Here is an 83,087-nt window from a genome sequence, read left to right as displayed (position 1 = left end):
GGCAAGTGGTGGAGTTTCTCTGGTGGCTGCTTTAGCGTGTAAAGATGACACGCTCATCCCATGCTGCCCGGGTGCTTGCGCTCGTCTTGGCCCTCTCCGGCCTCGCAATGCTCTCCGGGTGTTCAGTGGTTTCGCCTAGCGGCGCTCAGTCAGGGTCTGCCGCACAGTCCGCCGAAGTCGTAATGTCGGGCGACTACATCCTCAACGAGGACGGCACCCTCAGGAAACCTCACGTCACTCCCTCAGTGCCAACAATGAGCGAGATTGCCTTCCAGTACAACGAAACCGGGGCCGAGCAAGCGGCCAGACACTTCATCGACCTCATCAACTACTCATGGGCGAGCGGCGACACCACAGCCCTCGACGAATTCTCAGAAGAACGATGCACCTACTGCCAAACAATCAGCGGACGCGTCCATGACGTCTATGACAATGGCGGCTGGGCGTACGGACTGAAGTACACCGTCAGCCAAGTCGAAGGCAACTATCCCGTCAATACAGACTCTCCGGAAACAGCACAATTCACCGACTGCTACGTCATGTCGTTTCTCATGCACAGAAGCAAGGCCGACAGATATGAACCTCCGACCCTTGAGCATGTTCCAGCAGGGACAGGGCGCCTCATCCTGATAGTTCATTGGGACGGAAGCGAATGGAAAATGAGCGGAGTAGGAGGAGAAGACATTGAAACCGCACAATCCGAATAAGACGCAGCGTCTTATGGCCTCGCTCTTTCTAACCCCTCTATTTTGCCTATCAGCGGGCCCCGCCCTTGCTGACGATAGATTCTTTTTCTCAGATTCAACTTCAAATGACACAATCCTTATTGGAGGCACTTATACGTTTTCTGATAACTCCGTTCAAGCAGCTTCTGCACCCGATTCCACCCCCGCTGTGCAGGGTCCTGTTTTCAGTGTGGGTGATGGTGTTGAGGTGGGTGTTTCTTCGGCGGATGAGTGGAATCGGGCTGTTGAAGAGTGCCTCGCTCACGCGGCGAATGGGCCGATCCTTCTTCAACAATGCCGAATCATCCTCGGACTCGAACACCCCCAAACAAGCGAAACCCCAGACTCTGACCCTGCCACGAGTACTGCGCCCAGTGTTGAATCCCTCTCCCCTCGTCAGATCATCAGCTACGCGCACGCCCAACACACCATCAATGGTGCGGGGCTTGCCTGGCAGCCCAAAACAAACGCTCTTGTCGGACTACCCACCCTCGTGCACGTCACCTCACCCACACAAAACGCCACACTGAGCCTTTTTGGCCAAGCAATCTCCATCGCTTTGGAAGCCTCGCACTTCTCCTACGACTTTGGCGATGGCTCCCCCACCTTAGAAACCACCGACCCGTCGGCTCCCTATCCTGTTCAGACCCTCAACCACATTTACACCCAAACTTCACCCGGGCGCATCATCACCCTGACAACAACATGGAATGCGACCATCACCTACCCTTCTGGGCGCAGCGCCTACCTCGCCAACGCCCTAACCAGTACAGAAACCTCCACCCCCATCACAATCCTTAGAGCGAAAATCAGCCTCATCCCCGCAGACAAATAACCACACCACACGACCAGACACATACCCACACGACAAGCAGTGGGAAGCGCGCTTACTTCTGGAGGAAGGAAACACTTTCACCAGTGATCACCGGAGGCTTCGCGAAAGCACCAGGCACCCCACGAGCCTGAAGCGACGCCCTCTTCATGGAGAAAGACAAGACCTTAGCGTCGCAAGCAACACCCGAGTGAGCAGAAGCCTTGGCTTCGGAAGAGACACTGAAAGTAGACGACCCATAAGCGGATGCGCGCCTCGGGGTCACATCTTCACCCCTAGACCCCTCATTTCCGCTCTGCACACCCCCACATCCACCCTGGGCACCCGCGCTCTGCCTGCCCTCACCACTGCCCAACGCACCCTCAGCGCCGCCCTGCACGCCCTCGTTTCTGATCTCTGCACCCGTACCTCCATCCCGGGCATCCTCATCTCCACCTCGCACGCCTTCATCCCCGCACCAGGCGTCCTCGTCTCCACGTTGTGCGCCCTCGTCTTCAGAGCTGCCCGTCCCGGCCTCGATTCCCAACTCTTCCGCCTCGATTCGGGCAAAGAGGATCCGCTGGTAATCGTCAGTCTCCCAGGCGAGTGCGAGCGACCCATCGGCCAGCGCAATCAGATCCGAATATGCTGCGGCACCCGGGTCAACGAGGATCGCCTCACTCCACGTCACTCCCCCGTCATCTGAGATCCGCAAACTGAGCGCGCTTCGCTCGCTCGGATGATCCGGCAAGCTCACGACCAGAAGATTCCCAAGACGGGCGATACCTCCATTGCACGAAGGATCGACGAGGGCGGGGGCTGCCAGCGCCTCAGTGAAGGTGCGGCCTGCGTCCATGGAACGCGCGAGGCGCGCGCACGGGCGTGCACGGGCAAGCATGAGAAGCGTCTTCCTGCCCGTACCTTCGCCAAGCTGAACTCCTGCAGAGCAAACTCCCGAACCTTTAGCACCGACCCCAGTGTTCCCGACCTCGATCACCTTGTTCTCATCACAATCCGGGCCGACAAGCTCACCCAGAACCCAGGTCTCGCCATGGTCTCGTGAAGCAGCGATACAGGCGTAGCTCTCCTCGTCGAGGCGACACACGAAGGGCTGATACAGAGTCCCATCTGCTCCGACAGAGCCATTGCCCGAGGAGGTGAACATGCCTCCGACATTCTCAGGGCGGAGTTCAGAAAGGTCACGATGCGTCCACGTCTCGCCCTCGTCATCGGAGTAGGAGAGCCATAGCTCGAGGCCGGGGCCGCCCGCCTTCGCGGAGAAGAACGACTCGCCGTGAGAGCCGACGTGCCAGCAGAAGACCCGGCCCGTGAACGGGTCCGTCAGGAGGGAGGCGTCACCCACTCCGAAGCCCTTCGAATGAGAATGCAGGGCACGAGGCTCGCTCCAGGTGTGCCCGAGATCGTCGGAGACCCGCAGGGCGATATCGAATTCCGCCGGAAGGTCTCGCCAATCGGAGCGCACATCGAAGGCCGCGATGATGCGACCCGATTTCGTCTGGGTGAGTGCGGGAATCCTATAGAGGGGCGAAGGGAAGGCCGAGCCGGAGAAAGGTGTTCCGGCTTCAGCGAGGACGCGAACCTTCAGCGATGTCACAGTTATCCTCCACGACGAGGGCGAATGGGCTCCACCTTAGGCGGACGCCCGGTTTCTTCTCTAATTCTCACGCGCATAGACTACAGCGCGTATGGGCTGAGGTGTGTGCGAGCTGAAGAGCGCACGAGTTGCCGCGCACATGAGCTCGGCACGCTGGTCAGCGATGAGCTCACCTACGATCCTCGCGTATTACCGCTAGCGCGGGCTCGGCTTTTAGTGCGCGGACTCGAAGGGCACGAACCCGCTCCACGTGGAGTCGAAAAACCTGAACCTAGAGCCCACGCTGCGCAGCCCGCACTGGTTGAGCGCCACACTGTTTTATCAGTCCCACACCGTATGATCTCATTCACACGACCTGCCCTGCGTGGGCCCGCACTACACGACATGCGCCGTGGGATCCCGCTCGCCCAAGCCCGTCAAGTGTGGCGCTTGAGCAGTAAACGTGCGAACAGGACACTCTTGGCGAACTCTGGCACACTGACGGTCAAGACAGCACGAACCCGTCAAAGATCGGAGACTCATGACCGCTCGCCGCCCCTCCCTCGTCTTCTTCGCCACCCTCGGCGCTCTCGCCCTCGTTCCTGCTCTCAGCGCATGTTCGAGCACCCCGAGTGAGTCTGGGTCGACAGCTTCCTCCGCTTCCTCTTCCGCATCCGTTTCTTCCGGGTCTTCCGGGCAGGCGAATACCGCGATCGGCACGCTCATCGACGTGCGCACCCCCGAAGAGTTCGCTGACGGCCACCTCAAGGGAGCAACGAACATCGATTTCAACGGCCCCGACTTCGCCGAGAAGATCAGTGAGCTCGACAAAGACGGCGAGTACACGCTCTACTGCCGTTCAGGCCGACGCTCCGGGTTGGCGCTCGAGGCGATGAAGGCTGCCGGATTCACGAAGGTGACGAACGCCGGGGGTGTAGAACAGGCCTCGAAGACTCTCGGGCTTGACATTGTGAAGGACTGAGCGGAGCTCGGGAAAGGCCTCCACGGGGATGCCGTAAGGATTCCGTGGGGAGCGTGAGGACTCCGTGGGGAGCGTGAGGATTCCCTGAGGAGATCGAAAACCCCGCAGGGCATGCCGTGAGGGCTCCGCTTGACATGCCCTAAGGACTCCACGGGAGATATCGTAAGGATTCCGCGGGAAGGTCGGCGCGTGCTCGGCGAACTCCTCTCCAAGAAACTCCTTCGCGACAAACGTGGGGATGTCTCACTGTCCGGGTCTCAACACTTCGCAGCGGGCGCTCCTCGCGGCGAGCATGGGAATACCACTCTCCCTTCGGCAAGTTCACGTCGAGTGAGTCTGCCCTTCACACAGGCCAACGCCCACCCTGGAGGCCCCCTTCGACACTCATTCGACACTAAGACGCACTCTCGTCAAGCAATCTCGCCTTCAGCCCCGAGACTCATCGCAGGACTTCTCCTCACGCAGGCTCCCGCCCTGCCCCGGAGGCCCCTTCAACGCGCAGCCCCGCCCTCGTCGACGCGCAACCCCCGTCCTCGTCGATGCGCAGCCTCGCCCGCGCCTCGTCCTCGTTCATTTCACGCGGGCGCAGAGCGCTGTCGTTTTCCTATCTCTCAAAGTTTCTCCCCTCTGACCGGTCTCTTAGCGGCTTTCTTCACTCCCCTTTTGTGGCGGGTTTCTTCCGAGCCTTCATGAGGGTCTGCACGCCGACAAACACCAGGAAACAGGAAAAGAGGAGTTCACCGAGCGCGGGAGTGATCTGAGCTGCGGCGAAAGTGCCAACGGGTGCAGCGAGCGCCGCGATTGCGCCGAGGACCAGCCCCAATTTCAGATCCACGACTCCATGCCGCGAATTCGTGATCGTCCCCGAGATCGCGGTCGGGATGATGACGAGCAGCGATGTTCCCCGCGCAAGCAAATCTCCCGCTCCGACAAGAATCTCCATACCGGGAACGATGACGCTCCCGCCTCCCACTCCGACCAGGCCGGACAGTATTCCCGAAAAGAGGCCGACGATGAGCAAAACAATGCCCTTGTACCAGTCCAGCTCGAAAACTGAATCACGGATGGGGACATGGAAGCGCTGCGAGATGACGACGAAAGCAACGAATCCCACGAATATCCACGGGAGGATGCGCTCGGGCAGTCGATGCAGAAGAAGGACACCGATCTGAGCGCCCACGAGCGCCCCAGCAATGAGGATCAGCATCGCGACGAGGGAAACATTCCCGCTCATCGCGTAGGACACCGACCCCGCCGCAGCAGTGGGGATGATCGCAACCAGCGAAGTCGCCGCCGCCCTCTTCTGGTCCATCCCGAGGATCAGCGTCAGTGCGGGGACGATGAGGACTCCGCCCCCTACGCCGAATAGCCCGGAGAGGAACCCGGCGCTAAGCCCTGTGACGAGGACGAGGACGCTTCTTCCAACGGTGAACGAGGGCGCAGGTCTTCCGAGAGTGAACGAGGACGCTGGGCGCGGCTTGGCTAAGGGGGTGCTGTGTGAGAACGTGCTTTTGTCTGAGGGAGTGCTGAACTCTGGCGAGGCGCAGAACTCTCCTGGGGCGTCGAGATGCACCGGCGCGCCGGGGTGTACAGGAGCGTCGAGGTATACAAGAGCGTCGAGGTGTACAAGGGCATCGAGCTCAGGCTGAGCGTTGCACCCAGGCGCGATGCTTTGTTCAAACTCAGCACTCTGCTCAGAGCCGGCGTTTTGCTCAAAACCTCTGCTGCGATCTGCAGATCTCTGCTCGTCCATGCTCTTGATTCTAAGGAGGCGTCGAGAGGGCGAATTCGACTATCCGTAACTCGTTCGACGCCCCCAAGTCTCGTCGGATAGGTCACGTCCCTTCGGGTGGGTCACGTCCCTAGAAAGGCCCCCAAACACGGGAAGCCACAGTCGGCGAATTATCCACAATCTCGCGGGCCCGATTTTCTGTTTCCACAATTCACCCTCAGAAAGTAACGACTTGGAAACAGATACTCCGACCTGGGCTTTTACTCCCTTCACCCATCGAACATATGTTCGATTTTTGCTAGAATAGGAACATGTCAGAAGGAACGCGCATCCACGCACTGGGCCAGTCGGTTCAGCAGATTCGCGCGTCCATTTCTGAAATCCTCCAAAACAACGGCACAGCTGATCTCGACGACAACCTCCTCGTCGACCTCACTCGCATCATTGAGTCCTTGGGCTCCGTCGTAGATGCAGCTCGCTGCGCAACAGCATCCGAATTGAAGGCACGCTGCCAAGCAACGAACCCGGACGGGCGCTTGGACCTCCGCCTGGGTGCACGCTCGCCGCACGACCTGCTGACTCGACTGACAGGAGCCTCTTCAGCGTCGATTTCACGACGCTTCAAGGCAGGAAGCGACATGTTCGCGCCAAAGTCTCTCAGTGGCGAACCCCTCCCCGGCACGTGCCCTCTCGTTCGAGCAGCCCGCGAAGCCGGAGTGATCGGTCAAGACACCGCAGATGCGATCCTCACATCCATGACTCCTCTGGCGCGGGGCCACGTCCTCGCCGATGTTGCGGAACGCGCGATTGTGGCATCAGCATTGGGGATCACTCCGCCCTCAACGGACGAAGTTCCAGACCTTAGTGTCGAGGAACTTCACAACCTCGCTGACCATGACCCTCTATTGGAACGTCAGATTCTTCCCGCTGACACGGTCCGGCAGGTCGCTGCGTTGTGGGCGCAAGCGCTTGACCCTGACGGGACGCTGCCGAAGGAAGTTGACGCAAAGAGCAAACGCACTTTCACCCTCACTCCAACGAAAGATGGTCTCGTCAAGGTCAACGGCTACCTCCTGCCCGAGGTCGGAGCCCAACTCCGTACACTCCTCGACGCCGTAACGAACCCGCGCGTGAGCGACACTGCCTTCTTGGACTCTTCATCCTCAATAGGTGGAGACATTGAGAGTTCCGCGGGACTGATGGAGTTCACAGGAAGTGACTCGACAGTCGTTCACTCAACAGAAGCCGAGTTCGCCTCCGGCTCGAACAGCGACGAAAACAGGCATGCTTCCTCCGATGATTCTTCAGGTATGACGGGCTTCTCCACTCCCCTAGATGTCTCAGGACTAGATGTCTCAGGGACGGACCAGCACCCGAATGCACGACGAAGCGGCCCACAGATCTTGCATGACGCCTTCGCTTCATTACTGTTCAAAGCCGCCTCTCTCCCCTCAATGCCGCTTTTGGGCGGCGCCCCACCGACCCTCGTCGTCACAATGAACGAGGAAGACCTCGAAAATCCGCGAGGGACCGCCACTTTGAACAATGCTCCAGCAGGCAAGTGGTATCACGCGGCTGCGACAATCCCCTCGAATGTTGCGTTGCATCTTTCCTGCGACGCAGTGATCGAAAGAGTTCACAGTAACTCCACAGGCAAAATCCTCTCACTCGACACATCTGCGAGGGTCTTCACTCCTCAACAGCGTCGTGCGATCGCCGCACGAGATGGCGGCTGCATTATTCCCGGTTGCACCGTTGGTCCGACCTGGTGCGAAGTTCACCATGTTCACGAGCACGCCGCCGGCGGCCCAACGCACACCGACAACGGGGTGTTGCTCTGCTGGTACCACCATCGATTCCTCGACTCTCTGACCTGGCAGATCCGGATGAACGACGGCGTTCCCGAGGTCAAGGCACCCCCATTCCTCGGGAAAGCGAATAAGTGGATCCCAGCTCAGTCGTCGCGAACCCGAGAACTCAGCCGCGCACGACGACTCCTCGCTTCTCACGAAAAGGCTCTCCTCGAAGAACGCGCAGAATTGAAGACGAAGGCGATTCCAAAGACGGCGAAACTTCAGACAGATGTGGCGGGTTCCCAAAAGAAAAGCAGGTCACAGTCAATATCGCCCCCTCACTTGGATGCCAGCCCTGAAACCCCCTCAACGTTCAGAGCAAAACTGCGTCCAGCACCCAGACCCGAGGGTGCAAAGGGCGGTATGACGTATCCCCGTGCCAAAGGTGGCATTGCAACAGCGGATGGGTTCATTGCGAGAGGAGCACACCCATCCGAAGAGACTCATCTTCTCGAACTTCCAAGCACGACTATGCCCGAATGGGCGCGCCACTTCAGTCGCAGAGAGCTTGCCTCTCTCCCCCGCAGAGGCCCATTCGAAGTTATCTGCCCGAAAGCGGTATAGCGCCCCAAGGAAGGTGCGGTTCCTTGATCCGCTATGACTTTTCAACACATGTGGATAATTCTGTTATTTCAAGTTTCCAGGTGAGGACAGAGGGACTCAAGGCCTAGTCAGCCTAAGAGGCTATTCCGACAAAGGTCAGACGCGACAAGAGATGCATTCGACAGGAGTTGATCTGCAACAAGAGTGCTCCTCGGATCTCGAAGGGAGGCGCGCTTCTGCAAGTCATCGCCACCCCATCGGGCAAGGTGCTGGCCCGCGCAGCGTGTGCACTCGCGCGCCTACACCGCGACTACACCATCAAATTGGAGGAGCGAGTAGCCACAGGTCCACGGCAACTGCCTGAGAGTCCGAGTTTTCGTTTCTGTCCACAGGTTGCGGCAAGTGGTGGAGTTTCTCTGGTGGCTGCTTTAGCGTGTAAAGATGACACGCTCATCCCATGCTGCCCGGGTGCTTGCGCTCGTCTTGGCCCTCTCCGGCCTCGCAATGCTCTCCGGGTGTTCAGTGGTTTCGCCTAGCGGCGCTCAGTCAGGGTCTGCCGCACAGTCCGCCGAAGTCGTAATGTCGGGCGACTACATCCTCAACGAGGACGGCACCCTCAGGAAACCTCACGTCACTCCCTCAGTGCCAACAATGAGCGAGATTGCCTTCCAGTACAACGAAACCGGGGCCGAGCAAGCGGCCAGACACTTCATCGACCTCATCAACTACTCATGGGCAAGCGGCGACACCACACCCCTCGACGAATTCTCAGAAGAACGATGCACCTACTGCCGAGTGATTAGCGAGCAAGTCCACGACGTTTACGACAACGGCGGCTGGGCTCACGGAGTGAAGTACACCGTCATGCAGATCGAAGGCAACTATCCCGTCAATACAAATTCCCTAGAAACAGCGCAACTCACCGAGTGCTACGTTCTTGCGATGCGCGTTCAACGAGGTAAATCAGATGTCTATGAATCTCAAACTATGAACCATCCGAGCCAGAAAGAGACTCGACTCTATCTGGTCGTTCATTGGGACGGAAACACCTGGAAGGTAGTCGCAGGCGAAGGAAAAGACGTTGAAACTGCACAATCCGAATAGGCTCCATCGGTTTTCAGGAGCGATCTCCCTCTTCGTCTTGCTTGTCTTGTCCCCAGCACCCGCCCATGCCGCGGATTCTCACGATCTTTCTGTTATTGCTTCAGATGACAGTATCTACGTTGAAGGTACTTATACGTTTTCCACTACCCCTGTTCCAGCTCCTGTGCCTGATTCCGTCCCCGCTGTGCAGGGTCCTGTTTTCAGTGTGGGTGATGGTGTTGAGGTGGATGTTTCTTCTGCGGATGAGTGGAATCGGGCTCTTGAAGAGTGCCTCGCTCACGCGGCGAATGGGCCGATTCTTCTTCAACAATGCCGAATCATCCTCGGACTCGAACACCCAGAACCAGGCGAAACCCCAGACTCTGACCCCACCACGAACACTGCGCCCAGTGTCGAGTCCCTCTCCCCCCGCCAGATCATCAACTACGCCCACGCCCAACACACCATCAACGGCGCGGGACTTGCCTGGCAACCCAAAACAAACGCCCTCGTCGGACTGCCCACCCTCGTGCACGTCACCTCACCCACACAAAACACCACTCTCAGCCTCTTTGGCCAAGCAATCTCCATCGCTTTGGAAGCCTCACACTTCTCCTACGACTTCGGAGACGGCTCCCCCACCTTAGAAACAGACGATCCTTCCGCTCCCTATCCTGTTCAGACCCTCAACCACGTCTACACCGAAACATCACCCGGGCGCATCATCACCCTGACAACAACATGGAACGCGACCATCACCTACCCTTCTGGGCGCAGCGCCTACCTCGCCAACGCCCTAACCAGCACAGAAACCTCCACCCCCATCACAATCCTCAGAGCCACAATCAACCTCATCCCCACAGACAAATAACCACACCACCAGACACATACCCACACCATCAACAGCCAAAAAGCACGCTCACCGCATCGCATTTTCAAGGCCTCTCTCGCGTCGGCGAGTACTCGGCAGCCACGACACAAACTTTTCGCACTGCTGAACCGACGAAACAATCCGGCCGAACTGGCTGACATTGCACGTCGAACACCGCCACCGTTGCGCGCCGAAAGTCGAACGTGCATACCGAGTCATCACTCGCCCCATACACAGGGCACTTCGGGGTATTCACACCCCACACGCTCATCCAGCCAACTTCAACACCGACTTGCGGGCAGCATAAAGCCGAAAAGTCCGGGGGCAAACCAACACGTTTTGTCCTGTGCCCCAGGAGTGCGCAGCAGCGTCGAGGCAAGGTAAAACCCGACATCTCATTGATTTCTCAGTGAGATACCGGGTTCTTCAGTAGCGGGGACAGGATTTGAACCTGCGACCTCCGGGTTATGAGCCCGGCGAGCTACCGAACTGCTCCACCCCGCGTCGGTGACTACTACTGTAGTCCTCCGCTTCGTCAGCTTCAAACTGACAGCGGTGACCTTGGTCATGGTGAGGCCTCAGATTCTGCCCGCGAAGTGGGAATAGGAAGGAACGGGAAAGGGAAGGGACGAGCGAGACAAGGGCTGGATTCCAGGTTCTCAGGAAGCTGCGCTCACAGGCAGCCGGGCTAGGCTCCCAAGGACCCGTCCCCGGGCTCGCAGGCAGGCATCTCAAGCTCGCAGGCAGGCGCCCCCCGACTCGCGATGGCAAGGAACGGCCCCGCACCGAAACGATGTCGATGCGGGGCCGGGCTTCACCTTTCAGGCAGGGTCTCCGGAAAGCAGGCTCCCTCTCTCTGCGGGCTCACAGTCCGCAGACTTCAGGACGCAGCATTGCCGCTCCACCGCCGAACCTCAGGACGCAGGCGCTGCCGTTCCAGGAGTCCCACTTCCTGAACCGGAAGCTCCGTTTCCTGCGGGAGAACCCGCACCAGAAGTCCCACTTCCTGCCGGAGAAGAAGCCGCGCCTCCGGAGCGTTCTTCCTCAGCGGCGAGCGCCGCCTCCAGCGCCGCATCAAGCGCCTTCTGGGACTCCCCATAAGCGGCCCAGTCACCACTCGCTAGAGCACTCTTCCCGGCCTGCATCGCTGCGGAAGCATTCGCCAAGGCCTGGCTGAGCTTTTCTTGCGCGCTCAACGGAGCAGCGGCCCCGCCCTCGGCTCCCTCGCCCCCGTTGGCACCTTCAGCACCGGAAGCGGCATCGCTTCCCGCCACAGTCGCCTGCGAATCGCCACCGAAAGTCTGATCCAAAGACTCTTCCAGAGTCGGAGCGAAACCGACCTGATTGCCGAAAGCCGTCAGGACAGAACGCAACACCGGGTAGGAAGCAGAGCCCGTGCCCTGAACGTAAACGGGCTGAACGTAAAGAAGACCACCACCAACGGGCAAGGTCAAAAGATTACCTCGAATGACCTGCGAATCCGCCTGATTCAACAGGTTCAGCTGCCGGGCGATCGTCTCATTCGAGTCATAAGCGTTCTGAACCTGGCCAGGCCCAGGAACCGTGGTCGAAGACGGCAAGGCCAAAAGGCGGAGCTTTCCATAACCCTCACGGATCTTGCCGGCCTCATTGCCCGTCTCCGAATCGACCGCCAAGAAGCCCGCCATGGCTTCCCTCTTCGACTCTCCGCCCGGCACGAACACGGAGGTCAAAGAGAACTCCGCCGTCTCCTGAGTCGGCATCTGCATCGTCAAGTAGTACGGGGGCTGCGCAGAAGCGGGCGCTCCCGTCCCCTTAAGCTCAGGAGAGGGCGTCACCACCGTGGAAGTCTCTTCCGCCAGTCGCCAACGGTCACCACCGGCGTAGAAGTCAGACGCATTCTTCACGTGGTAGCTGGTGAGAAGTTCGCGCTGCACTTTGAACAGATCCTCCGGGTAACGCATGTGGCTCATGAGATCACCGGAAATCTGGCTCAACGGTTCAACCCGCTCGGGGTAGATCTTCATCCACGTTTGAAGGATCGGGTCCTCCTGATCCCACTGGAAGAGGTGGACCGAACCGTCGTAGGCGTCAACAACGGCCTTCACCGAGTTACGGATGTAGTTGACGGACTCGCTGCGCACATACTCCCCGACCTCGGAAGATTGTGAATCAACGGTCGTCTCCGAGAGCGACTCATGCTGCGAATACGGGTAGTTATCCGTCGTCGTGTAGGCATCGACAATCCACACGAGACGCTTCGGCGTCGCAGGATCATCATCCATATCCACAACCGCCGGGTAGGCCTCCTGCTCAAGAGTGAGGAACGGCGCAACCTTCGCGACACGGTCCAGCGGATCACGGTTGTAGAGGATCTGCGAGGCCGAGTTCGTCTGCGAAGAGAAGAAGATATCCGTCGAGCCGAACTTGATCGAGTACAAGAGCTTGTTCCACACATTACCCACACTCGGACCGCCATCGCCGGTGAAGGTCGTCGCAACCTGGCCACCGTTCGCATTGTCATCCGGGTAGTCGAGTTCTTGCGGCTCACTGCCCTCGGGCGCACCCACAATCGAATAAGTGGGAGCATCCGGCGAGAAGTAGACACGCTCCTCGTAATCACCCATCTCCCCGACCGAGGGGACCGACTGCTCCCAATACGAGGGCAAGCCGTCACGGGTCAGCGTGTTGCCATAAGCGGCGACAACGCCGTAACCATGGGTGTACACCGTGTGCATATTCACCCAGGTCCGCTGTTCGGCCGACAATCCGGCAAGGTTGATCTCACGGACCGCGATCACGGTGTCGCGCCGCTCATCGCCGATCGTGTAACGGTCGACCTTCATCCCAGAATCGAAACCGTAGTAGGGGCGCGACTGTTGGAGCTGCTGAACAGTCCTCGTGATGACCTGCGGGTCGAGGAGGCGGATCTGCGAGGTCGACTCTGAATCCTCGCGCAACTGGCCCGGCTGAGCCGTGGTCGCTGCGTCGTAGTTCGTGTACTCCAAATCCGCGAGACCATAAGCCTCCAGGGTCGCGTCGATATTGTGCTGGATGTACTCCGATTCAAGGGCCCGCTCATTCGGGGTGACGCGGAACTGCTGGATGAGCGCCGGGTACATTCCACCAATGACGAGGGCGGACACGATCGTGACGGAAACACCGATGACGGGCAGGCGCCATGTTCCCTTGAATGCCGCGACGACGAAAAGGACCGCGACGAGGACCGAGATGACGGCGAGGATCGAATGCGCAGGAAGAGTCGCCTTGATGTCGGAGTAGAGAGCGCCGTCAATTGAAGAGCCGCGCTGTGTGAGGAGCGCGTATCGGCCCAGCCAATACCTCGCGCCAATGAGCAGGGAGGCGAAAGCTGTGAGGAGGCCCGCCTGAAGGCGCGCGGGCTTCGACGCGTGGGGACGCGGCGTCATGCGGATCGTGCCGTACAGGTACGAGACGACCAGGGAGGCGATCAGGCACAGGACCGTGATCTTCAGGAGGAAAGAGACGAGCAGCTGCAGGAGCGGCAAGGTGAAGACGAAGAAGGAAATGTCGAGACCGAACTGCGGGTCCGTCTTACCGAAGGAGGTGCGGTTTACGAACTGGAGCACCGTCTGCCACTCCGTCGCCAGATTCGCACCATTCGTGAAGCCGAAGAAGAGGGCCGCACCCCAAAAGCCCACTCGACGCACCGGTTCAAAGGCCCGCTGGTATTCGCGTAGGCTCGCGGAGGCTTCTCCTCGAGTCGAGGCGGCGCGGTGCTTATATGCGTACTTCACAGTGAGGATGAGCATGGCGGCGACGAGCACCAAGCCAATGAGGAAGAGTCCCGCATGCGCGAACCACTGAGTCAGCAGGACGCGAGTCGACTGCATCTGCCGGAACCAGAGAATCTCAGTCCAAATGCTTGAGGCTGCATAGACGACAAGGCTGATCGCGATGAGGATCGCGATGGTGATGGAACCGGGTCCAAAACCTCGATGCTCGGTCTTCCCCTGTCCTTCGCCGCCCCCGGAAGGGCGCCTTGGGAAGCGAGGTGGGCGCGGAGGTTTCGGCGGTTCGAATCGCCTCGGCTCTTCCGGCTCGAATCGGGGCATCGAGAATTCACTCACGAGGTCGCTCCTCAGCGTCGACGATGATGAAGCCATCCTACCGATCGCTTGGCCCAGCGCCCGTCGTGAGACGATTGGCCCATGACGATTGAGAACTCCTCCGATTCCCCGCTCGACTCCTCATGCGATTCCCCACTGCCGAGCTCGCGCCAGATCGCCCTCGCGAATGTGGTGGTTGATATTGAGAAGACGGCGGCTCGGCTCGGCTGGGACCACGCGCCCTCCCTGTACGCCCTCGTTGCGACGCGCACCCTCTTGGATCAGCCCGGCCTTCCCGCTGACATCGCCGCGCAAGTGCGCAAGGGGTGGGATGGTTCCGAGGAGCACCTGTCCGCGATCGTGCAAGAGGACCTCGCCGAGGACGAACTTGAGGAGATGCTCGCCCGCCTCGCTTGGCCGCCCCAGGTCCAGGGCGCGGCTTTGACGGTGGAACGCCTCGTTGTGCCGCCCGAGGTCGAAGAGCAGGCCCCCGAAGATCCGGAGGAGGCGCTGAAGTTCATTTCGAATCACCCGTCGAGGACGGATGTGCGCCTCGCCGTCGGAGCGCTGCGCAGCGGCGAGTCCTGGTGTGCGCTGCGCACGAAAACCTTCGATTCGGATGACAAAGTCGGGCAAGGCTCGAATCTTGTGCCGAACCTCGTGGAGGCCTTGCTGCTCTCCCTCGATACTGAAGGAACTGTCGAGACGGAGGGCACTCCCGACGAGCCCAGGAGCGAGTGAGCGCGGGAGCGAGTATTCCCGGGCGAGTGCTCAAGAAGCGCCCGCGACGCTCTCGCAGCTCGTAAGCTTTCCGGTCTGACCAGCTGCGATTGCCTCAACGGCCTCGCGCGCCTCACCCAAGGTGGTGACGGCGACGACGCTCAAACCTTCGGGGACATTCCCCACGACCTCATCGCAGTTTAGAGCGGGCGCGAGAAACCACTCGCCGCCATCGCGCTTCGCGCCGTGCATCTTCTGGACGATCCCGCCGATCGGCCCGACCTCGCCGTCATAGGACATCGTTCCCGTCGCCGCGATGACATGGCCCCCGGTCAAATCCCCGGGCGTGAGCTTGTCGATAATCGCGAGTGAGAAGACGAGCCCCGCAGAGGGACCGCCCACCGATTCGAGATTCACCTGAACATCCAGGGGGAATCGGGGCGCCACATCCAAATAGATGCCGAGGCGAGAGCCCTGAGGATGAGACTCATCCGGGATCGTCTCGACTTCGAGCTCGACTTGTTCACCATCGCGCATGACGCGCAAAACGAGAACGGATCCGGCGGGAGTCTGCTTCACCAGGCGGAACACCATTGAGGCACTATCCGCAGGATGAACAACCCCGGCCTCGTCGGTAATGGACAGGAGAACATCACCATCGCGCACTTTTTCGGCAGCGTCGCTGCCCTCGGCGGCTCCGCGGATCGTCGTAGTCGCGGGCACCGTCCACCCGAGCGCTTCCAAAGCAGCAACATCGGCACTGGACTGGGAAGACTTCATCATCCACGACTGTGCGGCATCGACCTGATCCATCGTCACCCCATCCGGATAGGCCGTGGAATAAGGAGTGAGCTGCGAAGTCTCGGACAAACTCGCATTGATGAGCTGCACGAGGTTCAAACGCCTACCGGGGCCGCCCTGCTCAGAGACGGTCACCATCCTCAGTTCCCCATTGCCATCGCCCTTCTCATGGGCGGCATCGACGTGGAGTGCTCCGCCGTTTGAAGGGTCAACACCGGAAACGGAGAGCATTTCCTTTCCCCTGTACGAGCCGCCCACATCGAAAGTCGGCCCCGGAGACTCAACGACATAAGGCATGGGAACAATGAACAAGACGGCGCCGAGCACGAGCGCAACCACCCATGAAAGGAGAGTCCGGACCCGGATCTGCAAGGGCTTGGCAGTGTCCCAGCGAGAAAGCCAGGTTGAAGGCTCCCGGGTCGAGGGTGTCAGGGGCGACGGCTGTTCACTCACTGGCCCATTCTCGCGCGCAACACTCGAATCCGCGCAATGAACTTTTGCTCAGAGCGCACATCCACGAATCATCCAGCCCGCATGCGCATTGAGCGAGTAGCGTGGAAGCATGAACGAGGACGAGACCCCCGGCCCCAGCCCCTTCGATGACTTCCTGCGCAAACTCCTCGGAGACGAAGCAGCCGAAGAGGCGAGCCGCGCGATGCGCGCTCAAGGCTTCGACCTGTCACAACTGCCGGAAGGCTTTTCCGATCCGGCGGCGATGAAGGCCGCTGCCAACCAGTTCCAATTCCTCATGGACTCAACGACAGGCCCCGTCAATTGGAGGCTCGTCACTGATTCTGCGCACCAGCAGATCTACACCAAGGGAGATCCGGCCCCAAGCGCCGCGCAAGCGGATCGGGCGCGCACCGCAATGACGGTCGCTGACCTGTGGCTCGACACGACGAGTGATTTCACTCCCGGGAGTGTTGAACGCAAGGTGTGGACGCGAAGTGAATGGGTCGACGCGACCCTCGACACGTGGAAACGCATCTGCGAACCGGTCGCCGCGAATGTTTCGCGCGCCCTCGGCGAAGCCCTCGGCTCGCAGTTCCCCTCCGAAGCCATCGGCGAGGAGGATCTGCCGTCCGGATTCGCGCAGATGATCGACCAGACGCGCTCCATGATGCCCAAGCTTTCAGCCATGATGTTCGCCGCTCAGATTGGGCGCGCACTGACCGCCCTCGCCTCCGAAGCCCTGGGGTCGACGGATGTGGGCATTCCCCTCGCGAAGGGGCCGACAACGGGGCTCGTCGTGTCGAATATCGAGGCTTTCGGCGATGGGCTCGACATTCCCTTCGATGAGGTCCTCCAGTTCGTTGCCGTCCGTGAATGCGCGCATCGGCGCCTCTTCGCCTCCGTCCCCTGGCTCGAGGGCGACCTGATCCGCGCGGTCGAGCGCTACTCGGCGAACATCGAGGTCGACATGACCGCGATCACGGATGCGGCGAGTCTTGTCGACCTCTCCGATCCTTCATCCATCGACCAGGCCCTCTCTGGCGGCGTCTTCGAGTTGAGCATCTCCGCCGAGCAGAAGCGTGCCCTTGAGCGCCTCGAAACGATCCTCGCGCTGATCGAGGGGTGGGTCGAGGTCGTCACCGCCCAGGCGATCGCGCCCTATCTGCCGCACGCGGATCAACTCCGCGAAATGATGCGTCGGCACCGCGCCTCAGGCGGGCCCGCCGAGCAGGTCCTCGGTACCCTCATCGGTTTGAAGATGCGTCCGCGCCGCGCCCGCGATGCTGCGAAGATTTTCACCCTCGTCGAGGCCGAACAGGGAACCGAAGCTCGCGATGCTCTCTGGTCGCACCCGGATATGGTGCCGAGCGCTGCAGAACTCGATTCTCCCGACACTTTCCTCACGATCCGCAGGGCCGCCTTGGAGCAGGATGCTGATATCGACGCCGCCCTCGATGCGCTCCTGGCCGGCACAATGGGCTGGGCTGAGGGCCTCACCCCTGAGGTGGATCCGGAAGCAGAGACTCTGGCGAAAGCGGGCTTGGCTTCCCTCGAAGATCCTTGTGCCCAGCCCACAGAGGACGAGGCTCAACAAGAGGGTATAGAAGATGACGCTGATTCTGCCCAAAGCGATGACACGCCCCAGGAGCACTAAGAGAGATGCCCCGACAGAAGGGGTTCCTTGAAAGGAGAATGCTGCAGGATCTGCGCCGAGCAGCCTGGGAGCGCGGATCGTGGCCGGGTGATCTGATCCGGCTGTGCTCAAGCTGTGGATAGCCGCCACGCGCCCTCTTCACCGCCGATACTCGTCGAGGAGAAGACATCAACTCGAGCCGAAGGGGCTCGGCGTATGAGGAGGCACGCATGAGGCTGAGCACCACCCCCACGGTTCTTCGACGAGGCCCCGGCGCCCGTCAGATCGGCACAGACCCGGGCCGCAGCCTCGGATTCACAGGACTCGAGGAGCTCGACGCCCTCGGACTTGATGAGCTGGGGCGAAGAAGTGAAGGCCGCGGCCACGGACTTCCCTTCCTGCCCGGCCGGGTGCGAACGCGTCTGCTCGCCGCCGGACTGCTCGCAGCCCCGCTCCCCCGCCTCGGGATTCGCCTCGTACAGCCCAGTGTTCTCGCACTGCGCATCGTGGAGGCCTGCGCCGCGCATTTTGAGATCTGTCTTGAGATCGCTGGGCAGACGACCTCGAAACCCCTGGCTGAAGAACTCGGAGATGAATGGCTCGCAGCTCCCCTAAGCAGCGCACTCGCCAGGCGCTTTGGGCGCATCGGCGCGCCAGTACTCCTTGAGAAAGTCCCCATTCCTGATTGTGTCCTCGTGAACGCCGAACGCGGCCATGAGCCCGAAAAGACGCGCACGCTCCTCATTGAGGACATCCCTCATCTCCTACTCACCCGCCTCGAAGAGGGCTACGAGGTCGGGCCCCTGGTCCTTCCGGGATACTCCGCATGCGCGGGCTGCGTGTCGATTGAGCGCGAGGAGAAGGATCCCTTCTGCTCGGCTGATCTCCTCTGCGCTCCACGAATTGAAGAGCCGATGCCCACAGCGGCTGCACGCTCGCCGAGAATGCCGCGCCATGCCCTCGAAGTGGCAACCCTTCTCGGGCTCGATGCCCTGGCAGCGATCGGCTACAAGCGCGGCAAGCTCAAGCGAATCTTCCCCGAAATTTCCTGGCTCGACCCCTATGAGTCCCGCGCGGGCACCATTGTCCGAGTCTTCAATGATGGCTCGAAAAGCGTCGAATACGTCTGGCCCCGGCCAGAATGCGGATGCGGGGCCGCCGGAGACCTGGGACCCGCAAGAAAGGGACCTGCAAGAAAGGATCTGTAAGAAAGCCCGCCTCGGGCACAAACTCCTAGTCGAGGCCGACTTCAACATCCTCGCCCCTGACCAGGGCGAGAACCGCTTCTCCGAACATTTCTGCCTTGACCTCGCCGATGCCCTTCACTGCGAGTAGTTCCCCGCGTGAGCCGGGCTGAGACAGTGCGATATCGCGAAGAGTCTGATCCGTGAAGACCGCGTACGGTGGACGACCCGCTAAGGCCGCGACTTTCTTGCGCCAGGCCTTGAGCGATTCGAAGAGGGCGAGCTCTTCTGCAGAAGCGTTCTCCTCGAAGTGGCGGGCCGCCTCCTTCGCGGGCACCCTGGCATGGGCGGGAGCGGATCGGCGAGTACTTTCCTTCGGCCATATGCCCTCGAGTAGTTTCGTGCGGGTGTTCGCGCTGCGCGAGTTCTGCCCTTTGGACTTCGCCCAAGAAATGTCGAGGAGGTTCCGTGCTCGTGTGATGCCGACGTACAGGAGGCGTCGTTCTTCCTCCCGAGCTGCAGGGGTCTTCGCATAGGAGATCGGGATCAAGCCCTCGGAGGCTCCCACGAGGAACACCGCATCCCATTCCAAGCCCTTCGCCGCATGAAGGGTTGCGAGTTCCACCCCCTGCTGATCGGGTTCGACCTGGTACTGGGCACGCTCCTCAAGCTCGGCCATGAAGCCGGCAAGATCCTCGGCCTGCGATTCTTCGGCCCAGGAGACGATTGCGCGCAGATTCGACCAGCGCTCCTGCGCAGCCCCTCCGCTCGGGGCTTCATCACTCCACCCAACAGCTTCCAAATGCGCACTCACCTGGGAGACGAGCTCGCTACCCTCACTGACCGGAAAATGGGCGGCAGTCGATAAGACGCGAAGGGCGTTTCGCACATCCTCGCGCTGGAAGAATGGGACAGTCCCCCTCAGGGCGAGAGGGATGCGCCGGGAGGCGAGGACTTCCTCGAAAATCTGAGACTGGCCGTTCGTGCGGAACAGGACCGCGATCGAATGGGGCTGTGTTCCTGCTGTGATGAGTGCTTCGATCTTATCTGCCACGCCCTCAGCCTCGGCGCGCTCACTCGCATAGGTCGAGAAGGATACGGCTGCCCCGCTGGGGCGTTGGGACTTCAAGCGCACCGCCCCCGATGAAGGCCCCGCGTCCGCCATCAAGCGGTTCGCGATCGACACGATCTGCGGGGTGGAACGATAGTCGCGCGTCAGTTCAAGGACCCTCGCGCCCTTATGCGCCTTCGGGAAATCCACGAGATGGCGAGGATCTGCGCCCGCGAAGGAGTAGATCGTCTGCGCAACGTCGCCGACGACGCACACGTCATGGCGATCCCCCAGCCACAGGTCGAGGAGTCGGCGCTGCAGGAGCGAAACGTCCTGGAACTCGTCAACGACGAAATGCCGGTACTGCGAACGCACCTTCGCCGCGACATCCGAACGTTCCTGCAGCATTGCGCAGGTCATCACGAGGACATCCTCGAAATCAATGACGCCGCGCTCTGCTTTCGCGTCCTCGTACACCTCGAGAAGTCGGGCCATGTCATCGCCGCTCATGCCTGCAGGTGGCTCATGGCCGGAGCGCACGCGCTCAAGATAATGCTCTGAATCGACCATTGAGACTTTCGCCCACTCTACTTCCGCGGCGAGGTCACGCACCATGGTCTTATCGGCGGCGACCCCCAGGCGCGCAGCCGCCGAGGAGACGAGAGAGGCCTTGTGGGGCACGATCTGCGGCAAGGGCCCGCCAATGACCGTCGGCCAGAAATGCTGAAGCTGCCGCAGGGCCGCCGAATGGAAGGTGCGGGCCTGGGCGCGGGGGACGCCGAGCTGGGCGAGACGATGGCGCATCTCATAGGCGGCGCGGCGCGTGAAAGTCACGGCGAGCACGGAATCGGGCGGGTACGCGCCGATCGCGCTCCCGTAGGCGATGCGGTAGGTGATCGCGCGGGTCTTCCCCGTTCCTGCGCCCGCGAGGACGGCGAGGGGGCCCGTGACCTGGCGCGCGACTGCCCGCTGATCGGGGTCGAGAGCGTCGAGCAGTGCATCGGGCTGAAGAATCGTCATGATCGGATCATCCCACGACCCGCCCTCATCTTCGATCCTGGCGCTACCAGCCGGTGGATGAGCGCAGCCCGCCGGTCGATAAGCGCAGCCCGGCGTCGATCGGCGAGGCCGGGAGGGGGCCGCCGAACCATTCGACGAGGAGCGCGTGCGCGATTGATGCGGGCCCCGGGGCGCTGATCTGCCCCGATAGGAGCGCCGCAGCGAACTCTTCACGCGAGTAGAAGCGAGCCTGATCGATCTCCACGCCATCCGGTTCGGGCTCGCGGGGAGCATCAGATCTGAGCTGCGCGACGAATCCCATCATCTGTGAACGCGGGAAGGGCCAAGGCTGGGTCGCACGATACTCGGGCGCCATGACTTCCAAGCCGACCTCTTCTTCGACCTCGCGGATCACAGCATTCTCGGGGGTCTCCCCGCCCTCCACAAAGCCCGCGATGAGGGAATGCCTAGCCTCGGGCCACGCGGCGTTATGCGCGAGAAGGACCCTTCCTTCCCGGTCTTCCACACGCACGATGATTGCCGGGTCCTGACGCGGATACTCAATGTGGTGGCAGCCCGAGCATTCGCTCGCCCAGCCCGCCTGAATCGAGCGGACCGGCTGGCCGCAGCGCGCACAAAAACCTGCTCTCGCATGCCATGCGGCAAGGGAAACCAAAGGCAGGGCGAAAGCCGGATCATCCCCCAATAGACAATGCCCCGCAGAGCGCAGGTGCCTCCAGTAAGCGGGCTCCCCGCTCATAAGAGATGCGAGTTCTCCCACCCGCTCGTGGGTGCCCACAGTCGACAGACCCAGGCCAATCCCCACTTCGCCCGCACTCGATCGGCCCAGGAAATACACGCCCACGCCCTCGTCGATGAGTTCAAGGGCGAGGCGCGAGTCGAGGCGCATAAGACGCAAAGCAGAAGAGTCGGGTCCATCGGCGCAGGTGAGGATTGCACCCCGATCTGTTGCGGCGAACACTCCGGCCCCTTCCTCCAGGGCCCTTCGAGCGTCGAAACCCTCGCGCGAGGCCACCATCGGATCGACGCTTCCACGGGCGAGGGGCAAGAAGAGACTCATGCGTCCACGCTATCCCCCTCGGCTACTCTGGTGGCCATGACTTCCACAGTTCAGCGCGCCGATGGGCGCGAATTCGATCAGCTCCGCCCCATTTCCTTGACTCGCGGATGGTCCGGCACCGGAGAGGGATCCGTCCTCGTCGAGTTCGGGAACACCCGCGTCCTGTGCGTCGCCTCCCTCACCGAGGGCGTGCCGCGCTGGCGCAAGGGAAGCGGGGAAGGCTGGGTGACCGCCGAATATGCGATGCTCCCGCGCGCCACCTCCGAACGCTCCCAGCGCGAATCCATCAAGGGCAAGGTCTCGGGACGCACCCAGGAGATCTCCCGACTCATCGGCCGTTCCCTTCGAGCGATCATCGACGTGTCCGCGCTCGGCGAGAACACGATCGTCCTCGACTGTGATGTGTTGCGCGCAGACGGAGGCACCCGCACCGCTTCCGTGACCGGCGCCTATGTCGCCCTCGCCGAGGCCGTGCGCTGGGGCAGCGAGAAGGGGATCATCACGGCGAAGCCGGGACTCAAGGTCCTCACTGATTCCGTTTCCGCGATCTCCGTCGGCATTGTCGAAGGCACCGTCATGCTCGACCTTCCTTATGAGGAGGATGTGCGGGCCCAGACCGATATGAACATCGTCCAGACCGGTTCGGGCGACTTCATCGAGGTTCAGGGCACGGCCGAACATGCCCCCTTCAACCGAGATGAGCTCGCTGAGCTCCTCGATTACGCCTCGATCGGCAACGCCCAGCTCGCAGATCTTCAAAAGCGTTGCCTCCAGGCGCCCGCAGGGGAGAAGGTCACCCTCTGATGAGCGAGGACTCGGCCCGGTCCTGTCTGAAACCGCGCCTCGTATTTGCGACCGGGAATGCACACAAGATCAGCGAACTCGAAGCGATTCTCGCCCCCGCGTGGCAGGGCTACGCGCCCGGAACGATCGCGCGCATGTCCGATTTCAATGCGCCCGCTCCCCTTGAGGATGGCGCCACTTTCGAGGAGAACTCGCTGATCAAAGCGCGCGCCCTCGTTGAATTCACAGGCCTGCCCGCGCTCGCCGACGACTCGGGGATCTGCGTTGACATCATGGGCGGAGCGCCTGGGATCTTCTCGGCGCGTTGGTGCGGTGCTCATGGGGATGATGCGGCGAACCTGGATCTGCTGCTCGCACAGCTCGCGGACGTTCCCGCGGCGCATCGAGGCGCAGCTTTCGTGTCCGCTGCGGCTCTCGTGCTGCCCGATGGGCGTGAGTTCGTCGAACGCGGCGAGGTGCGGGGCACCCTCATAAGAGAGCGCCGCGGCGAAGGCGGTTTCGGCTACGATCCGATCTTCGTCCCCGAGGGCTACTCGCGCACGAGCGCTGAACTCAGTCCCGAGGAGAAGAACGCGATCAGCCACCGGGGCAAGGCCTTCCGCGCCCTGCTCCCGGCGATCATTGAGGTCTTGAAAGGCAAGTGAGCTCCCCTGTGGGGCTCTGCTCCCCTGTGGGGCTCTCCTTGCTTTCAGCGGGCGACGAGGGCCCCGTAGATGGGCCGGTCCATGCAGAACTGCACGGCGTCGCTGGGCTGGCGGCGTTCTCTTGTGAGGGAGGCGTGAAGGCGGGCGAAGAGACGACGAATGGTGGCCGACATCGGATTCTCCTGAGTGTGCATGGGTGTCGCAGCAGGCGTTCGCGGCGCGCCCCACTGTGCGCCGCCTGCGACTCTTCCAGTGTGAACTACCCTCGCCTATAGCACAATTGCATTACTCTTCAATGAAGATTCAGTTTTTCTTCACTGAGGAAACGCCGTGCTCATCGATCCTCGCCGACTCTCCCACCTCCTCGCCGTCCACCGCCACGGCGGTGTCGTCGCCGCCGCCGATGTCCTCGGCCTCACCCCCTCGGCCGTCTCCCAGCAGATCCGCAAACTCGAAGAGGAAGTCGGCCTGCCCCTCGTGGAGCGCACCCCTCAAGGCGCCCGCATCACCCCCGCCGGTCACATCCTCGTCGCCGGTGCACAAAGGATCGAAAACGAGCTGAGCGAAATCGCCCACGATCTTCGCCCCATGAGTGGCGCAGTCACCGGCACCCTCGGGATCGGCGCATTCCAAACAGTGATCCGCTCCGTCCTCCTGCCCCTCACCGCTGAACTCTCCACGACCCTGCCCGGCGTTGAAGTGCACATCAAAGAGACAGATGAGGCCGATGGCATGGGTGACCTGAGAGCGGGCCGCATCGACCTGCTCATGCTCGAACGCGACACTGCGCCCGGCACACCACCCACGGGCTTTTCCGATACCGCGTTCATCGACGAACCCTGGGTACTCCTCAGCCCCGAGAACGCCCCGCGCGTGCAAACCGAACGCGATCTCGCGAAAGTCCAGTGGCTCCGGCTCGCCCCCCAGACAATCGGCTATCACGCGATGCAAAGGATCGCCTCCTCGATCCCCCAGGCGCATTGGGTGCCCTACGAATACATCAACTACGAGGCCGCCCACGCCCTCGTCAGAGCCGGATGCGGCTCCACAATTCTGCCTTCGATGGCGGTACGAGGAATCCCCCTGGACGGCATGCGCATCACCCGGCTCCCGGGATTCGGATTCAGAAGGATCCTCGTGCGACATCGCAAGGGTGAGGACCGGGAGAACAGCGCAACCGGACAGGTCCTCACCGCATTATTCGCCTGGGTCGCCCAACACCACGAGGACTGGCGCAAGGCCACCGGCTGAAGAGCCGTTCGCACTCGCTCCTGGCTGGGAGGAAGTCACTGTCCGACTGTGAAAACCTTTTGAGACATCGCAAAATCGAGGGGACCGGCCCAGTGCTCACGCAATTCAGCTTCGACGACCTTCAGATCCGTCCACGGCTGAATATGCGTCGCGACAAGGTGAGCAACTCCGGCCCTCGCTGCCAAACGGCCCGCGCGCACACCATCCATGTGAATACCACGAACCGTATCCGCACGGGTGAAGCCGACCTCCGTGAGTAAAAGATCCACGCCCCGAGCCCCCTCGAGGATCGCCGGAGCCTCATCCGTGTCGCCGGTGAAGAACATCGACACGGTCTCCGAAGGGGAAGAATCCGAAGGCCCCACGATGCGCGTCCCAAAAGACTCCACCGTGTGGATTCCCGGGAAGGGAGTGAGAGTCATCGGTCCGATGCGATAACTCTGCCCCGCACGAACAGTGCGAATGTCGAACTCACCCTCGTAAGTGTCGGGCAGGCGCGTCCCATCGATCTGGCGAATCCTCTCCAAAGTACCCACCGGGCCCGCCAAAGGCAGCGGCTCAAGATCAGAGCCCGGCCCCCAACGGCGGAACACCTGCAAAGAGATGATGTCGCCCATGTGATCGGCATGAGTATGCGAAAGGACAAGGGCGTCGATCAGCCGAGGGTCGATATGACGCCACAAGGCCCCGAAGGAACCGGGCCCCATTTCCAGGACGATCGACCAGGTCCGAAGCTCACCGGTAAGAGGATCAAGCCCAGGGCATTGGACGAGATAGCAGGATGCCGGAGATACGGGGCCCGACATCGACCCCGTCGCTCCAATGATCGTCAGGCGCATCAGGCTCGCGCCCCCGCGTCGACGCTGATCTCCTGAACGCGAGCAACCTCGGGACCGAGGAAACGGCGCGCCAAACGCGGGAAGTTCTCCGACTCCCCGGTGGTGAGGAACTCGTGGGAGGGCCCTTGACCTGGGGCCCAGGGGGCGTGCAAGAGGCCCCGGTCGATCAATTCGTTGTAGGCGACATTCGCGGTCGCCTCAGAAGAGGTGACGAGGGAGACCCTCTCCCCCATGATCCGGCCGATCACACCGGTGAGCAGCGGATAATGCGTGCACCCGAGGATCAAGGTGTCGACCTCTGCCTCTTTCAAGGGCTGCAAGTATTCGCGGGCCACTGCTTCGAGTTCAGCTCCCATGGTGATTCCGCGTTCAACGAATTCAACGAATCTCGGGCACGCCTGCTGGACGACAGTCAGCCCGGGAACCGCGCCGAGAGCGTTCTTATACGCCTCGGATTGGATCGTTGCGAAAGTGCCGATCACGCCGATCCTGTGGTTGTGAGTCGTGGCGACCGCCTGACGTGCAGCAGGGGTGATGACCTCGATCACCGGGATGTGCGCGTCGATCCAATACCTCTCGCGGGCATCCGAAAGGGCCGCCGCAGTCGCAGTATTGCAAGCGATGACCAGGGCTTTCACTCCGCGCGAGGCCAACTCGTCCAAGCAGGCGAGGGTGTAGCGGCGCACCTCCGCGATCGGCCTTGGACCATAAGGCGTATGAGCCGTATCCCCCAGATAGAGGATCTGCTCATCTGGGAGTTTATCCATGATGGCGCGCGCAACCGTAAGACCCCCGAGCCCGGAGTCGAAAATACCGATCGGCGCATTCTCCATGCTTCCCGACCCTAGCCGTGCACCCCCGAAGAATTCAGCGCCGAAATCAGTGAATCCTGCCACCAGGTGAGAATCAGATAGAACACCGAGGCCGCCTGCTCGCGGCTGCCATCAAGCGCGCGGCCAGCCAATTCCTCAATTCTTGCGACATCCGCATCCGTTTCGAGCTTCAACTCCCCCGCCAAGCCGAGACGAACATCATTGAGCGCCGCAAGCCACTCCCACACCTCATCGGCTGGGATCACGAGCTCCGCGCACTCACTGCGCTCAGCGCGTTCAATCCTTCCCGCGACCTGGCGAAGGCGTGAGGACTTCTCCGCCCGAAGGAAATCCTCCGTCAAAGCCCGCAAACTCGAAGCATCCTCAGGATCCAGACTCATCGCGGGAAGTAAATACTCCAAGGCGCGCTCTTCGGGGGCCTCTCGCCCCGTCTCCAAATCCGTTGCCGCCAAAAGGAAGGAATTCATCTCCGCAGGCTCATCAAGGACGACGAGGATCTCACGCATGAGGCGAACGATCAAGGTCGAATATGGAGGCTCAATACACGCGCAATACGCCCCGTCCTCGTATCTGAAACGACCAATCATCGCCGAATTATCCCGATCATCTTTCCGCTTCCAATGTTGCGCGCAGACCATAGCCGTGCATGGCAACGACATCGGCCTCCATGCGCTCGCGCATTCCCGTGGACACCACGGCGCGACCCCGCTCGTGAACCTCCAGCATGAGGCGCGTCGCCTTTTCACTCGAATAACCGAAGTGTCGCTGAAACACGCTCGTCACATAGCCCATGAGGTTGATCGGGTCATCCCAGACGACGGTGTGCCACGAGGCGGACAGGGCGGGAATCGTCCTCGTATCCTCCTTCGGGATCATCGTCACACTCGACATACGTTCCAGACTAGGCAAGGAATCTCACGATCGCTGAAGTTTCGCCACTTCAAGCGCGCCCGATCGCGATACCGTGAGCATATGCCAGCTTCAATCTCCACATCATTGCTCACCGACATGTACGAACTCACCATGTTCGACGCCGCCCTCAAAGCCGGGACCGCTTGGAGGACATCCACCTTCGAAGTCTTCGGACGCCGTCTTCCCGCCACCCGTCGTTTCGGTGTCGTCGCAGGTATTGGTCGTATCCTCGAAGCCCTCGAGCGTTTCGAATTCGAACCCGAACAAATCGATTGGCTCCACGAACACAAAATCGTCTCCGATGATGCCCTCGACTATCTCAAAGATTTCCGTTTCTCAGGAGATATGCTCGGCTACGCGGAAGGCGAATGCTATTTCCCCGGCTCCCCCCTCCTGACCGTACGCGGCACCTTCGCCGAATGCACAATGCTTGAGACCCTGCTCTTGTCGATCCTCAACTACGATTGTGCGATCGCATCGGCAGCCTCGCGCATGACGATCGCCGCCCATGGGCGCCCCTGCATGGACATGGGGGCGCGGCGCGGTCATGAGCGCGCCGCCGTCTCCGCCGCTCGCGCCGCCATCATCGGTGGTTTCGCCGGAACCTCCGACCTGGAAGCCTCGAAACGCTACGGCCTGCGCGCCATCGGCACTGCCGCCCACTCCTTCACTCTGCTCCACGATTCCGAACGCGAAGCCTTCGACGCTCAGATCGCATTGCTCGGCCCGGATACGACCCTGCTCGTCGACACCTACGACGTCGAACAGGGGGTCATCAACGCCGTCGAAGCCGCGCGCGCAGCCGGGGGCGAGCTCGGCGCGGTCCGCCTCGACTCAGGAGACCTCGTCGCTTCGGCCTTCAAGGTCCGCGGTCAGCTCGACGCCCTGGGGGCGACGAGCACGAAGATCACCGTGACCAACGACCTCGACGAGTACGCGATCGCTGCCCTCGGCGCCGCTCCGATCAACTCCTACGGGGTCGGCACGAAGCTCGTCACCGGATCGGGTGTGCCGACCGCCGCCCTCGTGTACAAGCTCGTCCAAAGGGAGGATGCGAGCGGCGCCCAGATTCCCGTCGCGAAGAAATCCGAATCGAAGTCGACCGTCGGCGGACGCAAGTTCGCGGGCCGTGTCCTCGACGAGGAAGGCTACGCGGCCGAAGAGGTCCTCATCGTCACCGACTCTCAAGAGGCGGCCACTAAGGAGTTCGCGAAGATCGGCGCCCGTCCCCTCCAGATCCCCCTCATCACGGGCGGTGAAATCCACTCCGAACTGTGGGGCCCCGACGCTTTGGAGAAAGCCCAGGCACACCACGTGCGTTCACGCAATGAGCTCCCCTACCAGGCGTGGAGGCTCTCCGAAGGAGATGCAGCAATCCCGACCCGCTACATCACGCTCTAAGACGCGCTATTTACGGCCAACGAACCACTGACGCAGCAAAGCGATACGCGCTTCGATCTGCTCAGTGGTGGCCTGCGCGATCTCGGGGCCCCCACATCGGTTCCGAAGCTGGGAGTGCACCATGGCGTGAGTGTCACCGGAGCGGCGCGACCAGGAGGCCACGAGGTGTTGAAGCTCTTTGCGCTTCGCCGCACGGACCCGGTGATCGGAAATACCTGAATTCGCTTCACGTTGACGGGCCGCAGACTTCTGTTTGCGGGCAGAGGCCGCCTGTTCGGCCTGGCGGGCCCTGAGCAGCGTCGTCACCTGTTCCGCATCCAAGAGCCCGGGGATGCCCAAGTACTCCTGCTCTTCTTCGGAGCCGACCTCGGCGCCCTGGCCCCAGGCGGCCCCATCGAAGAGGACCCCGTCAAACTCAGCGTCCGCTCCGAGAACTTCGAAGCCTTTGAGGAGTTCACCTGAAGCCTTCTCCTCACGATTCGCCTCCGCCACCATCGCATCTTCTGGATTCCACATGGAATCCTCACCCTCGGGCTTGGGCCGGTCGAGAGCATGGTCGCGTTCGAGCTCCATCTGGCCGGCGAGATCCAAAAGGGGAAGGACGGAGGGGATGAACACCGTCGCAGTCTCCCCGCGCCGACGCACACGAACAAAACGACCGACCGCCTGTGCGAAGAACAAAGAAGTCGACGTGTTCGTCGCATACACACCCACACACAGGCGCGGAACGTCCACGCCCTCGGACACCATGCGGACCGCGACCATCCACTTGTCATCGCCTTCACGGAAAGCATCAATGCGGTCTGAAGCGTCGGCGTCATCGGAAAGAACCACCGTCGCCGAACGTCCCGTGATGTCGCGCAGATGACGGGCGTAGGCGCGGGCCTGAGTCTGATCCGATGCGATGACCAAGCCGCCAGCGTCCGGGACCTGTCGACGCACCTCCTCGAGGCGCAGATCGGCGGCACGCAAAACCGCCGGGATCCACTCGCCTTTCGGGTCGAGGGCGGTCCTCCACGCCTGCTTCATCATGTCCTTGGTGAGGGGCTCACCCAAGCGGGCGCTCATCTCATCGCCCGAGCTCGTCCGCCAGGACATCTGCCCCGAATACGACATGAAGAGCACCGGACGGACGACGCTCTCTCGTAGGGCGTCGCCGTATCCGTAAGTGAAGTCCGCCTTCGAGCGGCGGATCCCATCAGCATCTTCCTCGTAGCGGACGAAGGGGATCGGCGAAGTGTCCGAGCGGAAGGGGGTGCCCGTCAGGGCCAGGCGGCGCTTGGCGTCAGTGAATGCCTCGCGCACACCATCACCCCAGGACAGGGCATCTCCCGCATGGTGGATTTCGTCGAGGATGACGAGGGTCGGATAGGCGCGGGTCCTGGCCGCATGCACCGGAGGATTCGCCGCGACCTGCGCATATGTGACGGCAACCCCGTCGTAGTGGGAACCGGCTCGGCCCTGAGAGTTTGTAAAGGCCGGGTCGATGTGAATGCCGACCCGGGCTGCGGCATCCGCCCACTGGCCCTTCAAATGCTCTGTCGGACACACGACCGTGAGCTTGTCCACGATCCCCGCGCCCATGAGTTCAAGCGCGATCCTCAAAGCGAAAGTTGTCTTCCCCGCTCCGGGGGTCGCGACCGCAAGGAAATCACGCGGCTCTTGGCTCATGTACTGACGCAAAGCCGCAGCCTGCCAGGCGCGCAAAGCGCCCTCGGCGCCTCGTCTGGCACGCTTTGAGGACGAGAGCGACAGGTGGTGAGCTGTGGAAGCGCGGGATGGGAAGTGTCGATCCTGCGCTGCAGTCACTGTCCAGAGCCTCCCGAAGATCCCTTGCCCGATCCCCCATCCGAGAAGGGCCAGTTGCGACCATTGCGTCCCATTGAATCCCGCAGTTCCTTACACGTCGGGCACACCGGATATTTCGAGGCATCCCGCGAGGGGATCCACACTTTTCCACACAAGGCGACGACCGGTTGGCCCGTCACCATCGAAGAATTGGCCTTATCGCGGCGCACGAAATGGGCGAAGCGGTCACCATCGCCCGGGGCTTTCTCTTTTTCGACCTCGGTCCGTTCAAGCAGTCCCGTCGAGGAGTGGGTCGAGGGCCCTGCGGGGGAGGTCGGGGCTCCCGGTCGGGTCGGTTCATCGAGGGCGTCAGGCATGCTCCCCATTGTAGGCCGAAGCATGAGCGTCTTCCTCGCACACAAGAATCCGGGGGTGGGCTCAGTGTCCACCCCCGGATCTTCAAGCCTCAGAGCCGATTCACTTCTTGGCGACGGCCTTCTTGAGGGTGGAGCCTGCGGAGAGCTTCACGCCGAAGCCCGCGGGGATCTGGATCTCTTCGCGGGTGCGGGGGTTGCGGCCGGTGCGGGCGGCACGCTCGACGCGCTCGACGGAGAACAGACCAGTGACCTTGACGGCCTCACCCTTGGCGAGGGACTCGACGAGAACATCCTGGAAAGCGCCGAGGGCGGCATCCGCCTCAACCTTGGTCAGATTGGCGCGCTCAGCGATCTGGGCCACAAGCTCAGTGCGATTCACGGACATGGAGGAACCTCATTCCTTCGTACAAAGCCATCACTATGACGGCCATCGAGGGACACACTACGAAAACATCGCGGGATTGTCAGGTTCTGGGCGCGTTTTTCCCGATATCTCACGATTTTTCGCCCCTTCTCCCCGCTCTTCGGAGCACTCTTTGCGAGATGCATCACCCGATTACAGATCTTCAGTCCAAAGGGGAGACGATTGAGGTGCCCATCACAACCTCTTTCAGGAGATCTCATGGCTCTTGGACGAAGCGCGGGGGCCACCACCCCCGACCACCGTCATCCCGTCGATCAGGTGCCCCCCGCCGGCAAGCTCGCCATCCTCGGTATCCAGCATGTTCTCGCCTTCTACGCGGGCGCCGTCGTCGTTCCCCTCGTCATCGCATCCGCCCTCGGCCTCGATGAGCAGACCCTTGTGCACCTCATCAACGCCGATCTTTTCACCTGTGGTATCGCGACGATCATCCAGTCCGCGGGCCTGGGCCCGAAGATCGGCGTGAAGCTCCCCCTCATCCAGGGAGTCACCTTCACCGCAGTCTCCCCTCTCATCGCGATCGGAATCGGAGCGACCCCCGCGGGGGCCGACCCGAAGACCGGCCTTGCCACCATGTACGGCTCAATCATCGCCGCTGGTCTCGCAACCTTCCTCATCGCCCCCTATTTCGCAAAGCTTTTGCGTTTCTTCCCACCGGTCGTCACCGGCACTCTCCTCACGGTCATGGGCATCACCCTGATCGCAGTGTCTGCGGGCGACATCGTCTCCCTCGCGAGCTACGCACCCGAGGGCGCCGACCTTGGGGCCCTGACCTTGAAGGGCCTCGCCTACGCAATGGGGACCCTCGCGATCATCGTCGCGATCCAGAAGATCTTCAAAGGCTTCATGTCGACGATCTCCGTCCTCCTCGGCCTTGTCGTCATGACGATCATCGCTTTCATCCTCAAGGATGCGTCCTTCAGTAATGTCGCGCAGTCCTCATGGGTCGGCATCACCTCCCCCTTCTTCTTCGGCCTGCCGAAGTTCTCAGTCGCGGCGATCATCTCAATGCTCATCGTCATGGCCGTCACCGCTGTTGAAACCACTGGCGATGTCTTCGCCACCGGGGAGGTCGTCGGCAAGCGCATCACCCCGGAACACGTGGCCAGGGCCCTTCGCGCGGACGGCCTGTCCACCCTCCTGGGCGGTGTCCTCAACTCCTTCCCCTACACCTGTTTCGCGCAAAACGTCGGGCTCGTGCGCCTCACCCGAGTCAAGTCCCGTTGGGTCGTCACCGCGGCCGGAGTCATCATGATTATCCTCGGTCTGCTCCCGAAAGCCGGTGCGATCGTCGCCTCGATCCCCGCTCCCGTGATCGGCGGCGCCTCCCTCGCGATGTTCGCGAATGTCGCGGTCGTCGGCATTCAAACCCTCGGCAAAGTGGATATGCGCGACAACCGTAACGCCGTGATCGTTTCGACTTCCGTGGGCCTCGCGATGCTCGTCACCCTCAAGCCTGAGATCGCGACCATGGTTCCCTCCTGGCTGCAAATCATCTTCGGCTCGGGCGTCACGATCGGTGCTCTGAGCGCCTTCATCCTCAACCTCTTGTTCTTCCACCTCGGCAAGCAGCAGGGCCCTGATGTTGCGCTCGTCGACGGTCGCGCCGTGTCCATTGACGAGGTCAACGCCATGGAGCGCGATGTCTTCATCCAGGCTTTCTCCGGGATGTACGAGGGCGCGACCTGGCCCGTGGAGCGCGCCTGGGAGCAGCGCCCCTTCGCGGATGCCACTGAGCTTCGCCGCGCTTTTGAGGACGAGGTGCTCGTCGCCTCGCTCGAAGAGCAGGAAGCCCTCATCGCCGCTTACTCCGATATTGCCGAGCTTGCCGCGGGCAAGGGCGATGAGCGCGCGAACCAGGACACTGCCGCCCTTGGACTCGGTGAATTCGACGACAAGGAGCTTGAGGATCTCACAGCCGCTTCAGCGGCGTATCGCGAGAAATTCCACCGTCCCCTCGTCGTATGCGTCACGAACCTTGCCGACCGTGAACACCTCATCGCCTCCGCATGGAAGCGCGTCGAGACCTCGAAGGCCCGTGAAGCCCGATTCGCTTTGGGCGAGGTGATCGACATCGCGGATGAACGCTTCACACAGCTCGTCGCCGATGCGAATCCGATCCGTACCGCGTGGGCGCGCAAGATGGATCAAGTCGACTGAACTCGCGCTTTACACATTCAGGGGCAGGCCTTGTGGCCTGCCCCTGAATGCATCCCATCAACACAGTGCGAGTTCTTCCGAAGAGTCTCCTCAAAAACTATCCCTCGGCGTTGACGCCCCCTTGTGGGCCGTTCGCCGTATTCCTTTGTGATGGGAATAAAGTTAATGGCCCCTCCTTCAAGGACCATCGATTGAAGCTAGGAATTCCCTGAGAATTTCAGTCGGTGATCGAACGGCGTTGGAAGAAGGCCGCGAGGGCCGAACCGGAGACGTTGTGCCACACGGAGAAGACCGCGCCCGGGACTGCCGCCTCGGGAGTGAAGTAGGTGGCACCCAGGGTCGCAGCGAGGCCGGAGTTTTGCATGCCGACCTCGATGGCGGTTGTACGAGCGGCTTTCTCCCCGACCTTGAGGCCCTTCGCAGCGAAGTAGCCGAGAGCCAGGCCCAGGCCGTTGTGCACAATGACAACCGCGAGGACGACGAGGCCAGCGCTGAGGATTCGCGTAGATGAAGCACCCACTAGGGCGATCACCGCATAGGAGATACCGAAAACGGAGATCCACGGCAGGGCCGGGAGGATCACTTCGACGAGCTTGGGGAGGAAGCTGCGCAACAGCAGGCCGAGGACGACCGGGATGAAGACGATCATCATGATGGACTTCGCCATCGCCACCGCATCGACCGGCATGTACTGTCCGGCGAGGTACTTCGTGAGGATCGGGGTGACGAGGGGCGAGAGCAGGGTCGACACTGCAGTCATCGCAACCGAGAGGGCGACATCGCCCTTCGCGAGGTAGGCGACCACATTCGAAGCGGTTCCACCGGGAGCGCAGCCCACGAGGATCACACCGACCGCGAGCGCCGGGTCCAAGCGGAACGCCCAGGTCACGGCAAGAGCGGCGAGGGGCATGATGATGTATTGCGCGAGGACGCCCACAAAAATCGGCCAGGGGCGACGGGCGATCACACCAAAATCCGGGGGCGTGAGAGTCAGCCCCATGCCGAACATAATGACCATGAGTGCATAGTTCACGCCCTTGACGAGCGGTGCGGTCTGGGCGGGGAAGAGGAGCCCCCCGATGAGGGCCCCCAGGATGATCAAAGGGAAGACAGTGACGGCGATTTTCGCCGAGCGGTCCTCGCGTTTCGAGGACGAATCGCTTGAAGCGGACAGAGTCGTCGTGTTCTGGTCAATGGTCATTGTTCGATTCTCACATGGGCTCTTCGGGGCGACCAGTCCTTTATCGCGCATCGGACGCATCTTTCAAGCGCGCACCCGCATCCACGTAGAGTCATCACTATGACGATTCCTTCTGTTTCTTCGTCCTCTTCCCCCGCCGCCCGCAAGGCCCGCAGCCGGAGGCGCACATTGACGAAGAAGGGCTGGATCCCCGATCAGCACGGCGCCTGGCCGATGGCGATTCTGCCTCCCCTGCTCGGGATCGGAGCAGCTGGACCCCATCCCATTCATCTGCTCCTCATGAGCGCCTGGCTCAGTGCTTTCGGCGCCTTCCACGCCCTCGAACTGTATTGGAAGAGCCCCAAGCGCAGGCGGGGCGCTGTGCGTCCTGCCCTTGCCTCCTGGTGTGGCCTCACCGTTCTTTTCGGTGTTCCGCTCCTTGTCGTACAGCCCGGATTCTTGGCTTGGGCCCCGTATTTCGCGCCCCTCGCCCTCATCGCTTTGATTGAGGTAGTGCGCGGGAAGGAACGGGCGATCCTCACGCGGGTGACGAGTGTGGGTGCGGCGGCGCTCATGACTCCGGTCGCAGCCGCACGCGGCCTCATCGCCCCTCTTTCCCCCGATCTGACTCAAGCGTGGGTTCTTGGCACGATCCTCGGCGCCTACTTCATTGGCACGATTCCGCTGGTGCGCTCCCTGATCCGTGGCCGCAAGGAGATGCGTTGGATCATTGGATCGATCCTCTGGCATCTCGTGTCCTTCATTGGCGTTGCCATCGCTTTCATGAAGGGCAGCGTCGTCCTCGTCCTCGTGATTGTGTGGGTCGCACTGACTCTTCGGGCGGGGGCGATGCCGCTGTTGCAGCGGCGGGGCTTTGCTCTTACTCCCATGAGGATTGGTCTTGGGGAGATGGTCTGGAGCTTGCTCGTCACGGTGTGCCTGCTCGCCTCGGTGTGAGTTGAGGCGAGGCCGGGTATGAGTTGAGGCGCGGGTGGGGCGCTACTCGGCTTCGAAGATCCGGCCTTTGAAGGTGAGCACCAGCACGCCGACAAGGATGATCGGAATGGCGATGCTCGCAACCGCAAGAGCGATGAGGGCGAGCCACTGATAGAGGGCTCCGGGCAGAGCTTCGGCACTCACGAGGGAGGCGACGGCGAGGGCGGCCACGGGGAAGGTGTAGGCGAGGTAGGGCAGGGCGAAGGGGATCTCAAGGAGCTTCTTCGCTTGGAAGCCGATGAGCAGGGCGAACATCCAGGCGATCGACAAGAGAATGCGGCTCAGGGCGTCGTCGGATTCGTGTCCCAGGCGCGACCATGCGACCAGGGCGACGGCGGGCGGGGCGACCATGATCGCGTAGGTCGGCATGAGCTTGGCGGGGATGCCCTTATCGTGCATGAGGAGACGCTCAATGATGAGGGTAAGGAAAACACCCCAGAAGACCATTCCGACGCCGAAGGAGAACCACGCGAGGTCCATATTGCCGATCTGCGGGGCTGCCAGTGGGGTGATGACATTGCCGACGATGGGGATCAACCACGCAGGAGTAATGTTCGTGCTCGTGATGTCGGGGCGCATCGACCATGCTGTGAGGACGAGGGCCGTGGCGAGCAGGTGCCCGAGTGCGCCCACCCACCACATGATGCTGGCCAGGCCGGGGGCGACATCCGCGCCTGCGGTTGCCAGAACAAGGGTCGCGATGGTGATCGTCGGGACGAAGGGCATGCGCATCTTGTGGGAGAGTTCGGCCCGCGCCGCCTTGGGGTGCAGCGCCCACTTCGCAAGATAGGCGCACAGGACGAGGACGTAGAGGGATGCGGCAATGGCGAGGATGAGGAGGGAGGGCCATGTGGGCAGCTCCCATAGGTGTGCGGCTCTCTTCCATGCGAGGGAGAGGGCACCCACCCCCATCACGGAAGCGAAGACGGTTACGGGCATGTGGGCGAGCGATCGTTGAGATGCCGTCATTGAGGTTCCTCTCGGCGCGATTGCCTGGTCTGAAGGAGCAAAAACATAGGAAGCATATACCCCCTGGGGTATTTCTTTGTTTGCTGCCCTGGAAAGGAGAGGAAGGTCAAGGCGGAGCACTCGACTCCTCTTGGCATTCGAAACGGCTCCCCGCCCTCAGCAATAATGTTCCCCATCCGTCCCCGCTCCCCCAAGCCCGAATCACTAGGGAGGCCCCATGCCCGGCGAACGCTTCGCCCGACTCGAACTCCTCCTCGGCACCGAAGGCCTGAACTCGCTGACAAAGGCGAGAGTAATGGTCCTCGGCCTGGGCGGCGTCGGCTCGAGCTGCGCTGAAGCACTCGCACGCGGCGGGATCGGCTCCCTCGTCCTCCTCGACCGCGACATCATCGAAGAATCGAATATCAATCGACAAAAACTCGCCTTCACCTCGACCCTCGGACGTGAAAAAGCCGAAGTCATGGCCCAGATCGTCGCCGATATCAACCCCGAGTGCACGGTCTTCGCGACACGGACCTACCTGGATTCGCGCACACTCGAACAGACCCTGGACCGATTGCCCAGGCCCGACTACGTTCTCGACTGCATCGACACCCTCACTCAAAAACTCGGGATCGCCCGCTGGTGCGCGAAGGAGAGGATTCCTCTGATCTCCTCAATGGGCGCGGCCAACAAATTCGACCCGACACAGCTCCACTTCTGCGAAGTCCAAGAGTCACGCCACTGCCATCTCGCCCGCGCGATGCGCCGCGAATGCCGCCACCGGGGGATCGCAGACCTCGAAGTCCTCAGCTCCCAAGAAGCACACCCCAGCTTCATCGCCCCGAAGAGCTGGGATGCGAACGCGAAGCTCGGGTCGATGAGCTATATGCCGCCGATCATGGGGCAGATGCTCGCCGGACAAGTCATTAAAAGACTCGCCGGTCTGAGCCCCATGCCCACACCCCCGCGCCTCGTCGATTCTTGGAGGGGCACGCCGTGTTCTCGAGGCTAGACACCCACTACCATTTCGATTTCATTGACGAGGGCGAGCGCCTCCCCTTCCTGCGCGCCTGCACGAAACGCGGGCTCCGGCTCGTCGCCCAAACGCTCCTACCCTCTTACTTCCACGAGGACCTGGAATGGGCGGCCAACGCCCGCCGTGATGCGGGCGCCAACTCAGGCGCAAGTGCCGACGAGGGCGACGAGGTGTACTGGCCGGCGTGGTCGCTTGGCCTGCACCCCTGGTATATCGAAGAGGCGCACATCGGCGAAGAGCTCAAACTCTTCGGCTCCGGCCTTGAAAAGACTCGCCTCATTGGCGAGGTCGGGCTGGATTTCGCGCCCAGGCGATTAAAGGCTGTGCCCGCACAACTGCAAGTCGAGGTGTTTTCCGAGGTTGTGACAATGAGCTGCGAGGCGGCAGTTCGCGGGGGCGTTCACGGAGAGGAGACTCAAAAGTCGAGCCCTCTGCCCCATGTCCTCTCAATTCACGCGGTTCGAGCCGCCAGCACCGCCCTCGATCTCCTGGAAGGATCCGACGCCCTCGGACGTGGGCTCGTTCCCGTGTTCCATCGTTTCTCGGGCACGAGTGATGATCTGACGCGCCTGATCCGCATGGGCGGGTATATCTCCATCAACCCGGCGATGCTCACGTCGAAACGCGGGCGAGCCTACATCCGACAGGTGCCCGAAGAACGCCTCCTTGTGGAAACGGACCTGCCTGCTGTTTCAGGGGCGTCGAAGGAGAGGGAGGGTGAAGCGAAAAGCGGCGAGCGCCACGGCGAAGACCTCGATGAGACCCTCAACCGAATCCTCACCTCTGTTGAGGAGCTGAGGAAAAAGGACCTTCGTGAGGTTCTGGAGAAGACCCAGGCGAGGTTGTACGGAGGGTTTTAAGTAGCGCTGTTGCTCACTCGAAGCTGAGAGAATCCACGAGCTGCTGGAGGTCGTGCGCGGTGAAGCCACGGAAGTATGTCGAGTGGGTTCGTTTCACTGTCTCAAGCGAGTCAGACCCGACGAGGACAATGTCGATTTCGGGCCTATCGTGGTAGCGCAACTCAGCCTCCCGGTATGCGCGGGCCGCGACATCTCCATCTGTGCCATACGAGCGAGACGATAGAAGTTTGTCTTCCTTACGGTCATAGATGAGGAGGAAGTGCTCAATGACATTAGAGTTCTTCGTCATCAGTGTTCCTCCTGCTCCAGTTGACCCCCACCCAGCATAGCCAGGACTCTGCTTCGCCAGTAACCGAACTCCTTGACATCTTCATCGACGAGCTCATAGCGCCCATCCATATGCTGATGAACCCTGGAAAGACATTTCCCGAACTCTTGCACGGCAGACTCACCGACATCTTGTTTGTAGTTCAGTCCTGTCATCTGCGATAGCGATTCTACGAGTTGAGCCCACTCATGCATCCTCTGCGTGCGCAACTGCACTTCAATGAGACGCTCATCTCGTTTGACGATGACGTGGACCGCGCGATACCCAGAAGCGCGAGGATGATTGATATAATCCGACTCTCGAACGATCTGCTTGCCCCAACGATATTCTATTCGCTCCCGTATCCGATAAATGTTGGGGATGTTGTTGTCACTGATGACGATCCGACAGCCGCCAATGTCACCCATGCGTGACAGATCCAGGCCCTTCTCCCGGTAGGTGAGCTTCTCAACGATCGTCTCCATTCGCTTGAGACGCTGACTCACCTCCGCCTCAATGCCCTCTGTGGCGAGGAAGCTACGAAGCCCATTGTTCACTTTCAGGAGAGGATCAGCGAATGTTCTCCGATACTCTGCGATCACCTCAAGCGCAGCCAAACGCTCTTGTTCACTTACTTTGCCCTGCGTGAAAGCCCGCAGAGTTGACCCCGCTTTGCGGACCTGCGACTTCGATGGTGCTGGCACGATGGCCTCCTCATATTCACACATGGGCGAGAGCTGGGCCTTTGCCCCTCCCCTGAGGCGTTCCCCAATCACACCTAGTATCGCTGAGCTTGCCCCGCTGTGACACCGGCAAGCCGCCCATCGGCGGTGTAGGTTATCATTCGCTGAACACTCCAGCGCATCGTGCGATATCTGCTACGAGATGCGAGGGGCCTGAAATCCTTGGATTGGCAAGGGAAAGCCCCAGAACCGTGCGGTTCTGGGGCTTCTAGAGTGGAGATGGGGGGAATCGAACCCCCGTCCGACGGCCGACCCCGAGGTCTTCTCCGGGCGCATCCTGCTGTTTATTTCTCAGCCCCTGACGTCATGCAGGCCTGCTGCCAGTAAGCTCAGTCGATTGAGTGTCGGAACGGACCCACCGACATGGTCCGCACCCAGTGGCCTCCTGAACGACGCCAGACACCAGGCTGGAGGCACCACCTGGGCTGACGGACTAAAGGTTCACGCGGCAATCAGGCGGCGAGAACGTAGTCGGTGCGGTTCTGTTCGGCACCTATTGGTTTGCACGCAGCGTTAGCGAGTTGAGCGCGCGTTCTCGGCCCGCTTCCCCTCGATCGACGACCGCCGTCGAAACCGATCATCCCCTATTGAGTTCATCAACTCACCGACCATCGAAATGATCGGACGTTACAGCGTATCCCCCAGTGTCAGGAAAAATCAAGAACTAACAATGAGCGGGAAAGGACGCGAGGCTTGAAGACATTCAGCGCCTCGGCTCTAGGAGTCCAGGGCCGCCCTCGTCCCCTTCTGAGCCCCTTCAACAGCCCCGCTTGTGTCTCCCTCTTCTGCTCCGTCCCCGTCTTCTGTCCTGGCCCCGTCTTCTGTCCCGCCCTCGTCGCCCGCGAAGGAGGAGGCGCCCACGCGCATTGCGACAAGAGCTTCTCCGCTCGGCGCCTGAGAACCGCCAGCGGGTTCGATCGTCACAAAGATCTCGTCGCCGTCCTCGGGCATAAGATCAATGAACGCGAAGTCCATCCCTCTGCTCGGCGAATACACACCCGCCGAACGCACTCCTTGCGCATCGCGGACCCACACCTGCAAAACCTTCGTCGAACTCGGCTCTGTCATGCCCTCGCTCATCTGGGAAGGCAAGGTGACAGCGGCCTTGCCCATCTCGCTCGACCAGGTGAGGGTTGCGATGTGCCCATCGGGCATTGTGTCAGTGGAGCGCTCAACGTCCTGACTCTGGTTGAGCATCGCATAAGAGTGCTCCTGAGACATGTCAGTGATCGCGCTCGCCCGCCCGATCCCGATCCCTACGACGAGCAGTGCGGCGGCTGCAGTGGTCCGCACTAGCCAAGGGCGAAGCCTATTGCGGAGAGGAAGGACTTGAGCAAGGGGCTCCTGTTCGCCCCTAGCCTTTCCTCCCGTTGACGAGGACGAGGAGCGTATATCCGATGACACCGTGGCCAGAGCCTCTTCTGAGATTTGTTCGACTTCGTCGAGCCTCGCGAAGAGAGCCTCTTTGAAACCGGCAGAAGGCTCAAGCGGAGCGAGTGAAGAGCCGAGGATACCGGCGAGCTCCATGTCAACGGCCTCACACTCGAAGCCCTCGACCTCATCGGGGTCGACGGGTTCATGACGATTGGCGTTCATCGCCCACCTCCCATGATCATTCCCAGTCGTGCGACGCCGTCGCGGATTCGTGTTTTCACAGTACCGAGCGGAGTATTCATCTGTTCGGCGATCTGTCGATGCGTGAGCCCCGTGAAGTAGGCGAGCTCGATTGTGGTCTTGTGCGGCTCTCCAAGGGCTTCGAGAGCATCTCGAACCTCCTTCGCCACGATGGACGTCTCGACGGCTTCTGCAGTCACATCGAAGGGCAGATCCTCATCAGGTCTGCGCTCCTCGCGCCTGCGGGCCGCCTCTGAGCTGCGGACCCTGTCGATCGCCCGCCGCCTCGTCATGGTGACGAGCCACGCCCTCGCACTCCCCTTTGAAGGGTCAAATGCGCCCGCTGTGCGCCATACTTCCAGGAGTGTCTCTTGGAGGATCTCCTCGGCCTGTGCTCGATCCACGAGGATTGACACGGCGAGCGCCAGGAGACGCGAAACCCATCGTCCGTAAAGGACTTCGAATGCATCGCGGTCCCCTGTCTTGATGAGTGCGAGAAGCTCCTCGTCCGTCGTTTCCGGGTTCTTCACGCGCCAATCTTAAGCGGCGCGCCCCCGTGCACACAGACGAGGAGATTTTTCTCCTTCTTCACCCGAAGGTGAAGGAGTAGAGCGCCAAGCCCGCAGGCACCTCGAGTTCGAGGATCCCCTCGCCCGACTCGGGCATATCAACGAGGGTCATCGAATTCGGGGCGCCCTCGATCTCGAGGCTCTTGCGTTCGCCGTCGAGTGTCCAGGTGAGAACCCCGCTTCCGGAAATCACCAAGTCAACGCGTTTCCCTTTGTAATGGAGACGGAGTTTGCCTCCCTCCCCCTCCTCGGAAGGCGTGATCGACTCCCCTGAAACATTCCATTTGCCTTCAAGGGCGAAGAAGTGGGTGGCGAGTTTGTCCGGGAAGGCGTACTCGCCTTCACCTGCAAGGAGGCGCCCCCTCGCGGAGGGAGTTCCCTGGTGGCGCTCGGCACGCAGCGCACCGAGGTAGGTTTCAGGTGTACGGTCATTCGCAAGATTCGTTTCCGGCTCATTCTTGGCGAATACCGGAGCGGGAAGATTCACATCCGGGTCCGCCTCCTTGAGGAGAGTTCGGATCTGATTCTCTGTTGCACCCTCCCCTCCTTCGCCGAAACGGATCGCTCTCACTGTGCCTGAAGCGTCCGACAAGTAATGGGCGGGCCAGTAGTGATTATCGAAGTTCGTCCAGGTCACCAGGTCCGAGTCGAGGGCGACCGGGTAAGTGATGCCCAGCTTCTTCGTTCCTGCTTCAACATTCTCAGCAACTTTCTCGAAGGCGTATTCGGGGGCGTGTACGCCGATGACCTGCAGACCGGAATCCTTGTAGGTCTGGTAAAGCTTCTCAATGCCGGGCACTGAGCGTTGACAGTTGATGCACGAGTACGCCCAAAAGTCGATCAGGGTCACTCCCCGAGTGATCTCCTCTTGAGCAATCGCCCCAGCATCGGGAGTGTTGATCCACCCTTTGATCCCCTCGACTTTGGGAAGAGGACCACAATCCGCCAATCCTTCGGCACCGGGAACGCAGCGAGATGAAGAACCGTTGAGAGCTTCGTCGGTGCGTTGCTGGAGGCTCGAAGAGTAGTCGGGCAGGGCTCGTTGGATTGCAGCGGGAGCCCCCGTCACGATGCCGAGAGCCAGCGCGATCATTGCAATGCCTGCGATGGAGCGGATCTGGCGCTGATGGGAGCGGAAAGCTGCGATCCTTTCAGTGAGACGACGACCCGCGAGAGCGAAGAAAAGCAAGGGGATCGCGGTACCGAGGGCAAAAGAGAAAGCGAGGACGAGAGTCTCAGGCCCGATCCTTCCAGTGGTGCCCGCAACGGAAACGGCCGCGAGAACCGGGCCAGCACAGGGAACATAGGCCGCGCCGAGGACGATTCCCAGCAAAAGGCCGTTCGAGGGCTTCTTCTGTCCTGTCGAACGACCGAAGCGCAGGAAGGGCTTTTCCAAAACCTCCATGACCCGTGGGACCAGCATGCCGATGCCGATCACAGTGAGGAGAACAACGCCCGTCCACTGAATGAAGCTCTGCGGTAAATGCAGGAGCGAAAGCAGCGCGGATCCAAGAAGAGTGAAGAAGGTGAAGGAGACGACAAGTCCCGCGACCACCAAGTAAGGGCGCCATTTCGAAGCTTCACTTTGGGGTTCAGATTTGGGAGCCAAAGGGCCTGCGATCTGGATCGTAGGGCGCGCTGATTGGGCACCTCCCGATAAGAAGATCACGGGGAGCACGGGGAGGATGCACGGCGAGATTCCCGTAATGAATCCGCCGAGCAATCCGATGAGGGCGACACTGAGCACGAGTCCACCTTTCATTCGACGACACCCCTGGTTCGAGGCCGAGCCGCTGGCGGATGGGATTCAACACACCCACAAGAAGTGGTCTTCCTCACACTCCTTGTTGCAATCCGAGCCCCTGTGGACTCCGAATCTCTCGTGGCAGCCGCTCGAAGGCTGTTGAGAATCATTGATCATCGAAAGGTTTCCCCATGCTCCCCAAGCTCGCAGCTTCCGCCCTCGTCATCTCAGTCGCAGCCCTCGGTCTGAGTGCATGCTCGAATTCCTCCAATGGCGATGCCATGAAGGACCCGGCTTCGACGAATCAGCAGATGAAGGACTCGGGCTCAGGCGACGCCATGAAGGACGGCGACAAGATGAAAGATGGCGACGCCATGAAGGACGGCGACAAGATGAAAGATGGCGACGGCATGAAGGATGGCGACAAGATGAAAGACGGCGGCTCCATGTCTGAGGACTCAAAGGATTCAATGAAGAAGTGACCTTTGAGTGACAAACATGAGGGCCGGAATCGGAAGAACCCGATTCCGGCCCTTCAGGCTTCGCCAAGTTCTGAGTCTTCTCTGCCCGATCTGTGTTCGTCATTATCGCACCTGTGCGCGTGCGACCACAGGACACCGGTGAAGTGAGACAGGGCGAGCCAGCCGCCGATGAGAGAAAGGGCGCGCAGCGGACGCATCCGATGAGGCACCCCCGCCGCTTCGAGCGAACGAAGAGCGTGGAAGAATTGCGGCAAGACCACGGTCGGCGAGGTCGCCACTCCCGTGGCATAGCCCTTGGTCAGGGCCGCCGCAGCGAGGTGGCCGAAACCGTGCAGCCCGTATACCCATTGGAAGTCCTGGTAGAGCCTTCCGCGCCCGCGAGTGCGTATCCCATTGGCGACGGCTCCAGCACACAGCGCCCCCATCGTGACGATAGCGGCATTCACATGTCCCTGATCAATCGCGCCTACTCGCGAGGGAAGGGGGATCGATGATGGCAGGGCATCCAATGTGCGTCGAAGGGAAGGGACCAGGGTGAGGAGCTCCTCCCCATCATTGGCGGCGAAGGACACGGCGAGCGACAAGGGGACGAGCCATCGTTTCCTGCCGCTGAGACAACCAGTCATCGCCGCCGCTCCCCTCAGCGCTGGGGGCGCTTGGTGTAGCGGCGCATCGCGCGTTCGGCCTCGCGCTTGTCTTGCTTCTCGCGCAGGGCCTGGCGCTTATCCCATTCCTGTTTGCCCTTCGCCAGGGCGATCTCAATCTTCGCACGTCCGCCGATGAAGTAGAGCTCAAGCGGGACAACCGTGTACCCCTTCGCGCTCACCTTCTGCTCGATGCGCAGAATCTCGGACTTGTGGAGCAACAGTTTGCGTTTACGAGTCGGAGCATGATTCGTCCACGAACCTTGTGCATACATGGGAATATTCGCCCCATACAGCCAGGCTTCACCATTCTTCGCTTCGACCCAGGCATCAACCAGTGAAGCCCTGCCCATGCGCAGTGCTTTCACCTCGGTGCCTGTGAGGACGATTCCCGCCTCCCAGGTCTCCTCAATGAGATAGTCGTGCCGCGCCTTCTTATTTCGGGCGATGGTCTTCTTAGCGTCTGACGCGGCCTTTCGACGCTCGCCCTCGGTCGTCTTTTGCTTCTTCCACTCCTTGGGCACAGCGCCCCCTCTCACTTTCCGTTTCACAGCACCCAGGATCGGCACATACCCCCGGTCCCAGAGCCGATCGATCACCCCTCGACGAGAGCGATCAGGCCGCCCAGTTTAGCGCTGACTCACAGATACCCCATCGGGTCAACATTCACGCCGTTTTGCAAAATACCGAAATGCAGGTGGCATCCCGTCGCATACCCGGTCATCCCGACCTCGCCGAGAATGGTGCCCGCAGAAACCGATTGGCCGGCAGACACGTAGATCGCCTGCATGTGCAGATACTCGGAAATAACAGAGTTACCTCCGACGATCCCGTGACTGACATCAACGTAGTTGCCCGCTGAATAGTCAGAGCCCACATGCGAGACAACCCCATCAGCCGCAGCAAACACCGGTTCACCGCATTGCGCGGCCAGATCCACTCCGGAATGGTACTTCTCATAGCCGAGGACGGGGTGGAAGCGCCAACCGAAAGGCGAAGTGATGACCATCGACTGGGGCAGCACCGGATTCGTAAAGCCCGCAGAGGAAACGTAGTAGCGGCCGTTCGAACGGTTCTCCGCGTCAATCTGTTGCAGGCGCGCGGTGCGCTCCTCATAATCGGCCTGAGCCTGGGCGAGCTGAGCATCGAGCTCACTCTTCTTCGAATCCCACTCGGCCTGTTTCACCTGAGCCTCAGCCTTCGCCCTCTCAAGCTCTTCAAGTCCCGCCTGCGCTTGTGCTTCCGCAGTCTTCGCATCATCGAGGGACCTGGCTGCCTGGTCCTCCAAAGCGGCAATACGATCAGTGATCGCCTGCTGGCGTCCGAGCTGGGTGCGCTGAGTCGTCTGGATATCGATTGCGGCATTCAAGGCCTGGGACTGGGTCCTCGCCATTGCATCGGCCGCGGAGGCTCGCTGGTCGATCGTCTCCGTGCCGGACTTCGTCAAAGCGAGGACCACAGCTGAACTTGATCCGTTTTGATACATGCGTCGAGCCAGGTCGCCGATTGCATCATTGGCGTCCTGCTGACGGGCTTGAGCCTGAGCGACCTCCTCATTCAAGGCGTCTTGTTGTCCCCTCGCTGCGGTGAGCTGTCCAAGGGCGATCTCATGCTCACGATTCGCCGTGTCCCTTCGCGCCGTGGCCTCTTCGACGGCCTGCTGCGCCACGGGGATCTTCTCATTCGCCGCAGTGAGGTCAAGGAAGACCTGTGCGAGATTCGCATCAATATCCTCGATCTCCGATTCCAGGGCATCCACTCGCGCTGCAGCCTGTTCTTGGGCTTCGGCGACCTCTTCGCGCGACTCCTCGGCCAGTGCGGGAGAGGCGGCCTGGGTCAGGGCGAGGCCGAAGAGGGCCAAAGAAACGACGGCAAGGCGCTGTGCCCGAACAAAACGAGGATTCACCGACTTCATGTCACACCTTCGTGTACTTAGCGAGGGACACCGCGGAGGCGATAAGTGCCAAGAGGACCGCGGCAAGAATGAGGAGCGGCGTCATGATCCACACTTCACGAACGCCAATGAAACGCGTCCATTGGAAGGCAGGCTGCAACCAGCCCTGCACCAGGAACACCACAAAAGCGAAAAGGGAGGCGACCGCGAGCAGCGCCCCCGTAACGGCGGCGAGCGCACCCTCGATCATGAAGGGCGCTTGGATGAACAGATTCGATGCACCCACGTAGCGCATGATCTGCGTTTCCTGCTCACGACTCATCGCCGACAATCGGATCGTCGTGGAGATGAGGAGGATCGCCGCAACGATCATCACCGCGCCGAGGCCGAGGGCGAGCAGGCGGGCCGCGTCGATCACTTTGAACAGGGGCTCAATGATTTCACGCTGATCCTTGACCTCGGATACTCCCGCGACTCCGGAGAACTCCTCTTTGATGATCGAATACTGCTCCGGGTCGACGAGCTTGACGCGGAAGGACACCTGCATCATGTCCGCACTCGTCCACTGGCCGATCGTCGAGTCCCCGTAGAGCCTTTTGAAGTTCTCGTAGGCCTCTTCCTTCGACTCCTCGTAAACCTCTTTCACATAGGGCTGCATTTCAGGCGATTTGAGTTTGGCCCTCACCTGGGAGATCTGCTCTGTATTCGCCTCAGAACCATTGCAGGAAGGATTGCCATCATTGATGGCGCACATGTAGATCGAGACCTCGATCTTGTCGTACCACTCGGACTTCATGTGCATGACCTGCATCTGAGACAGGCCCGCGACCCCCACGAAAAGGAGGGAAACGAAGGTGACGAGGATGACGGCGACGGACATCGCCCGGTTGCGTGAAAGGCCCTTACCGACCTCGGAAAGAATGAATCGGAGTTTCATCTGCTCACCTCGCCGCCCCGTAGACGCCGCGCGACTGGTCGCGCACAACCTCGCCGCCATGCAACTCGATGACGCGTTTGCGCAGCTGATTCACGATCTCAGCATCATGCGTCGCCATGACGACTGTCGTTCCCTGACGGTTGATCCGATCCAAGAGTCGCATGATCCCCAAAGACGTCTCAGGATCGAGGTTTCCGGTGGGCTCATCCGCGAGGAGGAGCTCGGGACGGTTCACCATCGCACGGGCGATCGCAACACGCTGTTCTTCGCCGCCAGAGAGCTCATGCGGAAGGCGCTTCTCCTTGCCGGCCAGATCCACGAGCTCCAGCGCCTCGGGAACAGCCGAGCGGATCTGATGCTTGGACTTACCGATCACTTGCATCGCAAGAGCGACATTCTCGTACACCGTCTTAGAGGGAAGGAGGCGGAAGTCCTGGAAAACCGTGCCGATCTGACGGCGCAGCTTCGGCACCGACCAATTGGAGATCTTCGAAACATCTTGTCCGAGGACCCACACTTTCCCGGATGTCGCTTTGATCTCGCGCATCACGAGCTGCAGGAAGGTCGACTTGCCCGAACCGGACTTGCCGACGAGGAACACGAACTCTTCGCGTTCAACTTCCAGGGTGACGCTATCGAGGGCGGGTTTCGCACCTGGCATGTACACCATGGTGACGTCGTCGAATCGAATCATGAGGCCGTCCAGTCGGGTTTATGGTCTGTGCCAGCCTAAGCAGGACCATCCCCGGCGAGGCCCATGACACGCCGCGCGAAGCGGGTGGAGCCTCAGATCCCCCTCCACCTTCACATACAGCTCCGCCCTCGCATACAGCTTGGCCCTCGCGACCCGAAGATGCGGATGGCGAGGGCGGATGCTCGATGCTTTAGTTCTGCGCCTCGTTCTGCTGGTTCTTGCGCCAGCGGATTCCCGCATTGATGAAGCCATCAATATCGCCGTCGAACACCGACTGCGGGTTGCCGGATTCGAACTGGGTGCGCAAGTCCTTCACCATCGTGTAGGGCTGGAGCACGTAGGAGCGCATCTGATCGCCCCAGGAGGCCTTCACATCTCCGGCGAGTTCTTTCTTCTTCGCCTGCTCCTCTTCGTGGCGCAGCACCAAGAGCCGGGATTGGAGGACTCGAAGGGCTGCAGCACGGTTCTGAATCTGCGACTTCTCATCCTGCATCGACACGACAATGCCGGTCGGGATGTGCGTCATGCGCACCGCCGAGTCCGTCGTATTGACGGACTGGCCGCCCGGGCCCGAAGAGCGGAACACGTCAACCTTGAGCTCGCTGTCAGGAATGTCGATGTGATCGGTCGATTCGATGAGCGGAATAACTTCGACCGCGGCGAAGGAGGTCTGGCGGCGCCCCTGATTGTCGAAGGGACTGATGCGCACGAGGCGGTGCGTCCCCGCCTCGACGGAGAGAGTGCCATAAGCGTAGGGGGCCTGCACCTCGAAGGTCGCGGACTTCAAACCGGCCTCTTCGGCGTAGGAGGTGTCCATGACCTTCGTCGCATATCCGTGGCGCTCTGCCCAGCGCAGATACATGCGCAAGAGGATTTCAGCGAAGTCCGCCGCGTCGACTCCGCCCGCGCCCGAGCGGATCGTGATGACGGCATTGCGCTCGTCGTATTCGCCGTCGAGGAGAGTGCGGATCTCAAGGTCGGAGATATCAGCCTTGAGAGCTTCAAGGTCGGCCTCCGCCTCGGCGAGGATCTCTGCGGCCTCCTCGGGATCCTCCCCGGCCATTTCCACCATCGCTTCGAGGTCGTCGATGCGTTCAGACATGCGGATCACGCGGTCGAGCTCGGACTGGCGGTGGCTCAGCGCGGATGTCACCTCCTGCGCGGCGGCAGGGTCGTCCCACAGATCGGGAGCAGTCGCCTTCTTCTCAAGCTCGGCGATCTGCGAGCGCAGGCGTTCGGGCTGCACGACGGCGAGGACATTGTCCATCGTCTGGCGCAGTCCTTGGATCTCTTCTGGGAATTCAATGGCCACGGGCACAGCCTAGTCGATTGACTGAGGAGGCTGTGCCCGTGGCTGAGAGTCGGCTCGAAAATGCTCAGATGAGCCCGTAGCTCACCATCGTGTCCGCGACCTTGACGAAACCGGCCAGGTTCGCGGCGGCGACATAATCGCCTTCAACACCGTACTCGTCGGCGGTTTCAATGGCGGTGTGGTGAATGTTCACCATGATCTGGTGCAGCTTGGAGTCGGTCTCGTCGAAGCTCCATTGGGTGCGCCCGGAGTTCTGCTGCATTTCAAGGGCGGAGGTTGCCACACCGCCCGCATTCGAGGCCTTGCCGGGAGCGTACGCAACGCCCGCGGCCTGCAGGGCTTCGATCGCGTCGGGGGTCGTCGGCATATTCGCACCCTCTGCGACAAGGGTGACGCCATTGGCGATCAGGGATTTCGCCCCTTCGAGGGGCAACTCGTTCTGAGTGGCGCAGGGAAGGGCGATATCACAGGGGACATCCCAGATGGAGCCGGAGGAAATGAATCGTGCGTCTGTGCGCTGTTCGACGTAGTCGGAGACTCGTCCTCGGCGCACTTCCTTAATCTCCTTCAAGAGTTCGAGGTCGATGCCGGCCTCGTCAACGATGTAGCCGGAGGAGTCGGACACGGCGAGGACGGTGGCGCCGAGCTGCTGGGCCTTCTCACTCGCATAAATCGCAACATTGCCCGAACCGGAGACTACGACCTTCTTGCCGTCGAAGGATGTGGAGCGGGTCTTGAGCATTTCCTCAGCGAAGTAGACGAGGCCGTAGCCGGTCGCTTCCGTGCGGGCGAAGGAACCGCCCCAGTCGAGGCCCTTGCCGGTGATGACCCCCGCGTCGAAACGGTTCGCGAGGCGCTTGTACTGGCCGAAGAGGTAGCCGATCTCGCGCCCGCCCACGCCGATGTCACCGGCGGGAACGTCGGTGTCGGGGCCGATATGGCGGGAAAGCTCAGTCATGAAGGATTGGCAAAAGCGCATGATCTCCGCATCGGACTTGCCTTTCGGGTCGAAGTCGGAGCCGCCCTTGCCGCCGCCGATGGGCAGACCGGTCAGAGCATTTTTGAAGACCTGCTCGAAGCCGAGGAACTTAATGATGGACAGGTTCACCGAGGGGTGGAAGCGCAATCCGCCCTTATAGGGGCCGATGGCCGAGTTGAATTGGACGCGAAACCCTCGGTTCACGTGGATGCGCTTGGCGTCGTCGGCCCAGGGGACGCGGAAGATGATCTGGCGCTCGGGTTCGACGATACGGTCAAAAATCGCAAGATCCGCGTATTCGGGCTTCTTCTCAACAAGAGGCGCGATCGTGAGGAGAACCTCGTAGACGGCCTGGTGGAACTCATTTTGCCCGGGGTTGTGATCGAGCACGGCCTGGTACACAGGGCGAAGAGTGTCGGACAGACGATTCACATCAAGGTTGCTCATGCCTTGAATATTGTCAGGAGCGATCCACTTCTTTGAGCCCCATCCCGCATATTGACCCAACTTGTGAGAAATTTGACCCCCAAAGCCCCAAGTTTTACCTTTCCACCACGTGCGTTTTACTTTCGCGACTCCTTTTGCCTTCAAAGTAAAGACAAGTCAAGAGACGTGCATCCTCATCACTGAGCCGCCCCCACCCTGGCATTCGACCACTGAGTGAGCACCGGCCCCACAGAACCAGCGATCACCTGAGGAACAATGGGCAGGCGCGCCCTCGTTGTGAGCTGAACACGCACACTATCCCCCTCGCGTTCAAGATCGAGAAGCTCAACACCATCCCCGACATCACAAGTGGATGCCCCCAGGGAAGACAAGGCCTCCTGAGCGACATTCCACGATTCCTTCTCCGACACATTCAAAGAGAGCGCGCCCTCCTGATTGAAGTAGCTCAGAGAGTCCACAATCCCTGCAGTCGCCGCCGCGACACGATCCGCACACGCCAAGAGGCGACGATCCTCAATCGAAACCGCAGTGATCGCTGAGGAGATGAACACGAAAACGGCGACGATGAATAGGCTCGCCCCCATGAGCAGGCCAATGCGGCCCTCTTCACGATCCGAGGATCGTCCTGCGCACGAGGATTCTCCTCCTTCCTGGAAAAGAGAACAGCGCGATTCACCCATCGAGTCTCACCCCATCCACGAGGGACACCGCAGTGACCGATATGGGCATGCAGACTCGCTCTCCGAGCCAAGCGGGAAGGAGAGGCAGAGGAATCGAAGTCGAGACCGTCACTGACACGTCCCTGAGCTCGCCAGAACACTGCCTGCATCCGATTTCGGTCGAGGGCGTAGAGGGCACATGAAAGTCAGCGAAAGCCAATTCGACTTGCGCCAGCGCCGTCGCCTGGTCCTCCGGGTGATCCGCGAGGACGCGAGCGGCCTCGCGGGCCCCGCCCTCGGCCGCGAAAAGACCCGCCTGCACCTGGGCGAGGGCGAGGATCGCATAGATCAAGGGGACGAGGAGGATGACGCTCAAACCGATGAACTCCACCACGGCTTCGCCCGACTCCTCGCGTACAAGGGCCCTAGCCGAGCGCTTCACCTGTGAGAAGAACCGAAGCATCACTCCTCCTCGACCAGCGCTGAACCCGAAGCACGCAACCAGGAGGGACCGAGGTTCACCAGCAGTGGAAGATCCGCCTTCACCGTGACCACCAGGACGCTCCTACCTCCGAGGGCTTCGCGCGAAGTCGAAACCTCGTAGTGGCGGGCACCCACAAGCCCATCGAGGAGGGCTTCGGTCCGTTCCACGGCCTCAGCGTCCTGCGCTTCGAGGAGAGCACCGCGCCTCGCGCCTTCGCTCGCGGCCGCAATCACCATGTTCCTCGTGTGCAGGGCGAAGGCGAATTGCAAGAGCGCGAGGACGAGGAAGAGGACGAGCCCCTGAACGAGGACATAGGAAACAACCTCGGAGCCCTCTTCGTGCTCGAGCCCTGTCGTGTCAGATTGAAGAGAGGGAATCCATCGCATGGTTGAAAATCTCCACGAGCCTTTGGGAGGCAACCCCCCAGATCAGGACCACAAGGGCCGCTGTCATCAAGGTGATGAGCACCCAGCCGGGCACGTCGCCGCGCTCCGCGTCTCCTCTTGGGCGCAAAGCGTCCTTCGCGCTCGCAAGCCAGGCGAGCATCGTGATTCTCAGTTGATCCATGTGTGATCTCCTTCGTGACGGACATGCAGGTGTCGGGGATGTTGAGGAATGGGGAAAGCCGGTGAGTCTCGGCCAGCGAGCCCTCATGGCGTCAGACTCAGGGCCATGAGCCCCGGGTAGAGGGCGAAAACAATAGTGACCGGCAAGATCAAGAACACGACGGGCACGAGCATTGCGATCTCACGTTTCCCACCCTCTTCCATGAGGCTTTGGCGGGCGGCCTCGCGGATGTCCTTTGCCTGATCATGCAAAACCCTCGCCAAAGGAGAGCCGCGTTCGATTGCGGTGACGAGGGTGTGACACAGGCGGTCCAAGGGCGCAGAGTCGTTTCGCTCCGCCAATTCGAGCAGTGCCCTCGACGAGGGTGTTCCCAGTCTGATCTGCGAAGTCGTTCTTTCGATCTCCTCAGACAAGTCGCTGCGTGAAATCCGGGCGATCCTTTCAAGCGCGGCGGGAATGGACTCGCCCGCCCCGACCGCGAGTGCGAGGAGTTCCGAAGCGTCGGGCACTTGAGCGTCGATGCGTCTTTGTCGGGCGCGTGCCTTCACGCCAAGTCGCTGATCCCAGGCCGCCGCCCCGACAAGGGCGCCGAAGGCAATGAGGATGAGGACGAGGACGAGTCCGCCTTTGCCCTTTGACATGGCGAGGGGCGTTCCGATTGCGAGGCAGAGGATCATCCCTGTGATCGCGGCGATCGCCTGGTGGAGTCTAAAGGCAGGCAGGTCCGCTTCTTTTCCCAGGAGGATCAGACGTCGGCGCACCGATGTCGATGTTGAGCCGATCGCTTCGAGGAGGGAGGTGACAAAAGAGCTCTGAGTAAAACTCAGTGCCCCTTGAGCCGCAGCGGGGCGACCGGCTCTCACCCTCTGAGCGAAAAGCTGCCTTTTCGAAACGCGGGCTGAACGGATCAGGAGGATTCCCACAGACAGAAGGATCCCCACGCCCGCGGGTGCCGCATATTCCAACTCGGGGATCATCGCATCGTCCTCGGATCTGCGGAAAGGCGAGCCACGTACTGCATCGCCAGGTACGCGATGATGCTTACGGCCGCGCCGGACACGAGGACGAGGACACCTCCCGGGGAGTTCCACGTCTTCGCAGCCTGGGGTTGAGCGGAGATCAACATGAGGACAAGCCAGGGGGCGACAACCGCGAGGCGCGCAGCGTTCACTGTCCAGGATTGTCGGGCTTCGAGTTCGCCTCGGATTCTGAGGTCTTCACGTAAAAGAACACCGAGCTCGCGTAAAAGGACAGACAAATCGGCGCCTCCGACCTCGCGGGCCAGGCGAAGAGCTTCAACGATCCGGTCGGCAACGGGGTCGGCGAGCCTGGCTTTCAAACGGGTGAGGGCCACATCGAAACGCCCCTCCGCCCGATAGTCGGCTCCGAAAGCAGCGAAAGCGGGACGCAATTCGAGCGGGCCGGACTCCCCCAGGTCGGAGAGCAGTTCAGGAAGACCAGCTCCGGCGCGCACTCCCGATACCAAGGAGTCGACGACCTCGGGCCAAGCTTCGCGTGCTCGCTTCGCCCTCGTCCGCGAACGGGCGGCGATCATCATCTGCGGGAGTGGGACGGTGATGAGAGCGACAATGAGGGAGACGGCAAGGACCTGCGTCCACGCGAAAACACCCACGAAGACGAGGAGCATTGTCGCGATGGAGAGCGCGATCACTCGGGGGACGCTGAGCCCTTTGACTCTGGCTCGTGTCACCTGATCCGCCCAGGCGAGATACCAGCGGGGCTTGCGCCATGTGAACTTCGGCGAGCCCGTGAATGCGGACATGACGAGGACCCATCCGACTCCCATGAGGAGTCCCACAAGCACTGCACCCATCAGAAAACTCCTCGATCGGTAAGCGCTTGCCCGTTATAGGCGATCGAGGGGACGGGGAATCCGGCCATCGCGAATCGGCCGGCCAGTTCAGCCACTCCCGCGCCGCGCACGATCCGGCCTCGCGATGTGCTCCACAGGGGGGAGACCTCAATGCGATCGCCCTCGACGCGTCCGGGAAGATGGAGGATTTCACCGACACGGCGTCGCCCATCCGCATCGCGCTCCACATGGCACACAAGATCAACACTGGAAGCAAGGGTTGGGACAACGAAGTCGGTCGTGACATTCTCGCCCGCAAGGAGGGGCAGCATCGTGAGTTTGCCCAATGCTTCGCGCGCCGAGTTCGCATGAACGGTCGCCATTCCCGGCACTCCGGCGTTAAGGGCGAGGAGAAGATCAAGGGCCTCCGGGCCCCGGACCTCGCCGACGATCAGACACTCGGGACGCATCCTCAGGGTTTCACGGACCAGGTCCCTCAAGGTCACTTCGCCGCGTCCCTCGATATTGCCCGGCCGGGTCTGCAATGCGACCCCGTCCCGGTTCTTCAATCCCAGTTCGAAGACCTCTTCGCAAGAGATTACGCGCCTCGTCCTCGGCAATTCGCCTGCGAGGGCGCGAAGGAGGGTCGTCTTGCCCGCCTGGGTGGCGCCAGAAACGAGGATCGAAAGGCCCGCACCGACTGCGCAGGTGAGGAAATCCGCCATTTCGGCGTTCAGCATCCCAGCATTGACGAGGTCTTTGAGGCTGCGGGCCTTTTGCACGTGCTTGCGGATGTTCACCGACCAGTGGCGGCCCGCGACCGGCGGGATGACGACGTGGAGGCGCTCGCCGCCTTTGAGCATCGCATCAACAAAGGGGGAAGACAGATCGAGGCGCCTGCCCGAATGGTGCAGCATTCTCTCCACGAGGTCGCGCACCTGCTGATCTGTGAGGATCACCGTCGTCAGCTCCGCCACTCCGTTCTTCGCGACGAATACTTTGGAGGGGGAATTGATCCACAGTTCTTCCACCTCCGGGTCATCAATGAGGGGCTGTAGGGGTCCGAGTCCTGCGACCTGTGCCATGAGTTCTGCGCTGAACTCTTCGCGGGCCGCGGGCGCCATTGGTGGGGAGAGCAGGTCGATTGCTTCATCGACGAGGGCGATGATCTCTTGCGAGGAGCTCGCCGGATCCACGCCGCGCAGGGCAAGACGCTCACGGATCCATTCAACGTGGTCTTCAACCTGAGCTTCAGCCATTCCTCAACTCCACTGCGCTGTGTCCAGAAATGTCCAGAACATGCTCCGCGCGCGAAAAAGCGTGCCCGTAACATGTGGCATTATTCGGAAACTATCAGCGCGAGGAGTGAAGGACAAGGCTCGTCCACGGGCTGTGGATAAGCTGTTCGAAGAGCAAGGGTGAGAACGCCTTCGCTGAGCGCGCGCAATGAGGGGCTCCGAGGGGCTGGATTCGACGCGATTCTTCGCGATTCGTCGCGAGTTTGGGTGACAGGCGACGCGCCGAAGGTGCCTGCGCAGCGGCGACATGTACCGTGGATCTGTGAAGCGTGCGAAGACTCCCCTCGAACTCGCGGCCCTCGCGACTTGTGCCGTCCCCGGATTCCAGATCGTCGCATTGTGCGCACCCCAGTTCTCCGACGAAGTCAGCTCTGTCACTGGAGTCATTGACGCGCGCGGCGACAAGTGGACCGTCACCTGCCCCCACGACAGCGTCGGCGGACTCGACCTCGATGCCGAGTCAGGGGTCCTCGCACGCCTCGCGAAGGCGCGCGATGCGAGAAAACTCCCCTTCGACGTCCCTCGCATCCACGGCATGACTTTCACGCCCCAAGGCGACCGGGTGATCGTCCACCAGAACCTCGGCGGACGCACCATGAACGAAGAGGATTTCGACGACCCGCATATCCTGCCGTCGTCTCTGGGCAAATCCCTCGCGGCGCTGCACAATCTGCCTCCTGTGACCTACACGGGCGTTGACCTACCCGCATATTCGGCGACGGAATGCCGTGACCGCCACTACGCGCTCCTCGACGAAGCTGCTGCGAATGTCCTCATCCCCGCGAACCTGTGGAACCGTTGGGATGCCGCCCTGGAAGAGATATCCCTGTGGCGTTTCGCTCCCGCCCCGATCCATGGTGATCTTCAGGGGAACTCGCTCGTCCTCGACCATTCAGTGGTGCGCGCGATGACGGGGTTTTCTTCCGCTCATGTCGGAGATCCCGCTCAAGACATCGCGTGGATTCTCGCCCAGGCCACTGAAGCCTTCCTCACTCGTTTCCGCGAGGCCTACTCCCAGGAGCGTTCGGTGGTGGATCTTCACCTTTTCACGAGGGCGCAGCTTTTGTCTGAACTCGCGATCATTCGCTGGCTCGTGCACGGATTACACGCCGAGGATTCTTCAATCATCGAGGATGCACGCGACATGCTCACCGATTTGTCGCAGGATCTGGGCGAGGATGAGCTCGTTGCCCGACGATCATATTCCCCGTCTGCCAAGGTGGAAAGCACTGTGCAAGACACCGAAGAAAAAGACGGAATTGATCCTCACAGCGCGCCGACTCAACCCTTGAGCATGTCCGAGCACCCTCAGGCAGTCGAGGATGAAGAGGGCGCCTAATTCCCCTCCCCCTGCTTGTCGAGAGCGTCCATGAGGAGTTTGTCAAGACTCGTGCGCGGATCCAGGCCTGCTTTCTTTTCAAGTTCATCCAACTCCACGACCTCGCCGGAGGAAACGAAAGCGAGAAGCGGACGAACTGAAGATTCCTCTTCATGGACGGCCATCCATGCTGCGCGATACAGGCGGAGCTGGGTCGCGAAATAGCGGAGCCTGTCTCGAGGTGCTCCCCTCGACGCCGACACTCCCGTCTTCCAATCGACGATCACTGTGCGTCCCTGGGCATCAGTGAAAACCGCGTCGATCCGCCCCGTGACACTGATCCCCGCGAGTTCGAGGGCGAAGGGCTCTTCAATGGCCAGAGGCCTGCCGTTTCTCACGATGTCCAATTCGAGAAAGTTCTTCTGCATCCGCTCCAGGCGGGCGCGCCCGTCCTCGTCAAGAGACTCGACTCCGACGATCGGCTCTTCCCAGAGCTCACCACTGGCCTGGTGGAGTTGGCGTTCGGCCCACGCGTGGAAGATCGTGCCAAGAGAGGCATACTCACTGGGCGCCTTGGGCATGGGTCGTCGGATCTGTTCAGCGAAGGCCTGCGGATCGTCGATCAAACGAGACACTGAGGTCGCGGGAACCTGATCCGACCACAGGAGCATCGTGTGCTGCTCCGCATTGAGGCGACGCTCCTCAAGGAGTGCGACGACATCGCGCACACGTGCGGAGTCGCCGAGTTCGGCGAGGATCTCGAAAACCTCGCGCTCTGAGTCCATCTCGGCTCTCACCTGCCGGACCTTGTCGGCCGCCAGAGCGATCGCCCGACGGGAAGGACCCGGCTGAGGCGGGAATGAGGCCCCCTCCTCTTTCACCATGAGTTCCTCGATCAGCTCGCCCTCGGGCTTGGGGGTGATGCAGGAGCCGAGAGCCTCAAGTTCCCCTTCAAGGAGCCTTCGAGTCTGCGCGTCCACTTCACAGCGGCGACCGTTCCCCCAGGAGACGACCCCTGAGTCCAGTGAATCCTGAAGGTCCTTCACGAGGGCCTGCCGTGATTCCTCAAGATAACGGGAAGGCTCACGAGGAGTCTTTGCCTGGTTGATCCACGATCCGACGAGGAGCTCATCGTGCTTCGCGCGAGTAAGGGCGACGTAGGCGAGACGGCGTTCCTCACGCTCCAAGTGGGCGCCGAGCGCCACCTTGTAGCTGCCCTCCAGCCACTTCTTGAAGGCAGTGGAGGGATTTTTCCCGTCCGTGAGATCCATGTCGAATCTGGGCAGATCCTCATAGTCGCCCCGTAGAGGATGAGGGAGTTCACCCGAGTCATTAATCCATCCGGATTGTGCAGGCGCGGGCGCACTCCAGGTGACCGACTTGCCCCTATGAGTGGGAAACTCGGCGTCGCTGAGCCCGGCTATGACGACGCCATCCCATTCGAGGCCTTTCGCCGCGTGGATCGTGAGGATCTGAACGGCATCAGGATCTGCTTCAAGAGCCACCCCCTCCAGACCGTTCTCCTCTTCTTGTGCCGCATCCAACCAGGCGAGTAGACCGAGGAGCGTCGGAGAGGGAGTGGACTGCTCAAAACCTGCGATGACGTCGATGAATGAGTCGAGGGCTTCACGAGATCCAAGGCCGAGGGGATCTGCGATCGCGTCGTCAAGGATCCCCATCGTCCCCATCGCGGACTCAGCGAGTTCAACCAGTCCTCTCCCCCGCATGGCGCGCAAACGCCTGAGCCGCTGGCCCAAAAGTGCGAGACGCTTGGCTCCCGCTTCACTCATTGCAGGGCCTTGAGCCGAGCGTCGCCACCCCGGGGCCGGTGGGTGGTCAACGGCGTCGAGCAGGAGTGCGCTGTGCGGGTCGCGCCCCGCTTCGAGGGCAAGGTGGCGCGCCCAAGCCCCCAGGACCGCTAAATCAGCAGAACCAATGTCCGCACGGACGAGGAGGCGCGCAAGATCCGATGAGGCCTGAACATCCGCGGTGATCGCCAGGGTTGAGCGAAGATCCGCGACCGCAGGCTGGTCGAGGAGGCCACCTAATCCGATGATCTGCGTGGGGATCCCGCGTTCACGCAATTCTCGGTCGATCGCGAGGAAGGGTCTGCGTTTGCGTCCGAGCACCGCGATCGAGTACTTCTCGCCCCTGTGGGCGCTTCGAAGCCCTTCGACATAGTCCGCGATGATCCGCGTCTGTTCCTCCAGGTTCAGCCCGTAGGCGATTGTCACGCGGCCCTCTTCGGCTCCCGGAGACTCTATGAGCACAGGCGACGCAGCCTTATCTGCGCTTTCACGCAGCGGGGCCGCTACCTTGTTCGCAGCGAGGAGGATCCGTCGATCATTACGCCACGCGGTTGACAGGCTGAGGGTCTGATCCTCACGGGCCTCAGCCCCTTGGAAGCGCTCCAAGAAAGACTCCAAAGAGGATGCCGAGGCGCCTCTCCACCCGTAGATCGCCTGATTGGGATCACCGACGGCTGTCACCGGATGATCGTGGAACAGAGTCGATAAGAAGGTCATTTGGATGATGGAGGTGTCTTGGAACTCGTCAAGGAGCACGCACTTGTGCTCGGCCCTGATCTGTTTGACCGCTTCAGGGGATTCGGTGACGATCTTCGTGGCGAGCAGGAGTTGATCGGAGAAGTCCAAAAAACCTTCTTCGCGTTTGCGGCGTTGGAACTCACGGATCGGCTCAAGCAGAGCGAGGCGCTTCTCATTGGCGGCCCGCATCTCACGAATGGTGGTGTTGCCCTCTCCGGCGGCTGAGAGTTCCACGCCGAATTCGTCGAGGAGGATCGCGCCCTCGTCAAGGTCAAGGCCGTGATCGGCGAGCTTTCCCGCCAAAGACAGGGCTTTCTTCGCGGCGTCCACGATCTTCAAGTCGGGGTGGAGAACTCGGGGCCAATTCGCGAGGATCTCGGTCATCATTTGTACTCCGCCCGCTTGTCCGAGCATGCGGAAGTCCGGGTCGAGGCCGATTGCGAGCCCGTGCTCTTGAACGATCCTTTGGGCGAAGGAATTGTAGGTGAGGGCGAGGGGTTCCCCTTCGAGTCTTTCCCTGTCGGTTTCTTCCCACTCGGGCATGTGTGCGAGTGTGTGGAGGCGACGACGTAGGCGCTCGCCCAGTTCACCTGCCGCCTTCTTCGTGAAGGTCAGGCCCAGGATGGACGAGGGGGTGATCTCCTCATGGTTGGCGACCGCCCACAGGACCCGCATCGTCATGGTCTCCGTTTTGCCTGATCCCGCGCCCGCGACGACGAGTAGGGGACGCAAAGGAGATTCAATGATCCTTTCTTGTTCGGGCGTCGGTGATAGTCCGGGGTCAATGGCCTCTTGGATCCTTGCCGCTGAAAGCATGGGGCTCCTCATATCAGTCCACCGTCCTTCGACCATGGGTGTGCGCAGGGCACGAGCGCGTGAAGGGGCACCTTGTACAGCGCTGCTCCTTCGGGCTCGCAGTGAGTGTTGACGCGCGTGCGAGTGTCCCGACTTCTTCGATTCTGCTGAGCCATTGGGCACGCTGCTCCTCATCTAATGGGCCTTGGGACAGGGTCTTAGCCTTCCCATCATCAAGGAGGAAAACGAGCTTCGCGTCGGCGACCTCGTAGCCGAGGGTGCGAAGGGCAAGCTGGTAGACGGCGAGCTGCGGATGGGCTTTCACTTGGGCTTTCCCCACTGCGGCACCGGTCTTGAGGTCCGTGATAACGACGCCTTCTTTCTGCTTTTCGATGCGGTCGAGGCGCCCGGTGATCATGACCTGTCCGATCTGGACGCGGATATTCTTCTCGACCTCAACCTCCTCCTCATGTTGGGCGCAGTAGGCCGCGAAGGCCTGGGCCTTCTTGCGGGCCCTTTCACTAAAGTCGAGTCCTTCCCAGGTGGAGGTGTCAATGTCGAGTTCTGCGAGCTTCGACTCGAGGCGAGTGAGGAGCTCCTCTTCGCGGCCGTGAGGGAGTTCCTCGGCGAGGGCGTGCAGGAGCGTGCCCAAGGATTGGGCGGCTCCACCGCCCCCCTCCGCACCGATCGAGGAGAGGAACCAGCGCAGCGGACAATTCAGGGCCGCTTCAATCCTCGAGGGCGAGAGGTGCACGAGTCCGGAGTTGATCGGCTCATCCGAACTCAAGGGTCCCTCACCGGTCCAGGTATCCGGGTCTGCTGAGCGGATTCCCTCTTTGCTGAGTAGCGCGAGCAGAATGATCGCCGTCTCCTGGTCCTCGGCCTCGTCTTCGCGGGCGGCGGCTCTTCGCAGGTCCGCGACCTGTCCGGCCAGGTTGAGGGGCGCAGGGGCCGGGGTGAGCTGCGGATCGCCCTGATCGGCCGTATCGGCGTGTTGGGCGAGCAAGTGGAAGAAGAGCGAGGGTGCGTCGTTTTCGGCACTGACCGCGCCAATATGCACGACCCGGGTGCATCGCGACAGCGCCGCAGCCAAGAGCCTGCGCTCGTCGTCAAGGACGGCCCTCCTAGCTTGACGAGGATCGTCGAGGAGGACTCGAGCGCCCGAGGCATCCTGCCCGAAACGGCCTGCGCCGAGGTCGGCGAGAAGATCGGCGCGCAAGGCGCGGGTGCGTAAACGCGTATTCGGCCACGCCCCCTCCTGCAGGCCAATGATCGAGACGACCTCGAAATGGGCTCCCATTGCCTGTGCGGGTGTCAGGACTGAGACTCCGGCGGGGCGTGTGGAGACTCGGGCGATCGTATCAACGGGCACCCCCTTATCCAGGAGGTCTTTCGCAAAGTTGGCGGCCGTCTTTCCCGGATTACGCTGCTCCCACACGTCGGCGACGCGCATGAGGGCGACGACGGCGTCGAGCTGGTCGTCGTACCAGTTCGAGTCTTCACCTCTGGCGAGTGCCGCGTCTTTCCACGAGTCCGCAACTCCTGCGGCCTGCCAGATGCGCCACAGCGCCTCCTGGGGGCGTTGACGCCAGGCACCGGCGCGCGCAGCCCAGATCTTCGCAGCAGCGGCCAGGCCCTCTTCGAGGGGGCTCGTCTCTGCCCGAGCAGCGGGCTCGCGTGTGGGACGCAGTTCTGCGCCTTCGAGAAGGTCACGAACTGAAAGGGCCCGGCCGGCTTTCGCCGAGTCCTCACCGCCTTCCTCGTTCTTGTTATTCACGAGGGCGAGGCGGGCGAGCAGACGGTGGACTTCCAAAGCGTCACAGGACACGAGGGGGGAGGCGATGAGGGTGTTCGCGCGAATCGGGTCACGAGCATCATCGGGCGTGGCGATGAGTTCGAGAAGGACCCGGGTACTGGCCTGGGAGGCGAAATCGAAGGCCCTGGATGCCCCGTTGACCGGAACCCCGCCGCGGCGCAGATGACGGGTGAACTCGTGGACAGCCGAAGCGGATCTGACGATCACGGCCTGCTTGTCCCAGGCGACGCCCTCGTGCAGGTGATGGCGCCTCAGAGCATGGGCGATATGGGCTCCGAGCTGGGCGTTCGAACCGCCGAGGTGGGCGATGATTGAGCCTTCGTCATATCGGGCTTCACCCTCACCCTCGCTTCGTGGCTTTTCCACCCCCACCCGGCGGCGCCCGTGGGGGCCGGACTGGGTGATCCCGGAGACCACATCCACAAGAGCCCTGCGTATTCGCGGCGGCTGGGCCTTCACCCCTGCGAGTTCCATGACCTCGGCGTCAATTGTCTTCGCCAGTCTCAGATCCAAGTGGGGCTCGCCGCCGCGGTAACTCGCGACCGCAACATCAGGATCTGCGAAGGCGAGGATTCTGGCCCCCGCCCCTTCAAGGGCTTGCAGGAGGTGGATCGTCGAAGGCGTGCAGTCTTGCAGATCATCCACGATCACAAGATCGGGCACAAGAGGCCCGCATTCGATCCCGACCCCGGGCCCGCGAGTATCCCAATTCTCAATGAGTTCAGCGGCGAGGGTCTGGATGCGGGCCAGATCAACACGCAGCACATCGCGGTGCTCAACCGTGAACTCCGGCGCATCCAGGTAGGCCCGGAGCAGGGCTGCGGCCGCAACCCACTGGGGGAAAGCGAATTCTTTTCCTGCCTCTTCCAGGCTGTTGGCGTCGAGTCCGGCTTCACCGGCGCGGGCGAAAAGATCACGCAGTTCAGCGCGGAAAGCCTCCATTGCGCGCATCTGGGCGGGCATGGATTGGGGCCAGGGGGCGTCGACCTGTTCAATGAGGCGGGCGAGGATCTCGTCGAAGAGTGCGCCCGTCACCAGTTCCACTCCGGCGAGAGGATCCGCACGAGACAGCCTCCACGTCGTCACGATCCGGTGGGCGAAAGACGCGGGGGTCCGCACTGGGCGGACCTCATGAGGGGCGAGCGCTTGGGCCTGAGCGCTCAGACGATCCGCTCGCACCCGGTCCGGCACGAGCAGGAGCACCGATTGCCCCTGCTTCACCCCGGCCTCAAGAGCTGCGAGGGCGCAGGTGGTCCGACCGCTCCCAGGGGCGCCGCGCACCACGAGGGAGCGGTCTTGGCTGGCCTCGACGACTGCTGTTTGAGCATCGTCGAGGGCGGGCAAGTCTGCCCACCCCTCGGGCCTGGGGCGCAGCTCAATGTGGATTTCGCTCATGACGGAATCATCCCAGAGGGCATAGTCATCTGCGGACCCTTAGCATGAGAGCAGTATCGATCCTCATGGAGGCACATATGAACATCATCATCGGGGTGCGCGGTTCGGCCCGCGAACTGGCCATTGACGTCGACTTGGACTTCGACGAGCTCTCCAGCCGCGTCGAAGCCGCCATCCGGGATGGCAGCGTCCTCGACCTCGTCGATTCGAAGAAGGAACGCTACCTTATTCCCGCGAACGCCATCGGCTATGTGCAGATGAGTGAGCAGGCCGAGCGCCGCGTCGGATTCGCGATCGGCTGAGCGAGCACAGCGCGGCTGAGCAGGTTCTCAGCAAGGCCGCAGCCCGGTGCGTCACTGAAAAGGACGCACCGGGCCTTTGCACGAAGTCGGAATCCTGCGGCCCCTCTCGGAAGGAATCCTGTGGGCCTTGCGCTTTTCAGGCCTTGAGGTTGATCTGCGCCATCCGCTCATTGTGGCGCTTCGTCACCAGCGCGGCAATCTCATCAGCCGCATCCGGTTCCTTCGCCAGAGCCGGGTGGGTGAACAAGGTGGCGCGCACGAGGCCGAGAACCTCACCGGCAACTCGGCGCGCCCACAGCGACAGGCGTGCCGCGAGCTGAGGATCCTCACCGATCTGGGGCGCCAGATGATCGCGCTCCCAATCCCCCTGGTTCAGATCCCACACATCCGGGTTCGTATTGAACAAGCCGTGACGCTCATTCACCTCACGTAGGAGATCCCCAATGATGCCGAGGGTGACGTAGGTCTTCACAGAACGCTCCGACCAGGTGCTCGGCCTCGTCCTCGCATCGAGATCATCGTAGAGACCGGAGTACTGTCCTGCGGCCTCATGCAGATCACAACCACGGTGCCCCGCCCAGGTCTCAAGCTGTTCGAACAACTCGAAAGCGCGCGCCGACATGCGAGCATGCTCGATATGCGCCTTGATGTCGGGCGCCTGGTCACCATCCTTCGCGAGCCTCGTCATCGCAGCGAGCGCAGAGAAAGCGAGGAGCCCGACGACTTCAATATCGGTGTCATCAACCGGTGCGTACTCATGTGCCATGCCCCAAGAGTAGCCGCAGCTCGCAGATTTTCCGCCGTTTTTCAGCGCCCCATTCCCAACGGCGGACTCCTCGGCACGCCGCGGATGAGCCCGGGAATCCTCGAGGACGCCCCCTTTGTGAGCACTGGCGGGTGAGTGATTGACCATAGCCTGAGCCCCGGCCCCGCTTCCTGCCCCTACAATCAGGAATGACCACGGCTGCCCGGTCGCCCGAGTTGTGAATCCTGCGTGCGTGAACGCCCCGATATGCGCGATCGGCTGCCACCCCCACCCCGGGAGGACCCGGGAGACAAGGCAGATCGTGACCTCCACGACGCATGAGGGTGCAGACGCGCCCGAATCCACACAGACAGCAAACACTCGGATCGAATACTCCGCCGGAGTCGTCCGCCTCGGAAACATCGTCCCCCTCACCCTCGAGGAGGAGGCGACCCCCGACCTCGTCAACACGGGAGACGAAGACCTAGAGAACAAGACTTTCGCTGACTTTGGCGTCAGCGACCCGGTCGTCGATGCCCTCGAGGATCAGGGGATCGTCCACCCCTTCCCCATCCAGGCGCTCACTCTGCCCCCGGCCCTCGAACGCCACGACATCATCGGACAAGCGAAGACCGGCACGGGTAAGACCCTCGGCTTCGCCATTCCCGTCCTCGAAGATGTCATCGCCCCCGATGAGGATGGCTACGAGGAGCTCCTCAACCCCGGTCACCCGCAGGCGCTCATCATCTTGCCGACCCGTGAACTCACGAAGCAGGTTGCTACTGATCTGCGCGGCGCCGCGAAATACCTGTCGACCCGTATCGTCGACATCTACGGAGGGGTCGCCTTTGAACCGCAGATCGAGGCTCTTGAGCGCGGCGCGGACATCGTCGTGGGCACCCCGGGCCGTCTGATCGACCTTCTGCGCAAAGGGGTCCTGCACCTCAACGGCGTTGAAACAGTCGTCCTCGACGAGGCCGATGAGATGCTTGACCTCGGTTTCTTGCCCGATGTTGAAACCCTACTTTCGAGGGTCCCCTCCTACCGGCATACGATGCTCTTTTCCGCGACGATGCCCGGCCCGGTGGTCGCCCTCGCCCGCAAATTCATGGAGCATCCGACGCATATCCGCGCCCAGGACCCTGAGGATCAGAACCAGACGGTCAACTCCGTCAAACAGGTCATCTACCGGGTTCACGCGATGAACAAGATCGAGGTCGTCGCCCGCATCCTCCAGTCCGAGGGCCGAGGCCGCTCGGTCATCTTCTGCCGGACGAAACGCACGGCCGCGCACCTCGGTGAGGACTTGTCCGCGCGCGGCTTCGCGGTGGGCTCCCTTCACGGCGATCTGGGCCAGGGCGCGCGCGAGCAGGCTCTGCGGGCCTTCCGCAAGGGCAAAGTCGATGTCCTCGTCGCAACGGATGTCGCCGCGCGCGGCATTGACGTCGACGATGTCACTCACGTCATCAACTATCAGTGCCCCGAAGACGAGAAGATCTACATCCACCGCATTGGACGCACAGGCCGCGCCGGCAACTCCGGTACCGCCGTGACCTTCGTGGATTGGGATGATACGCCGCGCTGGTCTCTCATCTCCAAAACCCTGGGTCTGGGAGTGCCCGAGCCTTTGGAGACCTACCACACTTCGGCTCATCTTTTCACCGACCTCAATATCCCCGGGGGGACGACGGGGCGTCTTCCCCGGGCCAAGCGCACCGCCGCCGGACTCAACGCCGAAAAGCTGGAGGATCTGGGCGGGCCCTCTTCGCGTTCGCAGGGGCGCAGGCCGGGCGGCCGGGGTGTCCTGGCGGGCAAGGGCTCGCATCGTCGCCACTGCGGTGAGCGCAACCGTAAGGCGAAGGACGGGGACCGCGAGGCCCGCGCGGGTCAGCATGGCCGTTCGGACCGGGGCACTCGAGGACGAGGCCGGGGCAACCACTCTCAAGCCGGAGTCGAAGCCGCCCCCAAGGCGCCGCGCAAACGGATCCGTCGTCGCAAGCCGCAAGCCTCGGAGTGAGCCGAGCGCATTGATTCCGTGTGTTTGACGGGGCGCGCAAGGACCTGATTCTCGCGCCCCTCAACGGGACATGTGCTCGCCGGGCATCGCGTTCTTTGCGCTGGTGTCAGCCGCGCAGGGCTTTTTCCACCGCTCGGGGCAGGTGCGCCGGACGCTCCCTCTTGCGCAGGAGAAAGTACATTCGCAAACGCGTCCATAAGGACACGCGCACGGCCTCGGGCCACCTTTGCGACACATAGAGAACTGCGTCCGAAACATCCAGACGCCTCGTCGAGTTGCCGACGCGCACCCACAGTTCAGGTGCCCCTTTTCCTTTACTTCCCAGCAGATACACGGGACGGGGCGAAGGGGGAATCGTCACGCGACACACCTCGCCTCCTAGGGGGGCACGAGCAAAATCCAGGATCGGCAAAGCGGCGGCGTTCGTCCCCAAACGTTGGCCCCACATGCCGCGCATCCACAATTCAAAACGGTCCGCGTCAGGGCTTTTCAAAGTCGAGTAATCATTCTCAAGGCCGATCAGCTCGCCCTCGTCGTCAACACCGATCAGTAGTGTGCCGCCCCCGGAGTTGAGGAAAGCGGACACGGTTTTCGCGATGATGGTCTCCATTTCCTCGTCGCGCTTGCCCGTGTGCAGGTTCCAGCGCGCCGAGGACTTGAACTCGCGGGTCTCCGACTCTCCCATGGCGGCGATGTCACTGATGGGGGGCAAGCCCGGGAGGGGGTTGAGGCGGGCGAGAACCACGGCGACGATCACGACGACGAGCGCGGCGACCATGGCAGCGAAACCGATCATCCCGGGCTTCCACAGGTCGCCTGAATCGAAAATCCATCCTGCGAGGAGCAGGCCTCCCCACAGCCCTGCCAATCCCGTCAAGGTCGCCGAGGCCGTGGACATCGTCATGCGGTTCTTCAGCCCTCGGCGCACGGCCAAACCGATGATCCAGGCGATGAGCACCATCACCTGTTGGATGAGCACCATCCAGATCAGGTCTGGGCTGGCCGGGACAAAAGAGGCTTCCACTGTTTCCACAGGGTTCCTTTCGAAGGACTCTCGGCGATGTCGTGTTCACTCCACCATAGGAGCCTGTGGGAATCCTCGACAATCGGCCAGGATTTCCTTGATGCCCGAAACGCCCAGAGTTCAGCTCTGCTCGGGGGCGGGCCCGGGATCTGTGAGTCTCCCGGGCCCGTCTTTGAACAGTCGAATCTCAGCGCAAGGACAGATGGCGGTTGAGCGAGTGGATCCCCCAGCACACCACTGCGATGGACAGGAGTGAAGTTGTCACGATACTCCCCATGCCGATGAATGTCGGGTTCGCTCCGTCTTTGAGTGCTTCGATCAGCTCGGGAAGCATGAACTTCCACGAGAACTCGCCCGTCGTCGTGTCGATGCCGCCGGGCAGCAGGAGCATTCCGAACACTGCGGTGAACTGGTTGGCGAGGTAGAGCAGGATGAAGCCGATGACGGGTGCTCCGAATCCCAGGTGGTTCCACCGGCTCTGCGCGCCAATGCTCATCACGGCGGCAACGGGGAAAACGAGGTTTGCGAGTTGCACGAGGATGGCGACAGTGAGGAGGGTCTTGATCGCCAGCGGCAAGGCGTTCCAGGAGTCGAGAGTTGAGGACAGGAACTCGTTGAAGGAAACACCGTTCATCCAGGCGATCTGCACGAACACTGCACAGCTTGCCGCGATGGCCCAGAAGACGCCGACAAGACCCACGATGTAGGCGAAGATGCTCTTCGCCCAGAAGAGTTGTCCGCCCGTGACCGGCAGGGTGTGGGTGAAGTACCCGGCGTCGCAGTGCATGCTCTTCCAATAGGAGGTCGCTACTTGAAGGAGAACGAGGAGGGGGACCATGGCGATCATCAGGCAGCTCGCCATGAGGAGGAATCCTGAAACAAGGGGGATCTTCAGGGCGGCCAGCCCCAGGCTCACTGCAATGATGAGCACTCCGATTCCTGCGATGAGGGCGAGCTTCGGTGCGAGCGTGCGCGTTTCCTGGCTCAAGAGTGTAGTGAACATCAGCGGTACTCCTTCCTGAACAGAGCATCAAGGGACATGCCACATTCCTCGCGTAGATCGTCGACTGGGGCGGCGCGGTGCACCCGCCCGTCTTTGAGCATGACGACCTCGTCGAGAATGGATTCGACGTCGGAGATCAGGTGGGTGGAAATGAACATGAGCGCGTCCTCGTCGAAGTCTCGCAAGATCCCCTCGAGGATGATGTCGCGGGCAGCGGGGTCGACTCCTGAGATCGGTTCGTCGAGCAGATAGAGGCGCGCCTTTCTGGCCATGGTGAGGCAGATCTGCAGCTTCTCCCCCATGCCCTTCGACATTTCTTTGAGTCTGCGATCGAGGGGGAGGTCGAAGAAGCGGATGGAGGACAGCGCCTTATCGGCGTCGAAGTCCTCGAAGAACCTGGCGTAGAGTTTGACGGCTGCGAGGGGGGTGAGTCGCGAGTCGAGGAAGTCTGTGGAGGGCAGGAATGCGACGTGCCGTTTGGTGTCGACTCCGGGGGCCTTCCCGTCGATGGTGACGGTGCCGCTCCAATCGGCGAGGACGCCTGCGAGGATTTTCAGCAGAGTCGTTTTGCCGCAGCCATTGGGTCCGACGAGGCCGACGATTCGGCCCGGATACACGTCGAAATTGAGGTCGACGAGGGCGGGGCGTCCCCTGTACTCCTTCCCGAGGTGTTCGATGTGGATGATGGGCGCTGATGGTGTCATTGTTCGTCTCCTCCTTCAGCAGAGATGGCAGTCCATCGTGCGGTCAAGAGGCTGATGGCTTCCTCGCGTTCGAGTCCGAGTTGACGGACGGCGCTGATATGAGAGTCAGTGGCCTGGGCGGCGAGTTTGGCTCGCGCCGTGGCGATCGCTTCCGTATCAGTGGTGACGAAGCGCCCTTGGGCGCGTTCAGCGACGGTGAGTCCTTCGGCGTCAAGGCGAGTGAGGGCACGTTGGACGGTATTGGGGTTCACTCCGGCGTCGATGGCGAGTTCGCGGACGCTGGGGATCCTGCTCGAGGGGGCCCATTGGCCTGAGGCGATCTTCTGGCTGAAGGTCTCGACCAATTGGATCCAGATGGGGCGCGAGTCGTCGACGGGCATCCGCCCCTCCTCCCTGTATCACTGTATTAATACACTCATACAATAACGGGGAGCGTCAACTGTGTCAATGGGCTAATACACGCGGGGTTCTCAGATCGACGAAATGCGGCCCTACAGGATCTCTTCATCTTCGAGATCGACGTACTTCTTCTGCTCTGAGGAGGCTTTCAGGGTCGAGGCGTAGTCGGGCACCTCGCGAAGAAGGGCACGATCCGTGCGCCGATACCCATTCGAACTGGGCCGCTTCGGGAACTCCAATGCGGGACGCTCAACATGCTCATAGGGGATCGAATCGAGAAGGTGATGGATCATATTGATCCGGGCCTTGCGCTTGTCCTCCGACTCCACCACGTTCCACGGAGCGATATCGATATCCGTGTGGACGAACATCTCATCTTTCGCCCGCGAATACTCCTCCCAGCGAGTAATGGACTCTAAATCGGTCGGCGAGAGTTTCCATCGACGCATCGGATCCGTCATTCTCGACTTGAAGCGCTTGTACTGTTCCTTGTCGGACACGGAGAACCAATACTTCAAAAGGATGATCCCGTCCTCGACGAGCATGCGTTCGAAGATCGGGCACTGGCGAAGGAAACGACGATGCTCATCGGCAGTGCAATAGCCCATGACATGCTCAACGCCGCCCCGGTTGTACCAGGAACGGTCGAAGAGCTTGATCTCACCAGCCGCTGGCAGGTGGGCGATGTAGCGCTGGAAGAACCACTGGCTCTCTTCGCGTTTGCTCGGTGCAGGCAGGGCGACCACCTGGGCGATCCGGGGGTTGAGGTATTCGGTGACGCGTTTGATCGCACCTCCTTTGCCCGCAGCATCGCGCCCCTCGAAGATGACGACGACTCTGGCGCCGGTGGATTTCACCCATTCCTGCATTTCTACGAGTTCGGCCTGCAGCCGCAGGAGTTCAATCTCATAGAGTTCGCGATCCATCTTCTTCGGCTTCTTCGCCTTCTCCTTAGACATACACCAAGTGTTACACCCCAATTGCCCTGGGCGCAGTCATTCGCGCGAGGTCGAGGAGAGGAAAGCCCCGGTCGAAACGGAGAATCTCAGGTCCGGGGAGGACGGGAGAAAGCTTGGAGGGGAAGACCTTGCGGCCTTCCCCTCCAAGAACGTCAATCAGTCGATCGGCGTTGCTTCAAGCTTCCACACGCCCTCGGCATAATCGCGGATCGTGCGGTCAGAAGAGAAACGACCGGACTTCGTGATATTCACCCAGGTCTTACGGGCCCAGGCTCGCACATCCGCGTGGTCTGCGGCCATACGGTCCTTAGCCTCGCGGTAGGCGGCGAAGTCGCCGAGGACGTAGTACACGTCTGCGGGCTCATAGCCCGATTCGAGCAGCGACCAGCGCAGATCGTGGAACCAGCCCGAACCGTTGTCGTCGAGGGTGCCGTCGACCAGTGCGTCGAGGACGCGCTTGAGGCCCGGGATGTTCTCGTAGTGCCAGCGCGGATCGTAGTTCTTGCGCAGCTCGGGCAGCTCGTCCTCGGTCGCGCCGAAGATGTAGGCATTGTCCTCACCGACGGCGTCAAGGATCTCGACGTTCGCACCGTCGAGGGTGCCCAGTGTCAGGGCGCCGTTCATCATGAACTTCATGTTCGAGGTGCCCGAGGCTTCCTTACCGGCCGTCGAGATCTGCTCGGAGACGTCGGCCGCAGGAATGATGTGCTCGGCGGGCGACACATTGTAGTTATGAATGAAGACGACCTTGATGCGGCCCGCGATCTCCTCGTCGTTATTGACCAGCTCTGCGATCGCATTGATGAGCTTGATGACGCCCTTGGCACGGATATAGCCGGAAGCGGCCTTCGCGCCGAAGACGAAGACGCGCTTGGGGACGTCAAGGGAGGGGTCTTCCTTCATGCGGAAGTACAGGTCGAGGACGTAGAGCGCGTTGAGGAGCTGACGCTTGTACTCGTGCAGGCGCTTGATCTGAACGTCAAAGATCGCATCGGGGTCGATGTCGATGCCTTCACGCTCCTTAACCCATGCGGCGAAGTCGACCTTGTTCTCGTGTTTGATCTCGGCGAGCCGGTCGAGGACTGAGTCGTCGGCGGCATCGAGGTAGGAGCCGAGGAGGGAAAGGTCGGTGACCCAGGCATCAGAGCCGGTGACCTCGTCGAGGAGGGCGGCCAGTCGCGGGTTGCACTGCTTGAGCCAACGGCGAGGGGTGACGCCATTCGTCTTGTTGTTGAAGCGCTCGGGCCACAGTTCGTGCCATTCCTTGAGGGTCTCGCGCTTAATGATCTCGGTGTGCAGGGCTGCGACGCCGTTGATCGAGTAGGAGGCGTAGCAGGCGATCCACGCCATGCGCACGGTGTTGCCGGCGACGGGGGCCATGTAGTCGATGGTCGCCTGGTCGAGGCCGCGCTCGGCCATGTCCGTGCGGAAACGGCGGTCGATCTCGCGGACGATCTCGGCGATGCGGGGGAAGAGTCGGTCGAAGATCGTCATCTCCCACTTCTCGAGAGCCTCAGCCAAGACCGTGTGGTTCGTGTAGGCGAAGGTGTTCGAGACGATCTTCCAGGCATCCTCCCAGCCCAGGCCGTGCTCGTCCATGAGGAGGCGCATAAGTTCAGGGATTGCGAGGACGGGGTGGGTGTCGTTGAGCTGAATCGCGTTGTATTCGGCGAAATCGCTCAGGTCCTCGCCGTGGTGTTCGACGTAGTTGTCGACGATCGCCTGCAAGGATGCGGAGCAGAAGAAGTACTGCTGGCGCACGCGCAAGACCTTGCCCTCGAAGGTCGTGTCGTTCGGGTAGAGGACGCGCGAGATGTCGTTCGTGCGTTCACGATCAATAATCGCCTCGGTGAAGCGCTGCGAGTTGAAGGCGTCGTAGTCGAATTCTTCGACGGGCTCTGCGCGCCACAGACGCAAGGTGTTGATGTTCTTCGTGCCGTAGCCGGTGATGGGCATGTCGTAGGGGACGGCGCGGACCGTGAGATCGGCGTAGGAGACGATGCGCTGAGCCTCTTCACGGCGGATGACGAAGGGATAGCCTTCTTCCATCCAGGGGTCAGGGTGCTCGGTCTGGAAACCTTTGTCGAAGAGCTGCTTGAACAGGCCGTAGCGGTAGAGGATGCCGTAACCGGCGACCGGGAGGTCAAGGGTGGCGCACGAGTCGAGGAAGCAGGCGGCAAGGCGTCCGAGACCACCGTTTCCGAGGGCGGCATCGGGTTCTTCTTCGAGGACGAGGGAGAGGTCCTGGCCGTATTCGGCGAGAGCCTGGCGCGCTTCGTCGACGAGGCCGAGGTTGGAGAGGTTGTTGAGCAGTGCGCGTCCCATGAGGAACTCTGCGGAGAAGTAGTGCTCCTGGCGTCCCTTCGCGTAGGTGTCGCTTGTTTTAGCCCAACGGTCGGCGATCTGGTCGACGACGGCTGCGGACAGGCCCTGCCAGAGCTCCATGGTCGTCGATTTGTCGACCGGACGGCCTGAGACCGCTCGGACCTGGGAGGCGAGGGTCTGGCGGAGGTTCTGCGTCATGAATACTCCCGGGTTGATGATGTCTTCGTTCTGTCCGCTTGCTAACGGGCCACGATGGAAAGCCTAGCCATGTCCTGTGGTGATGCAGGTGTTTTGCTGGGCTTTGGGACGTGATCCACTGAGCGGATATTTCTCCGACGCTATTCTAGCGCGAATAACGGAAACGTTTCTGATTCCTGATCGGAGTTCAGGAATCAGGCTCGCATCACAACGCTTGTTCTCCTAGGTGGCGGCGATGAAGTCGAAGATCCCACCCATTACCAGCTCGGTCGCGATCGCGGCGAGCAACAGGCCCATGATCTTCGTCAACAGCATGATTCCGCCTGGGCCGAGCAGGCGGGAGAGAATCAGCGAGAAGTGCATCGTCGCCCACATGACGAAATGTGCGACCGCGACAGCGCACACCAAGCCGATCCAGGAGGCGATGGAGTCATTCGCCTGCGCAACCGACACCATTACCGCTGCAATCGCACCGGGGCCGGCGAGCAGGGGCGTTCCCAGGGGAACGAGGGCGACATTCACCCGCTCATCACCGGTATCAGGCTCTTCGCTATCCGAACCCATGAGCAGTTCCATGGCGACGAGGAAAAGCAGAACCCCGCCGGAAAGCTTGAGCGCTTCCATTGAAATATGCAGGAGGTGCAGGATCTGCTGGCCGAGGACCGCGAAGGTGAGGATCACGGAGATCGACACGGCAGTTGCCTGCAGGGCCGCGCGCTTTTGCCCCTTCGGGGTCATGCGGCTCGTCAGCCCGAGGAAAACGGGAATCGTCCCGAAGGGGTCGAGGATGACAATGAGCGTCGTGAAGGTTGTCGCAAAGAGGGCAACGTTGAAGAAATCAGTCACGGGTGCAAAACCTCCAGGTGGGCGCGCTCCACAGTTTCATCAATGACCGCAGGGGCGGTGAGATTCTCTCCGATTCGGTTGGGCTTGCCAGTGCCGTGGTAGTCCGAGGAACCGAAGATCCGCAGATCGAGGCGCTTGGCAATACGGTCCACGGCCTCGCGGTCCTCGGGCGCATGGTCGCGGTGATCGCGTTCAATACCGAAAAGGCCGACCTCTTTCATGTCCTCAATGACGGACTCGGGCAGGAGTCGCTGGCGCGCACGGGCCTTCGGGTGGGCGAGGACGGGCACTCCCCCGGCCTCGAGCACAAGTTGAACCGCTTCAATGGGGTCTGGCGCCCAGTAGCGGACGTAGTAGGGACTTGAGGGGTGGAGGACCTTCACGAAAGCCGCAGAGCGGTCATCGAAGGCCCCGGCCGCGACGAGGGCATCAGCGATATGAGGGCGTCCGATCGGCCCCTCCTCAGGCGCGAAAGCGAGGACCTGCTCCCAGGTGATCGGATAGTCGGCTGAGAGATTCTCCACCATCTTCAAAGCCCGAGTCGCACGGGATTCACGGGCACGCTCAATGCATGTGAGGAGTCCTTCGTTACTCGGATCGGGTAGAAGGGCGAGAAGATGCACGCTGATCCCATTGGCGGCGCAGGACATCTCCATGCCCCGGATCAGGGCGACGCCCGTGGAGGAGATGGCCGCCTCGGCCTCGTCCCACCCGGCGAAGGTGTCATGGTCACTCAGGCCCACGCAGTCCAGGCCCGCCCGCGCGGCCTCGACCATGAGTTGCGAGGGCGAGTCGGTGCCATCGGAGCACGCCGAATGAGTATGGGGGTCGATCCTGAGCATGCCCTGAGAGTATCGAGCCCATGCCCTCCTCCTCCACTTGAGCGTTCAGGGTCTCATTGCTCCGCGCCCGCTGTCCGAATGATTGAGACATAAGGACATTGGGGCGTGCAGCTCTCGAGATCTCCTCCTCCGGGGGCGACTCATGGGGCAACGTTGGTCTCAGTACGTCCCAGGAGAGTCTCGCGCAGCGCATCACGAACCGATCCCATGAGTTCGGGATAGGGGTCGGCGAGGGGAGAGCGCTTCTTGCGAATCTCACGGCGCAGGGCACGAAGCGGTTCCCCTGCAAGGTAGTAGCGCCCTCTCGTGTGCCCGAAGGGCTCGAGCAATCCGGTGTCGACGAGCTCTTTGAGATCTCTTGTCGCAGTGCGGTCCTCGATCGCCGCCTGCTTGGCATACGTCGGCCGCTGGACTCTATATCCCAAAGCAGCATCGACCAGGGCATCGTAGGAGCGTTCCGGAATACCGAGAGGCGCCCCGATCTCCATAAGCCTGCGCCAGATCTCTTCGACTTCCTCCATCCTTCTGCGAAATGTTTGAGCCTGCATGTGGTGGGCCCGAAGGTTGAAGCGGATCCAGTCATGGGCATCGTTTTCAGGATTCCAATGCCCCTGACCGGTCTTCGCGAGAATCGCATAGTAGTCATCGGTGTTGGTCCCGAGCCATTCTTCAATGCTCGAGAAGACGGGCTCGAGGATCCCCTCGCGCCCCAGGATGAAGGTCTGCATGATTCGGGCCATCCGGCCGTTCCCATCACGGAAGGGATGAATCATAACGAGATTGAGGTGTGCCATCGCCGCGGCGACTATCGCTGATGATTCTCCCTGAACTTCGATGCTCTCACTGAGCTCCCGCATGAGGCCCGGCACATCCTGCGGATCAGGTCCCGTGTAAACGATCTGATCGGAGGCATCGTCTCGAACGTAGATCTCTGATTGACGAAAACGCCCTGGCGATTTCGTAAAATCATGCTCGAGCAGGAGGAAGTGGAGAGACTTGATCGTCTGAAGATCGGGCTTCACGTCCGGATCGTCGATCATATGCAGGATGTAAGTGAGAACGCGGCGATACGCGGTGATCTCTGCTGTCACCCGTTCATCCGCATTCATCGGGCTCTGTTCGTCAACGACCGCCAAGGCATCGTCAGGTGTGGCGTTGATGCCCTCAATGCTGTTCGACCCGCGAATCGCTTTGGCGCGCGAGGTCCGTCGTAAGGCACCCTGCCAGCGAGAGGGAACTCGCAGGAAGGTCAATAGTTCACTCCTCAGAGCGTGGATTTCTCTTAAGACCTCGTGATCGCGAAGGTCGAGGTCCGGTTGTTGATACAGCGTCATTCTCCCCCTCCCCTCTCATTGTCCTAATAATAAAGACATAAGGACATTGGGGCGAGTCCCCGTAATTAGAGAATTGCGCTCGGGTGCCACAATGGGGACCATGACTGATTCGCACACCAGCACGAACACTGAAGAAGCCCCCGAGCAGTCCATGGCCTCCCGGGGAGAGTCACGCTCGCGCCGCCCCGACTCCGATGCCTTCCGCGAGTTCATGGGCTCCGGCTGGGGCCCGAGGATCACGAAGGAGGTCGAACGCTGCGGCGCAGCCGACTACCTACCCCAGCGTGCAGCGAAAGCCGGAGAACCTTTCGCCGGGGAGCGCCTCGTCATCCCCGCAGGCACCTATAAGGTCCGTAACAACGATTGCACCTACCGTTTCCGCGCATACAGTGCCTTCGCGCACCTCTCAGGCCTGGGGGGCGAGCGCGAACCCGATTCCGTCCTCGTCCTCGAGCCGAAGGAGAACGGTTCACACGAGGCGGTCCTCTACTTCAAGCCGCGCACTTCGCGCTCTGCCCAGGAGTTCTACTCCGACCCGCAGTACGGAGAGTTTTGGGTCGGCGCACGCCCCTCCCTGGAGGAGGTTCACCAGGAGACGGGTCTTCGATGCGCCCACATCGACACTTTGCCAGACGCCCTCGCCAAAGACGCGGGAAGAGTGAAGCTGCGCATCGTGCGCGGAGTCGACGCCTCCATCGAGGCGATGGTCAATGAGATCCGCGAGCAGGCCGGACTTCCCTTCGACGAGGAGGCCAGAAGCGCCGATGAGGCCTTCGAGGAGCGCCTCTCCGAGATCCGACTGCGCAAGGACGCCTTCGAACTCGCTGAGCTTGCGCGCGCAGTCGAGGTCACCCGCGCAGGCTTTGAGGACATTGTGCGAGTCCTGCCCCGAGCTGTGGGGCATCGCCGCGGAGAACGCGTCGTTGAAGGCGCTTTCGGTGCAGTCGCACGCGAGGAGGGCAATGGCCTGGGCTACGACACGATCGCAGCCTCGGGCAACCACGCGAATACTCTCCACTGGATCGACAATGACGGGCCCGTGAACGAGGGCGATCTGATCCTCGTGGACGCCGGCGTCGAAGTCGATTCCCTCTACACCGCTGATATCACCCGCACCCTGCCGGTCAACGGCCGTTTCACCGAGGTCCAGGCCCGCGTCTACCAGGCGGTTCTCGATGCCTGCGAGGCGGCGCTCGCCCGGGCGAACGAGCCGGGAACTCGTTTCCGCGATGTCCACGATGCGGCGATGTTCGTCATCGCCACGCGTCTTCGCGAGTGGGGCCTCCTGCCGGTCAGCGTCGAAGAGTCCCTCTCCCCCGCCGGTCAGCAGCACCGCCGCTGGATGCCGCATGGCACGAGCCACCACCTCGGCCTCGACGTCCACGATTGCGCGCAGGCGCGCCGCGAGATGTATCAAGATGCGCTTTTGGAGCCGGGCATGACCTTCACGATCGAGCCGGGCCTGTACTTCCGCGCCGATGATGAGGCGATTCCCGCCGAGTACCGGGGCATCGGCGTGCGCATCGAGGACGATGTCGTTGTGAACGAGGACGGGAGCGTCACCCGGATCTCCGAGGACATCCCCCGCACGATCAACGATGTCGAAGCCTGGATCGCGAGGGCGCAGGGACGCTGAGCCTTCGCATGTGTCGTGTCATGGGCCCGGTCCGCATGCGGCGGGCCGGGCAGCACAGTATTCGCATCAACGAAATCGTTCATGGGACGCGCAGAATTACCGCTGATACGGCTCTTCGTCTCGGACGCTTCTTCGGGACCAGTGCCCAGTTCTGGGTCAACCTGCAGTCACATTACGACCTCGAGGTCGAGTTGGATGCACTGGGCGATGAACTCACCAGGATCCAGCCCTTGCACAGCACCTGAGGGATCCCCTTCACCGCTCCCCTCGCCCGCTTTCAGTCCAGTGGCTTCCGGGAATCCTCGGCAGGCTCCACCGCAGTCTCGGCAGGCTCCTGAGCGGGGGCCGCATGTTCGTTGTCCCTCGGGGCCTCAGCTCCACCGTCCTCGCCCTCGTCACTGAGTCGAACGCCGAAACGAGGCTTCTCATCGGGACGCGAACCGTACTCGCTCGGCCCCTTCGACTCAGGCCGACGACGCGCGGGGCGCGGACGCATCTGGTTGCCGGGGCTGCGTTGCAAGAGCTCAAAGGCCTGATCGATCCCCGCCGAGGCGAGAACCGCATAGCGCGAGGCGACGACTTGCGACTGGGAGGTGAAGTCCCTGCGCCCGCCCGTCATCGCATACAGGAGCCCCGACATGAAGGTGCCCGCGAGCGCGCCTCCCGCAATGCCGAAAAGGACCCAGAGGAAGGCCGACTGATTCGTCGAAGCGAAAGACATCATGAGCCCCATGAACGCACCCCACAATGCGCCCGAAGACGCTCCCGAAAGAGCCGCCTTCGCCATTGTCAGGCGGCCGGTCACTCTCTCCACGAGGTGCAGGTCTGTGCCGACGATCGTGATCGACTTGACGTCGAACTCCTCATCGGAGAGGAAATCGACCGCGGCCTGAGCCTCCGCGTAGGTGCGATAGGACGCGATCTCTGTACCGGAGGGCATGACGGGCATCTGCAAAGATCCGCCGGTGGCGCGAAGGGACATGACCTTCCTTCCTTCAACTCTGGGGCCATCAACAAAGGTCCCAGGGTGCCATCCTCGCACTGCGGGGCCTAGGCTGTCCCTGTGAGTGCATCGTCAATGGGACTGGGGACCGCGGGCAAGCGCGTCTACATCGGTAAACTCGCTGGTACAGGGGTCTTCGACCCAATCGGCGATCAAGTTGGGAAAATTCACGATGTCGTCGCCACATTCCGGGTCGGCGGCACAGGGAACGTCATCGGCTTCGTTGTGGAAGTGGGGCCCCGCAAAAGAGTCTTCCTCCCCCTGACGCGCGTCACCTCAATCGAAGCGGGCTCAGTCATTACGACCGGCTTACTCAACATGCGGTCCTTCACGCAGCGCCCCGTCGAAACCCTCGTTCTCGCTGAACTCTTCGACCGGGTCGTCACATTAAATGACGGTTCAGGTGAGGTGAGAATCCTCGACGTCGCAATGGAGCGCCGCCGCCCCAAGGACTGGGTCATCTCGAAGCTGCACGTGCAGCGTCAGCGCATCACCGCCCTCGGATTCACGAGGTCAGGCGAGACCCTCAATGTGAGGGTTTCGGAGGTGTCCGGTCTTTTGAAGGTGGACACGAACCAGGCGGCGACTTCCCTGATCGCTCAAACGGAGGACATGCGCCCCGCCGACCTAGCGGACTACCTCCACGACCTGCCCATTGAGCGGCAAATGGCGATCGCTCAGCAGCTGCCAGATGCGCGCCTCGCGGACGTCCTCGAAGAGCTTGGCGACGATGACCGGGTTGCGATCGTGTCAGGTTTGGAGGCGAATCGTGCGGCCGATGTCCTCGACGTCATGCAGCCCGATGATGCGGCCGACCTTGTCTCTGAACTTCCCGAAGCGCAAGCTCAGGCGCTCTTGTCCCTCATGGAGCCCGAAGAGGCGAAGGACGTGCGCCGCCTCCTGTCCTACGCGGAATCGACGGCGGGCTCGCTCATGACGACCGACCCCGTGATCTTCGGCCCGGATGCGACGGTCGCGCAGATGCTCGCCTCAGTTCGACGCGAGGATCTGCCCGCCTCCCTTGCAACTGTCGCCTTCATCACGCGTCCGCCGGAGGAAACCCCGACCGGCCCCTATCTCGGGATGGTCCATATTCAGCGTGCACTGCGCGAACCCCCGCAGACCCTCCTCGGGACGATCCTCGATTCTGATATTGAGGCCGTCTCCCCTCAAGTCCACATTGCGACGGTCACGCGTCTGCTCGCGACCTACAATCTGACAGTCCTTCCCGTCGTCGATGAAGACTCCCACCTGCTCGGTGCCGTGTCCGTCGATGACCTCCTCGACGAGCTCTTGCCCGAGGACTGGAGGGACTACGACGACGAAGTGACCGACCGCATCATGGCGAGGAGCATTGATGGCTGATCGTCTCGACACTCCGCGAGAACGAGGTTGGCGTTTCTTTCACCGCCGCAGGACCTCAACCGATGGTTTTGGCCGTTTCGCCGAGGCGACCGCCCGTTTCATGGGCTCGCCGCGTTTCATTCTCTACATGACGATCTTCGTCGTCGTGTGGATCGTGGCGAACGTCCTGCTCTATCAGCTCTCCCGGGCCCACGCCTGGGATCCTTACCCCTTCATCCTCTTGAACCTCGCCTTCTCGACTCAGGCCTCCTATTCGGCTCCTCTGATCCTTCTCGCGCAAAACCGTCAGGATGATCGCGATCGCGTCCAGGCCCAGCAGGATCGTCAGCGTGCTGAACGCAATCTCGCGGACACCGAATACCTCACCCGTGAGATCGCGAGCCTTCGCCTGTCCATCCAGGAAGTCGCGACCCGTGACTTCCTGCGCTCGGAAATTCGTGATCTTCTCGATGATCTGCGAGAGGATATTCGCGCTGAGGTCCGCGAGGAGATGCGAGAAGAGTTGCGCGACGAAATCCAAGCTGAGCTCGACGAGATCGGTCTTCACCCCGAAGCAATCGACGAGGCCGCCCCATCGGCTGAAAAAGCGGAAGAATAGCGCTTCTGTTCCCTTTCGCGTCCCAAGCTCCTTGCCGGGCGCGCAAGCGGACATCCTCCGAGTTCCTTCGTTTTTCCTTTCACCTTCGTTCACCACCTGCTTCACTCTCACAAGCATGAGCGCAGGCCACGTACCATGAAGGCATGTCTGTTGTACTCGATAGCGTCATGACCGCCCTCGCGAGCGTCATCGACCCTGAGATTCATCGTCCGATCACCGAACTCAATATGGTGAGCCCCGAGGATGTCACCATTGATGGTTCCTCCGTTAGTGTGAAGATTCTCCTGACAACCGCCGGATGTCCGCTGCGCAACACGATCGCCGCCGATGTGAAGAGCGCCCTCGGCGCGCTCGAGGGCGTTGAGGATGTCACCGTGGAAATGGGCGTCATGAACGACGAGCAGAAGAAAGCTCTGAGGGAAAAACTCAACGGCGGACGCCCCGAGAAGGAGATCCCCTTCGCACAGCCCGATTCGCTCACGCGCGTCATCGCAGTGACCTCCGGCAAAGGCGGGGTCGGCAAGTCCTCAATGACCGCGAACCTCGCGGCCTCGATGGCGAAGTCCGGGCTGAAAGTCGGCGTCATGGACGCCGACATCTACGGCTTCTCAATCCCCCGCATGCTTGGCATCACCCACGAACCGCAGGTCATTGATGGGATGATCCTGCCCCCGCTCGGCGCGCAAGGCGTGAAAGTCATGTCGATCGGCATGTTCGTGCCTGATGGCCAGCCCGTCATCTGGCGTGGCCCAATGCTTCACCGCGCCCTCCAACAGTTCCTGGCAGATGTGTTCTGGGGTGATCTCGACGTGCTCCTCATCGACATGCCCCCCGGGACCGGAGATGTCGCAATTTCGATCGCCCAGCTCCTGCCCAACTCGCAGATCCTCGTCGTCACAACCCCGCAGGTTGCGGCCGCCGAAGTCGCGGAGAGGGCCGGGTCCATCGCCTCTCAAACGCAACAGCGCGTCATCGGCGTCGTCGAGAACATGTCCTACCTCCCCCAGCCCGACGGTTCTCGACTTGAACTCTTCGGCTCCGGTGGTGGTGCTTCCGTTTCAGCTCGTTTGAGTGCTCAGCTCGGCTACGAAACGCCCCTGCTCGCCCAGGTGCCCCTCGACATCGCGCTGCGCGAAGGCGGGGACGTGGGCCGTCCCGTCACCCTCGATGGCGGTCCCGCATCACAGGCCCTGAGCGAACTGGCTGAGAAGCTCTCAATCGCCGAACGGGGCCTGAGCGGACGTCCTCTGGGTGTCTTCCCCGTTCAGAAATGAGCCTGTCGTCTCCTCGTATCATCGCGAGGAGACGATAGGCTGAGGCCCGGACCCCGTCGCGTTTTTCGGAGGCTGAGTGATGGCTGATAAGGCAGATGCCTGGATGTTCGCCGAGGACTATGTCCCCGAAAGTGAAATCGTCGTTGAAGCGAGGACCGCTGCCGTTGAACTCGGGGCGGACCCCGTCTCCCCCGGCACAGGGGCCGCCCTGCGCATGCTCGCCGCGGTCGCGGGAGCGCGCACGGTTTTAGAAGTGGGAACAGGCGCGGGAGTGTCGGGCCTGTGGCTTCTTGACGGTATGCCCGCCGACGGGGTCCTCACCTCGATCGACTCCGAAGCCGAGTTCCATAAGCAGGCTCGTAAGGTCTTCGCCGCCGCCGGGGTTTTGGCGCAGCGCACCCGTCTCATCGCCGGTCGCGCCCTGGACGTCCTACCACGGATGGCGGCCCGCGGCTACGACATGATGGTCCTCGACGCGGATATCGCAGAAACACCTGAGTATCTGGACCATGCGGTGCGCATCTTGCGCCCCGGCGGGGTGATCGCTTTCGTTCACGCACTATGGCACGACCAGGTCGCAGACCCGGCCCGCCGTGACGGAGAAACGGTCGTGTGTCGCGAAGTCGTCCGTTTCTTCGCAGACTCCCCTGATTTCATTCCCGCGATCCTCCCAGTCGGAGATGGACTGGTCGTGGCGGTGAAGCGCTAAGACGCATCCGCATCCTCGACAGGGGAGCATCCCGAGGGAAGAAGCGGGCGCCCCGACGGTGAAACCGTCGGGGCGCCCCCCGCGCACGATGTTATAGTGTTGTGTAAGTCC

Annotated in this window: 75 protein-coding genes, 1 tRNA gene and 1 other RNA gene; 27 read left to right on the top strand and 50 right to left on the bottom strand. The window is 61.6% G+C overall.

Annotated features, from left to right (window positions below; all coding sequences use genetic code 11):
• Positions 1-44 precede the first annotated feature (44 nt).
• Complete coding sequence (locus JFX23_RS05875) at positions 45-707, top strand: DUF6318 family protein (RefSeq protein ID WP_198776125.1); 663 nt, start codon at positions 45-47, stop codon at positions 705-707.
• Positions 708-915: 208 nt separating this feature from the next.
• Complete coding sequence (locus JFX23_RS05870; RefSeq protein WP_198776124.1) at positions 916-1,560, top strand: hypothetical protein; 645 nt, start codon at positions 916-918, stop codon at positions 1,558-1,560.
• A gap of 52 nt (positions 1,561-1,612) precedes the next feature.
• On the opposite strand, the gene JFX23_RS05865 is transcribed toward JFX23_RS05870, so the two are convergent.
• The gene (locus tag JFX23_RS05865; protein WP_198776123.1) at positions 1,613-3,151 is read right to left on the bottom strand and encodes a sialidase family protein; all 1,539 of its coding nucleotides are present in this window, start codon (positions 3,149-3,151) and stop codon (positions 1,613-1,615) included.
• A 520-nt stretch (positions 3,152-3,671) separates the two neighbouring features.
• On the opposite strand from JFX23_RS05865, the gene JFX23_RS05860 reads away from it, so the two are divergent.
• A complete protein-coding gene (locus JFX23_RS05860) occupies positions 3,672-4,112 on the top strand; it encodes a rhodanese-like domain-containing protein (RefSeq protein ID WP_198776122.1) in 441 nt (146 codons plus the stop codon).
• Positions 4,113-4,764: 652 nt separating this feature from the next.
• Here the strand turns inward: JFX23_RS05860 and JFX23_RS05855 are convergent.
• Positions 4,765-5,865 carry a sulfite exporter TauE/SafE family protein gene (locus JFX23_RS05855; protein WP_198776121.1) on the bottom strand — a complete coding sequence of 367 codons (1,101 nt, stop codon included), beginning with the start codon at positions 5,863-5,865 and terminating at the stop codon, positions 4,765-4,767.
• 290 nt (positions 5,866-6,155) lie between these two features.
• On the opposite strand from JFX23_RS05855, the gene JFX23_RS05850 reads away from it, so the two are divergent.
• The 3 genes from JFX23_RS05850 to JFX23_RS05840 all read left to right on the top strand — a co-directional run bounded on the left by JFX23_RS05850 (position 6,156) and on the right by JFX23_RS05840 (position 10,194).
• The gene (locus tag JFX23_RS05850; RefSeq protein ID WP_198776120.1) at positions 6,156-8,261 is read left to right on the top strand and encodes an HNH endonuclease signature motif containing protein; all 2,106 of its coding nucleotides are present in this window, start codon (positions 6,156-6,158) and stop codon (positions 8,259-8,261) included.
• A 420-nt stretch (positions 8,262-8,681) separates the two neighbouring features.
• Entirely contained in the window at positions 8,682-9,344 is a 663-nt protein-coding gene (locus JFX23_RS05845; RefSeq protein WP_198776119.1) for a DUF6318 family protein, read from the top strand.
• Entirely contained in the window at positions 9,322-10,194 is an 873-nt protein-coding gene (locus JFX23_RS05840) for a hypothetical protein (protein WP_198776118.1), read from the top strand. The genes JFX23_RS05845 and JFX23_RS05840 overlap by 23 nt, the downstream gene beginning before the upstream one ends.
• A gap of 430 nt (positions 10,195-10,624) precedes the next feature.
• On the opposite strand, the gene JFX23_RS05835 is transcribed toward JFX23_RS05840, so the two are convergent.
• Positions 10,625-10,698 (bottom strand) — tRNA-Met (locus tag JFX23_RS05835).
• A 410-nt stretch (positions 10,699-11,108) separates the two neighbouring features.
• Entirely contained in the window at positions 11,109-14,267 is a 3,159-nt protein-coding gene (locus JFX23_RS05830; protein ID WP_416153022.1) for a UPF0182 family membrane protein, read from the bottom strand.
• Between the two features lie 96 nt (positions 14,268-14,363).
• Here JFX23_RS05830 and JFX23_RS05825 point away from each other — a divergent pair, with 96 nt between their 5' ends.
• On the top strand, positions 14,364-15,002 hold the full coding sequence (locus JFX23_RS05825; RefSeq protein WP_198776116.1) for a PPA1309 family protein: 639 nt from the start codon (positions 14,364-14,366) through the stop codon (positions 15,000-15,002).
• 30 nt (positions 15,003-15,032) lie between these two features.
• On the opposite strand, the gene JFX23_RS09600 is transcribed toward JFX23_RS05825, so the two are convergent.
• On the bottom strand, positions 15,033-16,235 hold the full coding sequence (locus JFX23_RS09600; protein WP_131247353.1) for a YlbL family protein: 1,203 nt from the start codon (positions 16,233-16,235) through the stop codon (positions 15,033-15,035).
• Between the two features lie 109 nt (positions 16,236-16,344).
• Here JFX23_RS09600 and JFX23_RS05815 point away from each other — a divergent pair, with 109 nt between their 5' ends.
• Together JFX23_RS05815 and JFX23_RS05810 are read left to right on the top strand one after the other, a co-directional pair.
• Entirely contained in the window at positions 16,345-17,889 is a 1,545-nt protein-coding gene (locus JFX23_RS05815; RefSeq protein ID WP_005964739.1) for a zinc-dependent metalloprotease, read from the top strand.
• A 209-nt stretch (positions 17,890-18,098) separates the two neighbouring features.
• A complete protein-coding gene (locus JFX23_RS05810) occupies positions 18,099-19,076 on the top strand; it encodes a hypothetical protein (RefSeq protein ID WP_198776115.1) in 978 nt (325 codons plus the stop codon).
• Positions 19,077-19,101: 25 nt separating this feature from the next.
• On the opposite strand, the gene JFX23_RS05805 is transcribed toward JFX23_RS05810, so the two are convergent.
• Entirely contained in the window at positions 19,102-21,123 is a 2,022-nt protein-coding gene (locus JFX23_RS05805; RefSeq protein ID WP_198776114.1) for an ATP-dependent DNA helicase UvrD2, read from the bottom strand.
• A gap of 43 nt (positions 21,124-21,166) precedes the next feature.
• The gene (gene nudC, locus JFX23_RS05800) at positions 21,167-22,183 is read right to left on the bottom strand and encodes an NAD(+) diphosphatase (RefSeq protein WP_198776113.1); all 1,017 of its coding nucleotides are present in this window, start codon (positions 22,181-22,183) and stop codon (positions 21,167-21,169) included.
• A 36-nt stretch (positions 22,184-22,219) separates the two neighbouring features.
• Between nudC and rph the strand changes: the two genes are divergently transcribed.
• Together rph and rdgB are read left to right on the top strand one after the other, a co-directional pair.
• Complete coding sequence (gene rph, locus JFX23_RS05795; protein WP_198776112.1) at positions 22,220-22,987, top strand: ribonuclease PH; 768 nt, start codon at positions 22,220-22,222, stop codon at positions 22,985-22,987.
• The gene (gene rdgB / locus JFX23_RS05790; protein ID WP_198776111.1) at positions 22,987-23,631 is read left to right on the top strand and encodes an RdgB/HAM1 family non-canonical purine NTP pyrophosphatase; all 645 of its coding nucleotides are present in this window, start codon (positions 22,987-22,989) and stop codon (positions 23,629-23,631) included. Before rph ends, rdgB begins: the two co-directional genes overlap by 1 nt.
• 44 nt (positions 23,632-23,675) lie before the next feature.
• Here rdgB and JFX23_RS05785 read toward each other — a convergent pair whose 3' ends face one another.
• Entirely contained in the window at positions 23,676-23,804 is a 129-nt protein-coding gene (locus JFX23_RS05785; RefSeq protein ID WP_233050615.1) for a histidine kinase, read from the bottom strand.
• Positions 23,805-23,961: 157 nt separating this feature from the next.
• On the opposite strand from JFX23_RS05785, the gene JFX23_RS05780 reads away from it, so the two are divergent.
• Positions 23,962-24,882, top strand: coding sequence for a LysR family transcriptional regulator (locus JFX23_RS05780; protein WP_198776109.1), 921 nt, complete (start codon positions 23,962-23,964; stop codon positions 24,880-24,882).
• Positions 24,883-24,917: 35 nt separating this feature from the next.
• Here the strand turns inward: JFX23_RS05780 and JFX23_RS05775 are convergent, their stop codons facing one another.
• The 4 genes from JFX23_RS05775 to clpS are packed head-to-tail and all read right to left on the bottom strand — an operon-like array spanning position 24,918 to position 27,430.
• Positions 24,918-25,721 carry an MBL fold metallo-hydrolase gene (locus JFX23_RS05775; RefSeq protein ID WP_198776108.1) on the bottom strand — a complete coding sequence of 268 codons (804 nt, stop codon included), beginning with the start codon at positions 25,719-25,721 and terminating at the stop codon, positions 24,918-24,920.
• Positions 25,721-26,554, bottom strand: coding sequence for a glutamate racemase (gene murI / locus JFX23_RS05770; RefSeq protein ID WP_198776107.1), 834 nt, complete (start codon positions 26,552-26,554; stop codon positions 25,721-25,723). Before murI ends, JFX23_RS05775 begins: the two co-directional genes overlap by 1 nt.
• 11 nt (positions 26,555-26,565) lie before the next feature.
• Positions 26,566-27,141, bottom strand: coding sequence for a DUF2017 family protein (locus JFX23_RS05765; protein WP_198776106.1), 576 nt, complete (start codon positions 27,139-27,141; stop codon positions 26,566-26,568).
• Positions 27,142-27,157: 16 nt separating this feature from the next.
• A complete protein-coding gene (clpS, locus tag JFX23_RS05760) occupies positions 27,158-27,430 on the bottom strand; it encodes an ATP-dependent Clp protease adapter ClpS (RefSeq protein ID WP_233050626.1) in 273 nt (90 codons plus the stop codon).
• A 96-nt stretch (positions 27,431-27,526) separates the two neighbouring features.
• Between clpS and JFX23_RS05755 the strand changes: the two genes are divergently transcribed.
• Positions 27,527-28,867: a nicotinate phosphoribosyltransferase gene (locus JFX23_RS05755; protein ID WP_198776104.1), complete on the top strand. Its 1,341-nt coding sequence runs from the start codon at positions 27,527-27,529 to the stop codon at positions 28,865-28,867.
• 6 nt (positions 28,868-28,873) lie between these two features.
• Here the strand turns inward: JFX23_RS05755 and JFX23_RS05750 are convergent, their stop codons facing one another.
• The 3 genes from JFX23_RS05750 to JFX23_RS05740 all read right to left on the bottom strand — a co-directional run bounded on the left by JFX23_RS05750 (position 28,874) and on the right by JFX23_RS05740 (position 31,417).
• Positions 28,874-30,622 carry a DEAD/DEAH box helicase gene (locus tag JFX23_RS05750; RefSeq protein WP_198776130.1) on the bottom strand — a complete coding sequence of 583 codons (1,749 nt, stop codon included), beginning with the start codon at positions 30,620-30,622 and terminating at the stop codon, positions 28,874-28,876.
• Between the two features lie 50 nt (positions 30,623-30,672).
• Positions 30,673-31,032, bottom strand: coding sequence for a DUF3039 domain-containing protein (locus tag JFX23_RS05745; RefSeq protein ID WP_198776103.1), 360 nt, complete (start codon positions 31,030-31,032; stop codon positions 30,673-30,675).
• Positions 31,033-31,132: 100 nt separating this feature from the next.
• Complete coding sequence (locus JFX23_RS05740; RefSeq protein ID WP_005964774.1) at positions 31,133-31,417, bottom strand: HU family DNA-binding protein; 285 nt, start codon at positions 31,415-31,417, stop codon at positions 31,133-31,135.
• Between the two features lie 237 nt (positions 31,418-31,654).
• On the opposite strand from JFX23_RS05740, the gene JFX23_RS05735 reads away from it, so the two are divergent.
• The gene (locus JFX23_RS05735) at positions 31,655-33,613 is read left to right on the top strand and encodes a solute carrier family 23 protein (protein ID WP_198776102.1); all 1,959 of its coding nucleotides are present in this window, start codon (positions 31,655-31,657) and stop codon (positions 33,611-33,613) included.
• 217 nt (positions 33,614-33,830) lie between these two features.
• Here the strand turns inward: JFX23_RS05735 and JFX23_RS05730 are convergent, their stop codons facing one another.
• Positions 33,831-34,814 carry a bile acid:sodium symporter family protein gene (locus tag JFX23_RS05730; protein WP_198776101.1) on the bottom strand — a complete coding sequence of 328 codons (984 nt, stop codon included), beginning with the start codon at positions 34,812-34,814 and terminating at the stop codon, positions 33,831-33,833.
• Between the two features lie 99 nt (positions 34,815-34,913).
• Here JFX23_RS05730 and JFX23_RS05725 point away from each other — a divergent pair, with 99 nt between their 5' ends.
• The gene (locus tag JFX23_RS05725; protein ID WP_198776100.1) at positions 34,914-35,750 is read left to right on the top strand and encodes a YwiC-like family protein; all 837 of its coding nucleotides are present in this window, start codon (positions 34,914-34,916) and stop codon (positions 35,748-35,750) included.
• Between the two features lie 42 nt (positions 35,751-35,792).
• Here JFX23_RS05725 and JFX23_RS05720 read toward each other — a convergent pair whose 3' ends face one another.
• Positions 35,793-36,758 carry an SLAC1 anion channel family protein gene (locus JFX23_RS05720; protein WP_198776099.1) on the bottom strand — a complete coding sequence of 322 codons (966 nt, stop codon included), beginning with the start codon at positions 36,756-36,758 and terminating at the stop codon, positions 35,793-35,795.
• 217 nt (positions 36,759-36,975) lie between these two features.
• Here JFX23_RS05720 and JFX23_RS05715 point away from each other — a divergent pair, with 217 nt between their 5' ends.
• Positions 36,976-37,752 carry a tRNA threonylcarbamoyladenosine dehydratase gene (locus tag JFX23_RS05715; protein ID WP_198776098.1) on the top strand — a complete coding sequence of 259 codons (777 nt, stop codon included), beginning with the start codon at positions 36,976-36,978 and terminating at the stop codon, positions 37,750-37,752.
• On the top strand, positions 37,737-38,636 hold the full coding sequence (locus JFX23_RS05710) for a TatD family hydrolase (RefSeq protein WP_198776097.1): 900 nt from the start codon (positions 37,737-37,739) through the stop codon (positions 38,634-38,636). Before JFX23_RS05715 ends, JFX23_RS05710 begins: the two co-directional genes overlap by 16 nt.
• 13 nt (positions 38,637-38,649) lie before the next feature.
• Here JFX23_RS05710 and JFX23_RS05705 read toward each other — a convergent pair whose 3' ends face one another.
• From JFX23_RS05705 to JFX23_RS05680, 6 genes are all read right to left on the bottom strand, one after another.
• Positions 38,650-38,925, bottom strand: a complete 276-nt coding sequence (locus JFX23_RS05705; protein ID WP_040314412.1) for a hypothetical protein — start codon at positions 38,923-38,925, stop codon at positions 38,650-38,652.
• On the bottom strand, positions 38,925-39,647 hold the full coding sequence (locus tag JFX23_RS05700; protein ID WP_198776096.1) for a RelA/SpoT domain-containing protein: 723 nt from the start codon (positions 39,645-39,647) through the stop codon (positions 38,925-38,927). Before JFX23_RS05700 ends, JFX23_RS05705 begins: the two co-directional genes overlap by 1 nt.
• Before the next feature lie 250 nt (positions 39,648-39,897).
• Positions 39,898-40,271, bottom strand: a transfer-messenger RNA (tmRNA) gene (gene ssrA, locus JFX23_RS05695).
• 132 nt (positions 40,272-40,403) lie between these two features.
• A complete protein-coding gene (locus JFX23_RS05690) occupies positions 40,404-41,282 on the bottom strand; it encodes an anti-sigma factor (protein ID WP_233050613.1) in 879 nt (292 codons plus the stop codon).
• Complete coding sequence (locus JFX23_RS05685; RefSeq protein ID WP_198776095.1) at positions 41,279-41,830, bottom strand: sigma-70 family RNA polymerase sigma factor; 552 nt, start codon at positions 41,828-41,830, stop codon at positions 41,279-41,281. The genes JFX23_RS05690 and JFX23_RS05685 overlap by 4 nt, the downstream gene beginning before the upstream one ends.
• A gap of 58 nt (positions 41,831-41,888) precedes the next feature.
• Positions 41,889-43,631, bottom strand: a complete 1,743-nt coding sequence (locus JFX23_RS05680) for a cytochrome c biogenesis protein CcdA (protein WP_198776094.1) — start codon at positions 43,629-43,631, stop codon at positions 41,889-41,891.
• A 173-nt stretch (positions 43,632-43,804) separates the two neighbouring features.
• Between JFX23_RS05680 and JFX23_RS05675 the strand changes: the two genes are divergently transcribed.
• Positions 43,805-44,095, top strand: a complete 291-nt coding sequence (locus JFX23_RS05675) for a hypothetical protein (RefSeq protein ID WP_198776093.1) — start codon at positions 43,805-43,807, stop codon at positions 44,093-44,095.
• Between the two features lie 53 nt (positions 44,096-44,148).
• On the opposite strand, the gene JFX23_RS05670 is transcribed toward JFX23_RS05675, so the two are convergent.
• The 14 genes from JFX23_RS05670 to JFX23_RS05605 all read right to left on the bottom strand — a co-directional run bounded on the left by JFX23_RS05670 (position 44,149) and on the right by JFX23_RS05605 (position 55,784).
• Complete coding sequence (locus JFX23_RS05670) at positions 44,149-44,721, bottom strand: HXXEE domain-containing protein (RefSeq protein WP_198776092.1); 573 nt, start codon at positions 44,719-44,721, stop codon at positions 44,149-44,151.
• 14 nt (positions 44,722-44,735) lie between these two features.
• Complete coding sequence (gene smpB / locus JFX23_RS05665) at positions 44,736-45,263, bottom strand: SsrA-binding protein SmpB (RefSeq protein WP_198776091.1); 528 nt, start codon at positions 45,261-45,263, stop codon at positions 44,736-44,738.
• A 116-nt stretch (positions 45,264-45,379) separates the two neighbouring features.
• A complete protein-coding gene (locus JFX23_RS05660; protein WP_198776090.1) occupies positions 45,380-46,654 on the bottom strand; it encodes a peptidoglycan DD-metalloendopeptidase family protein in 1,275 nt (424 codons plus the stop codon).
• Between the two features lies 1 nt (position 46,655).
• A complete protein-coding gene (gene ftsX, locus JFX23_RS05655; protein ID WP_040314205.1) occupies positions 46,656-47,570 on the bottom strand; it encodes a permease-like cell division protein FtsX in 915 nt (304 codons plus the stop codon).
• Between the two features lie 4 nt (positions 47,571-47,574).
• On the bottom strand, positions 47,575-48,264 hold the full coding sequence (gene ftsE, locus JFX23_RS05650) for a cell division ATP-binding protein FtsE (protein WP_005964832.1): 690 nt from the start codon (positions 48,262-48,264) through the stop codon (positions 47,575-47,577).
• Positions 48,265-48,454: 190 nt separating this feature from the next.
• A complete protein-coding gene (prfB, locus tag JFX23_RS05645; RefSeq protein WP_198776089.1) occupies positions 48,455-49,576 on the bottom strand; it encodes a peptide chain release factor 2 in 1,122 nt (373 codons plus the stop codon).
• Positions 49,577-49,640: 64 nt separating this feature from the next.
• Positions 49,641-51,002, bottom strand: coding sequence for an NADP-specific glutamate dehydrogenase (gdhA, locus tag JFX23_RS05640; protein WP_198776088.1), 1,362 nt, complete (start codon positions 51,000-51,002; stop codon positions 49,641-49,643).
• Between the two features lie 176 nt (positions 51,003-51,178).
• Complete coding sequence (locus JFX23_RS09370; protein ID WP_040314206.1) at positions 51,179-51,682, bottom strand: hypothetical protein; 504 nt, start codon at positions 51,680-51,682, stop codon at positions 51,179-51,181.
• Positions 51,675-52,124 carry a hypothetical protein gene (locus JFX23_RS05630; RefSeq protein ID WP_005964844.1) on the bottom strand — a complete coding sequence of 150 codons (450 nt, stop codon included), beginning with the start codon at positions 52,122-52,124 and terminating at the stop codon, positions 51,675-51,677. The genes JFX23_RS09370 and JFX23_RS05630 overlap by 8 nt, the downstream gene beginning before the upstream one ends.
• A complete protein-coding gene (locus JFX23_RS05625; protein ID WP_198776087.1) occupies positions 52,124-52,531 on the bottom strand; it encodes a TadE/TadG family type IV pilus assembly protein in 408 nt (135 codons plus the stop codon). The genes JFX23_RS05630 and JFX23_RS05625 overlap by 1 nt, the downstream gene beginning before the upstream one ends.
• Entirely contained in the window at positions 52,503-52,691 is a 189-nt protein-coding gene (locus JFX23_RS05620) for a hypothetical protein (protein ID WP_040314419.1), read from the bottom strand. Before JFX23_RS05620 ends, JFX23_RS05625 begins: the two co-directional genes overlap by 29 nt.
• A 104-nt stretch (positions 52,692-52,795) precedes the next feature.
• Positions 52,796-53,689: a type II secretion system F family protein gene (locus JFX23_RS05615; protein WP_198776086.1), complete on the bottom strand. Its 894-nt coding sequence runs from the start codon at positions 53,687-53,689 to the stop codon at positions 52,796-52,798.
• A complete protein-coding gene (locus JFX23_RS05610) occupies positions 53,686-54,546 on the bottom strand; it encodes a type II secretion system F family protein (RefSeq protein ID WP_198776085.1) in 861 nt (286 codons plus the stop codon). The genes JFX23_RS05615 and JFX23_RS05610 overlap by 4 nt, the downstream gene beginning before the upstream one ends.
• Positions 54,546-55,784: a CpaF family protein gene (locus JFX23_RS05605; RefSeq protein ID WP_005964860.1), complete on the bottom strand. Its 1,239-nt coding sequence runs from the start codon at positions 55,782-55,784 to the stop codon at positions 54,546-54,548. The genes JFX23_RS05610 and JFX23_RS05605 overlap by 1 nt, the downstream gene beginning before the upstream one ends.
• A 301-nt stretch (positions 55,785-56,085) precedes the next feature.
• Between JFX23_RS05605 and JFX23_RS05600 the strand changes: the two genes are divergently transcribed.
• A complete protein-coding gene (locus JFX23_RS05600) occupies positions 56,086-57,162 on the top strand; it encodes a phosphotransferase (protein WP_321780002.1) in 1,077 nt (358 codons plus the stop codon).
• Here JFX23_RS05600 and JFX23_RS05595 read toward each other — a convergent pair.
• Together JFX23_RS05595 and JFX23_RS05590 are read right to left on the bottom strand one after the other, a co-directional pair.
• Positions 57,159-60,515, bottom strand: coding sequence for an ATP-dependent helicase (locus JFX23_RS05595; protein WP_233050612.1), 3,357 nt, complete (start codon positions 60,513-60,515; stop codon positions 57,159-57,161). The genes JFX23_RS05600 and JFX23_RS05595 overlap by 4 nt on opposite strands.
• 1 nt (position 60,516) lies before the next feature.
• The gene (locus JFX23_RS05590; protein WP_198776082.1) at positions 60,517-63,693 is read right to left on the bottom strand and encodes a UrvD/REP family ATP-dependent DNA helicase; all 3,177 of its coding nucleotides are present in this window, start codon (positions 63,691-63,693) and stop codon (positions 60,517-60,519) included.
• 77 nt (positions 63,694-63,770) lie between these two features.
• Between JFX23_RS05590 and JFX23_RS05585 the strand changes: the two genes are divergently transcribed.
• Complete coding sequence (locus tag JFX23_RS05585; RefSeq protein WP_040314209.1) at positions 63,771-63,995, top strand: DUF3107 domain-containing protein; 225 nt, start codon at positions 63,771-63,773, stop codon at positions 63,993-63,995.
• Between the two features lie 136 nt (positions 63,996-64,131).
• Here JFX23_RS05585 and JFX23_RS05580 read toward each other — a convergent pair whose 3' ends face one another.
• Positions 64,132-64,761, bottom strand: a complete 630-nt coding sequence (locus JFX23_RS05580) for a ferritin-like fold-containing protein (RefSeq protein WP_040314425.1) — start codon at positions 64,759-64,761, stop codon at positions 64,132-64,134.
• A gap of 301 nt (positions 64,762-65,062) precedes the next feature.
• Here JFX23_RS05580 and JFX23_RS05575 point away from each other — a divergent pair, with 301 nt between their 5' ends.
• Complete coding sequence (locus JFX23_RS05575) at positions 65,063-66,757, top strand: DEAD/DEAH box helicase (protein WP_332874687.1); 1,695 nt, start codon at positions 65,063-65,065, stop codon at positions 66,755-66,757.
• Between the two features lie 106 nt (positions 66,758-66,863).
• Here JFX23_RS05575 and JFX23_RS05570 read toward each other — a convergent pair whose 3' ends face one another.
• The 9 genes from JFX23_RS05570 to JFX23_RS05530 form a co-directional block, all read right to left on the bottom strand.
• Complete coding sequence (locus JFX23_RS05570; RefSeq protein ID WP_198776128.1) at positions 66,864-67,739, bottom strand: AlbA family DNA-binding domain-containing protein; 876 nt, start codon at positions 67,737-67,739, stop codon at positions 66,864-66,866.
• Positions 67,740-67,968: 229 nt separating this feature from the next.
• Positions 67,969-68,784, bottom strand: a complete 816-nt coding sequence (locus tag JFX23_RS05565) for a beta-carotene 15,15'-monooxygenase (RefSeq protein ID WP_198776080.1) — start codon at positions 68,782-68,784, stop codon at positions 67,969-67,971.
• A complete protein-coding gene (locus tag JFX23_RS05560; protein WP_005964882.1) occupies positions 68,784-69,488 on the bottom strand; it encodes an ABC transporter ATP-binding protein in 705 nt (234 codons plus the stop codon). Before JFX23_RS05560 ends, JFX23_RS05565 begins: the two co-directional genes overlap by 1 nt.
• Entirely contained in the window at positions 69,485-69,868 is a 384-nt protein-coding gene (locus JFX23_RS05555) for a GntR family transcriptional regulator (RefSeq protein ID WP_005964885.1), read from the bottom strand. Before JFX23_RS05555 ends, JFX23_RS05560 begins: the two co-directional genes overlap by 4 nt.
• A 111-nt stretch (positions 69,869-69,979) precedes the next feature.
• Positions 69,980-70,813 carry a polyphosphate kinase 2 gene (gene ppk2 / locus JFX23_RS05550; RefSeq protein WP_040314213.1) on the bottom strand — a complete coding sequence of 278 codons (834 nt, stop codon included), beginning with the start codon at positions 70,811-70,813 and terminating at the stop codon, positions 69,980-69,982.
• Positions 70,814-71,002: 189 nt separating this feature from the next.
• Positions 71,003-73,369: a glycogen/starch/alpha-glucan phosphorylase gene (locus JFX23_RS05545; protein ID WP_198776079.1), complete on the bottom strand. Its 2,367-nt coding sequence runs from the start codon at positions 73,367-73,369 to the stop codon at positions 71,003-71,005.
• Positions 73,370-73,591: 222 nt separating this feature from the next.
• Complete coding sequence (locus JFX23_RS05540) at positions 73,592-74,215, bottom strand: MarC family protein (RefSeq protein ID WP_198776078.1); 624 nt, start codon at positions 74,213-74,215, stop codon at positions 73,592-73,594.
• Positions 74,212-75,057, bottom strand: coding sequence for a PHP domain-containing protein (locus tag JFX23_RS05535; RefSeq protein WP_198776077.1), 846 nt, complete (start codon positions 75,055-75,057; stop codon positions 74,212-74,214). Before JFX23_RS05535 ends, JFX23_RS05540 begins: the two co-directional genes overlap by 4 nt.
• A 140-nt stretch (positions 75,058-75,197) precedes the next feature.
• The gene (locus JFX23_RS05530; protein WP_198776076.1) at positions 75,198-76,391 is read right to left on the bottom strand and encodes a Fic family protein; all 1,194 of its coding nucleotides are present in this window, start codon (positions 76,389-76,391) and stop codon (positions 75,198-75,200) included.
• A 91-nt stretch (positions 76,392-76,482) separates the two neighbouring features.
• On the opposite strand from JFX23_RS05530, the gene JFX23_RS05525 reads away from it, so the two are divergent.
• Together JFX23_RS05525 and JFX23_RS05520 are read left to right on the top strand one after the other, a co-directional pair.
• Positions 76,483-78,027 carry an aminopeptidase P family protein gene (locus JFX23_RS05525; protein ID WP_198776075.1) on the top strand — a complete coding sequence of 515 codons (1,545 nt, stop codon included), beginning with the start codon at positions 76,483-76,485 and terminating at the stop codon, positions 78,025-78,027.
• A gap of 8 nt (positions 78,028-78,035) precedes the next feature.
• Positions 78,036-78,272 (top strand): HigA family addiction module antitoxin, encoded by a 237-nt coding sequence (locus JFX23_RS05520; protein ID WP_198776074.1) that lies wholly within the window; start codon positions 78,036-78,038, stop codon positions 78,270-78,272.
• Between the two features lie 32 nt (positions 78,273-78,304).
• On the opposite strand, the gene JFX23_RS05515 is transcribed toward JFX23_RS05520, so the two are convergent.
• Positions 78,305-79,009: a YflT domain-containing protein gene (locus JFX23_RS05515; protein ID WP_005964911.1), complete on the bottom strand. Its 705-nt coding sequence runs from the start codon at positions 79,007-79,009 to the stop codon at positions 78,305-78,307.
• 96 nt (positions 79,010-79,105) lie between these two features.
• On the opposite strand from JFX23_RS05515, the gene JFX23_RS05510 reads away from it, so the two are divergent.
• The 4 genes from JFX23_RS05510 to JFX23_RS05495 all read left to right on the top strand — a co-directional run bounded on the left by JFX23_RS05510 (position 79,106) and on the right by JFX23_RS05495 (position 82,976).
• A complete protein-coding gene (locus JFX23_RS05510) occupies positions 79,106-80,395 on the top strand; it encodes a magnesium transporter MgtE N-terminal domain-containing protein (protein WP_005964914.1) in 1,290 nt (429 codons plus the stop codon).
• Positions 80,388-80,993, top strand: coding sequence for a DUF1003 domain-containing protein (locus tag JFX23_RS05505; protein ID WP_198776073.1), 606 nt, complete (start codon positions 80,388-80,390; stop codon positions 80,991-80,993). The genes JFX23_RS05510 and JFX23_RS05505 overlap by 8 nt, the downstream gene beginning before the upstream one ends.
• 143 nt (positions 80,994-81,136) lie before the next feature.
• Complete coding sequence (locus JFX23_RS05500) at positions 81,137-82,267, top strand: Mrp/NBP35 family ATP-binding protein (RefSeq protein WP_198776072.1); 1,131 nt, start codon at positions 81,137-81,139, stop codon at positions 82,265-82,267.
• 79 nt (positions 82,268-82,346) lie between these two features.
• On the top strand, positions 82,347-82,976 hold the full coding sequence (locus JFX23_RS05495; protein WP_198776071.1) for an O-methyltransferase: 630 nt from the start codon (positions 82,347-82,349) through the stop codon (positions 82,974-82,976).
• The last annotated feature ends 111 nt before the right edge of the window (positions 82,977-83,087 follow it).

Origin of the sequence: Schaalia cardiffensis, assembly GCF_016405145.1 — a bacterium.
Lineage (GTDB): Bacteria > Actinomycetota > Actinomycetes > Actinomycetales > Actinomycetaceae > Pauljensenia > Pauljensenia cardiffensis.
Note: the sequence above shows the minus strand (reverse complement) of the source record. Positions and strands in the feature narration are given on the sequence as shown.

Coding starts and splice junctions, on each gene's coding strand:
- JFX23_RS05875 (WP_198776125.1), top strand. CDS start 45: ATGACACGCTCATCCCATGCTGCCCGGGTGCTTGCGCTCGTCTTGGCC.
- JFX23_RS05860 (WP_198776122.1), top strand. CDS start 3,672: ATGACCGCTCGCCGCCCCTCCCTCGTCTTCTTCGCCACCCTCGGCGCT.
- JFX23_RS05855 (WP_198776121.1), bottom strand. CDS start 5,865: ATGGACGAGCAGAGATCTGCAGATCGCAGCAGAGGTTTTGAGCAAAAC.
- JFX23_RS05850 (WP_198776120.1), top strand. CDS start 6,156: ATGTCAGAAGGAACGCGCATCCACGCACTGGGCCAGTCGGTTCAGCAG.
- JFX23_RS05845 (WP_198776119.1), top strand. CDS start 8,682: ATGACACGCTCATCCCATGCTGCCCGGGTGCTTGCGCTCGTCTTGGCC.
- JFX23_RS05830 (WP_416153022.1), bottom strand. CDS start 14,267: ATGCCCCGATTCGAGCCGGAAGAGCCGAGGCGATTCGAACCGCCGAAA.
- JFX23_RS05825 (WP_198776116.1), top strand. CDS start 14,364: ATGACGATTGAGAACTCCTCCGATTCCCCGCTCGACTCCTCATGCGAT.
- JFX23_RS05815 (WP_005964739.1), top strand. CDS start 16,345: ATGAACGAGGACGAGACCCCCGGCCCCAGCCCCTTCGATGACTTCCTG.
- JFX23_RS05810 (WP_198776115.1), top strand. CDS start 18,099: ATGAGGCTGAGCACCACCCCCACGGTTCTTCGACGAGGCCCCGGCGCC.
- JFX23_RS05805 (WP_198776114.1), bottom strand. CDS start 21,123: ATGACGATTCTTCAGCCCGATGCACTGCTCGACGCTCTCGACCCCGAT.
- nudC (WP_198776113.1), bottom strand. CDS start 22,183: ATGAGTCTCTTCTTGCCCCTCGCCCGTGGAAGCGTCGATCCGATGGTG.
- rph (WP_198776112.1), top strand. CDS start 22,220: ATGACTTCCACAGTTCAGCGCGCCGATGGGCGCGAATTCGATCAGCTC.
- rdgB (WP_198776111.1), top strand. CDS start 22,987: ATGAGCGAGGACTCGGCCCGGTCCTGTCTGAAACCGCGCCTCGTATTT.
- JFX23_RS05785 (WP_233050615.1), bottom strand. CDS start 23,804: ATGTCGGCCACCATTCGTCGTCTCTTCGCCCGCCTTCACGCCTCCCTC.
- JFX23_RS05775 (WP_198776108.1), bottom strand. CDS start 25,721: ATGCGCCTGACGATCATTGGAGCGACGGGGTCGATGTCGGGCCCCGTA.
- murI (WP_198776107.1), bottom strand. CDS start 26,554: ATGGAGAATGCGCCGATCGGTATTTTCGACTCCGGGCTCGGGGGTCTT.
- JFX23_RS05765 (WP_198776106.1), bottom strand. CDS start 27,141: ATGATTGGTCGTTTCAGATACGAGGACGGGGCGTATTGCGCGTGTATT.
- clpS (WP_233050626.1), bottom strand. CDS start 27,430: ATGATCCCGAAGGAGGATACGAGGACGATTCCCGCCCTGTCCGCCTCG.
- JFX23_RS05755 (WP_198776104.1), top strand. CDS start 27,527: ATGCCAGCTTCAATCTCCACATCATTGCTCACCGACATGTACGAACTC.
- JFX23_RS05745 (WP_198776103.1), bottom strand. CDS start 31,032: ATGCCTGACGCCCTCGATGAACCGACCCGACCGGGAGCCCCGACCTCC.
- JFX23_RS05740 (WP_005964774.1), bottom strand. CDS start 31,417: ATGTCCGTGAATCGCACTGAGCTTGTGGCCCAGATCGCTGAGCGCGCC.
- JFX23_RS05735 (WP_198776102.1), top strand. CDS start 31,655: ATGGCTCTTGGACGAAGCGCGGGGGCCACCACCCCCGACCACCGTCAT.
- JFX23_RS05730 (WP_198776101.1), bottom strand. CDS start 34,814: ATGACCATTGACCAGAACACGACGACTCTGTCCGCTTCAAGCGATTCG.
- JFX23_RS05725 (WP_198776100.1), top strand. CDS start 34,914: ATGACGATTCCTTCTGTTTCTTCGTCCTCTTCCCCCGCCGCCCGCAAG.
- JFX23_RS05720 (WP_198776099.1), bottom strand. CDS start 36,758: ATGACGGCATCTCAACGATCGCTCGCCCACATGCCCGTAACCGTCTTC.
- JFX23_RS05715 (WP_198776098.1), top strand. CDS start 36,976: ATGCCCGGCGAACGCTTCGCCCGACTCGAACTCCTCCTCGGCACCGAA.
- JFX23_RS05705 (WP_040314412.1), bottom strand. CDS start 38,925: ATGACGAAGAACTCTAATGTCATTGAGCACTTCCTCCTCATCTATGAC.
- JFX23_RS05690 (WP_233050613.1), bottom strand. CDS start 41,282: ATGAACGCCAATCGTCATGAACCCGTCGACCCCGATGAGGTCGAGGGC.
- JFX23_RS05680 (WP_198776094.1), bottom strand. CDS start 43,631: ATGAAAGGTGGACTCGTGCTCAGTGTCGCCCTCATCGGATTGCTCGGC.
- JFX23_RS05675 (WP_198776093.1), top strand. CDS start 43,805: ATGCTCCCCAAGCTCGCAGCTTCCGCCCTCGTCATCTCAGTCGCAGCC.
- JFX23_RS05670 (WP_198776092.1), bottom strand. CDS start 44,721: ATGACTGGTTGTCTCAGCGGCAGGAAACGATGGCTCGTCCCCTTGTCG.
- JFX23_RS05660 (WP_198776090.1), bottom strand. CDS start 46,654: ATGAAGTCGGTGAATCCTCGTTTTGTTCGGGCACAGCGCCTTGCCGTC.
- ftsX (WP_040314205.1), bottom strand. CDS start 47,570: ATGAAACTCCGATTCATTCTTTCCGAGGTCGGTAAGGGCCTTTCACGC.
- ftsE (WP_005964832.1), bottom strand. CDS start 48,264: ATGATTCGATTCGACGACGTCACCATGGTGTACATGCCAGGTGCGAAA.
- gdhA (WP_198776088.1), bottom strand. CDS start 51,002: ATGAGCAACCTTGATGTGAATCGTCTGTCCGACACTCTTCGCCCTGTG.
- JFX23_RS09370 (WP_040314206.1), bottom strand. CDS start 51,682: ATGGGTGAATCGCGCTGTTCTCTTTTCCAGGAAGGAGGAGAATCCTCG.
- JFX23_RS05630 (WP_005964844.1), bottom strand. CDS start 52,124: ATGCTTCGGTTCTTCTCACAGGTGAAGCGCTCGGCTAGGGCCCTTGTA.
- JFX23_RS05625 (WP_198776087.1), bottom strand. CDS start 52,531: ATGCGATGGATTCCCTCTCTTCAATCTGACACGACAGGGCTCGAGCAC.
- JFX23_RS05620 (WP_040314419.1), bottom strand. CDS start 52,691: ATGCTCGCCTGGCTTGCGAGCGCGAAGGACGCTTTGCGCCCAAGAGGA.
- JFX23_RS05615 (WP_198776086.1), bottom strand. CDS start 53,689: ATGATCCCCGAGTTGGAATATGCGGCACCCGCGGGCGTGGGGATCCTT.
- JFX23_RS05610 (WP_198776085.1), bottom strand. CDS start 54,546: ATGGGTGCAGTGCTTGTGGGACTCCTCATGGGAGTCGGATGGGTCCTC.
- JFX23_RS05605 (WP_005964860.1), bottom strand. CDS start 55,784: ATGGCTGAAGCTCAGGTTGAAGACCACGTTGAATGGATCCGTGAGCGT.
- JFX23_RS05595 (WP_233050612.1), bottom strand. CDS start 60,515: ATGAGGAGCCCCATGCTTTCAGCGGCAAGGATCCAAGAGGCCATTGAC.
- JFX23_RS05590 (WP_198776082.1), bottom strand. CDS start 63,693: ATGAGCGAAATCCACATTGAGCTGCGCCCCAGGCCCGAGGGGTGGGCA.
- JFX23_RS05585 (WP_040314209.1), top strand. CDS start 63,771: ATGAACATCATCATCGGGGTGCGCGGTTCGGCCCGCGAACTGGCCATT.
- JFX23_RS05580 (WP_040314425.1), bottom strand. CDS start 64,761: ATGGCACATGAGTACGCACCGGTTGATGACACCGATATTGAAGTCGTC.
- JFX23_RS05570 (WP_198776128.1), bottom strand. CDS start 67,739: ATGGTGCTCATCCAACAGGTGATGGTGCTCATCGCCTGGATCATCGGT.
- JFX23_RS05565 (WP_198776080.1), bottom strand. CDS start 68,784: ATGTTCACTACACTCTTGAGCCAGGAAACGCGCACGCTCGCACCGAAG.
- JFX23_RS05560 (WP_005964882.1), bottom strand. CDS start 69,488: ATGACACCATCAGCGCCCATCATCCACATCGAACACCTCGGGAAGGAG.
- JFX23_RS05555 (WP_005964885.1), bottom strand. CDS start 69,868: ATGCCCGTCGACGACTCGCGCCCCATCTGGATCCAATTGGTCGAGACC.
- ppk2 (WP_040314213.1), bottom strand. CDS start 70,813: ATGGATCGCGAACTCTATGAGATTGAACTCCTGCGGCTGCAGGCCGAA.
- JFX23_RS05545 (WP_198776079.1), bottom strand. CDS start 73,369: ATGACGCAGAACCTCCGCCAGACCCTCGCCTCCCAGGTCCGAGCGGTC.
- JFX23_RS05535 (WP_198776077.1), bottom strand. CDS start 75,057: ATGCTCAGGATCGACCCCCATACTCATTCGGCGTGCTCCGATGGCACC.
- JFX23_RS05530 (WP_198776076.1), bottom strand. CDS start 76,391: ATGACGCTGTATCAACAACCGGACCTCGACCTTCGCGATCACGAGGTC.
- JFX23_RS05525 (WP_198776075.1), top strand. CDS start 76,483: ATGGGGACCATGACTGATTCGCACACCAGCACGAACACTGAAGAAGCC.
- JFX23_RS05520 (WP_198776074.1), top strand. CDS start 78,036: ATGTGTCGTGTCATGGGCCCGGTCCGCATGCGGCGGGCCGGGCAGCAC.
- JFX23_RS05515 (WP_005964911.1), bottom strand. CDS start 79,009: ATGTCCCTTCGCGCCACCGGCGGATCTTTGCAGATGCCCGTCATGCCC.
- JFX23_RS05510 (WP_005964914.1), top strand. CDS start 79,106: ATGGGACTGGGGACCGCGGGCAAGCGCGTCTACATCGGTAAACTCGCT.
- JFX23_RS05505 (WP_198776073.1), top strand. CDS start 80,388: ATGGCTGATCGTCTCGACACTCCGCGAGAACGAGGTTGGCGTTTCTTT.
- JFX23_RS05500 (WP_198776072.1), top strand. CDS start 81,137: ATGTCTGTTGTACTCGATAGCGTCATGACCGCCCTCGCGAGCGTCATC.
- JFX23_RS05495 (WP_198776071.1), top strand. CDS start 82,347: ATGGCTGATAAGGCAGATGCCTGGATGTTCGCCGAGGACTATGTCCCC.